The organism is Mycobacterium celatum, assembly GCF_002101595.1.
GTDB classification, from domain to species: Bacteria; Actinomycetota; Actinomycetes; order Mycobacteriales; family Mycobacteriaceae; genus Mycobacterium; species Mycobacterium celatum.
Genome location: NZ_LQOM01000031.1, coordinates 109306 through 223232, shown reverse-complemented (window position 1 = coordinate 223232; position 113927 = coordinate 109306). Strand labels below are relative to the sequence as shown.

The 113927-nt window shown below is 67.0% G+C and carries 109 protein-coding genes, 3 tRNA genes and 4 pseudogenes (2 of these 116 only partly in view); 67 read left to right on the top strand and 49 right to left on the bottom strand.

What is annotated here, in order from left to right; translation table 11 throughout:
* Positions 1 to 158 (top strand): annotated as a pseudogene (locus AWB95_RS14525) (diaminopimelate decarboxylase family protein); it begins 984 nt to the left of the window's first position.
* Position 159: 1 nt separating this feature from the next.
* On the opposite strand, the gene AWB95_RS14520 reads toward AWB95_RS14525, so the two are convergent.
* Positions 160 to 762: a TetR/AcrR family transcriptional regulator gene (locus tag AWB95_RS14520; protein WP_062541346.1), complete on the bottom strand. Its 603-nt coding sequence runs from the start codon at positions 760 to 762 to the stop codon at positions 160 to 162.
* Positions 763 to 912: 150 nt separating this feature from the next.
* Here AWB95_RS14520 and AWB95_RS14515 point away from each other — a divergent pair.
* Positions 913 to 984 (top strand) — tRNA-Gln (locus AWB95_RS14515).
* Here the strand turns inward: AWB95_RS14515 and AWB95_RS14510 are convergent.
* Positions 960 to 1667: a class I SAM-dependent methyltransferase gene (locus AWB95_RS14510; RefSeq protein WP_084707309.1), complete on the bottom strand. Its 708-nt coding sequence runs from the start codon at positions 1665 to 1667 to the stop codon at positions 960 to 962. The genes AWB95_RS14515 and AWB95_RS14510 overlap by 25 nt on opposite strands.
* A 90-nt stretch (positions 1668 to 1757) precedes the next feature.
* On the opposite strand from AWB95_RS14510, the gene glmU reads away from it, so the two are divergent.
* From glmU to pth, 7 genes are all read left to right on the top strand, one after another.
* Positions 1758 to 3215: a bifunctional UDP-N-acetylglucosamine diphosphorylase/glucosamine-1-phosphate N-acetyltransferase GlmU gene (gene glmU / locus AWB95_RS14505; protein ID WP_062541345.1), complete on the top strand. Its 1458-nt coding sequence runs from the start codon at positions 1758 to 1760 to the stop codon at positions 3213 to 3215.
* Between the two features lie 71 nt (positions 3216 to 3286).
* The gene (locus AWB95_RS14500) at positions 3287 to 4267 is read left to right on the top strand and encodes a ribose-phosphate diphosphokinase (protein ID WP_062541344.1); all 981 of its coding nucleotides are present in this window, start codon (positions 3287 to 3289) and stop codon (positions 4265 to 4267) included.
* Entirely contained in the window at positions 4268 to 4612 is a 345-nt protein-coding gene (gene arsC / locus AWB95_RS14495; RefSeq protein WP_062541343.1) for an arsenate reductase (glutaredoxin), read from the top strand.
* Positions 4609 to 5247 (top strand): LpqN/LpqT family lipoprotein, encoded by a 639-nt coding sequence (locus tag AWB95_RS14490; protein WP_062541342.1) that lies wholly within the window; start codon positions 4609 to 4611, stop codon positions 5245 to 5247. The genes arsC and AWB95_RS14490 overlap by 4 nt, the downstream gene beginning before the upstream one ends.
* A gap of 10 nt (positions 5248 to 5257) precedes the next feature.
* Positions 5258 to 6124, top strand: coding sequence for an oxidoreductase (locus tag AWB95_RS14485; protein ID WP_062541341.1), 867 nt, complete (start codon positions 5258 to 5260; stop codon positions 6122 to 6124).
* Between the two features lie 125 nt (positions 6125 to 6249).
* Positions 6250 to 6921, top strand: a complete 672-nt coding sequence (locus tag AWB95_RS14480; protein WP_062541340.1) for a 50S ribosomal protein L25/general stress protein Ctc — start codon at positions 6250 to 6252, stop codon at positions 6919 to 6921.
* Between the two features lie 3 nt (positions 6922 to 6924).
* Entirely contained in the window at positions 6925 to 7500 is a 576-nt protein-coding gene (pth, locus tag AWB95_RS14475) for an aminoacyl-tRNA hydrolase (protein WP_062541339.1), read from the top strand.
* Positions 7501 to 7607: 107 nt separating this feature from the next.
* Here the strand turns inward: pth and AWB95_RS14470 are convergent, their stop codons facing one another.
* On the bottom strand, positions 7608 to 9242 hold the full coding sequence (locus tag AWB95_RS14470) for a fatty acyl-AMP ligase (protein ID WP_062541338.1): 1635 nt from the start codon (positions 9240 to 9242) through the stop codon (positions 7608 to 7610).
* Positions 9243 to 9547: 305 nt separating this feature from the next.
* On the opposite strand from AWB95_RS14470, the pseudogene AWB95_RS24145 reads away from it, so the two are divergent.
* A pseudogene (locus tag AWB95_RS24145) lies at positions 9548 to 9727 on the top strand (gamma-glutamyl-gamma-aminobutyrate hydrolase family protein); the annotation flags it as partial.
* Here the strand turns inward: AWB95_RS24145 and AWB95_RS14465 are convergent.
* Positions 9668 to 10624, bottom strand: coding sequence for a 4-(cytidine 5'-diphospho)-2-C-methyl-D-erythritol kinase (locus AWB95_RS14465; protein WP_180276018.1), 957 nt, complete (start codon positions 10622 to 10624; stop codon positions 9668 to 9670). The pseudogene AWB95_RS24145 and the gene AWB95_RS14465 overlap by 60 nt on opposite strands.
* A gap of 48 nt (positions 10625 to 10672) precedes the next feature.
* Here AWB95_RS14465 and AWB95_RS14460 point away from each other — a divergent pair, with 48 nt between their 5' ends.
* Positions 10673 to 11473: a serine/threonine-protein kinase gene (locus AWB95_RS14460; RefSeq protein ID WP_062541512.1), complete on the top strand. Its 801-nt coding sequence runs from the start codon at positions 10673 to 10675 to the stop codon at positions 11471 to 11473.
* Here the strand turns inward: AWB95_RS14460 and rsmA are convergent.
* The 3 genes from rsmA to AWB95_RS14445 form a co-directional block, all read right to left on the bottom strand.
* Positions 11470 to 12402, bottom strand: a complete 933-nt coding sequence (gene rsmA / locus AWB95_RS14455) for a 16S rRNA (adenine(1518)-N(6)/adenine(1519)-N(6))-dimethyltransferase RsmA (RefSeq protein ID WP_062541511.1) — start codon at positions 12400 to 12402, stop codon at positions 11470 to 11472. The two genes, AWB95_RS14460 and rsmA, sit on opposite strands and share 4 nt — an antisense overlap.
* Positions 12366 to 13493, bottom strand: a complete 1128-nt coding sequence (locus AWB95_RS14450) for a resuscitation-promoting factor (protein WP_198157846.1) — start codon at positions 13491 to 13493, stop codon at positions 12366 to 12368. Before AWB95_RS14450 ends, rsmA begins: the two co-directional genes overlap by 37 nt.
* Positions 13494 to 13638: 145 nt before the next feature.
* Positions 13639 to 14484 carry a TatD family hydrolase gene (locus tag AWB95_RS14445; RefSeq protein ID WP_062541510.1) on the bottom strand — a complete coding sequence of 282 codons (846 nt, stop codon included), beginning with the start codon at positions 14482 to 14484 and terminating at the stop codon, positions 13639 to 13641.
* Positions 14485 to 14503: 19 nt separating this feature from the next.
* On the opposite strand from AWB95_RS14445, the gene metG reads away from it, so the two are divergent.
* The 4 genes from metG to AWB95_RS14425 all read left to right on the top strand — a co-directional run bounded on the left by metG (position 14504) and on the right by AWB95_RS14425 (position 19450).
* The gene (gene metG / locus AWB95_RS14440; RefSeq protein WP_062541509.1) at positions 14504 to 16048 is read left to right on the top strand and encodes a methionine--tRNA ligase; all 1545 of its coding nucleotides are present in this window, start codon (positions 14504 to 14506) and stop codon (positions 16046 to 16048) included.
* Positions 16049 to 16121: 73 nt separating this feature from the next.
* Positions 16122 to 17276, top strand: a complete 1155-nt coding sequence (locus AWB95_RS14435) for an NAD(P)/FAD-dependent oxidoreductase (RefSeq protein ID WP_085168342.1) — start codon at positions 16122 to 16124, stop codon at positions 17274 to 17276.
* On the top strand, positions 17273 to 18175 hold the full coding sequence (locus tag AWB95_RS14430; protein WP_062541838.1) for an RNA polymerase sigma-70 factor: 903 nt from the start codon (positions 17273 to 17275) through the stop codon (positions 18173 to 18175). The genes AWB95_RS14435 and AWB95_RS14430 overlap by 4 nt, the downstream gene beginning before the upstream one ends.
* A 21-nt stretch (positions 18176 to 18196) precedes the next feature.
* Complete coding sequence (locus AWB95_RS14425) at positions 18197 to 19450, top strand: aminodeoxychorismate synthase component I (RefSeq protein ID WP_180276019.1); 1254 nt, start codon at positions 18197 to 18199, stop codon at positions 19448 to 19450.
* Here the strand turns inward: AWB95_RS14425 and rsmI are convergent.
* Complete coding sequence (gene rsmI / locus AWB95_RS14420; RefSeq protein WP_085168340.1) at positions 19406 to 20236, bottom strand: 16S rRNA (cytidine(1402)-2'-O)-methyltransferase; 831 nt, start codon at positions 20234 to 20236, stop codon at positions 19406 to 19408. The genes AWB95_RS14425 and rsmI overlap by 45 nt on opposite strands.
* Positions 20237 to 20261: 25 nt before the next feature.
* On the opposite strand from rsmI, the gene AWB95_RS14415 reads away from it, so the two are divergent.
* Both AWB95_RS14415 and AWB95_RS14410 read left to right on the top strand, forming a co-directional pair.
* Complete coding sequence (locus tag AWB95_RS14415) at positions 20262 to 21806, top strand: dolichyl-phosphate-mannose--protein mannosyltransferase (protein WP_232315692.1); 1545 nt, start codon at positions 20262 to 20264, stop codon at positions 21804 to 21806.
* A gap of 106 nt (positions 21807 to 21912) precedes the next feature.
* A complete protein-coding gene (locus AWB95_RS14410) occupies positions 21913 to 22791 on the top strand; it encodes a type IV toxin-antitoxin system AbiEi family antitoxin (protein WP_062540345.1) in 879 nt (292 codons plus the stop codon).
* Between the two features lie 35 nt (positions 22792 to 22826).
* Here the strand turns inward: AWB95_RS14410 and arcA are convergent, their stop codons facing one another.
* Positions 22827 to 24035 carry an arginine deiminase gene (gene arcA, locus AWB95_RS14405; RefSeq protein ID WP_099539693.1) on the bottom strand — a complete coding sequence of 403 codons (1209 nt, stop codon included), beginning with the start codon at positions 24033 to 24035 and terminating at the stop codon, positions 22827 to 22829.
* Between the two features lie 38 nt (positions 24036 to 24073).
* Here arcA and soxR point away from each other — a divergent pair, with 38 nt between their 5' ends.
* A complete protein-coding gene (gene soxR, locus AWB95_RS14400) occupies positions 24074 to 24508 on the top strand; it encodes a redox-sensitive transcriptional activator SoxR (RefSeq protein ID WP_062540344.1) in 435 nt (144 codons plus the stop codon).
* Between the two features lie 32 nt (positions 24509 to 24540).
* Positions 24541 to 25137, top strand: coding sequence for an alpha-ketoglutarate-dependent dioxygenase AlkB (locus tag AWB95_RS14395; RefSeq protein ID WP_062540347.1), 597 nt, complete (start codon positions 24541 to 24543; stop codon positions 25135 to 25137).
* Here AWB95_RS14395 and AWB95_RS14390 read toward each other — a convergent pair.
* From AWB95_RS14390 to AWB95_RS14380, 3 genes are all read right to left on the bottom strand, one after another.
* Positions 25134 to 25787: a DUF5642 family protein gene (locus AWB95_RS14390; RefSeq protein ID WP_062540343.1), complete on the bottom strand. Its 654-nt coding sequence runs from the start codon at positions 25785 to 25787 to the stop codon at positions 25134 to 25136. The genes AWB95_RS14395 and AWB95_RS14390 overlap by 4 nt on opposite strands.
* A 28-nt stretch (positions 25788 to 25815) precedes the next feature.
* Positions 25816 to 26472 (bottom strand): DUF5642 family protein, encoded by a 657-nt coding sequence (locus AWB95_RS14385; RefSeq protein WP_085168339.1) that lies wholly within the window; start codon positions 26470 to 26472, stop codon positions 25816 to 25818.
* A gap of 66 nt (positions 26473 to 26538) precedes the next feature.
* Positions 26539 to 27534: a GNAT family N-acetyltransferase gene (locus AWB95_RS14380; protein WP_099539694.1), complete on the bottom strand. Its 996-nt coding sequence runs from the start codon at positions 27532 to 27534 to the stop codon at positions 26539 to 26541.
* Positions 27535 to 27620: 86 nt separating this feature from the next.
* Here AWB95_RS14380 and AWB95_RS14375 point away from each other — a divergent pair, with 86 nt between their 5' ends.
* Together AWB95_RS14375 and AWB95_RS14370 are read left to right on the top strand one after the other, a co-directional pair.
* Positions 27621 to 28370, top strand: coding sequence for a class I SAM-dependent methyltransferase (locus AWB95_RS14375; RefSeq protein WP_062541557.1), 750 nt, complete (start codon positions 27621 to 27623; stop codon positions 28368 to 28370).
* A 153-nt stretch (positions 28371 to 28523) separates the two neighbouring features.
* On the top strand, positions 28524 to 29582 hold the full coding sequence (locus AWB95_RS14370; protein WP_062541558.1) for an NAD(P)H-dependent amine dehydrogenase family protein: 1059 nt from the start codon (positions 28524 to 28526) through the stop codon (positions 29580 to 29582).
* A 27-nt stretch (positions 29583 to 29609) separates the two neighbouring features.
* Here AWB95_RS14370 and AWB95_RS14365 read toward each other — a convergent pair.
* The 5 genes from AWB95_RS14365 to AWB95_RS14345 form a co-directional block, all read right to left on the bottom strand.
* Positions 29610 to 29682, bottom strand: a tRNA-Ala gene (locus tag AWB95_RS14365).
* A 46-nt stretch (positions 29683 to 29728) separates the two neighbouring features.
* Positions 29729 to 30676 (bottom strand): divisome protein SepX/GlpR, encoded by a 948-nt coding sequence (gene sepX, locus AWB95_RS14360; RefSeq protein ID WP_062541559.1) that lies wholly within the window; start codon positions 30674 to 30676, stop codon positions 29729 to 29731.
* Positions 30677 to 30805: 129 nt separating this feature from the next.
* Complete coding sequence (locus AWB95_RS14355) at positions 30806 to 31459, bottom strand: GNAT family N-acetyltransferase (RefSeq protein WP_062541560.1); 654 nt, start codon at positions 31457 to 31459, stop codon at positions 30806 to 30808.
* A gap of 9 nt (positions 31460 to 31468) precedes the next feature.
* Positions 31469 to 32725, bottom strand: coding sequence for a molybdotransferase-like divisome protein Glp (glp, locus tag AWB95_RS14350; protein WP_085168351.1), 1257 nt, complete (start codon positions 32723 to 32725; stop codon positions 31469 to 31471).
* Positions 32726 to 32760: 35 nt separating this feature from the next.
* Positions 32761 to 33669 (bottom strand): UTP--glucose-1-phosphate uridylyltransferase, encoded by a 909-nt coding sequence (locus tag AWB95_RS14345; protein WP_062541850.1) that lies wholly within the window; start codon positions 33667 to 33669, stop codon positions 32761 to 32763.
* A 64-nt stretch (positions 33670 to 33733) separates the two neighbouring features.
* Here AWB95_RS14345 and AWB95_RS14340 point away from each other — a divergent pair, with 64 nt between their 5' ends.
* From AWB95_RS14340 to AWB95_RS14330, 3 genes are all read left to right on the top strand, one after another.
* Positions 33734 to 34339, top strand: a complete 606-nt coding sequence (locus AWB95_RS14340) for a 5-formyltetrahydrofolate cyclo-ligase (RefSeq protein ID WP_085168350.1) — start codon at positions 33734 to 33736, stop codon at positions 34337 to 34339.
* Between the two features lie 58 nt (positions 34340 to 34397).
* Positions 34398 to 34706, top strand: coding sequence for an FmdB family zinc ribbon protein (locus AWB95_RS14335; protein WP_085168338.1), 309 nt, complete (start codon positions 34398 to 34400; stop codon positions 34704 to 34706).
* Positions 34707 to 34862: 156 nt separating this feature from the next.
* Entirely contained in the window at positions 34863 to 35510 is a 648-nt protein-coding gene (locus AWB95_RS14330; RefSeq protein WP_085168337.1) for an SAF domain-containing protein, read from the top strand.
* Between the two features lie 5 nt (positions 35511 to 35515).
* Here the strand turns inward: AWB95_RS14330 and AWB95_RS14325 are convergent, their stop codons facing one another.
* The 6 genes and pseudogenes from AWB95_RS14325 to rpmF form a co-directional block, all read right to left on the bottom strand.
* Complete coding sequence (locus tag AWB95_RS14325; RefSeq protein ID WP_062541654.1) at positions 35516 to 35944, bottom strand: large conductance mechanosensitive channel protein MscL; 429 nt, start codon at positions 35942 to 35944, stop codon at positions 35516 to 35518.
* A 227-nt stretch (positions 35945 to 36171) separates the two neighbouring features.
* Complete coding sequence (locus AWB95_RS14320; protein ID WP_062541653.1) at positions 36172 to 36717, bottom strand: MogA/MoaB family molybdenum cofactor biosynthesis protein; 546 nt, start codon at positions 36715 to 36717, stop codon at positions 36172 to 36174.
* Positions 36717 to 38101 (bottom strand): annotated as a pseudogene (locus tag AWB95_RS14315) (S1C family serine protease); the annotation flags it as partial. The pseudogene AWB95_RS14315 and the gene AWB95_RS14320, both read right to left, overlap by 1 nt.
* 40 nt (positions 38102 to 38141) lie before the next feature.
* A complete protein-coding gene (locus tag AWB95_RS14310) occupies positions 38142 to 39644 on the bottom strand; it encodes a HAMP domain-containing sensor histidine kinase (RefSeq protein ID WP_085168336.1) in 1503 nt (500 codons plus the stop codon).
* The gene (locus tag AWB95_RS14305) at positions 39644 to 40330 is read right to left on the bottom strand and encodes a response regulator transcription factor (RefSeq protein WP_062541211.1); all 687 of its coding nucleotides are present in this window, start codon (positions 40328 to 40330) and stop codon (positions 39644 to 39646) included. Before AWB95_RS14305 ends, AWB95_RS14310 begins: the two co-directional genes overlap by 1 nt.
* 61 nt (positions 40331 to 40391) lie before the next feature.
* On the bottom strand, positions 40392 to 40565 hold the full coding sequence (gene rpmF / locus AWB95_RS14300) for a 50S ribosomal protein L32 (protein ID WP_062541210.1): 174 nt from the start codon (positions 40563 to 40565) through the stop codon (positions 40392 to 40394).
* A 199-nt stretch (positions 40566 to 40764) separates the two neighbouring features.
* Here rpmF and AWB95_RS14295 point away from each other — a divergent pair, with 199 nt between their 5' ends.
* The 7 genes from AWB95_RS14295 to AWB95_RS14265 are packed head-to-tail and all read left to right on the top strand — an operon-like array spanning position 40765 to position 49936.
* Positions 40765 to 42459, top strand: a complete 1695-nt coding sequence (locus tag AWB95_RS14295) for an acyclic terpene utilization AtuA family protein (RefSeq protein ID WP_099539695.1) — start codon at positions 40765 to 40767, stop codon at positions 42457 to 42459.
* On the top strand, positions 42456 to 43616 hold the full coding sequence (locus AWB95_RS14290) for an acyl-CoA dehydrogenase family protein (protein ID WP_062540609.1): 1161 nt from the start codon (positions 42456 to 42458) through the stop codon (positions 43614 to 43616). The genes AWB95_RS14295 and AWB95_RS14290 overlap by 4 nt, the downstream gene beginning before the upstream one ends.
* A gap of 49 nt (positions 43617 to 43665) precedes the next feature.
* Complete coding sequence (locus AWB95_RS14285; protein ID WP_062540608.1) at positions 43666 to 45261, top strand: acyl-CoA carboxylase subunit beta; 1596 nt, start codon at positions 43666 to 43668, stop codon at positions 45259 to 45261.
* 6 nt (positions 45262 to 45267) lie between these two features.
* Entirely contained in the window at positions 45268 to 47256 is a 1989-nt protein-coding gene (locus tag AWB95_RS14280; protein ID WP_062540607.1) for an acetyl/propionyl/methylcrotonyl-CoA carboxylase subunit alpha, read from the top strand.
* The gene (locus tag AWB95_RS14275) at positions 47253 to 48419 is read left to right on the top strand and encodes an acyl-CoA dehydrogenase family protein (protein ID WP_085168334.1); all 1167 of its coding nucleotides are present in this window, start codon (positions 47253 to 47255) and stop codon (positions 48417 to 48419) included. The genes AWB95_RS14280 and AWB95_RS14275 overlap by 4 nt, the downstream gene beginning before the upstream one ends.
* Positions 48419 to 49291 (top strand): enoyl-CoA hydratase family protein, encoded by an 873-nt coding sequence (locus AWB95_RS14270; RefSeq protein WP_085168333.1) that lies wholly within the window; start codon positions 48419 to 48421, stop codon positions 49289 to 49291. The genes AWB95_RS14275 and AWB95_RS14270 overlap by 1 nt, the downstream gene beginning before the upstream one ends.
* A gap of 45 nt (positions 49292 to 49336) precedes the next feature.
* The gene (locus AWB95_RS14265) at positions 49337 to 49936 is read left to right on the top strand and encodes a DUF1707 SHOCT-like domain-containing protein (protein WP_085168332.1); all 600 of its coding nucleotides are present in this window, start codon (positions 49337 to 49339) and stop codon (positions 49934 to 49936) included.
* Here the strand turns inward: AWB95_RS14265 and AWB95_RS14260 are convergent.
* The 7 genes from AWB95_RS14260 to AWB95_RS14230 form a co-directional block, all read right to left on the bottom strand.
* On the bottom strand, positions 49933 to 51918 hold the full coding sequence (locus AWB95_RS14260) for a vWA domain-containing protein (RefSeq protein WP_062541113.1): 1986 nt from the start codon (positions 51916 to 51918) through the stop codon (positions 49933 to 49935). The two genes, AWB95_RS14265 and AWB95_RS14260, sit on opposite strands and share 4 nt — an antisense overlap.
* Positions 51911 to 53296 (bottom strand): magnesium chelatase ATPase subunit I, encoded by a 1386-nt coding sequence (locus tag AWB95_RS14255; protein ID WP_062541112.1) that lies wholly within the window; start codon positions 53294 to 53296, stop codon positions 51911 to 51913. Before AWB95_RS14255 ends, AWB95_RS14260 begins: the two co-directional genes overlap by 8 nt.
* 77 nt (positions 53297 to 53373) lie before the next feature.
* Positions 53374 to 53925, bottom strand: coding sequence for an LGFP repeat-containing protein (locus AWB95_RS14250; protein WP_062541111.1), 552 nt, complete (start codon positions 53923 to 53925; stop codon positions 53374 to 53376).
* 205 nt (positions 53926 to 54130) lie between these two features.
* Positions 54131 to 55711, bottom strand: a complete 1581-nt coding sequence (purH, locus tag AWB95_RS14245) for a bifunctional phosphoribosylaminoimidazolecarboxamide formyltransferase/IMP cyclohydrolase (RefSeq protein WP_062541110.1) — start codon at positions 55709 to 55711, stop codon at positions 54131 to 54133.
* Positions 55708 to 56337 carry a phosphoribosylglycinamide formyltransferase gene (gene purN, locus AWB95_RS14240; RefSeq protein ID WP_085168331.1) on the bottom strand — a complete coding sequence of 210 codons (630 nt, stop codon included), beginning with the start codon at positions 56335 to 56337 and terminating at the stop codon, positions 55708 to 55710. The genes purH and purN overlap by 4 nt, the downstream gene beginning before the upstream one ends.
* A 9-nt stretch (positions 56338 to 56346) precedes the next feature.
* Positions 56347 to 57588 carry a cell division protein PerM gene (locus tag AWB95_RS14235; RefSeq protein WP_373280812.1) on the bottom strand — a complete coding sequence of 414 codons (1242 nt, stop codon included), beginning with the start codon at positions 57586 to 57588 and terminating at the stop codon, positions 56347 to 56349.
* A 48-nt stretch (positions 57589 to 57636) separates the two neighbouring features.
* A complete protein-coding gene (locus AWB95_RS14230; protein WP_085168330.1) occupies positions 57637 to 58557 on the bottom strand; it encodes a DUF5336 domain-containing protein in 921 nt (306 codons plus the stop codon).
* Between the two features lie 221 nt (positions 58558 to 58778).
* Between AWB95_RS14230 and AWB95_RS14225 the strand changes: the two genes are divergently transcribed.
* Complete coding sequence (locus AWB95_RS14225; protein ID WP_062540626.1) at positions 58779 to 59627, top strand: LLM class F420-dependent oxidoreductase; 849 nt, start codon at positions 58779 to 58781, stop codon at positions 59625 to 59627.
* Between the two features lie 60 nt (positions 59628 to 59687).
* Here the strand turns inward: AWB95_RS14225 and AWB95_RS14220 are convergent, their stop codons facing one another.
* The 3 genes from AWB95_RS14220 to sucC are packed head-to-tail and all read right to left on the bottom strand — an operon-like array spanning position 59688 to position 63344.
* Positions 59688 to 61226 (bottom strand): acetyl-CoA acetyltransferase, encoded by a 1539-nt coding sequence (locus AWB95_RS14220; RefSeq protein WP_062540629.1) that lies wholly within the window; start codon positions 61224 to 61226, stop codon positions 59688 to 59690.
* A 37-nt stretch (positions 61227 to 61263) separates the two neighbouring features.
* Positions 61264 to 62166, bottom strand: a complete 903-nt coding sequence (gene sucD / locus AWB95_RS14215) for a succinate--CoA ligase subunit alpha (RefSeq protein ID WP_062540627.1) — start codon at positions 62164 to 62166, stop codon at positions 61264 to 61266.
* 2 nt (positions 62167 to 62168) lie between these two features.
* Positions 62169 to 63344: an ADP-forming succinate--CoA ligase subunit beta gene (gene sucC / locus AWB95_RS14210; protein WP_062540628.1), complete on the bottom strand. Its 1176-nt coding sequence runs from the start codon at positions 63342 to 63344 to the stop codon at positions 62169 to 62171.
* Between the two features lie 306 nt (positions 63345 to 63650).
* Here sucC and AWB95_RS14205 point away from each other — a divergent pair, with 306 nt between their 5' ends.
* On the top strand, positions 63651 to 64697 hold the full coding sequence (locus AWB95_RS14205; protein WP_238600902.1) for a M23 family metallopeptidase: 1047 nt from the start codon (positions 63651 to 63653) through the stop codon (positions 64695 to 64697).
* A 119-nt stretch (positions 64698 to 64816) separates the two neighbouring features.
* Positions 64817 to 65341, top strand: coding sequence for a hypothetical protein (locus AWB95_RS14200; protein ID WP_232315590.1), 525 nt, complete (start codon positions 64817 to 64819; stop codon positions 65339 to 65341).
* A gap of 17 nt (positions 65342 to 65358) precedes the next feature.
* Here the strand turns inward: AWB95_RS14200 and pcrA are convergent, their stop codons facing one another.
* Complete coding sequence (pcrA, locus tag AWB95_RS14195) at positions 65359 to 67662, bottom strand: DNA helicase PcrA (RefSeq protein ID WP_062539236.1); 2304 nt, start codon at positions 67660 to 67662, stop codon at positions 65359 to 65361.
* 247 nt (positions 67663 to 67909) lie between these two features.
* On the opposite strand from pcrA, the gene AWB95_RS14185 reads away from it, so the two are divergent.
* Both AWB95_RS14185 and pgi read left to right on the top strand, forming a co-directional pair.
* A complete protein-coding gene (locus tag AWB95_RS14185; protein WP_062539235.1) occupies positions 67910 to 68173 on the top strand; it encodes a chorismate mutase in 264 nt (87 codons plus the stop codon).
* Between the two features lie 260 nt (positions 68174 to 68433).
* Complete coding sequence (gene pgi, locus AWB95_RS14180) at positions 68434 to 70098, top strand: glucose-6-phosphate isomerase (protein WP_062539234.1); 1665 nt, start codon at positions 68434 to 68436, stop codon at positions 70096 to 70098.
* Positions 70099 to 70105: 7 nt separating this feature from the next.
* Here the strand turns inward: pgi and AWB95_RS14175 are convergent, their stop codons facing one another.
* Entirely contained in the window at positions 70106 to 70681 is a 576-nt protein-coding gene (locus AWB95_RS14175) for a TetR/AcrR family transcriptional regulator (RefSeq protein WP_062539233.1), read from the bottom strand.
* A 92-nt stretch (positions 70682 to 70773) separates the two neighbouring features.
* On the opposite strand from AWB95_RS14175, the gene AWB95_RS14170 reads away from it, so the two are divergent.
* Entirely contained in the window at positions 70774 to 72093 is a 1320-nt protein-coding gene (locus tag AWB95_RS14170; RefSeq protein ID WP_062539232.1) for an oxygenase MpaB family protein, read from the top strand.
* Positions 72094 to 72110: 17 nt separating this feature from the next.
* Here the strand turns inward: AWB95_RS14170 and AWB95_RS14165 are convergent, their stop codons facing one another.
* From AWB95_RS14165 to cobF, 5 genes and pseudogenes are all read right to left on the bottom strand, one after another.
* Positions 72111 to 72860, bottom strand: a complete 750-nt coding sequence (locus tag AWB95_RS14165; protein WP_062539231.1) for an SDR family oxidoreductase — start codon at positions 72858 to 72860, stop codon at positions 72111 to 72113.
* Between the two features lie 85 nt (positions 72861 to 72945).
* On the bottom strand, positions 72946 to 73419 hold the full coding sequence (locus tag AWB95_RS23780; RefSeq protein ID WP_232315597.1) for a zinc finger domain-containing protein: 474 nt from the start codon (positions 73417 to 73419) through the stop codon (positions 72946 to 72948).
* Positions 73420 to 73566: 147 nt separating this feature from the next.
* A pseudogene (locus AWB95_RS23775) lies at positions 73567 to 73809 on the bottom strand (DNA-formamidopyrimidine glycosylase family protein); the annotation flags it as partial.
* Between the two features lie 16 nt (positions 73810 to 73825).
* A complete protein-coding gene (locus tag AWB95_RS14155) occupies positions 73826 to 74221 on the bottom strand; it encodes a phage holin family protein (RefSeq protein WP_062539230.1) in 396 nt (131 codons plus the stop codon).
* 9 nt (positions 74222 to 74230) lie between these two features.
* On the bottom strand, positions 74231 to 74977 hold the full coding sequence (gene cobF / locus AWB95_RS14150; protein ID WP_085168328.1) for a precorrin-6A synthase (deacetylating): 747 nt from the start codon (positions 74975 to 74977) through the stop codon (positions 74231 to 74233).
* A 206-nt stretch (positions 74978 to 75183) separates the two neighbouring features.
* Here cobF and AWB95_RS14145 point away from each other — a divergent pair, with 206 nt between their 5' ends.
* The 5 genes from AWB95_RS14145 to AWB95_RS14125 all read left to right on the top strand — a co-directional run bounded on the left by AWB95_RS14145 (position 75184) and on the right by AWB95_RS14125 (position 80956).
* A complete protein-coding gene (locus AWB95_RS14145; protein ID WP_062539229.1) occupies positions 75184 to 76077 on the top strand; it encodes an AurF N-oxygenase family protein in 894 nt (297 codons plus the stop codon).
* A 173-nt stretch (positions 76078 to 76250) separates the two neighbouring features.
* Positions 76251 to 77192 carry a DUF4873 domain-containing protein gene (locus AWB95_RS14140; protein WP_373280759.1) on the top strand — a complete coding sequence of 314 codons (942 nt, stop codon included), beginning with the start codon at positions 76251 to 76253 and terminating at the stop codon, positions 77190 to 77192.
* 105 nt (positions 77193 to 77297) lie between these two features.
* Positions 77298 to 78311 carry a chemotaxis protein CheB gene (locus tag AWB95_RS14135; protein ID WP_062539228.1) on the top strand — a complete coding sequence of 338 codons (1014 nt, stop codon included), beginning with the start codon at positions 77298 to 77300 and terminating at the stop codon, positions 78309 to 78311.
* Complete coding sequence (locus tag AWB95_RS14130) at positions 78295 to 79053, top strand: ATP-binding protein (protein ID WP_232315586.1); 759 nt, start codon at positions 78295 to 78297, stop codon at positions 79051 to 79053. The genes AWB95_RS14135 and AWB95_RS14130 overlap by 17 nt, the downstream gene beginning before the upstream one ends.
* A 49-nt stretch (positions 79054 to 79102) precedes the next feature.
* On the top strand, positions 79103 to 80956 hold the full coding sequence (locus AWB95_RS14125) for a CheR family methyltransferase (RefSeq protein ID WP_062539227.1): 1854 nt from the start codon (positions 79103 to 79105) through the stop codon (positions 80954 to 80956).
* Here AWB95_RS14125 and AWB95_RS23770 read toward each other — a convergent pair.
* Positions 80953 to 81657, bottom strand: a complete 705-nt coding sequence (locus tag AWB95_RS23770; protein WP_169714683.1) for a Crp/Fnr family transcriptional regulator — start codon at positions 81655 to 81657, stop codon at positions 80953 to 80955. The genes AWB95_RS14125 and AWB95_RS23770 overlap by 4 nt on opposite strands.
* Before the next feature lie 45 nt (positions 81658 to 81702).
* Here AWB95_RS23770 and AWB95_RS14115 point away from each other — a divergent pair, with 45 nt between their 5' ends.
* A complete protein-coding gene (locus AWB95_RS14115; RefSeq protein WP_062539225.1) occupies positions 81703 to 82356 on the top strand; it encodes a chemotaxis protein CheB in 654 nt (217 codons plus the stop codon).
* Positions 82357 to 82369: 13 nt separating this feature from the next.
* Here the strand turns inward: AWB95_RS14115 and AWB95_RS14110 are convergent, their stop codons facing one another.
* Positions 82370 to 83068: a GAF and ANTAR domain-containing protein gene (locus AWB95_RS14110; protein ID WP_062539224.1), complete on the bottom strand. Its 699-nt coding sequence runs from the start codon at positions 83066 to 83068 to the stop codon at positions 82370 to 82372.
* Between the two features lie 122 nt (positions 83069 to 83190).
* Here AWB95_RS14110 and AWB95_RS14105 point away from each other — a divergent pair, with 122 nt between their 5' ends.
* Together AWB95_RS14105 and AWB95_RS14100 are read left to right on the top strand one after the other, a co-directional pair.
* Positions 83191 to 84057, top strand: coding sequence for an LLM class flavin-dependent oxidoreductase (locus AWB95_RS14105; protein WP_062539223.1), 867 nt, complete (start codon positions 83191 to 83193; stop codon positions 84055 to 84057).
* Positions 84058 to 84101: 44 nt separating this feature from the next.
* Positions 84102 to 84653 carry a hypothetical protein gene (locus tag AWB95_RS14100; RefSeq protein WP_062539222.1) on the top strand — a complete coding sequence of 184 codons (552 nt, stop codon included), beginning with the start codon at positions 84102 to 84104 and terminating at the stop codon, positions 84651 to 84653.
* Positions 84654 to 84749: 96 nt separating this feature from the next.
* Here the strand turns inward: AWB95_RS14100 and AWB95_RS14095 are convergent, their stop codons facing one another.
* Entirely contained in the window at positions 84750 to 86681 is a 1932-nt protein-coding gene (locus tag AWB95_RS14095) for a fumarylacetoacetate hydrolase family protein (RefSeq protein ID WP_062539239.1), read from the bottom strand.
* A gap of 156 nt (positions 86682 to 86837) precedes the next feature.
* Here AWB95_RS14095 and AWB95_RS14090 point away from each other — a divergent pair, with 156 nt between their 5' ends.
* The 3 genes from AWB95_RS14090 to AWB95_RS14080 all read left to right on the top strand — a co-directional run bounded on the left by AWB95_RS14090 (position 86838) and on the right by AWB95_RS14080 (position 89675).
* On the top strand, positions 86838 to 87128 hold the full coding sequence (locus tag AWB95_RS14090) for a CDGP domain-containing protein (RefSeq protein WP_062539221.1): 291 nt from the start codon (positions 86838 to 86840) through the stop codon (positions 87126 to 87128).
* Between the two features lie 163 nt (positions 87129 to 87291).
* Entirely contained in the window at positions 87292 to 88839 is a 1548-nt protein-coding gene (locus AWB95_RS14085) for a mannitol dehydrogenase family protein (protein WP_062539238.1), read from the top strand.
* A complete protein-coding gene (locus AWB95_RS14080; protein WP_062539220.1) occupies positions 88830 to 89675 on the top strand; it encodes an HAD family hydrolase in 846 nt (281 codons plus the stop codon). Before AWB95_RS14085 ends, AWB95_RS14080 begins: the two co-directional genes overlap by 10 nt.
* 15 nt (positions 89676 to 89690) lie before the next feature.
* On the opposite strand, the gene AWB95_RS14075 is transcribed toward AWB95_RS14080, so the two are convergent.
* Positions 89691 to 90410, bottom strand: a complete 720-nt coding sequence (locus AWB95_RS14075) for a TetR/AcrR family transcriptional regulator (RefSeq protein ID WP_232315580.1) — start codon at positions 90408 to 90410, stop codon at positions 89691 to 89693.
* A 51-nt stretch (positions 90411 to 90461) separates the two neighbouring features.
* Here AWB95_RS14075 and AWB95_RS14070 point away from each other — a divergent pair, with 51 nt between their 5' ends.
* From AWB95_RS14070 to AWB95_RS14060, 3 genes are read left to right on the top strand one after another with little or no spacing between them, the layout of a single operon-like run.
* Positions 90462 to 91712: an oxygenase MpaB family protein gene (locus tag AWB95_RS14070; RefSeq protein ID WP_062539218.1), complete on the top strand. Its 1251-nt coding sequence runs from the start codon at positions 90462 to 90464 to the stop codon at positions 91710 to 91712.
* Complete coding sequence (locus AWB95_RS14065; protein ID WP_062539217.1) at positions 91709 to 92647, top strand: metal-dependent hydrolase; 939 nt, start codon at positions 91709 to 91711, stop codon at positions 92645 to 92647. Before AWB95_RS14070 ends, AWB95_RS14065 begins: the two co-directional genes overlap by 4 nt.
* Entirely contained in the window at positions 92644 to 93843 is a 1200-nt protein-coding gene (locus AWB95_RS14060) for a hypothetical protein (protein ID WP_062539216.1), read from the top strand. Before AWB95_RS14065 ends, AWB95_RS14060 begins: the two co-directional genes overlap by 4 nt.
* Here the strand turns inward: AWB95_RS14060 and AWB95_RS14055 are convergent.
* Positions 93738 to 95999, bottom strand: a complete 2262-nt coding sequence (locus tag AWB95_RS14055; RefSeq protein WP_062539215.1) for an ATP-dependent DNA ligase — start codon at positions 95997 to 95999, stop codon at positions 93738 to 93740. The genes AWB95_RS14060 and AWB95_RS14055 overlap by 106 nt on opposite strands.
* Before the next feature lie 196 nt (positions 96000 to 96195).
* On the opposite strand from AWB95_RS14055, the gene AWB95_RS14050 reads away from it, so the two are divergent.
* The 8 genes from AWB95_RS14050 to AWB95_RS14015 all read left to right on the top strand — a co-directional run bounded on the left by AWB95_RS14050 (position 96196) and on the right by AWB95_RS14015 (position 103661).
* Entirely contained in the window at positions 96196 to 97608 is a 1413-nt protein-coding gene (locus tag AWB95_RS14050) for a mannitol dehydrogenase family protein (protein WP_099539590.1), read from the top strand.
* Positions 97605 to 98519, top strand: coding sequence for a carbohydrate kinase family protein (locus tag AWB95_RS14045; protein WP_085168327.1), 915 nt, complete (start codon positions 97605 to 97607; stop codon positions 98517 to 98519). The genes AWB95_RS14050 and AWB95_RS14045 overlap by 4 nt, the downstream gene beginning before the upstream one ends.
* 49 nt (positions 98520 to 98568) lie before the next feature.
* Positions 98569 to 99819 carry an adenylate/guanylate cyclase domain-containing protein gene (locus AWB95_RS14040; RefSeq protein ID WP_062540448.1) on the top strand — a complete coding sequence of 417 codons (1251 nt, stop codon included), beginning with the start codon at positions 98569 to 98571 and terminating at the stop codon, positions 99817 to 99819.
* 50 nt (positions 99820 to 99869) lie between these two features.
* Positions 99870 to 100763: a non-homologous end joining protein Ku gene (ku, locus tag AWB95_RS14035; RefSeq protein ID WP_062540449.1), complete on the top strand. Its 894-nt coding sequence runs from the start codon at positions 99870 to 99872 to the stop codon at positions 100761 to 100763.
* 72 nt (positions 100764 to 100835) lie between these two features.
* A complete protein-coding gene (locus tag AWB95_RS14030) occupies positions 100836 to 101219 on the top strand; it encodes a DUF2563 family protein (protein ID WP_238600901.1) in 384 nt (127 codons plus the stop codon).
* Positions 101220 to 101236: 17 nt separating this feature from the next.
* A complete protein-coding gene (locus AWB95_RS14025) occupies positions 101237 to 102355 on the top strand; it encodes a putative alpha/beta hydrolase (RefSeq protein ID WP_232315697.1) in 1119 nt (372 codons plus the stop codon).
* An 11-nt stretch (positions 102356 to 102366) separates the two neighbouring features.
* On the top strand, positions 102367 to 102930 hold the full coding sequence (locus tag AWB95_RS14020) for an LpqN/LpqT family lipoprotein (RefSeq protein ID WP_062540451.1): 564 nt from the start codon (positions 102367 to 102369) through the stop codon (positions 102928 to 102930).
* The gene (locus tag AWB95_RS14015; protein ID WP_062540452.1) at positions 102930 to 103661 is read left to right on the top strand and encodes a hypothetical protein; all 732 of its coding nucleotides are present in this window, start codon (positions 102930 to 102932) and stop codon (positions 103659 to 103661) included. The genes AWB95_RS14020 and AWB95_RS14015 overlap by 1 nt, the downstream gene beginning before the upstream one ends.
* A gap of 170 nt (positions 103662 to 103831) precedes the next feature.
* Here the strand turns inward: AWB95_RS14015 and AWB95_RS14010 are convergent, their stop codons facing one another.
* Together AWB95_RS14010 and AWB95_RS14005 are read right to left on the bottom strand one after the other, a co-directional pair.
* Positions 103832 to 104707, bottom strand: coding sequence for a hypothetical protein (locus AWB95_RS14010; protein ID WP_062540453.1), 876 nt, complete (start codon positions 104705 to 104707; stop codon positions 103832 to 103834).
* Between the two features lie 46 nt (positions 104708 to 104753).
* Positions 104754 to 105512 carry a glycoside hydrolase family 25 protein gene (locus AWB95_RS14005; RefSeq protein WP_238600900.1) on the bottom strand — a complete coding sequence of 253 codons (759 nt, stop codon included), beginning with the start codon at positions 105510 to 105512 and terminating at the stop codon, positions 104754 to 104756.
* Between the two features lie 140 nt (positions 105513 to 105652).
* Here AWB95_RS14005 and AWB95_RS14000 point away from each other — a divergent pair, with 140 nt between their 5' ends.
* From AWB95_RS14000 to AWB95_RS13975, 6 genes are all read left to right on the top strand, one after another.
* Positions 105653 to 106444 (top strand): SDR family oxidoreductase, encoded by a 792-nt coding sequence (locus tag AWB95_RS14000; RefSeq protein ID WP_062540454.1) that lies wholly within the window; start codon positions 105653 to 105655, stop codon positions 106442 to 106444.
* A gap of 2 nt (positions 106445 to 106446) precedes the next feature.
* Complete coding sequence (locus AWB95_RS13995) at positions 106447 to 107523, top strand: NAD(P)H-dependent amine dehydrogenase family protein (RefSeq protein WP_085168326.1); 1077 nt, start codon at positions 106447 to 106449, stop codon at positions 107521 to 107523.
* 48 nt (positions 107524 to 107571) lie between these two features.
* Entirely contained in the window at positions 107572 to 108792 is a 1221-nt protein-coding gene (locus AWB95_RS13990; protein WP_062540455.1) for an Nramp family divalent metal transporter, read from the top strand.
* Positions 108792 to 109865 carry a poly-gamma-glutamate hydrolase family protein gene (locus tag AWB95_RS13985; protein WP_084707170.1) on the top strand — a complete coding sequence of 358 codons (1074 nt, stop codon included), beginning with the start codon at positions 108792 to 108794 and terminating at the stop codon, positions 109863 to 109865. The genes AWB95_RS13990 and AWB95_RS13985 overlap by 1 nt, the downstream gene beginning before the upstream one ends.
* Positions 109866 to 109935: 70 nt before the next feature.
* Entirely contained in the window at positions 109936 to 110754 is an 819-nt protein-coding gene (locus tag AWB95_RS13980) for an LLM class F420-dependent oxidoreductase (protein ID WP_062540456.1), read from the top strand.
* 27 nt (positions 110755 to 110781) lie between these two features.
* A tRNA-Arg gene (locus AWB95_RS13975) sits at positions 110782 to 110854 on the top strand.
* 15 nt (positions 110855 to 110869) lie between these two features.
* On the opposite strand, the gene AWB95_RS13970 is transcribed toward AWB95_RS13975, so the two are convergent.
* Complete coding sequence (locus AWB95_RS13970) at positions 110870 to 111553, bottom strand: GAF and ANTAR domain-containing protein (RefSeq protein ID WP_062540457.1); 684 nt, start codon at positions 111551 to 111553, stop codon at positions 110870 to 110872.
* Positions 111554 to 111755: 202 nt separating this feature from the next.
* Here AWB95_RS13970 and AWB95_RS13965 point away from each other — a divergent pair, with 202 nt between their 5' ends.
* The gene (locus AWB95_RS13965; RefSeq protein WP_062540458.1) at positions 111756 to 113285 is read left to right on the top strand and encodes a carotenoid oxygenase family protein; all 1530 of its coding nucleotides are present in this window, start codon (positions 111756 to 111758) and stop codon (positions 113283 to 113285) included.
* Here AWB95_RS13965 and AWB95_RS13960 read toward each other — a convergent pair.
* Entirely contained in the window at positions 113271 to 113687 is a 417-nt protein-coding gene (locus tag AWB95_RS13960) for a hypothetical protein (RefSeq protein WP_062540459.1), read from the bottom strand. The genes AWB95_RS13965 and AWB95_RS13960 overlap by 15 nt on opposite strands.
* A gap of 34 nt (positions 113688 to 113721) precedes the next feature.
* Here AWB95_RS13960 and AWB95_RS13955 point away from each other — a divergent pair, with 34 nt between their 5' ends.
* On the top strand, positions 113722 to 113927 hold the 5' end (the start) of the coding sequence (locus tag AWB95_RS13955) for a cupin domain-containing protein (protein WP_062540460.1). It continues 238 nt past the right edge of the window; the window shows 206 of its 444 coding nt (coding positions 1-206); the start codon lies at positions 113722 to 113724; its stop codon lies off the right edge, out of view.

The window sequence follows — 113927 nt, the reverse complement described above, 5'->3', positions numbered from 1 at the left end:
TGCTGGCCGTGGCCTGCACCGGCGCGTACCACTACAGCATGGCGTCGAACTACAACATGGTCGGCCGGCCGCCGCTGGTGGCGGTCAAAGACAGCCGAGCCACTGAATTGGTCCGCCGCGAAACGATCGCCGATCTGTTGGCCCGCGACCGGGGTTGACCTACTCGTCGAGCAGGTCCGGGTCGGACTCCAGGTGGGTCAGGCCGTTCCAGCACAGGTTGACCAGGTGCGCGGCAACCACTTCCTTCTTGGGCTCCCGGGCGTCCAGCCACCACTGGGCGGTCATCGACACCGAGCCGACCAACGCCTGGGCGTAGAGCGGCGCCGTCTCCGGGTCGAGACCGCGCTTGGCGAAGTCACCGGCCAGAATCGAGCTGACCTGGTTGACCGCGTCGTTGAGCAGGGTCGAATACGTGCCGGAGCTGATCGACGCCGGCGAGTCGCGGATCAGGATCCGGAAGCCGTCGGTGCGCTCCTCGACGTAGGTGAGCAATGCCAGCGCCACGCGTTCGATACGCAGCCGGGACCGGTTGTTGGTCGACTTGGTCAGCGACGACGTGATGCCGTCCAGCAGCGCCGACATCTCCCGGTCGACGACGACGGCGTACAGCCCCTCCTTGCCGCCGAAATGCTCGTACACGACTGGCTTGGAGACATTGGCGCGCAGCGCGATCTCCTCGATCGAGGTGCCCTCGTAGCCGCGCTCGGCAAACAGTGACCGGGCGATGTCGATGAGCTGGTGACGGCGCTCGCTGCCGGTCATCCTGACGCGCGGCTCGGGGACTCCTTTATCCAGCGCGGCCATGGCTACCAGCGTATCCGCTTGCACGGGTTTTGATTGCCCGGCTCCTCCCTCTTCGGTCCGCTCTGCGGACCGCATCGTCACCGGGCTAAAGTCGTCGCTGGTATGCAGTCCGTCGTGGTGTAATCGGCAGCACATCAGATTTTGGTTCTGAGAGTTCAGGTTCGAGTCCTGGCGACGGAGCTGGGCCGCGCTTCCAGCCACAAAAACAGCGGCATCCGGGTCCAGCGCTCCAGGCGCTCGTCGACGGGATCGGGTACCGGTTCGCGCAGCGCGGTGATTGCCAGCCCGGTATCCGTCAGCGCCGCGGAGTAAGCCTCCAGCGGCTGCGACCAGCCGGCGAAACGCATCCGCAGGCCGTCGCGCTCCTCCACGCCTTCGAATCGGCGCCGATCGAAGTAGCTGTCCGTATCGGCGACCGCATCGGTGAACGGGTGCACGACAGAGGCGATCAGCCGCGCCGCGGGCCACATGACGCGCCGCATCTCCCGCACCGCGCCGGGCAGATCGTCGACGTCCATGAGCATGTTGTAGGCGACGACGAGATCGAAGCTGGCGTCGGCGAACGGCAACCGGCTGGCTTCGGCCACCACGTAGCCATGCGCGGAATCCGCATCAGCGGCCGCGTCGACCATGGCCTGCACCGGATCGGTTGCGGTCACCCGATAGCCGAGCGCCACCAGCTCGCGCGACACCCGACCCTCGCCGCACCCGACGTCCAGAGCAAGGCCGCCGCCGCGACCGACGAAGACGGCCAGCGACTGCCGGTAAGCCCAGAACGCGTCGTGATCCGGGGTGCGGGCCCACGCCACCCAGTCCTGCGCGACGCGCGACCAGTGTCGGCGGTCGTCCCCCGTGTTGGTCATGGATGCACCTTTTTGCGGCGAGCGTGCGGATAATGACACGCTGAACGGCGTGTCGGCGGACAAACACGCACACTCGCGGCAGGAGTCCTCATGAGACCTCACGGTGACACCGCCGTCTTGGTGCTGGCGGCGGGTGCCGGCACCCGGATGCGCTCGGATACCCCCAAGGTGCTGCACCCTATCGCCGGGCGCAGCATGTTGGCGCACTCGCTGCACGCGATCGCCAAGCTGGCGCCGCAGCACCTGGTCGTGGTGCTCGGCCAGAACCACGACCGCATCGCACCCGTGGTTGCCGAGCTGGCCGACAAATTGGGCCGGCCCATCGACGTCGCCATGCAGGACCAGCAGCTCGGCACCGGACACGCGGTGCTGTGTGGCCTCGCGGCGCTGCCTGACGACTTCGCCGGCGTCGTCGTCGTGACCTCCGGCGACATCCCCCTGCTCGACGCGGACACGCTGGCCGACCTGATCGCCACGCACAACTCGGGATCGGCGGCGGTGACCATGCTGACCACCACGCTCGACGACCCCGCAGGCTACGGGCGCATCCTGCGCACCCAGGACCGCGAGGTGATCGCGATCGTCGAGCAAGCCGACGCCACGCCGTCGCAGCAGCAGATCCGCGAGGTCAACGCCGGGGTGTACGCCTTCGACGTCGCGCCGCTGCGCTCGGCGCTGAGCCGGCTGTCCGCCGACAACGCCCAGCACGAGCTCTACCTCACCGACGTGGTGTCCATCGTCCGCCAGGACGGGCGGGTCGTACATGCCCGTCACGTCGACGATGCCGCGCTGGTGGCCGGTGTCAACGACCGGGTTCAGCTGGCCGAGCTGGCCGCGGAACTCAACCGCCGGATCGTGGCCGCTCATCAGCGCGCCGGTGTCACCGTCGTCGACCCCGCCACCACCTGGATCGACGTCGACGTGGCCATCGGCCGCGACACCGTCATCGCGCCCGGCACCCAGCTGCTGGGCACCACCCGGATCGGCGGGCGCGCCACGATCGGCCCGGACACCACGTTGACCGACGTCGCCGTCGGCGACAACGCATCAGTGATCCGCACGCACGCCACGTCGGCGATCATCGGTGACGGCGCCGCCGTCGGGCCGTTCACCTATCTGCGGCCGGGCAGCGTGCTGGGCGCCGACGGCAAGCTGGGCGCGTTCGTCGAGGTCAAGAACTCCACGATCGGCACCGGCACCAAGGTGCCGCACCTGACCTACGTCGGCGACGCCGACATCGGCGAGTACAGCAACATCGGCGCGTCCAGTGTGTTCGTCAACTACGACGGCGAGTCCAAGGCGCGCACCACGATCGGCTCGCACGTGCGCACCGGGTCGGACACCATGTTCGTCGCCCCGGTCACCGTCGGGGACGGCGCGTACACCGGGGCCGGCACGGTGGTGCGCGACGACGTCCCGCCGGGAGCCCTCGCGGTGTCCGCCGGGCCGCAGCGCAACATCGAAAACTGGGTGCAGCGCAAGCGGCCGGGCAGCGCCGCCGCCAAGGCCGCCGAGAAGGCACAACAGCAGCCCGATCAGGAACCATGACGTACTTGTCCTTATTATTTTGGTCGAGCCAGTAGGCTCGACCTTCTCGATCCGAACGGCGGGGACATCACGTGAGCCACGACTGGACCGACAACCGCAAAAACCTGATGCTGTTCTCCGGTCGGGCGCACCCCGAGCTGGCTGAGCAGGTCGCCAAGGAACTCGACGTCCACGTCACGGCCCAGACCGCCCGCGACTTCGCCAACGGCGAGATCTTCGTCCGCTTCCACGAATCGGTGCGCGGCTGCGACGCGTTCGTCCTGCAGTCCTACCCCGCCCCGGTCAACCAGTGGCTGGTCGAGCAGCTGATCATGATCGACGCGCTCAAGCGCGGCAGCGCCAAGCGGATCACGGCCGTCATGCCGTTCTATCCCTACGCCCGCCAGGACAAGAAGCACCGCGGCCGGGAGCCGATCTCGGCCCGGCTGGTCGCCGACCTGCTCAAGACAGCCGGCGCCGACCGGATCGTGACCGTCGACCTGCACACCGACCAGATCCAGGGCTTCTTCGACGGGCCCGTCGACCACATGCGCGCGCAGAACCTGCTCACCGGCTACATCAAGGACAACTATCCGGACGGCAACATGGTGGTGGTCTCCCCCGACTCCGGCCGGGTGCGCATCGCCGAGAAATGGGCCGATTCGCTGGGCGGGGTGCCGCTGGCCTTCATCCACAAGACCCGCGACCCGCGGGTGCCCAACCAGGTGGTGTCCAACCGGGTGGTCGGCGAGGTGGAGGGGCGCACCTGCGTGCTGATCGACGACATGATCGACACCGGCGGCACGATCGCCGGCGCGGTCAAGCTGCTGCGCGACGAGGGCGCCAGCGACGTCATCATCGCGGCCAGCCACGGCGTGCTCTCCGAGCCTGCGTCCGAGCGGCTGGCCGAATGCGGCGCCCGCGAGGTGATCGTCACCAACACACTGCCCATCGACGAAGGCAAGCGGTTCCCGCAACTCACCGTGCTCTCGATCGCCCCACTGCTGGCCAGCACCATCCGGGCGGTCTTCGACAACGGTTCGGTCACAGGTCTTTTCGACGGAGACGCCTAGATGCCGGACACCGTCATCTACCACAACCCGCGTTGCTCGACCTCTCGTAAGACACTGGAACTGTTGCGCGACAACGGAATCGAACCCACAGTGGTCGAATACCTCACAACACCGCCCAGTCGCACGGAGCTGGCCAAGATGATCCGCGATGCGGGCATCGGCGTGCGTGACGCGGTGCGCAAAAACGAAGACACATACCGTCAACTGGGCCTGGACAACGCGAGCGACGACGAGTTGCTGGACGCCATGGTCGCCAACCCGATCCTGATCCAGCGTCCGTTCGTCGTCACCGCCAAGGGGACCCGACTGGGGCGTCCGATCGACGCGGTCCGCGAAATTCTGTGAGACGCCTGCTGGTAGCGGTCGCCGTGGTACTGCTGTCCGCTGGTTGCGGACCGAAAACCCCTGACTACCAGTCGATCTGGACAACCAGCGCCACGTCCACCACACCGACGAGCGCCGTCGAGCCGATTCCGTTCCCGAAGTACCTGGAACAAATCGGCGTCGGCCAGCAGGCCGTGGCCCCCGACACGCTGACCGACCTGACGGTGTCGATACCGACGCCGCCGGGCTGGTCGAAATTCAGCAGTCCGGCCATCCCGCCGACCAGCTACGTGATCACCAAGGACGGACCGTATCCGAACGCGATGCTGATCGTTGTCAGGCTGTTCGGGGACTTCGATCCCCGCGATGCGATCAAGCACGGCAATGCCGACGCAGCGCGTGCGCAGAACTACCGGCAACTCGATGCGTCCAACGCCGACTTCCACGGCTTTCCGTCGTCGATGATTCAGGGCAGCTACGACCTCGACGGCAAGCGGTTGCACACCCTCAACCGGGTCGTCATCGCCACCGGCTCACCGCCCGACAGTCAGCGCTACCTCGTCCAACTGGCCGTCACCAGCCTGGCCGACCAGGCCGTCGCCGACGCCGCGGACATCGAGCAGATCATCGACGGGTTCACGGTGGCTGCGAAGTAGGGTGACTCCCATGACTGCCTGGACCGCCGCAGATCTACCTTCGTTCGCCGGGCGCAGCGTGATCGTCACCGGCGCCAACAGCGGCCTCGGTGCGGTAACGGCTCGCGAGTTGGCCCGCGCCGGCGCGCAGGTCGTCTTGGCCGTGCGCAACACGGGCAAGGGTGAGGCCGCCGCGCAGCAGATGACCGGTGACGTCGAGGTGCGTCGCCTGGATCTGCAGGATCTGGCCTCGGTGCGCCAGTTCGCCGACGGCGTGGACAAGGTCGACGTGCTGATCAACAACGCCGGCATCATGGCCACCCCGCAGGCGGTGACCGCCGACGGCTTCGAAAGTCAGATCGGCACCAATCACCTCGGCCATTTCGCCCTGACCAACCTGCTGCTGCCCAAGTTGACCGACCGGGTGGTCACGGTGTCGTCGATCATGCACTGGATCGGCCACATCAGCCTCAAGGACCTCAACTGGACGTCGCGGCCGTACTCGCCCTGGTTGGCCTACGGGCAGTCCAAGCTGGCGAATTTGCTGTTCACGAGCGAGTTGCAGCGCCGCCTGACGGCGGTCGGCTCACCGTTGCGGGCGCTGGCCTGCCACCCCGGGTACTCGAACACGAACCTGCAGGGCCACTCCGGCCGCCGGGTCAGCGACGCGCTGATGGCCATCGGCGCCCGGCTGGCCACCGACGCCGACTTCGGTGCACGGCAAACGCTTTACGCCGCCTCGCAGGACCTGCCCGGCAACTCGTTCATCGGCCCACGCTTCGGCGTGGTGGGCCGCACCCAGCCGGTCGGGCGCAGCCCGCTGGCGAAACGTCAGGAGACGGCCGAGGCGCTCTGGGAGCTCTCCGAGCGGCTCACGGACACCAAATTTCCGCTCTGAGGTGCTGATGCGCTAACCTGGCCGGGCGTCACGGCGAGGGTGGCTTTTGCGGCCACCGTTATCGACGGGGACCTTCTGGTTGTCGCGATCTTGGCCGTGCCCCGACCAACCACAGGAGCGACACCATGGCCAAATCGGCGACCTCGTCCGCTAACAAGCTTCCCGTCTCGGTGCGCACCGAGACCGGCAAAGGCGCGTCCCGCCGCGCCCGCCGCGCGGGCAAGATTCCCGCCGTCCTCTACGGTCACGGCACCGACCCGCAGCACTTGGAGCTGCCCGGACACGACTTCGCCGCGGTGCTGCGTCACTCCGGCACCAACGCGGTGCTCACCCTCGACATCGACGGCAAGGAGCAGCTGGCGCTGACCAAGGCACTCGACATTCACCCGATCCGCCGCACGATCCAGCACGCAGACCTGCTGGTGGTCCGCCGCGGCGAGAAGGTGGTCGTCGAGGTCACCGTCGAGGTCGTCGGCGACGCGGCGCCCGGCACCCTGGTCACCCAGGAGACCAGCACCATAGAGATCGAGGCCGAGGCGCTGTCGATTCCCGAGCAGTTGACGGTCTCAGTCGAGGGTGTCGAACCGGGCACGCAGTTCGCCGCCGGCCAGATCGAGCTGCCGCGTGGCGTCACCCTGGTGTCGGACCCCGAGATGCTCGTCGTCAACGTGGTGAACGCGCCGACTGCCGAGGAGCTCGAGGCCGAGGGCGCCGGCGAGGTGCCCGAGGCGGCTCCGGCCGAGGAGCCTGCCGAGGAGGCCGCCGAGGCCGAGGCCGCGCCGCCCGAGTCCGAATAGCGCATGGCCGAGCCACTACTGGTGGTCGGCCTCGGCAACCCGGGTCCCAGCTACGCCGCAACACGGCACAACCTGGGGTTCATGGTCGCCGACCTGCTCGCCGCGCGGCTGGGTTCAAAGTTCAAGGCGCACAAGAAGTCTGGTGCAGAGGTGGCCACCGGCCGGCTCGGCGGGCGCTCGGTGGTGCTGGCCAAGCCGCGCAGCTACATGAACGAGTCCGGCCGGCAGGTCGGACCGCTGGCCAAGTTCTACTCGGTGCCCGCCGCCGACGTCATCGTCATCCACGACGACCTCGATCTCGACTTCGGCCGGATCAGGCTCAAGATCGGCGGCGGCGAGGGCGGCCACAACGGGCTGCGCTCGGTGGCGGCGTCGTTGGGCACCAAGGACTTTCAGCGGGTGCGGATCGGCATCGGACGCCCGCCGGGCCGCAAGGATCCCGCGGCGTTCGTGCTGGAGAGCTTCGCCGCGGCCGAGCGTCCGGAGGTTCCCGCGATCTGCGAACAGGCCGCCGACGCCACCGAGCTACTGATCGAGCTGGGTCTGGAGCCTGCCCAAAACCTCGTGCACACCTGGTAACCCCTCTTCGCGAGGGTGCGTGTCCCCGACCGACACGCCGGGTACATCACCGGGTTTGCGCACGCTCGCGGCAATGGTGAGCTCGCGGCAATGGTGCGCGCGCTGTCCTAGGTGACCAGCGTGACGGAGTTGGCCCGGCGCAGCTTGCCCGACGGCGTCTTGGGAATGGTCCCGGGGCCGAGCACGACGACGTTGCGCGGCCGCACGTCGACCTCGGTGACGACCTCGTGGGCGACCTCGTGTTCGATGCGACGCACTTCGGCGGGATCCTCAAAAGCATTGGATTCGACTGCGACGGCGAATGTTTCGCGCGAATGCCCCGCGTCGAGACGCACGGCGACCGCGCAGCCCGGCCGCACACCCTCGACGCGGGAGGCGGCCCGCTCGATGTCGGTCGGATAGATGTTGCGCCCGGCCATGATGATGACGTCCTTGACGCGACCGCACACCACGATATGGCCGTTCTCCATCATGTAGCCGAGGTCGCCGGTGTCATACCAGCCGTGCTCGTCCTGCGCCGGGATGAACCCGCCCATCGTGATGTAGCCGGGGGTCAGCGACTCTCCGCGCAGCTCGATCACCCCGACGCCGCGCGGCGGCAGCATGTTGCCGTCCTCGTCGACGATGCGGGCCTCCAGCCCGTCGAGCAGCGGGCCCAGCGACGCCAGCCGGCGGGTGTTGCCCTTGGTGGCGGGCACCGCGCGGCGCAGCGCACTGAGCAGGTCGGCGTCCACCTCGTCGACGATCAGCCCCTGTTCGACCGGCGAGAACGACACCGCCAGCGTGGTCTCGGCCATGCCGTACGCGGGCAAGATGGCCTCAGGCCGCAGGCCGAACGGCCGCCCCGCGTCGATCAGGTCCTCGACGTCGGCCGGCTCGACCGGTTCGGCGCCCGACATCGCAATCCGCAGGGTGGACAGGTCGAACTGGCCGGGCTTGGCCTGCTTGCGCAACCGCTTGGCGAACAGCGAGTAGGCGAAGTTGGGGCCGCAGATGAACGTGCCCTTGTACTTGTCGATCAGCTTGGCCCACAGCAGCGTGTCGCGCAGGAAGTCCATCGGGGTGACCTTGACCAGCTCGGCCCCGAAGTACATCGGCACCGTCAGAAAGCCGACCATGCCCATGTCGTGGAAACAGGGCAGCCAGCTGATCATCACGTCTTTCTCGAGGTCGTACTTCACTCCGACGAACATCGCCTCGACGTTGGAGTAGATGTTGCGGTGGGTGATCTGCACAGCCTTAGGAGAGCCAGTTGATCCCGACGTCAACTGCATCAGCGCCAGGTCGTCCTCGTCGGTGTCGACGGGGTCGGTGGGGTCGAAGGCCAGCAGCTGCTCCACGGTCAGCACCGTGACGCCGCGCTGTTCCAGCACCGGGGCGGCCGCCATGAACGGGTCGGAGATGACGACCGCCTTGGCCTCGATCATGTCGATGACGGTCGTGGTGTCCTCGGCCCATACCGCCAGGTCGGTGCGCGGCGTGGGCTGATGCAGCATCGTCAGGCTGGCGCCGCGCATCCACAGGCCCTGTGCCGTCGGGGCGATCTCCACCGGCGCGCCGGCAAGTACACCCACCGCGTCACCGTGGCCGACGCCGGCCGCGGCCAGACCACCGGCCACTCGGCGGGCGCGCTCGTGAACTTCGCGCCAGGTGTGCCGGACCGGCTCGTGCGGTTCCCCGGTAACCATGCCGCGGGGGCTGGTGTGCGCGTTGCGGAACATGTTGTCGGTAAACCTGCTCACGAAAACCTCCTCACCGGCACCCCGGCTTTCAATAGACCCCTGGATCCCAGGTTGCCCCTGTTGAGGGGCACTTTGCAGTAGGCACGCGCACACAATTGGGGAGCGGTTAAGTCTCGAAACGGTGATGAACCAGTAACCTCACGCAACGTTGCAGACTCGGCGAGGACACGGCGGTTACGACGGATCAAAGACCGCCCGCCGGCATGCTCGGCGGGCGGGACAATCGGGCGCACTTTTTGACCGCTACTCGTCACCGCCGATCATCTTAAACTCCTCTTAAGTAACCACCAAACTTCTACGTCAAATTGGGGGCTCGGTCACAAGGCGGCGACCCGCTGCGCCCGGCTTCGCCGCGCTTGCGATCGCCGCTGTCACAAGGCGGCGACCCGCTGCGCCCGGCTTCGCCGCGCTTGCGATCGCCGCTGTCACACTCCGCTGACCGGCGCGGGCACCACCCGGGCGCCGTGGACCGGCCCGCTGGCCACCCGCACGGTGCGGCACACTCCGGCGCCGGACAGCTGGGTTCCGACGTCGACCGCCTCCGGCGCCGAGCGGCACAGGAACGCGCACGTCGGGCCGGAGCCCGACACGATGCCTGCCAGCGCCCCGGCCTCCACGCCGGCGCGCAGGACGCGCCGCAACGCCGGATTCTTGCTCACCGCGGCGGCCTGTAACTCGTTGCCCAACAGCGGCGCCAGCTGCTCGGGATCGCCGGCGGCCAGCGCCGCCAGCACCGGGCCGGGTTCCCCGAGCCGTCGCGGTGACCCGGTCTCCCGTAGCCGGTCGAGTTCGCTGAACACCGCGGGGGTCGACAGCCCCCCGTCGGCGAATGCGAGCACCCAGTGGAAGATGTTGCGGGCCAGCACAGTGGCCAGCTCCTCGCCGCGGCCGGTGCCCAGCGCGGTTCCGCCGTGCAGCGCGAACGGCACGTCGCTGCCAAGCTGCGCGGCCAGCGTGTTCAGGTCGCGGCGTGGCACACCCAGCTCCCACAGCGCGTTGATCGCCACCAGCACAGCGGCGGCGTCGGCGCTGCCGCCGCCCATGCCACCGGCCACCGGGATGGATTTGTCGATCATGATTGACACGTCGGGTGCCCGCCCCACGTGTTCCGCCATCAATTCGGCCGCCTGCCAGGCCAGATTGCGCTCGTCGCCGGGCAGCTGGTCGGCGCCCTCGCCGGACATCTCCAGCGACAGCACGTCGGCGTTGCGAACGGTCACCTCGTCGACCAGCGAGACGGCGTGGAACACGGTGGTCAGCTCGTGATAGCCGTCCTCGCGGCGGTCACCCACGGCCAGGTACAGGTTGATCTTGCCGGGCACCCGGACGGTGACCGAACCAGTGGGCACCCATTGAGCAGCAATGCTTCCGTCCAACGGCACCGCACGAGACTATCCCCGCAACCTACGCTGTGGGCATGGTTGACGGGCATGGTTGACGCCGACGAAGGTTTCGGCGGCTACGTCCTCGACCGGGAAGTCGGCCGCGGCGGGCACGCCACGGTGTACCGGGCGCACGCCGGGCCGGACCCCGAGCGGCCGGTGGCGCTCAAGGTGCTCGCCGAGGACCACCGGGGCCCGGCGGAACAGGCCCGGCTCAACCGCGAATTCGACTTCGCACACCGGCTGCGCCACCCGCACATCGTGACGATGTATGAGCGCGGGCCGTTCTGGCTGGCGATGCAATTCGTCGACGGCGGCAAGTCCACCGAATTACGGCGGCTTGAGGACCGGCTGACCGCCCTTGCGCAGATCGCCGACGCACTGGACTACATGCACCGGCAAGGCATCGTGCACAGTGACGTCAAACCGGCCAACATCCTTGTCGCCAAAGACTTTTCGCGCTCCGGGGCGTGTCTGATCGATTTCAGTGTGGCGCACGCCGTGGTCGACGACGTGTTCCGACGCCCGAAGGAGCTACAGGCGTCGCTGCCGTACGTGGCGCCGGAGATGCTGCGCGGGCACGCCCCGACGGCCGCCACCGACGAGTACGCGCTCGCGTGCTGCGCAGTCGAATTACTCACCGGCGCACCGCCGTTCGTGACCGACACGTCCGACGAACTGGTGAAGGCGCATCTGCGTGGCATCCCGCCGCGGACATCGTGCCGGGTCACCTGGGGGTCGCGGGCGTTCGACACGGTGGTGGCCAGAGCGATGGCGCGAGACCCCGAGGTGCGCTACCAATCCTGCGCGGAGTTCGTCGAGCACATCACCCGCGCGGTCGCGGCCTAGCTTGCCGAGGCCTGCGGCTGCGTCGTGCCCCGGCCGAGTTCGGCGGAACGCTGATACAGCCGCACGAAGTCCTCGATCCTGAGCGTCTCTCCGCGGCGGGCCGGGTCGATGCTGGCCGCCAGCAGCCGGGTCGCCGACTCGTTGCCCGAGCCCGCCCACTCCGCAAACGCATTGCGGGATGTCTTGCGCCGCTGGGCAAATGCGATGTCGATCAGGTCGAAGACACTACGACGGAAGGCTTCGTCGGTCGGCCACGGCGAGGTTTCGTAGCGGTCGATGCGGACCAGCCCGGAGTACACGCGCGGGATCGGCCAGAAGACGGTGGGCGACACCATGCCGTGGCGGCGGACCTGCCCGAAGAACCGGACCTTCACGCTGGGCACGCCGTACTCCTTGCCGCCGGGTTCGGCGGCGAGCCGCTCGGCGACCTCGGCCTGCACCATGACCATCAGCGTGCGGATCGAGGGGAACTCGGCAAGCAGATGCAGCAGCGCCGGCACGGCGACGTTGTACGGCAGGTTGGCCACCACCGCCGACGGCTCGCCCGCCAGATCGCACGGACCGATCGACAGCACGTCGCGGTTGAGCACCCGCAACCGGTTGATTTCGCTGTGTGAGTGTTCGGCGACAGTTTGCGGCAGCCGGCCGGCCAGCACCGGGTCGATCTCGACAGCGCTGACGGTGGCGCCGCGGTCGAGCAGCGCGAGGGTCAGCGAGCCCAGACCCGGCCCGACCTCGAGGACATGGTCGTTGCGATGCACGCCCGACGACGACACCACCCTGCGCACGGTGTTGGCGTCATGGACGAAGTTCTGTCCCAGCGATTTCCGTGGCCGAAACTCGAGTTCTTTGGCCAGCCGCCTGATCTCGGTCCGCCCGAGCAGCCGAATGGTCAGCGCGCACCCGCTCGTCCGCTGCACACCGGCCACGCCCCCCAGCCCTGGCGTGCCCGCGTCACCTCGGCGACCGCGATCTGCTCTTCCCGGGTGGCGAGGTCGGCGCGCGGCGCAAAACGCAAGCCGCCGTTGCGCTCCCAGGTGCTCTGGTCGAATTGCACACCACCGTAATACCCGTTTCCGGTGTTGATCGCCCAGTTCCCGCCGGCCTCGCAGCGCGCGATGGCGTCCCAGATGTCTCCGTTGGCCACTTCCGGAATGTCGGTACCCGGCTTGGTGCCGACCCGCACCACCGCCTCGCGGGCCGGCGTCACGACGGTGTTGGCGATCGGCAGCCGGCCGGTCTCGACGCCGTTAACCTTGGCCACCGCGAACGTGACGTCCTGGACGCCCGGGGTGCCGGGGTCTTCGACGACCTCGCGGCTGATGTTCATCTCGGGGTCCTCGATGCGACGCTTGGGCGGGTCCAGCCGCACTCGCTCGGTGACCTTTTCGATGCGGTTGCGGGTCACCTGGATGTGCATCCCGTCGACCACCGGTGCCGCAGCACCGGGATTCACCTGGTCGCTCGGCTCCAGCGGTGCACCGGCGGCCTTCAACAAGTCGCCGACGTTGGCCGCGGCCAGGTGCACGTTGTGTACGTTGCCGCCGTCGTCGACCTCGACCGTCTTGGCGCTGACGACCGGCAGGGCCATCCCGGCCAGCGGAACCCGGCTGCCGCGCGAGGCCGCGGCCGGAGCCGTGTCGGTCATCGCGAGCTGGGCCAGTGCCTCGTCGACCGTGGACGCGGTGGTCCACACCTGCTTGGTGTCCTGGCCGTCCAGCGAAATCTGCAGCGGGCGGCTGCGGCGCAGCACGATGCTGTCGGCGTCGTGCACTCGCTCGTTGCCGGCCGGGTAGAGGTCGTCGCGCTCGGCGACGTCGAAGCCGTTCTCCTTGATGATGTCGATGACCCGCGACTTCATCGTGGTCACCTTCATCGCCGTTCCGTCGACGCTGAGCGTCACGGTCTTGTATGCGGCGATCGCCATGCCTCCGGCGACGGCCAGCACCAACAGCAGCGCGGCGACAAGGATCCGCAGAATCGGCGATGGGGTCTGGTGCAGCCTGGTTAGTACGTTCAACGCGTCTTTCCCCGACCTCAGCAACAACTCCGGCAACAACCCACTGACACAGCAAAGGGGCCTTTCGGCCCCACCCGTACGATCACAAGACGGTAACGAACCGGCCTACATACGGCAACTCCAGCGACACGCTCTTACTGGACTCTTAACAAGTGGTGGCCAGTCCGTAGGCGCGACGGGCGTTGGCCGTGGTGACTCGCGCGAGTTCCTCAGCGGGACGATCCAGCAATTCGGCCAACGATCGGACAGTGTAGGGCAGGCAATACGGTTCGTTGGGAGCGCCACGGTAGGGATGTGGGGCCAGAAACGGCGCATCGGTTTCCACCAGCAGCTGCCCGGACGGAACCAGCGGAACGGCATCCCGCAGCGCACGGGCGTTGCGGAAGCTGACCGTGCCGGACAGGCTGACCAGCCAGCCGCCGTCGGCGCAGGCCCGTGCCATGGCGTCATCCGACGAGAAGCAGTGAAAGATCACCGTGTCCGGCGCGCCCTCGGCGCGCAAGACGTCGAGCACCTCGGCGTCGGCGTCACGGTTGTGGATCATCAGCGGCTTGCCGGTCCGCTTGGCCAGGTCGATGTGCCACGCGAACGCCTCGCGCTGGACGCCCGGCTCCGCGCAGCCGTCCAGCCGCCCCGGCCAGTACATATCCATCCCCGTCTCGCCGATCGCCACCACCCGCGGGTGCGCGGCCAGCCGCTCGATCTCCTCGCGCGCGGTGTCGGTGAGCGCGTCGGCCCGAGTCGGATGCAACGCCACCGCGGCGTATACCCGGGGATCCCAGTCGGCGGCCCGTGTCACCCAGCGCGCCGAGGCCAGGTCGTCGGCGATGGTGACCACCGCTTCGACGCCGACGGCCGAGGCGCGGTCGACGATCGCGCGGACCCCGTCGGCGTCGACGGCGCCACACGCATCGAGGTGGGTGTGGGCGTCGACCAAGGGCGTTAGCGGCTCCGGAGGCGGCGGCGCCGGACGGTTGGAACTCACCCGCACACCATAGGGTGGACTTTCGATGAAGTCCTATTACGTCACGACCGCGATCACCTACCCGAACGGCGAGCCACACGTCGGGCACGCCTACGAGTACATCGCCACCGATGCGATCGCACGGTTCAAGCGGCTCGACGGTTTCGACGTGCGGTTTTTGACGGGCACTGACGAGCACGGCCTCAAGATGGTCGAGACGGCCGCCGCCGAGGGCATCCCGACCGCCGAGCTGGCCCGGCGCAACTCCGATGTCTTTCAGGCGTTGCAGGAGAAGCTCAACATCTCCTTCGACCGGTTCATCCGCACCACCGACCCCGACCACCTGGAAGCATCCAAGGCGATCTGGCAGCGGATGGCCGATGCCGGCGACATCTACCTGGACTCCTATTCGGGGTGGTACTCGGTGCGCGACGAGCGGTTCGTCACCGAGTCGGAAACCACCGTCGTCGACGACGGGATCCGGGTCGCCACCGAGAGCGGCGCTCCGGTGACCTGGACCGAGGAGCAGACGTATTTCTTTCGGCTGTCGGCGTACGCCGAGCGGCTGCTGGCCCACTACGAGGCCAATCCCGACTTCATCGCCCCCGAGGTGCGGCGCAACGAGGTGGTCAGCTTCGTCTCCGGGGGGCTGCGGGATCTGTCGATATCGCGTACGTCGTTCGACTGGGGCGTGCCGGTGCCCGAGCATCCCGACCACGTCATGTACGTCTGGGTCGACGCGCTGACCAACTACCTGACCGGCGTCGGTTACCCGGACACCGGCTCCGAGCTCTTCCGCCGCTACTGGCCGGCCGATTTGCACATGATCGGCAAGGACATCATCCGGTTCCACACCGTGTACTGGCCGGCGTTTCTGATGTCGGCCGGAATCGAGCTTCCCCGAAGGGTTTTCGCTCACGGCTTCCTGCTCAACCGCGGCGAGAAGATGAGCAAGTCGGTGGGCAACGTCGTGGATCCTCTTGCACTGATCGACACATTCGGGGTCGACCAGGTGCGCTATTTTCTGCTGCGCGAAGTGCCGTTCGGCCAGGACGGCAGCTACAGCGACGAGGCGATGATCACCCGGATCAACACCGACCTGGCCAACGAGCTGGGTAACCTGGCGCAGCGCTCACTGTCGATGGTGGCCCGCAACCTCGACGGCGTGGTGCCGGAGCCCGGCGAGTTCAGCGCCGACGATCGGGAGCTGTTGTCGGCGGCCGACGCGCTGCTGGATCGGGTGCGCGCCGAATTCGACGCACAGGCAATGCATTTGGCCCTCGAAGCGATCTGGTTGATGCTGGGCGCGGCCAACAAGTACTTCTCCGCGCAGCAGCCGTGGGTGCTGCGCAAAAGCGAAGCGCCGGCGGATCAGGCACGATTTCGGACCGTGCTGTATGTGACCTGCGAGGCGGTGCGCATCGCCGCGCTGCTGATTCAACCGGTGCTGCCCGAGTCGGCGGGCAAGCTGCTCGACCTGCTCGGCCAACCGCGCGAGCAACGCACGTTCGCCGCGATCGGCACCCGGCTGGCGCCCGGCACCCGGCTGCCGGCGCCGACCGCGGTGTTCCCGCGCCACCTCGGCCAGTGATCTGGGTCACGTTCTGTCACACCCGGAGCCTCGGCGGTGTCTTGAGAGCACACCCCGAGAAGAGGAGACAGCAATGACCAACCCGCGCACTCACGTCGTCGTCCTTGGCGGCGGATACGCCGGAACACTGGCCGCCAACCACCTGCGGCTGCGCGCCGACGTGGACATCACGCTGGTAAATCCGCGCCCGATGTTCGTCGAGCGCATCCGGCTTCATCAGCTCGTCGCCGGCACACACACCGCGACGGTCGACTACGGCACCCTGCTCGGCGAGGGTATCCAGCTGGCCGTCGGCGCGGCCGAGCACATCAACACCGCTGAGCGCACCGTCGAGCTGAGCTCCGGCGTGATACTGGACTACGACTACCTGATCTACGCCGTCGGCAGCAACACCTCTGCCCCCGAATTCGCTTACCCTGTCGGCGAATTCGAGTATGCGCAACGGCTGCGTGACGCGCTCGACGAGCTGCATCCGAACGCCCCGGTCACCGTCGTCGGCGGCGGGTTGACCGGCATCGAAACCGCCTCCGAGTTCGCCGAGCAGGGCCGCCGCGTGACGCTGGTCTGCGGCGGGGTGCTGGGACCGTCGCTGAGCCGGGCCGGCCGGCGTTCGGTGGCGAAGTGGCTGTCGCGACTCGGTGTCGACGTACTCGATACGGCCGTCGTCTCAGAGGTGAAGCCCGACGCGGTCGTGCTCGGCGACGGGTCGGTGCTGCCCAGCGCGGTCACCGTGTGGACCGCGGGCTTCGGCGTTCCGGATCTGGCCGCCCGCAGCGGTTTACGCACCGACGAGCTGGGCCGGCTGCTCACCGACGAAACGCTGACCAGTGTCGACGACGCCCGCATCGTGGCGGCCGGCGACGCCGCCGCGCCGTCGGGCGAGCCGCTGCGGATGAGCTGCCAGGCCGCGATCCCGCTTGGCGCCCAGGCCGCCAACACGGTGCTGAGCCGCATCGCGGGCACCGCGCCCGCGGCGATCAACCAGGCGTTCACCGGTCAGTGCATCAGCCTGGGCCGCTCGTACGGCACCGTGCAGCTGGCCCGTCGCGACGACACCCCGATCAATGTGGCCCTCGGCGGCCGGGTCGCCGCATCGATCAAGGAATTGGTCTGCAAGGGCACCGTGTGGGGTATCCGTCGCGAGGCCGCCAAGCCCGGCTGGTACCGCTGGCTCAAGGGCGGCAAGCGGCCGTCGCAGCCGGTGCACGAGGCGGTCACAGTGCCGTGAGGCCCTCCGACGAACATGCCGAGCGGTTCACCCTGCTGCGGCCGTTGCTGTTCACGATCGCCTACGAAATCCTCGGCAGCGCAACAGAAGCCGACGACGTGCTGCAGGACAGCTATCTGCGGTGGGCCGAGGTCGACCTGTCGACCGTGGACGACACCAAGTCCTATCTGGCCCGGCTGGTCACCCGCCAGGCGCTCAACGCGCTGAGGGCGGGTGCCCGCCGGCGCGAGGACTACGTCGGGCCGTGGTTACCCGAGCCGCTGCTGCTCGACGAGGCCGACCCGTCGGCCGATGTGGTGCTGGCCGAATCGGTGTCGATGGCGATGCTGGTGCTGCTGGAGACGCTTGGGCCCGACGAACGGGCGGTGTTCGTGCTGCGCGAGGTGTTCGGCTTCGACTACGGCGAAATCGCCGACGCTGTCGGCAAACCCGCGTCGACGGTGCGACAGATCGCGCACCGGGCGCGCGAACACGTCCAGGCCCGACGCCGCCGCTTCGCCCCCGCCGACCCGGAGCAGACGGCGCGGATCACCACCGAGTTCATGGCCGCGGCGTCCAGCGGTGACGTGCAGACGGTGATGTCGATGCTGGCCCCCGACGTGGCGTGGACGGCCGACAGCGGCGGCAAGGCCAGCGCCGCGCGACGGCCGGTGGTCGGCGCCCAGAAGGTCGCCCGGGCGGTGGTCGGGCTGGTCAGCAGGGGCATGCAGGTACCCGACGTCAGGGTGGAGATGGTGGTCTGCAACGCCGCGCCGGCGGTGCTGCTCTACCGCGCCGACCACCTCGAAGGCGTGTTCACCATCGAGATCGTCGACGGCAAGATCACCAACTTCTACGCGATGCGCAACCCCGACAAGCTGGCGGCCCTGGCGACCGCACGCGAGATCCGCCGCAGCTGACTGTTCTGTCAAGCTAGAGCGGTGCGAATCGATCGGCTCGGCGACCTGGGCGACGCGGCGCAGGTGCTGCGCGCCGTCGGCGACGCCACTGTTCGGCTCGCTCTGCCGTCACCGGCGGCGTTGACCGGCGACTGGTTCGGCGCGTCGGCGGTGATCGCGCCCAGCGTCTCACTGCGGCCGGTCCACCCCGCCGACGCGTTCGCGGTGCGCCCCGGCTCGGACACCGCCGCGGTGGGCGGCGGCTGGATCGGCTACGTGTCCTACCCGGATCCCGGCGCCGACGGGCGTGCGCCCCGGATCCCCGAGGCCGCCGGCGGATGGACCGACTGCGTGTTGCGCTGCGACCGCGACCGCCAGTGGTGGTACGAGAGCCTGTCGGGCGCGCCGATGCCGGGGTGGCTCGTCGACGCGCTGGCGACGCCGGCGTCCGAGCGGGCCGCCCGCATCGAGTGGGACGACGCCGACCGCGCGGCCCACCGCGCCGGGGTGCTGGCCTGCCTGGAGGCGATCGCCGCCGGCGAGGTGTATCAGGCTTGTGTCTGTACGCAATTCACCGGCACTGTCGCCGGGGGGCCGCTGGATTTCTTCGCCGACAGCATCGCCGGCACCGCGCCGGCCCGGGCGGCCTATCTGGCCGGCTCCTGGGGGGCGGTGGCGTCGCTGTCGCCCGAGCTGTTCTTGCGCCGCCGTGGCGATGTCGTGACGTCCAGCCCGATCAAGGGAACCCTGCCGCTGGATGCCTGCCCGTCGGCGCTACGGGCGTCGGTCAAAGATGTCGCCGAGAACATCATGATCGTCGACATGGTTCGCAACGACCTGAGCCGGGTGGCGGTCACCGGGACGGTCAGCGTGCCCGAGTTGTTGGTGGTACGACCGGCGCCCGGCGTGTGGCACCTGGTGTCGACGGTCTCGGCGGTGGTGCCCGCCGAGCTGCCGACGGCCGCGCTGCTGGACGCCGCTTTCCCACCGGCCTCCGTCACCGGAACGCCGAAACTGCGCGCCCGTCAGCTTATTTCGCAGTGGGAAGCGGTTCGACGCGGAGTGTATTGCGGCACAGCGGGTTTGGCTTCGCCGGTGGCCGGGTGCGAGCTCAACGTGGCCATCCGCACGGTCGAATTCGACACCGCGGGCAACGCGATACTGGGCGCCGGCGGCGGGATCACCGCCGACTCCGACGTCGACGCGGAATGGGACGAGTGCCTGCACAAGGCCGCACCGATCCTGCAGACTTCAGTCGCGCGACCGCAACACCGCGTCGTAGAGCTCACGCCGTGACACGGGCGTGCCCGCGCTCACTTGCGCGCAGGCGTTTTTGACCCGAACACCTTGCTGCGCAAGCTCTTCCACCTCGGCGACCAGCGACGGCAAGTCGGCGCTCGGCGTGGCGCCCGCCAGCACGACCGTGATCTCGCCCAGCACGCCGCCGGCGGCCCAACTCGCCAACTCCTCCAGCGTGCCACGGACCACTTCCTCGTGCACCTTGGTCAGTTCCCGGCACACCGCCGCCCGCCGGGCACCGCCGAGCTGCTCGACGGCGTCACGCAGGCACGCCGGCAGGCGGCGCGGGGATTCGAAGAACACGCAAGTGCGCTGCTCGTTCGCGAGGGCCGCCAGCCAGGTCCGCCGCGCCGACTGCTTACGCGGCGCGAACCCCTCGAAGCAGAACTTGTCCGACGGCAACCCCGACACCGCGAGCGCGGCGGTCACCGCCGACGGGCCGGGCAGGCAGTGCACCGGAAGGCCGGCGTCCAGGCACGCCACCACGAGCCGATGCCCCGGATCGCTGATCAGCGGCATCCCGGCGTCGGTGACGACCAGCACCGTCGCTCCGCGCGCGATCTCGTCGAGCAGGACAGGCACCCGCGCCGCCTCGTTCGCGTCGAACATGCTGATCACCTTGCCGGCGATGCGGACGTCGAGCGCTGTGGCCAGCGTCCGCACCCGGCGGGTGTCCTCGGCGGCGACCACGTCGGCGGTGGCCAGGGCGGCGACCAGCCGCGACGACGCGTCCGACGGCTGGCCCAGCGGCGTGGCGCCCAGCAGCAGTCGACCAGCGGTCATGGGCCACAGCCTACGATCGACGGTGATGACCGCTGCTCCTGTCGACGTCGCCGAAAGGGCGGTACCGGTCATCAGCCCTGGGCCGCTGATGCCGGTCGCGGATTTCGGGCCCGTCGACCGCCGGGGCGGCTGGGCGGTCACTGGGGTGGTCGCCGCGCTGGCGGCTGTGACGCGGTTCGTGAACCTGGGCTCACCGACCGACGCCGGCACGCCGATCTTCGATGAGAAGCATTACGCGCCGCAGGCCTGGCAGATGCTGCACAACCACGGCGTGGAGGACAACCCGGGCTTCGGGTTGGTCGTTCATCCCCCGGTCGGCAAGCAGCTGATCGCGCTGGGCGAGGCCATCTTCGGCTACAACGGGGTGGGCTGGCGGTTCAGCGGCGCACTGCTCGGCGTGGTCATGGTGGCGTTGGTGGTGCGGATCGTGCGGCGGATCAGCCGCTCGACACTGGTCGGAGGCATCGCCGGGCTGCTGTTGATCGCCGACGGCGTCAGCTTCGTCGCGTCGCGCACTGCGCTGCTGGACGGCTTTCTGGCGTTCTTCGTGGTCGCGGCGTTCGGGGCGCTGATCGTCGACCGCGATCAGGTTCGGGAGCGGATGCACATCGCGCTGGCCGAGGGCCGCATCGCGGAGACCCCATGGGGGCCACGGCTGGGGGTGCGGTGGTGGCGGTTCGGCGCCGGAGTGCTGCTCGGATTGGCTTGCGCCACAAAGTGGTCGGGGCTGTACTTCGTGCTGTTCTTCGGGTTGATGTCGCTGGCGTTCGACGTGGCTGCCCGCCGGGCCTATCGGGTGCCCCGGCCGTGGCTGGGTGTGGTGCGACGCGACGTGGGCCCGACTGTGTATGCGCTGCTGGTCATTCCGTTCGCGGTGTATCTGGCGTCGTATGCGCCGTGGTTCGCCTCCGAGACGGCGATCAACCGTCACGAGGTCGGCCAGTCGATCGGCGAACAGGCGAGCTTCCCGATGCCCGACGCCATCCGCTCGCTGTGGCATTACACCTACAAGGCCTACCAATTCCATTCCGGGCTAACGAATTCCGCGGGCAACTACCATCCGTGGGAGTCCAAGCCGTGGGCCTGGCCGATGTCGCTGCGGCCGGTGCTCTACGCCATCGACCAGCAGAACGTGCCGGGCTGCGGCGCGCAGTCGTGCGTCAAGGCGGTGATGCTGGTCGGCACTCCGGCGCTGTGGTGGTTGTCGGTGCCGGTATTGGTGTACGCCGCATGGCGGGCGTTGGTGCGACGGGATTGGCGTTACGCCGCGGTGCTGGTCGGCTACTGCGCGGGGTGGCTGCCGTGGTTCGCCGACATCGACCGGCAGATGTACTTCTTCTATGCGGCGACGATGGCGCCGTTCCTGGTGATGGCGATCGCGCTGATTGCCGGGGATATCCTCTACCAACCCCGGCAAGGCCCGGAACGGCGCACGCTCGGGCTGATCGTCGTCTCCTGCTACGTCGCTTTGGTGCTGACCAACTTCGCGTGGCTCTTCCCGATCCTCACCGGTCAACCGATATCCCAGTCCACCTGGAACACGGAGATCTGGCTACCCAGTTGGCGTTGATCCTTTTGGCGCGAAACAGAAGCTAGGGCTGTGGTTTAACGTCTATCCACAGCCCTAGCTTCTGTTTGACGGCGAGTTGTCGGCGCAGGCACCGAGGATCACGAGCATGAATGCGCCCATCATCGGCAGCGAGTCGATGGCCAGCGGCTTGCTCACCCGGGGCCAACTGCGTTGGAACTACCAGCCAATCTTTCCTGATATCTACATCCCGAACTCAACGTGTCGATCGTTGGAGCTCATGACCGTCGGCGCGTGGTTATGGTCGGGTCGGCGCGCGGTCATCACGGGACGCGCAGCGGCCGCCCTACACGGGGCGAAATGGGTCAACGAGGACGCCCCCATCGAGTTGCTTTGGCAGAACAGTCACTACCCTCCCGGGACCATCGTCCGCGACGAGCGGTTCGAAGCTGACGAGGTCGCCGCCATTCGTGGTTTGAAGGTCGCCACCCCCGCTAGGACGGGATTCGACCTTGCTCGGCATCTCCGCCGTGCTGGGGCCGTCGCTCATCTCGACGCGCTGGCTCGCGCGACAGGCCTCATTGAGCAGGACGTTCTGAAACTGGTGGATCGCTATTCCGGTGCGCGGGGCAACAAGCGTGCACGAACGGCCTTGTCGCTGATGGACGCCGGCGCTGAATCGCCCAAAGAATCCTGGTTGCGGCTCGTCCTCATCGGTGCGGGGTTTCCTCGGCCTGCCACTCAGATCCGCGTCACCGATGGCAACCTCGTCGCATACCTGGATATGGGTTGGAAAGAGCCGAAGGTAGCGCTCGAATACGACGGCGAACAACATCGCACCGACCGAGAGCAATACGTGAAAGACATCCGACGAGCGGAGATGATCGACAGTCTTGGTTGGCGTGTCATCAAGGTGATCAAAGAGGATCGGCCTAACTACGTCATAGAGCGGGCACGCAGCGCGCTCGCCCGACGAGGCTGGGCACCGCCATCGCGAAACAGAAGCCTGGGTCGTGAAGCGGCGTAAGTCACAGCCCTGGCTTCTGTTTCGCGACGCAGACGCTAGAGCGGGTCGCGGGCGGCGGGACACGACATGCAGCGCGGGCCGCCGCGGCCGGTGCCCAGCTCGGAGGCCGCGATGGTGAGCACCTCAATCCCCGCCTCCTCAAGGCGGTAATTGGTCCGCACATTGCGCTCGTAGGCGACGACGACGCCGGGCGCCAGCGCCAGCGTGTTGTTGCCGTCGTCCCACTGTTCGCGTTCGGCGACAACAGGATCCAGGCCCGTGTCGATGACGCGTAACTTGTCGACGCCGATGGCCGCGGCGGCGGCCTCGACGAACGGAACCGCATCGGAGATCTTCACGCCGTCGGGGGTGCGGGCAATGGTGAACGCGGACAGCGTGTCGACGACGTTGGCGTACATCACCACTGCGTCCGTGTCGACCATCGTGCACACGGTGTCTAAGTGCATCTGGGCGCGCTTCTGCTCGATCGGTACCGCGAGCACGGTTTCGGCCAGGTCGTCGTCGAACAGGCTGCGCGCCAACGCTTCCGCGCCGGCCGGCGTGGTCCGCTCCCCCACCCCGACGGCGACGACGCCGGGCGCCAGCAGCAGCACATCGCCGCCCTCGACGGGCGCGGTGTGCGACTCGTAGGCTCGCCGCACACCGGTGAACCGCGGATGGTGGGCGTAGATCAGGTCGGTCAACGACGCTTCCCTTGCCCGCGCCGGCAACGCCAGCGTCGGGATGATCACCCGCGGCCCGATCCAGATCGACGAGTCGCGGGTGAACACCAGGTTCGGCAATGGCTCGATGACGTAGTCGGCGGCGTGATGCATCAGGCGCACCAGTGACACATCGGTCCGCGTGTCCAGCGGCAGCTCGGCGAACGTCATACCGGCCATCAGGACATGGGCCAACACCGCCGGGGCCAAGCCACGCAGGTAGGCCGAAACCTCTTGGGCCAGCGGCAATCCCAGCCGACGGTCATCCACCGCGGCGGCAATGCCCTGCATCCGGGCCGCACCGCTTTCCAGAGCTTCGGTCAGCAGGTCCGACAGCAGCAATACCTCCACGCCGCGGGAGCGCAACAGCTCGGCGAACGCGTCGTGCTCGTCCTGCGCGCGCGCCACCCAGGGCAGCCCGTCGAACAGCAGCTTGTCGGTGTTGCCGGGGGTGAGCCGGCCCAGTTCGGCGCCCGGCCGGTGCAGGATGGCCACCCGCAGCGTGCCCACCTCGGAATTGGTGCCAAGACTCACATTTAGCACCGTAACTCCAATCGCCACCTCAAGTATGGTTTAGGTATATGGACACCCACGAGCTCCTTCCCGGCGAGCTGGCGGCACGGGCCGGCGTGGCGGTTTCGGCGCTGCACTTCTACGAACGGCAGGGTCTGATCACCAGCCGACGGACGTCGGGCAACCAGCGCCGCTACAGCCGCGACACGCTGCGCCGGGTCGCCTTCATCCGGATGTCGCAGCGGCTAGGCATCCCGCTGGCGCGGGTGCGTGAGGCGCTGGCCACGCTGCCCACCGACCGGGTGCCGACCAGCAAGGACTGGGCGCGGCTGTCGGCGGGCTGGCGCGCCGACCTCGACGACCGGATCGTCCACCTGCAGCGGCTGCGCGACAACCTCGCCGACTGCATCGGCTGCGGCTGCCTGAGCCTGCGCAGCTGCCAGCTGGCCAACCCCGGCGACATGCTCGCCGAACGAGGGCCCGGCCCGGTCCGCCTCAACTAACTCTCGAACGCACGTGCGATAAAATGGCGGGCATGGCGATACCGGTACAGGAGTCGCTGTTCGACTGCAACGAGCGCCGAACCCTCGGTGACGGCGCCTGGATCGACATCCGCTCCGGCTGGCTGACCGGCGCCGACGATCTGTTCGACGAGCTGATGACGACAGTGCCGTGGCGGGCCGAGCGCCGCCCGATGTATGACCGGGTGGTCGACGTCCCGCGGCTGGTGAGCTTTCACGACCTGGCTGTCGAAGATCCGCCGCATCCACGGCTGGCGCGGATACGACGCCGGCTCAACGACATCTATGCCGGCGAGCTGGGCGAGCCGTTCACCACCGTCGGACTTTGCCTGTATCGCAGCGGGTCTGACAGTGTCGCCTGGCACGGCGACACCATCGGTCGCAGCAGCACCGAGGACACCATGGTGGCGATCGTCAGCCTGGGCGCCACCCGCACCTTCGCGATGCGGCCACGCGGCGGCGGGCATTCGCTGCGACTGCCGCAAGCTCGCGGCGATCTGCTGGTGATGGGCGGCTCATGCCAACGGACCTGGGAGCACTCGGTTCCCAAGACATCCGGGTGCGCCGGCCCGCGGATCAGTATCCAATTCCGGCCCCGCGACGTCCGCTAACTGCGGATCGCCGCGACCCCCTTGACGAGTAAGTCGCGGGCACGATTGGTGTCGACGGGAGTGACCGGCTTGTCCGGCACCACCAGCGGATTGGCAGTGACGATCACCGCATAGTCGCCGAATTGAGCCGAGTAGTTGTAGAGCTCGCCGGTCCGTGGTTGGCCGTCGACCGTCGTTTGCACCACACGATGCACGCCCAGCGTTCGCGTCCCGTCGATCTGCGGAGCGTCGACGGCCTCGATCATGCCGCGCACCGGGCCACCGGAGAACCCGACCTGCTTGCAGTTTGGTCCCGGGTCGTTGAACGGCAGCGCCTGGGAGGTCTGCAAGGCGATCACGATGAAACGGTTGCCGTTGCCCTCGGCTGCCTCCGCGGCCATGTTGCCCTCCAGCCCCGGCGGCATCTGCTGGCCCGCCACGAATTTCGCACAGTCGGCGGGTTCGAACTTCAGCCCGTCGGGCAGCTTGTGCGAGGAGAGCACCTTGGGGTCGACACCGGTTTTCGGGATGTCCTTGGTCGTGAATTCGGGACCGAAGCTCGACTTCACCTGCACGACCTTGGTGATGTCAGCCGACGGGGCGGCTGAGTCGGCGGATCCACATGCCGCAAGCAGGCACACCGATGCGATCGCAAACGCAGCCCTGATCATCGTGGCCAATGTACCCAACGCCCCTGCGTCAGCGACGCAACTCGGCCACGGTGTTCACCAGCAAGTCGGCCGCGAATTGCGGCGGAAGCGGTGGCTGCGCCGAGCCGGGGTCGGTGATCAACGTGGTGAACGCGTAATAGCCGCCCAGGTATGCGGTGAAAGTGGTTGCCTGAGAAGTGATTCCGTTACCACCTTCCACCGGTGTCACGGTTTCGCTGACCATGCCGAGGGTTTCGACGCCGTCGATCTGAGGCGGCGCAATCAGATGCACCCGGGTGGTGGCGGCACCGTTGGTCATCGTCCACTGGGGGCAATCGACCACCAGCGCGGGGTCCAGGCGCGCCGGCGCGGCCGCGACCACCGTGTAGATGATGCCGCCGTCGCCCGACGCCGAGACGCCTTGCGGCGACTGGCCGCGCCCCCCGGCCGGGTCTGCCAGAGCCGCGCAGTGCGACGGCTCCGCCGTCCAGTCCGGGCCCAGGCCCCAGATCGCCGGCGGTGCGGCCGTACCCGAAACGGCCGTTACTTCGTAGCCGGGCGGCATATCGCGGCTCATCCGCTTGATGTTGGCGGGGTTGACCTGATCAGCCGGAGCGCTTTCGGTGGCCGCCGGCGTGGAGGCCGGCGAATGAGCGCAGGCGCCGACCAGCACGACCACCATCGCAACGAGCCAGACGCGCCGCATGCGACGTTGATATCAGAGCAAGCACCCGCTTGGCCGCCATTTTCAGGCGATGTCCACCGATGTTTTCTAGCCGACGGCGCGAATCACTTGGCGGGCAACGCGTTCGATCTCTTTGAGCATGTCGGGTTCGAGATGCAGGTCGCGCGGGTCGGGGACGTCGATGACGGTGGTGACGACGCCGACGTCGTCGCGCTCCCACACCGCTCCGTATTGGTCCATGATGGTGCGCATCGGCAGGTTATCGGAAAGCACACGCGCGGAAAACTTTTCGACACCGTCGACCCGGGCGGCCACGGACAGCGCCGCGATCAGAAACGTCCCGATCCCCCGGCCCTGATAGGCGTCGGCGACGGTGAACGCGACCTCGGCGACGTTCCGGTGGTGGTTGTCGCGAACAAAGCGGGCATCGGCGACGGGGTAGCCCTCCTGGTCGGTGACCACCCACACGAAGTGGTCGACATAGTCGACCTCGGCCAGATAGTCCATCAGCGCCGGGCTGGGGACTCGCGGCGACATGAATCGCCGGTACAGCGTCTCGCTGGAGAACCGGACGTGGCCCTCCAGGGTCCGCTCCCGGTCGCCGGGCAGCACGGGACGAAGCATCAGCGGGGTACCGTCGCGGGCCGTGATCGGGATCGGCGTGATGAACGCGGCCAGCCGCTGGCGAACCGTGCGCACCAGCCGCGCCATGATGCCGGGGATGTGCACCAACCGGGAGAACGCGTCGTTGTCGCCGATCCAGCCGGTCAGCGGTTCGGTGGTGGTGACGGTCGCTGTGCGCGCGATGTCACGCAGCAGCGCGATTTCCCCGACGATGGTGCCGGCACAGACATGCTCGACGATGACGACGCCGTCGTCGCCGACGTGCTTGACCTCGGCGGTGCCCGACGAGATGAGCAGGAAGGAAACCGCCTGTTCGCCCTGCCTCATGAGTACCTGGCCCGCAGCTGCTTGCAGGGGTTGCAAGCTGGCCGCCAGCGGCATCAAGTCCTCGGCGGGACAACCCTTGAAGATGTCCATGGCGGCGAGTTCCTCGGCGCGCAAACCGGTCAGTTCGGTCACCGTGCCTGCCGCCCCCTATCCGCTCGCGGGTGGTGCCCAGGTTATGGCGCTTTCTTCGGCCGTAGCAAGGACGTCACACTACTGGGATGGAGATGAGCGACGACCCGATCGAGACGACCCGCGCCCTGCTCAACCGGCCCGCCTCGGTGCGGCACGGGTTTCTCGACGTACTGGGCGAATCGACTGTGTCGCCGGCCCCGACGCTCGCCCAGCGGGCGATGAACAGCCCGTTCGTCGCCACCGTGTACGAACGGCTGTGGCGGCCGGTGTCGTTCTACCTCGCCAGCGGCATCACCACCCGCGCCGAGCAACGTCGCGCGGCCGAGGCGCTGCATCTATCGCAGGCACATAGGCTGCTCGACGTTGCTTGCGGGCCAGGCAATTTCACGGGCGAGCTGGCGCGCCGACTCCCCGCCGGCGGCCTCGCCGTCGGGTTCGACATCTCCGAGCCGATGCTGACCCGGGCTGTGCTCGACAACAGCGGACCGGGCACCTGTTACGTCCGCGGCGATGCCTGCACGTTGCCGTTCGACGACGAAACGTTCGACGCGGTCTGCTGTTTCGGCGCGCTGTATTTGATGCCCGACCCGTTCCGCGTCGCTCACGAGATGGTGCGGGTGTTGCGTCCCGGCGGGCGGCTGGCCATCCTCACCAGCCATGCCCCGGAGACGCCCGGGATCCGGTACGCGCTGGCAGCAGGCGCCAGCATCATCGGGCTGCGGATGTTCGAGCGGGACACCTTTGTCGACCTTTTCACGACGGCGGGCCTGATCGACGTGGAACAGCACACGCAGCGGGCGCTGCAATTCGTGACGGCCGCTAAGCCGTCGGGTTAGAGGCGCTCTCCGATTTAGCGCGATGACGTCCTTGAAACCTCGCTATGGATGCCTTACTCTCCTCAATGAGAATGCAATTCTCGCAATGAGCTAACTCGTTCTCATGGAGTCGTCGACGGAGCAGCGAGGGCGCCCGTCCCATCAAAGGAACCGATGAACAAGCTGCGCGTCATTCAGTGGACCACCGGCAAGGTTGGCAAGCTCAGTTTGCGCGGGATTCTCGACGATCCCCGCCTGGAACTGGTTGGGGTGTATGCCTATTCGGCCGACAAGGCAGGTACCGACGCCGGGCCGTTGTGCGGCAGACCCGAGACGGGTGTACTCGCCACCACCGACATCGATGCGCTCATCGCGTTGGACGCCGACACCGTGATCTACACGCCGTTCATGGCCGATCTCGACCACGCCGTCCGCTTGCTCGAAAGCGGCCTCGACGTCATCAGCACCAACCTGTTCCTCAACGTTGGCGGAATCCAGGGCGAGACGAAGGAGAAGCTGGCCGCCGCGTGCGAACGCGGCGACAGTTCGCTCTACATCACCGGGATCAATCCGGGCTGGATCAACACAATGGTGACGGCGATGACCGCCGTCTGCCGAGACGTCCAAAAGGTGTCGATCGTCGAGTCGGCAGATGTCTCCGTGTACGAGTCGGCCGAAACGTGGCAGGCCCTGGGCATCGGCCTGCCCGAGGCAACGCCCGAAGTCGCTGAATTGGCGAAGTTCGGCTTCCTCACCTTCGCCGACTCCGTTGAACGCATGGCGGTTGCGCTGGGCTTCGAACTCGATGACATGGAGTTCGTCATCGACCACCAGACCGCCTCGGAGACAGTCGATCTCGGTTGGCTCTGCATCGAGAAGGACACCATCGCCGCGATACGCGGAGGCTGGAACGCCAAGGTGAAGGGCAAGACGGTCTTCGAGTCGCGCGTCGCCTGGTATCTCACCAAGAAACTCAACGGAGACTGGGTATTCGACGACGACCACTATCACGTCGTGATCACGGGCGAGCCCGAGGTGCAGACCCGCATCCGCTTCATCCCGCCCGAGCACTGGGGCAACCACGAATGGGACACCATGACCGCCATGCCGGCGGTCAATGCGGCCTTCGACGTCGCCGCAGCCCCCGCCGGCATCCTGACCCTCAAGGACGTGGGGCTGCCCTGCGCACCGGCAGGAATCTGGTTGGGATCCCGGAGCGACTCACCCGTTTAGACGGCTCGCTGACCTGCTCAAACTTTGTGGAGCTAAGGGGATTCGAACCCCTGACCTACTCGATGCGAACGAGTCGCGCTACCAACTGCGCCATAGCCCCTGATCCGCTAGCAGGTTACCAGCCGCCGGCGAGCCGGCCGAAACGGTTACTGCCCGACGGCCCTCGGCAGGTCCCGCTGCCAGCCGTAATCCCGCTCGTAGGATGCATAGTCGAGATGCTCGAAGATCGGGTCCTCGTCGTCGATCTCCAGGACCACCGCGCCCGGGCGCCGCAGCCGCGACGGGACCACGTCGAACTCGCGGTCGTGGGTGTTCTCCACGCCCAGCCGCGACCGCGCCATGCGCTGCATGCGCCGGCGGCGCAGCCGCGCCTCGATCCGGGTCTGCCGGCGCAGGTAGGCCAGATACAGCACGGTCACCCCGCCGGTGGTGCCGCACACCCACCAGGCCGTGGGCGTCAGCAGGAACGCCGCCGCGGCCGACGCGGCCAGAATCATCGCCATCGTCAGCAGCACGCGCCGGCGGAACGCGTACTTGCGGGCACTGACCGCTGCTGCGGTCCTGGTGTCGTATCCGTGCCGCCGCGCGACCGCAGTGCGCACATCCTGCTCCTCCGCGACCGGGATGCCCGAGGTGTCGTCGACGTATTCGAACTCGTCGTCCACCGAATCGTCGGGCTGCTCGGGTTCGGCCGGCGCTGAGTCCTCCACGGTCTCGTCCTCGGAAACCACTGTGTCCGAAGCATTCTCGTCGATGGGAGCCGCCTCGACGACTTCAGCGTCCGCTGCGGCCTCGGTAACCACCTCCGCCACCACCTCGGTCGTCTGTATCCGTTCGGTGTCGGTGTCGTCGTCGAGGTCGTCGTATTCGTCTTCCTCGGGCTGCCAATCGGGATCGCTGCGGTGCCCGGCCGCCGGCCCGCCCCGCCGCCTCAGCAGCCGCGCGGCGGCGCCGCTGTTGAGCACCCTGGTCGCCAACGCCACATCGCTGGTGCGTCGCACAGCGTCGCGCTTGCTGATCAGCATCGGCACGAGCACGAACAGCCACAAGATCACGAGCGAGATCCACAACAGCGATTGCGGGATGCTTGGCATGGCACCCGGTCCTTTCCCCGCGAGACAGGCGACGCAACAGTGCGCCGAAGACAATTACACACCTGTAATTTGCCTGTGACAAGCACCAATAGCCACAAATGCCACTTCTGTAACAAAAAGTGGCAAACGCTAGACCCAGGTGGCATGCCCGTCGCGCACGAGCGTCGACGTCACCGACCCGTAAACCTCTTCGACCGTGAGCGCGACGAGGACGTGGTCTCGCCACGCGCCGTCGACCTGGAGATAGCGCCGCAGCAGCCCCTCCTCGCGGAACCCGACCTTTGCCAGCACGGCCCGGCTCGCGACGTTCTCCGGCCGCACGGTGGCCTCCACGCGATGCAACATGACCGGACCGAAGCAGTGGTCGAGACCCAGCGCCAACGCACCGGTGGCCACCCCGCCTCCGGTGACCGAGCTCGATACCCAATACCCGATCCACGCCGACCGCAGCGCCCCGTGCGTCACATTGCCGACCGTCAGCTGCCCACAGAACTGCCCATCCAGCTCGATCGCATACGGCAGCATCCGGCCCTTGCGGGCTTCCGCACGCAAACTCGAGCACACCGCGGGCCACGATGAAACGCTATGGCGCACAGTCCAATCCGATTCAGTGCTGGGCTCCCACGGTTCTAAATGGCTGCGATCGGTCAACCGGATGCGGCTCCACTGCCCGGCGTCGCGCATTCGCACCGGCCGCAGCCGGATCACACCGGCCGGGACGCGCAACGGGCCAACCACCATCGGCCAGCCGGGATGCTGGGAACTCGAGCGCCACAGGTTCACGAGGGCCGCTCAGCCACGCTGAGCCAGGAACGCGACGTCGACGATCTCGCCGGTGCGGATCTGCTCGGCCTCCGTGGGAACCACGACCAGACAGTTTGCCTCGGCCAGCGTCGCCAACAGGTGCGACGAGGCGCCCGGGGCGCCGCCGAGCGCCTGCACCAGGTATTCGCCGGTGTCCTGATCGCGCATCAGCTGCCCGCGCAGATACCCCTTGCGGCCCGGCACCGAGCTGATCGGCGACAACGTGCGGGCCTGCACGATCCGGCGCATCGGCTGCCGCTTGCCCAGCGACAGCCGGATCAGCGGCCGGACCATGACCTCGAACACCACCAGCGCGCTGACCGGGTTGGCGGGCAGCAGAAACGTCGGCACGCCCTCGCGGCCCAGCTGCCCGAAACCCTGCACCGAGCCGGGATGCATCGCGACCCGGGTGACCTCCATCTCGCCGAGCTCGGAAAGCACCTCGCGTACCCCTTCGGCCGCCGCGCCACCGACCGCGCCGGCAATCACCACGATCTCGGCGCGATTGAGCTGGCCCTCGACGACGTCGCGCAATTCCTTGGCGTCGACGATCCCGACCCGGTTCACCTCCGCGCCCGCGTCCCGTGCGGCCGCCGCCAGGGCGTAGGAGTTGACGTCGTACACCTGACCGTTGCCCGGTGTGCGCGAAATGTCCACCAGCTCACCGCCGACCGCCATCACCGACAACCGGGGTCGGGGGTGGACCAGCACCCGCTCCCGGCCCACCGCCGCCAGCAGACCGACCTGGGCGGCGCCGATGATCGTGCCCGCCCGCACCGCGACGTCGCCGGGTTGCACGTCGTCGCCGGTGCACCGCACATAAGCCCCCGAGCGCACACCGCGCAGAACCCGCACCCGCGACTGGCCGCCGTCGGTCCAGCGCAGCGGCAGCACAGCATCGGCCAGTGTCGGCAGCGGCGCCCCGGTCTGCACCCGGGCGGCCTGCCGCGGCTGCAGCCTGCTGGGCGTGCGCGTCCCGGCCTCGATGGTGGCCATCACCGGCAAGATCACGGCTCCGTCGTCCGCCCCGGCGTCCGAGCCGTCGCCATCTCCGACGCCGAGCACGTCCACGCTGCGGACGGCGTAGCCGTCGATTGCGGCCTGGTCGAAACCCGGCAGCGGTCGCTCGGTGACCACTTCTTCGGCACACATCAGTCCCTGCGCCTCGGCGATCGCGACCCGCACCGGCCTCGGCGCCACCGCGGCGGCCGACACCCGAGCCTGCTGCTCCTCAACCGAACGCACCACGCGCCTTTCTGCCAAGTCGGCCCGACGCGTCGCTAGTTTTCGGTCAGGCCCAATCGCGCCACCAACCATCGCCGCAAATCCGGGCCATAGTCGTCGCGGTCCAATGCAAAGTCAACCGCAGCCTTGAGGTAGCCGCCGGGATTTCCCAGGTCGTGTCGAGAGCCGCGATGCACCACCACGTGAACCGGGTGACCTTCCTTGATCAGCAAGGCAATTGCATCGGTGAGCTGCATTTCGCCACCGGTCCCCCGCTCGATGCGGCCCAGCGCGTCGAAGATCGCGCGGTCGAGGACATAGCGTCCCGCCGCCGCATACGGCGACGGAGCGTCCTCCGGTTTCGGCTTTTCCACCATGCCGTTGACCTTGAGCACGTCGCTGTCAGCACCGCTCACCGGCTCGACGTCGAAAACCCCGTAGGCGCTGATCTCGTCGGGACCGACCTCGATTGCGCACAACACACTGCCGCCGTAGCGGGCCCGCACCTTGGACATGGTCTCCAGCACACCGGTCGGCAGCACCAGGTCGTCGGGCAGCAGCACGGCGATGGCGTCCTCGTCGTCCGACAGCGTCGACTCGACGCAGCCGATGGCGTGTCCCAGCCCGAGCGGCTCGTCCTGCACGACGGACTCGACCTTGATCAGCCGCGGGGCCCGTCGCACCTTGGCCAGCATGTCCTTCTTGCCGCGCGCCTCCAACGTGCCTTCGAGCACCAGGTCTTCGACGAAATGCGCGACGACGCTGTCCTTGCCCTGGGAGGTGACGATCACCAGCCGTTCGGCGCCGGCGTCGGCGGCCTCGGCGGCGACCAGCTCGATGCCGGGGGTGTCGACGACGGGCAACAGCTCCTTGGGCACCGTTTTGGTGGTGGGCAAAAAGCGGGTGCCCAGACCGGCGGCGGGTACCACCGCGGTCCGGGGAACCGGAAGCTGTGCGCGTGACATCGTTCACACCATAACCGCGCGTCGCAGTGGCGGCGTAAAAGCCCGTCCTGCGATGGTTGATCGCATGGCAACCGCCGACAAAGCCGCATTGCGGGAACAGCTGCTGGCGGCACGCCGTTCGGTTGCCGACGACGTGCGCGCCGAGGAGGCACGCGCGCTGGCCGAGCACATCCGCGACGTGGTGAGCAGCGGCGGCACGGTGTGCGCCTACGTGCCGGTGGGCGCCGAACCGGGGTCGATCGACATGCTCGACGCGTTGCTGCGCCGCACCGGACGGGTGCTGCTGCCGGTCGCCCGTACCGGCCGCGACGACACACCGCTGGCTTTGCGGTGGGGCGAGTACCGGCCGGGGCAGTTGGTGACCGGCCGGTACGGGCTGCTCGAACCCGCCGAGCCGTGGCTGCCGCCGTCGGCCCTGGCCGAGGCGGTCCTGGTGCTGGTCCCCGCGCTGGCCGTCGACCGCACCGGCATGCGACTGGGCCGCGGCCGCGGCTTCTACGACCGCTCGCTGGAACACCGCGACCCGCAGGCCCGGCTGGTCGCGGTGGTGCGCGACGAGGAACTGGTCGACGAGCTGCCGTGCGAGCCGCACGATGTGCGGATGACCCACGCGCTGACGCCTCGGGCCGGGCTGGTTGCCCTCGACACGGGAATGAGGCAAGCCACATAGCGGTTTAGCACTGCAGACGGTAGAGTGCTAACGAAGCTGGACACACCCGGAGGTTTCAGTGCCGACTTACAGCTACGCGTGCACCGATTGCGGCCACCGCTTCGACATCGTGCAGGCCTTCACCGACGATGCGCTGACCACCTGCCAAAAGTGCTCTGGTCGGCTGCGCAAACTGTTCAATTCCGTCGGCGTGGTGTTCAAGGGCAGCGGTTTCTACCGCACCGACAGCCGCGAATCCGCCAAGAGCGGCACCAACGGCCACGCCAAGAACGGCTCGTCCTCGAGCGAATCGTCGGGTTCGTCCTCGAAGGCGAGCACCTCCGCCGACACGTCTGCCCCCGCGCCGGCGGCGGCCGCGGCCAGCTAGCTACTTCGACCGCTTCTGAGAGGGTCATCGCATCCTTCCGGAAGGCCGTCATCAAATGATGACGGCCGCGGACAGGCCCTCTCTAGCCAAGCTGGTTATCCACAGGCGGATTCCCCGCCGACCGCACTCCATCCCCGTCGCGCCTAGCGTGACGGCATGCGGGAATCGCTGAATCCGTCACTGTCGGCCCGCATCTCGCAGTGGCTGCGCCCGGACTGGACTCGCACCGTGCTGGCCCGGCGCATCGCGGCCGGCGGGCTGGTCGTGTTGGCCGCAATCGCGGCGGTGCGATCCGATCCCGACGGCGATCGCGCTCAAGTGGTGGTGGCGGCCCGCGACCTCGGGCCCGGCGCTCAGTTGACCCCCGACGATGTTCGACTCGAAAACCGTTTGGCGCCAATGCTTCCCGACGGGTCACAATCCGACCTCGGCGTGGTGGTCGGCTCGACGTTGGCCGGGCCGGCGCGTCGCGGCGAGGTGCTCACCGATGTGCGACTGCTGGGCAGCCGGCTGGCCGAGTCGGCCGCCGGCCCGGATGCCCGGATCGTGCCGGTGCACCCGGCCGACGCCGCGCTGGCCGACCTGGTGCGAGCCGGCGATGTCGTCGACGTCGTCGCCGCGCCCGAAGCCGACGCGCACGCCAGCCCCCGGGTGGTGGCCACCAACGCCGTCGTGGTGCTGATCTCGGCGAAGCAGAAGGCGCAGGCCGACGACCGCGTGGTGCTGGTCGCGCTACCGGCCGGCGCCGCGAACGCGCTGGCCGGTGCCGCGCTGGTGCAGAGCGTGACGCTCACCCTGCACTGAGCGTTTCAGGCCGCGGCGGGCAGTTCGCTGGCACAGTGCTTGCACCTCCGCGCGTCCGCGGGCAGGTCGGCGGACAGGCACTCAGGGCACGCCTTGGTCGCCGGCTCGTCCCCGAAGACCGTGACCCCGCGGCGGGCCTGGATGTGCTTGTACGGCAGCACGATTACGAAGTACACGACCGTCATGAAGACGATGAAGTAGACGATCGCCGAGATGAACGATCCCATGTCGACGAAGGTCTCCTTGTTGCCGGCTTCGCCGAGTTGCCAGCCGAGGCCGATTTTGCTGCCCGGTTGTGCCGCCGCGACTAGCGGATTGATCACGGAATCGGTGAAGGCCTTGACCAGTGTCGAGAAGGCCAGGGCCACAACTAGTCCGATGGCCACGGTGATCACGTCGCCGTGCATCAGAAACTTCCTGAACCCCTTGAACATGCGAGCCGTCCCTTCCATCGGCATGAAATACCCGGGCGACGCGACGCCGCCCGAAAAGACGGTATGTCGATACGCGCTCTATTGGGGGCTTTGCAGGGAATTAGTGATCGGCGGTTGATCCCGCCGTGACGGAATGCCGGTTCAAATGTGATGCGGCGGCTGGTTCTCGGTGAGCCACTGCTCGTACTCGTCGACGTCACGGTCAAGCTCGTCGTCGAACGGCTGGCTCATATCTCCAGGCTCGAGAGTTGACCGATGATCTGGGCCGCCAGCGGATTCAGCGTCGCCATGCCGTCCCGCACCGCATAGCGGGAACCGGCGAGGTTGACCACCAGAGTGCTGCCGGAGATGCCGGCCAACCCGCGCGACAACCCGGCCTCGGTGATACCCGCCGACAATCCGGACGCGCGTAATGCCTCGGCAATACCGAGGATTTCGCGGTCGAGAATCTCGCGGGTGGCTTCCGGTGTGACGTCACGCGGCGTCACGCCGGTGCCGCCGACCGAAACCACCAGATCCACCCCGCCGATCACGGCGGTGTTCAGCGCGTTGCGGATTTCGACCTCGTCGGCGGCGACGGCCACCACCCCGTCGACCAAAAATCCGGCCTCGGTGAGCAGTTCGGTGACCAGCGGACCGCTGTGGTCCTCCTCGTCCCCGTGCGCCGTGCGATCGTCGACAACGACGACGAGTGCCCTGCCGACCAAGTCCGCACGTTGTTCCATGGTTGCCACCGTATATCTGTGATCCGACCGGGTCGCGCCCGCTCTCATCACTGGTCCGCCTTACCCAAGGTGACCTGGACGGTCCGCGTATCGCCGGACGGATCCAGGTACGTGAGCGTGATCTTGTCGCCGGGCGCCTTGGATCGCACCGCGGCAACCAGGCCGTCGGCGCTGTTGATCGTGCGGTCGTTGACCTTGGTGACCACGACCCCGCTGGGCAGGCCCGCGGCCGCGGCCGCGCCGCCCGGCACCACCTGGACCACCTTGGCGCCATGCGCGCTCTTGTCGCTGGTGACCTGGACGCCCAGCGAGGCGTGCGAGGCCGTGCCGGTGCTGATCAGCTCGTCGGCGATGCGCTTGGCCTGGTCGATCGGGATCGCGAAGCCCAGGCCGATCGAACCGCTCTGGCTGTCGGTGGAGTCGCCGCCGAGCGTGGCGATCGCCGAGTTGACGCCGATCAGCTCACCGTTCATGTTGGTCAGCGCGCCGCCGGAATTACCCGGGTTGATCGCGGCGTCGGTCTGGATGGCGTCGAGCACCGTGTTCTGGTTGCCGGTGTCCCCGGTGGTCGATACCGGCCGGTTGAGCGCGCTGACGATCCCGGTGGTCACGGTCCCTTCCAGCCCGAGCGGTGACCCGACGGCGATCACCGGCTGGCCGACGACCAGATTGGCCGACGAGCCGAGCGTGATCGGCGACAGCCCCGAAACGCCCTGCACCCGGACCACCGCGATGTCGGTGGTGGGATCGGCGCCGACCACGCTGAACGGCGCGGTTCGCCCGTCGGAGAACGTCACGGTGGTTTTCGGTCCGGCATCGGGGGGCGCGTTGTCGCGCCCGGCCTTGGCGGCGGCCGCGACGACGTGGTTGTTGGTCAGGATCAGCCCCTCGGGCGACAAGATGATGCCCGATCCCTCTTCGGACTGGCGACCGAGATCGGTCTCCAGCATGACCACGCTGGGCACCACCTTGGCGGCCACCTGCTCGACGCTGCCGCCCGGCACGTTGGCGGCCGGCATGCTCGGCGCCGGCCCGCCCGGGATCCTGGAGCCGATGATGGAACCGGCCGGATGCGCGCTGTGCGCGACTACCGACGCAGCCGCCCCGCCGATACCGGCCGACACCACCGCAATGGCCAACGCCCCAACCGTCAATAACCCTGCGCGAGAACGCTTTTCGGGAGAGGTAGGTGGAGGTGGGGCAGCGCCGGGCGTGGGCTGGCTAGTGCCGAATGGTGCGAACGGCTGCCGATATGCCTGCTGCTGTTGCTGCTGCTGTGCATAGCGCCAGTCGTACTGGGAATACGTTTGCTGCTGGCCCTGACCGGAATAGGCCGGCATCGCAGGCTGATCGGACGCTGGACGGTATCCAGGCTGCGGCGGTGGCGAATACCTCGGGTGATTCGTCATGCGCTAGGTCGCTCTTCCTCTACGTGTCTCGGTCGGACTCAACAGTAACTGCAACTACCTTGCCTACGTGGACTGAGAATCGACTGAGATAACGTTCGCCGATCCTGGAGAGTTTCCCCCCACTTCGCCCGGCCCGACGGCGGGCTCCGGCTGCGGAGCCACCGGCAGCGGCCGCCCGGGTAACAATACGTACACCGACGTCCCCGGTGGCTGCCCTCCCGGCACGGTGTCCTCAATGCGCAGCGCACCACCGTGTTTGAGCACCACCTGTTTGACGATCGCCAGCCCCAGGCCCGAGCCGGGCATCGCCCGCGCCGACGCCGACCGGAAGAAGCGTTCGAACACCAGGTGGCGCTCGTGCGGCGGGATGCCCGGCCCGTGGTCGGAGACCACCAGCTCGGCGTGCGACGGGTCGAGCTGGGTCATCCGCACGCCGATCCGCCCGCCCGACGGACTCCACTTGGCGGCGTTGTCCAGCAGGTTCAGCACCGCCCGCGACAGGCCCGCGGCGTCGCCGTAGACCTGCCACGGGATCACGTGCACGTCGAAGTCGACGTCGTTGCGGCGCCGTCGGACCCTCTCCAGGCAGCGGTCGACGACCTCGCCCATGTCGACCGGCTCGTGTACCACCTCGCCCACGTCGCCGCGGGTAAGATCCACCAAATCGCCGACGAGCGTGGACAATTCCTCGATCTGGGCGATCACGTCGGCACGCAGATCGACCATCTCCTGTTCCGGCAGCCGCGGTGCACCGGGCGCCATCGACGCCATCAACAGTTCGATGTTGGTGCGCAGCGACGTCAGCGGGGTCCGCAGCTCGTGACCGGCGTCGGTGACCAGCCGGGCCTGGCGCTCCCGCGACTCGGCCAACGCCCGCAACATCAGGTTGAACGCCTCGGTGAGCCGCGCCAGTTCGTCGCTGCCGAACACCGGGATGGGGCGCAGGTCGTCGGTGCGCGCCACGCGCTCGGCGGCCTCGGTGAGCTGGGCGACGGGCCGCAGCCCGGCGCGGGTGACCATCCCCCCGGCAACGGCGGCCACCGCGACACCGACGCCGCCGACGATCAGCAGCACCCAGCGCAGTTTCATCATCACCGCGTCGGTGGGGGCCAGGCTCTTGGAGATCAGCAGGGAGCTGCCGTTGGGCAGGTGAATGGCCAGCACCCGCTGGTCGGCGGCCGTGCGCCGGGACATGAGCAGGTCGCCGCGGATGACCGCTTTCTCCGGCGGGCCGACCGGCAGCGCCTGGCCCGTCTGGTTGGCGGTGAACACATAGCGGCCGGGGTTGACCAGCATCGCGTTGACGTCCGAGTAGGCGGTGCCTTCAATGGCTTTGCCCGGGTCCGCCGACAGTGATCCGCTGGCGATCAGCAGCTGCGCCCGGCTTTGCAGCTGGTTGTCGATGTCCTTGTACAGCGCCGCGGAGATCACCGCGTACACGGCGACCGCCATCAGCACGACGACCATCGCCACCATCGACATCGCCAACAGCATCACCCGCCACCGCAACGACAACGAGGTGGTGGTTCGCAGTGGAGCGCGCCGCCGCCGGGGGAATCGAAGCATCAGGGAGGTGTTTCGCGGAGCACGTAACCCACTCCGCGGACAGTGTGGATCAGCCGCGGCTCGCCGTCGGCTTCGGTCTTGCGGCGCAGATAGCCGATGTACACCTCCAGCGCATTGCCCGAGGTCGGGAAGTCGAATCCCCACACCTCCTCGAGAATGCGGCTGCGGGTAAGGACGCGCCGCGGATTGGAGATCAGCATTTCCAGCAGGGCGAATTCGGTACGGGTCAGGCTGATTTGGCGTTGCCCGCGGGTGACTTCACGGGTTACCGGGTCGAGGGTGAGATCGGAGAACGTCAGGGGTGCCGAGTCGGCGGAGTCGTCGGGCTGGGTGCGGCGCAACAGCGCGCGCAACCGGGCCAGCAGCTCTTCGAGGGCGAATGGCTTGGGCAGGTAGTCGTCGGCGCCGGCGTCCAGGCCGGCCACCCGCTCCGAGATCGCGTCGCGGGCGGTCAGCACCAGGATCGGGAGGTCGTCGCCGGTGCTGCGCAGTTGGCGGCACACTTCGAGGCCGTCCAGCCGCGGCATCATGACGTCCAGCACCAGGGCGTCGGGACGGTCGTTGGTGATGACGTCGAGCGCCTTGACGCCGTCCTCGGCCAACGCCACCGAGTAGCCGTTGAACGACAGTGACCGGCGCAGCGACTCGCGGACCGCGCGATCGTCGTCGACGACAAGGATTCGCACGGCCACCAGTGTCGTCCAATCGGCTGAGAGCGACCTAAGAGGCGCGCCGCCGCTCGACTACCTAACGCCGGTCGAGGTCGATGAGACCAAGGCGGGCCGCTTTGAGCAGCCGACGGGGCACCTTGTGCCGCTGGCCGGCCACCGTGACGCCGACGAGTTCGGGCTTGTCGGCCTTCCACTGCGCGCGCCGGCTACGGGTGTTCGCGCGCGACATCCTGCGCTTGGGCACAGCCATGATCGAGCTTCTCCTTGACGAGGGTATTGCCGCACGTGTGCTAGCGGCGACAGGGTTGCTCTGAGGGTACCCGGTGGCCAGCAGCGGTTACAAAATGGCCGCCGCGCTGACAGCATTGACTCCGTGCAGGCTGGCACATCTTGACGCGCTACCGACGGTACCCGCTAACCTACCGGTTGGTTGACGGATGGGGTTTGGGATGACATCAGCGGTTCGGATCGGGAATTGCTCGGGGTTCTACGGTGACCGGCTCTCGGCCATGCGCGAAATGCTCACCGGCGGCGAGCTGGACTACCTCACCGGTGATTACCTGGCCGAACTGACCATGCTCATCCTGGGCCGCGACAAGATGAAGCACCCGGAGCGCGGCTACGCGAAGACGTTTCTGACCCAGCTCGAGGAGTGTTTGGGCCTTGCCCACGACGGCGGTGTGCGGATCGTGGCCAACGCCGGCGGCCTGAACCCGGCGGGCCTGGCCGACGCGGTGCGGGCGCTGGCCGAGCGGCTGGGCATCCCGACGCGGGTGGCGCATGTCGAGGGCGACGACCTTTTGGCGCGCGCCGAGGAGCTCGGGCTGGGCACGCCGCTGACCGCCAACGCCTATTTGGGCGCCTGGGGCATCGTCGACTGCCTCAACGCCGGCGCCGACGTCGTCGTCACCGGCCGGGTGACCGACGCGTCGGTGATCGTCGGGCCGGCGGCCGCACACTTCGGTTGGGGGCGCACCGATTACGACCGGCTGGCGGGGGCGGTGGTCGCCGGCCACGTCATCGAATGCGGCGTCCAGGCCACCGGCGGCAACTACGCGTTCTTCACCGAGATCCCCGACCTGACCTACGCCGGGTTCCCGCTGGCCGAGATCCACGCCGACGGCTCGTCGGTGATCACCAAACACCCTGGCACCGGGGGTCTGGTCAGCGTCGACACGGTCACCGCGCAACTGCTCTACGAAATCACCGGCGCCCGCTACGCCAACCCCGACGTCACCGCCCGGATGGACAGCATCGCGCTGTCCGACGACGGCGTGGACCGGGTGCGGATCAGCGGTGTGATCGGTGAACCGCCGCCGCCGAGGTTGAAGGTGTCGCTGAACAGCATCGGCGGTTTCCGCAACGCGATGACGTTCGTGCTGACCGGCCTGGACATCGAGGCCAAGGCCGATCTGGTGCGACGCCAGCTCGAATCCACCCTGACCGCCAAGCCCGCCGAGCTGGAATGGACGCTGGCCCGCACCGACCATCCCGACGCCGACACCGAGGAAGCGGCCAGCGCCCTGCTGCGCTGCGTGGTCCGCGACCCCGACCCGGCCAACGTCGGACGCCAATTTTCTTCGGCGGCAGTCGAATTGGCCCTGGCGAGCTATCCCGGTTTCACCGTCACGGCGCCGCCCGGCGACGGCCAGGTGTACGGCGTGTTCACTCCCGGCTACGTGGACGCGGCTTCAGTGCCGCACGTCGCCGTGCACGACGACGGCACCCGCGTCGAGATCCCTTGCGCTACCGAGACTTTGGAGTTAGCACCTGCCGAGACGGCGTCGCCGCCTGAGCCGTTGCCGGCCGGAGCGACCCGGCGGTTGCCGCTGGGTGTGGTGGCCGGCGCTCGCAGCGGCGACAAGGGCGGGTCGGCCAACGTCGGGGTGTGGGTACGCACCGACGAGCAATGGCGCTGGCTGGTCCACACGCTGACCGTGGACAAGTTGCGCGAGCTGCTGCCCGAGACCGCCGACCTGCCCGTCACCCGGCACGTGCTGCCCAACCTGCGCGCAGTGAACTTCGTCGTCGACGACATCCTCGGCCAAGGCGTGGCCTACCAGGCGCGGTTCGATCCCCAGGCCAAGGGGTTGGGCGAATGGCTGCGCAGCCGTCACGTCGACATACCGGAGAGGTTGCTGTGAGTATCTGGACCACACCGGAGCGTGACCAGCTCCGAAAAACCGTGCGGTCGTTCGCCGAACGGGAGATCCTCCCGCACGTCGACGAGTGGGAGAGGCTCGGCGAGCTGCCGCGCGAGCTGCACCGCCGAGCCGGCGAGGCCGGGCTGTTGGGCGCGGGCTTTCCCGAAGCGGTCGGCGGCGGTGGCGGCGACGGCGCCGACGCGGTGATCATCTGCGAGGAGCTGCACGAAGCCGGTGTGCCCGGCGGCGTGTTCGCGTCGCTGTTCACCTGCGGGATAGCGGTGCCGCACATGATCGCGTCGGGCGACCAGCGGCTGATCGAGGAGTTCGTCCGGCCGACGTTGCGCGGCGAGAAGATCGGCGCGCTGGCGATCACCGAGCCGGGTGGCGGCTCCGACGTCGGGCACCTGCGCACCACCGCCGTGCGAGACGGCGACCACTACGTCGTCAACGGCGCCAAGACCTACATCACCTCGGGGGTGCGCGCCGACTACGTCGTGACCGCGGTACGCACGGGCGGACCTGGGGCAGCGGGTGTTTCGCTGCTGGTGGTCGAGAAAGATGGACCCGGCTGCTCACCTGGCTTACAAGTCACCCGCAAGCTCGACAAGATGGGCTGGCGGTCCTCCGACACGGCCGAGTTGTCGTATACCGACGCGCGGGTGCCGGCGGCCAATCTGGTCGGCGCCGAGAACAGCGGTTTCGCCCAGATTGCCGCGGCTTTCGTTGCTGAACGTATCGGCCTTGCCGCACAAGCGTATTCGAGTGCTCAGCGCTGCCTGGACCTGACGGTTCAATGGTGCGGTGACCGGGAGACGTTCGGCCGGCCGCTGATTTCCCGGCAGGCCGTGCAGAACACCTTGGCCGAGATGGCCCGGCGCATCGACGTCGCACGGGTCTATGCGCACAACGTGGTGGAGCGCCAGCTGGCCGGTGAGACCAACCTGATCGCGCAGGTGTGCTTCGCGAAGAACACCGCGGTGGAAGCCGGCGAATGGGTGGCCCACCAGGCCGTTCAATTGTTCGGCGGTATGGGGTATATGGCCGAATCCGAGGTCGAACGCCAGTACCGCGACATGCGCATCCTGGGTATCGGTGGCGGAACCACCGAAATCCTCACCTCGCTGGCCGCCAAAACCCTGGGATACCAATCATGATTACTCCGCCTCCTCCTCATCGCTTCACTCTGCATCGTCGGCGGTGGCTATGACCGCGCTGCAGTCGCTGCTCGATCCCGCTGCCCCCGCCTACACGGAGGCGGCCGAGTCGCTATCCGCCAAGCTCGACGAGATCAACGGCGAACTGGCCAAGGCGCTGGCCGGCGGCGGCCCGAAATACGTCGAACGCCATCACGCCCGCGGCAAACTGACCGCGCGGGAACGCATCGAGTTGCTCATCGACCCGGACTCCCCTTTCCTCGAGTTGAGCCCGCTGGCCGCGTACGGCACCGCGTTCACGGTCGGTGCCAGCCTGGTCGCCGGCATCGGCGCGGTGTCGGGTGTGGAGTGCATGATCGTCGCCAACGACCCGACGGTCAAAGGCGGCACCAGCAACCCGTGGACGCTGCGAAAGATCTTGCGGGCCAACCAGATCGCATTCGAAAACCGGCTTCCGGTGATCTCGCTGGTGGAATCCGGCGGTGCTGACCTGCCCACCCAGAAGGAGATCTTCATTCCCGGCGGGCGAATGTTCCGCGACCTGACCCGGCTGTCGGCGGCCGGAATCCCCACGATTGCGTTGGTGTTCGGCAACTCCACCGCGGGAGGGGCCTACATCCCGGGCATGTCCGATCACGTGGTGATGATCAAGGAGCGCTCGAAAGTGTTCCTGGCAGGTCCGCCACTGGTGAAGATGGCTACCGGCGAAGAGTCCGACGACGAATCGTTGGGCGGCGCCGAAATGCACGCCCGCATCTCGGGTTTGGCCGACTACTTCGCCGCCGACGAGCGTGACGCGATCCGGATCGGGCGTCGCATCGTAGCGAGGCTGAACTGGAAGAAGTTGGGGCCGGCGCCCGGGCCGGTCAGCGAGCCGCTGTTCGACGCCGAAGAGCTGATCGGCATCGTGCCCCCGGATCTGCGCATCCCGTTCGACCCCCGCGAGGTGATCGCCCGCATCGTCGACGGCTCCGAATTCGACGAATTCAAGCCGCTGTACGGCTCGTCGCTGGTGACCGGCTGGGCCCGCCTGCACGGCTATCCGCTGGGCATTTTGGCCAACGCCCGAGGGGTGCTGTTCTCCGAGGAGTCGCAGAAGGCCACCCAGTTCATCCAGCTGGCCAACCGTTCGGACACACCATTGTTGTTCTTGCACAACACGACTGGGTACATGGTCGGCAAGGACTACGAAGAGGGCGGGATGATCAAGCACGGCTCGATGATGATCAACGCCGTGTCGAACTCGACGGTGCCGCACATCTCGCTGCTGATCGGCGCGTCCTACGGCGCAGGCCATTACGGGATGTGCGGACGCGCATACGATCCGCGGTTCTTGTTCGCGTGGCCGTCCGCCAAGTCCGCGGTGATGGGTGGTGCCCAGCTAGCAGGCGTGCTGTCGATCGTAAGCCGCGCCGCCGCGCAAGCCCGTGGGCAACAAGTCGACGAAGAGGCCGACGCCGCGATGCGGGCGGCCGTCGAGGGTCAGATCGAAGCCGAGTCGCTGCCGCTGGTCCTGTCCGGGATGCTCTACGACGACGGCGTCATCGACCCCCGAGACACCCGCACCGTGTTAGGAATGTGCTTGTCCGCCATCGCCAATGCCCCGATCGAGGGGACGTCGAACTTCGGCGTCTTCCGGATGTGATGTGAGATGATTACTCGAGTCTTGGTGGCCAACCGCGGCGAGATCGCCCGGCGGGTGTTCGCCACCTGCCGGCGGCTGGGCCTATCCACCGTCGCCGTCTACACCGAGCCCGACGCCGCGGCGCCACACGTCGCCGAGGCCGACGCGCGGGTGCGCCTGCCCAAGACAACCGACTACCTCAACGTCGAGGCGCTCATCGACGCGGCCCGTGCCTCCGGCGCCGACGCCGTGCACCCCGGCTACGGATTTCTCTCGGAGAACGCCGATTTCGCTGCCGCGGTGGCCGCTGCGGACCTGACCTGGGTCGGGCCGCCGGTGGCCGCTGTTCGGGCGATGGGCTCCAAGATCGAGGCCAAGAAGATGATGGCCGCCGCAGGTGTTCCGGTGCTCGAGGAACTCGACCCGGAAGCCGTCACGCCGCAACAGTTGCCGGTCCTTGTCAAGGCGTCGGCCGGCGGCGGCGGTCGCGGCATGCGAGTAGTTACCGAGTTGTCTGCTCTCCCAGGGGAAGTCGCAGCCGCGCGGCGGGAAGCACAGTCAGCATTCGGCGACCCGACGGTGTTCTGCGAGCGCTACCTGCCGACCGGGCACCACGTCGAGGTGCAGGTGCTGGCCGACACCCACGGCACCGTGTGGGCGGTCGGCGAGCGTGAATGCTCGATCCAGCGCCGGCATCAGAAGATCATCGAGGAAGCGCCGTCGCCTCTGGTGGAGCGCACTCCCGGGATGCGGGCCAAGCTGTTCGACGCCGCGCGGTTGGCCGCCGCCGCGATCGGCTACGCCGGCGCCGGAACCGTGGAGTTCCTCGCAGACGACGACGGCGAGTTCTACTTCCTGGAGATGAACACCCGCCTGCAGGTCGAGCACCCGGTCACAGAGGAGACCACGGGTCTGGACCTGGTCGAACTGCAGTTGGCTGTGGCCGACGGCGCCCGCCTCGACGCCGAACCGCCTGCGGGGCACGGGTATTCGATCGAGGCCCGCCTCTACGCCGAGGATCCCGCGCGCGACTGGCAGCCGCAGGCCGGCACCGTGCAACGCTTCGGCGTGCCGACGGTGCGCGCCGAATTCGACTCGCTCGGCGCGCGTACCGGGATCCGCTTGGATTCCGGGATTGTCGACGGCTCGGTGGTGTCCATCCACTACGACCCGATGCTGGCCAAGGTCATTTCGTATGCACCGACGCGCCGGGCAGCCGCGGCGGTGCTCGCCGATGCGCTGAGCCGCGCCCGCATACACGGCGTGCGCACCAACCGCGACCTGTTGGTGAACGTGCTGCGGCATCCGGCGTTTTTGGACGGCGCCACCGACACCGCGTTCTTCGACACCCACGGTTTGGCCGAGCTTTCGGCGCCGTTGGCCGACGCTGCCGCGCTCCGGCTGTCCGCGATCGCCGCCGCACTCGCCGACGCCGCGCACAACCGAGCAACCGCAGCCGTCTGGGCTTCCATTCCCGGCGGCTGGCGCAACGTGGCCTCGGGCTATCAGGTCAAGACCTATCTCGACGACGGCGGCGACGAGCACCGCATCGAATACCGGTTCACCAGGACGGGATTGGTGCTCGCCGACGACGAGTCGGTGCAGCTGATCTCCGCCACGCCGCATCAGGTGGTGCTGGCCGGCGGTGACGGGGTGGCGTATGCCTTCGAGGTCGCGCGGTACGACGCCAATTTTCAGGACGTCTACGTCGACTCCCCGCACGGCCCGGTTCATCTGGTGGCGCTGCCGCGCTTCCCCGAGCCGGGTTCGGCCGTCGAGCAGGGCTCCCTGGTGGCGCCGATGCCCGGCAACGTCATCCGCATCGGCGCCCAGGTCGGCGACAGCGTCGCCGCCGGCCAGCCGCTGGTGTGGCTGGAGGCCATGAAAATGGAACACACCATCACCGCGCCCACCGACGGTGTGTTGGCCCAACTCAACGTCAGGACCGGACAGCAGGTCGAGGTAGGCGCCATCCTGGCCCGCGTCGAAAGCCCGCAATCGGAAGGAAACCAATGACCGACACCAGCTTCATCGAGAGCGAGGAGCGCCGGGCGCTGCGCCAAGCGGTGGCCGCGATGGCGGCCAACTACGGCCAGGACTACTACCTGGAGAAGGCCCGCGCACACCAGCACACCGACGAATTGTGGAACGAGGCAGGCAAACTCGGCTTCCTCGGGGTGAATCTGCCCGAGCAGTACGGCGGTGGGGGCGCCGGCATGTACGAGCTGTCACTGGTGATGGAAGAGATGGCAACGCACGGCTGTGCATTGTTGATGATGGTCGTCTCCCCGGCGATCAACGGCACCATCATTGCCAAGTTCGGCACCGACGAGCAAAAGCAGCGCTGGCTGCCCGGCATCGCCGACGGGTCGATCACCATGGCGTTCGCGATCACCGAGCCCGACGCCGGGTCCAACTCCCACAAGATCACCACCACCGCCCGCCGCGACGGCAGCGACTGGATCCTTTCCGGCCAAAAGGTTTTCATCTCCGGCGTCGACCAGGCACAGCTGGTGCTGGTGGTCGGCCGCACGGAGGAGACCAAAACCGGCAAGCTGCGGCCGGCGCTGTTCGTGGTGCCCACCGATGCGCCCGGGTTCAGCTACACCCCGATCGAGATGGAGTTGGTCAGCCCGGAACGCCAATTCCAGGTCTTCATCGACGACGTGCGGTTGCCGGCCGATGCACTGGTGGGCTCCGAGGACGCGGCGATCGCGCAACTGTTCGCCGGGCTGAACCCGGAGCGCATCATGGGCGCCGCCAGCGCCGTCGGCATGGGCCGGTTCGCGATCAGCAAGGCCACCGACTACGTCAAGACCCGCAAGGTGTGGGGCACCCCGATCGGCACACACCAGGGCTTGTCACATCCCTTGGCCCAGAACCACATTGAGATCGAATTGGCTAAGCTGATGATGCAGAAGGCCGCGACGCTCTACGACAGCGGCGACGACATGGGCGCCGCCGAAGCCGCCAACATGGCCAAATACGCTGCGGGAGAAGCGTCCGCGCGTGCCGTCGACCAGGCCGTGCAGTCGCTCGGCGGCAACGGGTTGACCAAGGAATACGGCATTGCCGCGGCGTTGACCGCGTCCCGGTTGTCGCGGATCGCGCCGGTGAGCCGGGAGATGGTGCTCAACTTCGTCGCGCAGACGTCGCTGGGCCTGCCGCGGTCGTACTGATGGGCGCCCTCGTCGAGTACGCAGGGCCGAGGGGCCCTGGAAAAGCCTATGCGCGGTTGACCCTGAACTCGCCGCAGAACCGCAACGCGCTGTCGACGGCCCTCGTCGAACAGCTGCACGAAGGGTTGCGGGAAGCGGCCGCCGATCCGGCGGTCCGGGCGGTGGTGCTCGGCCACACCGGTGGCACGTTCTGCGCCGGCGCGGACCTCGCACAAGCATCCGGCGGCGACCCGCGTGGCGATGCCGGGCGAAGCGGGTCGCCACCATCGGCGCGTGGCGATCGCGAGGGCGGCGAAGCCGGGCGAAGCGGGTCGCCACCATCGGTATTCGACATGGCCGCCGACCGGGCCCGCGAACTCACCGCGCTGCTGCGCGCGATCATCGAGTGCCCGCTGCCGGTGATCGCGGCAATCGACGGCCATGTCCGGGCGGGCGGTTTCGGCCTGGTGGGCGCGTGCGACATCGCGGTCGCCGGTCCACGCAGCACGTTCGCGCTCACCGAGGCCCGGATCGGGGTCGCGCCGGCGATCATCTCGCTGACGTTGCTGCCGAAGATGTCCGCGCGAGCCGCCGCGCGCTACTTTCTCACCGGCGAAAAATTCGACGCCAGCGAAGCCGCCGCGATCGGGTTGATCACGATGGCGGCCGACGACGTCGAGGCCGCGGTGGCATCGCTGGTGGGAGAGCTGCGGCACGGGTCCCCGCAGGGCCTGGCCGCGTCGAAGGCGCTGACAACGGCCCAGGTGCTCGCCGGTTTCGACCGCGACGCCGAACGGCTCAGCGTGGACTCGGCCCGGTTGTTCGTCTCGGAGGAGGCCCGCGAGGGCATGCTCGCCTTCCTGCAGAAACGCCCGCCCAGGTGGGCAGTTTAGCGAACTTGCCTTGCAGCAAAATCTGTTCGTCGTAGGCTCGTGGTAATGAGCAATTCAGCGCAGGGGGGCGCGCAAGACACACCGGCCTCGGAGTCGCGCGCCGCCGACACCGATCGCATACAGGTGGCGCAGTTGCTCACCGACGCCGCCGCGCAAGGCCGGCTACCGATGAACGAGTACGAGGAGCGGCTGACCAAGGCCTACGCCGCAAAAACCTACGACGAGCTCGATCGGCTGCGCTCCGACCTGCCGGACTATCCGGTGGCTCCGCGCCGGGGTGCCTGCAAACCCGCGCCGTCCACCTTGCTGCTGGCCATCATGAGCGCGTTCGAACGCCGCGGCCGGTGGAACGTGCCCAAGAAGTTGACGACGTTCGCGCTGTGGGGCGGCGGCGTCATCGATCTCCGCTACGCCGACTTCACCTCTCCGGAAGTGGAGATCCACGCCTGCTCGATCATGGGCGGCCAGACGATCCTGCTGCCACCCGAAGTCAACGTCGAAATCGAGGGCCACGGCGTGATGGGGGGCTTCGATCACGACGTCAAGGGTGAGGGGACGCCGGGCGCACCGAAGGTGAAGATCAAGGGCTTTTCGCTGTGGGGCGGCGTGGGCATCAAGCGGAAGACCCGCAAGCCGCAGCGCTAACGGCGCCGCCGTCGCGACCGCAGATAGTCGCCGACCACCGCCGCCCCCAAGCCGTCGAGATCGGGGACAACCACCCGGCCCTCGACCCGTCGGGCAACCTGGTCGATGAACCGTGCCAACCCGGGATCGCTGCCGAGTCGGAAGATGGTGACCTGCGCGCCCAAGCGAGCCATGTCGTCGAACCCGCGCACGGTGTGCGCGATGGTCCGCGGATGCGGCGGGTAGTCAAAGAACACCGCCGTGCCGTCGCCGCCGAGGTCTTCCAGGTGCGCCGTCGGCTCGCCGTCGGTGACCACCAGCACCACCGGCTGGGCGTTGGGATGCCGTCGCAAATGCCGGCCGGCCAGCGCCAGCGCGTGATGCAGGTTGGTGCCCTGCTCGTAAACGCCTTCCAGTCCCATCAGCTCGGCAGGGGTCATCGTCCGCGCGTAACGGCCAAAGGCGATGATCTGCAACGCATCCGAGCGGAATCGGGTGCTGATCAAATGGTTGAGCGCCAGCGCCGTGCGCTTCATCGGCAGCCAGCGGTTCTCCATCACCATGGAAAACGAGGTATCCACCAGCAGGGCCACCGCAGCTTGTGTGCGCGTCTCGGTCTCGGACACCTCGACGTCGTCGACGGCGATCCGGATGGGGCCGTCGATCGTTCCGGTGCCCGCCTGCCGCAACACCGCATTGGTGAGCGTGCGGGTGACGTTCCACGGCTCGGTGTCCCCGAACTGCCACGGCCGCGTCGCCCCGGTCAGCTCGCCGGCCGCTCCGGCCCGGCGGTGGTCGCGCTCGCCGCGACGACCCGCAAGTTGTTGTGCCACATCGCGTAGCGCGGTCTCGCCGAGCCGTCGCATCGCTTTTGGCGACAGTCGCCATTGGCCGTCGGAACTGCGGTCCAGAAATCCCTGGTTGAGCAGTGCGCGTTCCAGCTCCGCCAAAGTTCGGGCGTCGATCGCCGCCTGGTCGCCGAGCTGGCGGGCCAGCGCGTCGAGGTCGACGTCATCCATCGTCGCGCCCGGATAGCTCTGCGAAAGCTGCTCGGCCAGCTGCTCGAGTTCGGCGATATCGGCCAGTGCCTGGGCGCCCTCCCCCATGCCCAGGGGGTTGTCTCCGGAGAACTCCGACGACCCCGTCCAGTCCTCGCCCGGACGAAGCATTTGCAGGTTGGCATCCAGCCGGGACAGCGCCTGCTGCAGCGCGGGAGATCCAAATGCCTGCTGCGCCAACGCTTCCAGCTCAGCCCGCTGGTCGGGGCTCAGACTGTTGAGGAACCGCTGGGCCGCTGCGGCCCGCCGGGCCAGCGAGTCGATGAGCTCTTCGACGTTGCTCGGGTTCTCCGGGAAGAACTCGCCGTGCTTGTCCATGAAGTCTTGAAAATCCTGCTGCGTGTCCTCGCCACGGGCGTGCTTGTCCAACAGGTCATTGAGGTCGTTGAGCATTTCACCGACGCGCTGGCGGTCCTCGTCGGTGGCGCCCTCCAACGCCTGCTTCATCCCGGCGAACCGCTGGTCGAGCATCTCGCGGCCGAGCAAATCCCTGATCTGCTCGTATTTTTCGCGAGCCTCACTGCTGCGCCAGTTGTACTCGGACAGCTCCTGGATGGCCTTGGCCGGCGATGGCGACAGCGCGTCGAGCTGCAGCTCCCCGAAGCGTGCGTCGTCGTCCAAGGCGCGGGCCAGTTCCTTGCGTTCGGCGAGCACGGCCTCGTCGAGCAGCTTCTTGATCTCCTGCAGCGTGCCGTCTAAGTTGTTGCGGCGCAACAACTCCCGCCGTCTCCGATTGGCCTCGGCGGCCAACCGGTCCGCCCCGGGCATGTTGCGAGTGCCCCGTCGCAGCAACTCCGAGAGCGCGCGGCGCGGCGAGGTGCCCGCCATGACGTCTTGACCGATCTGCTCGAGCGCCTCGCGCAGATCCACCGGCGGAGCCAGTGGGTCGGGCCCGCCGGTATACGCCGAGTACCGCGAGGAGTGCCCTCTAACCGGTTTAGCCATAGACCGTTTCGCCCTCCCCGGACACCTTGTCGATGCGCTTGGCCAAATACAAGGCCTCCAGCGCCAATTCGAGCGCTGCGGCGCGTTCACCCTCGGATTCAGCGCCGAGCCGTCTAGCGATCTGCTCGACGACCGGCAGATCCGGCAGTGCGGCCAGCACGTCCTTGGCCGACACCCGCTCGCCCGTCGTCACCGCGGAACCACCCTCGACCGCGGCCACCAACGAGCCGACATCAAGGCCGCCAAGCACTTTCGATGCGGTGTCGGCAGTGGCCCGGCGCAGCAGGTGCTCGAGCACCGCCTGCTCGCGACCCTCCTCGCCGGACTCGAACTCCAGCTTGCCGCGCAGCACGTCGATCACGGTGCCCAGATCGACCACCCGGGCCACCGGATCCGTCTCACCGAGCACCGCGCCGCGATGCCGGGCGGAGGCCGCCACGGTTTCGGCCGCCGCGATCGCGAATCGTGCCGAGACGCCGGAGCGCTGGTCCACCGACTGGGACTCGCGCAGGTAGCGGGCGAACCGGGCGATGACTTGGATAAGGTGGTCCGGCACCTGCGCGCTCAGATGCGCCTCCTGCAGGATGACGCCGACCTCGGCGTCGAGTTCCAGCGGGTAGTGGGTGCGGATCTCGGCGCCGAACCGGTCCTTGAGCGGGGTGATGATCCGGCCGCGGTTCGTGTAGTCCTCGGGGTTGGCGCTGGCGACCACCAGCACGTCCAGCGGTAACCGCAGCGTGTAGCCGCGGACCTGAATGTCGCGTTCCTCCATCACGTTGAGCATCGAGACCTGGATGCGCTCGGCCAGGTCGGGCAGCTCGTTGACCGCGACAATGCCGCGGTGCGCCCGCGGGATCAGCCCGTACGCGATGGTCTCCGGGTCGCCCAGGCTGCGGCCCTCGGCGACTTTGATCGGGTCGATGTCGCCGACCAGGTCGGCCACGCTGGTGTCCGGGGTGGCCAGCTTCTCGGTGTAGCGCTCGCTTCGGTGTTTCCACTCCACCGGCAGCTCGTCGCCCAGAGTGGCGGCGCGGCGGATCGACTCCGGGGTGATCGGCGAGTAGGGATGCTCGGGGAGCTCGGCGCCGGCGATCACCGGCGTCCACTCGTCGAGCAGACCGACCAGCGCCCGTAGCAGCCGGGTCTTGCCCTGGCCGCGTTCGCCGAGCAGGACGAAGTCATGACCTGCGATCAGGGCCCGCTCCAGCTGCGGGATCACGGTGTCGTCGAAGCCCAGGATCCCCGGCCAGACGTCGTCACCCTCGGCCAGCGCGGTGAGCAGGTTTTCCCGGATTTCTTGTTTGACTCCCCGCTCGCGGTGCCCGGCGGCGCGCAATTCGCCGACGGTGCGGGGCAGATGATTCGGTGCGGTCACCACTCCACGCTACGACTGCTCCGCGCGTGCACAAGCGAAGGGCGGGCAATCCGATCGATTGCCCGCCCCTTGGCCCTCGTCTACTGCTCGACGACAGTGGCCTGCTCGTCGCCCGGCTTCCAGGTGATCGTGCCGTGCTCGAACGTCGACTTCTTGCCGCCGTCGGGGGTGTCTACCTCGTCGCTGGTCGGGTAGCCGAGCTTGCCCTGCGAACCGCCCAGCTCGTTCCACTTGTCGCGGATCTTGCCCCACACCACGTAGGACTGCGTCTTGTGAACAATGACGCCGCCGTCGAACTGCTGGTAGACGCCGCCGTCCGGGTTCTTCTGCTCGTTACCTGTCGGCGCTCCCAGGTCTTTGCGGTCCTTCTCAGAAAGGGACTCGTACTTCGCGAGAATCGGGCCCTCGACGGTGTATTCCGTACCGTTGGCGCCGGCGATCTGCGTAGAACTCGGGGCGGCGCTCTCGGCCGTGGTAGATGGAGCCGCGGCAGCCGACGACGACACCGACGACGTCGCCGAACTCGTAGTTTCGCCCGCCTTTTCCTTCTTCTCGGCACATCCGACGCCCATCAACGCGATTACTGCAATCGCCGCGGAAATCGCCGCCGTTCGTTTCGTTATCGCGCGCATCTCGTCCTCTCGATTGAAAGGGCCCGCCATCTACGTGCCCAAGCGGGGATGGTATCGGGATCGGCGACGGCCCGGCGGAGAATCGGGCAGACGGCCAGCCAACCGCCCGCGTTTGCTCACGCGATGACCGATCCCTCGTCGAGTGTGGACTCAATGCACGCCGAGCTTGATGTCGCGTAGCACAGCCCCACACTCGGGCGCGCTACTAGTGCGCGAAATGCCGTGCACCGGTCAGATACAGCGTCACCCCGGCCTTGTCGGCCGCTGCGGTCACCTCGTCGTCGCGCACCGATCCGCCGGGATGCACGATCGCCGTCACACCCGCGGCGGCCAGCGTCTCCAAACCGTCCGGGAACGGGAAGAACGCGTCGGAGGCCGCGACCGCGCCGCGCACCCGCTCTGCGCCGCGTTCGACCGCCAGCCGTGCGGCGTCGACCCGGTTGACCTGGCCCATCCCGACCCCGATTGTCGCGCCGTCGGCGGCGATCACGATCGCGTTGGATTTGACCGCCCGGCACGCGCGCCACGCAAACACCAAGTCCGCCAACGTTTCCGGCGAGGCGGGCGATCCGGCCGCCAGTGTCCAGTTGGCCGGGTTGTCCCCCGGCGCGTCGAGCCGGTCACGCTGCTGCATCAACAGCCCGCCGCTGACCTGGCGTAGCTCGGTTACGCCGCTTAGCGGCGCTGGAGGATCAGCGGCCACCAGCACCCGGATGTTCTTCTTGCGCGCCAACACGTCGACGGCACCGGGCTCGTACGCCGGCGCCACGATCACCTCGGTGAAGATCGTGCTGACGTATTCGGCCATCTCGACGCTGACCTCGGTGTTGGCGGCGATCACACCCCCGAACGCGCTCAGCGGATCGCATTCGTGGGCTTTGCGATGCGCGTCGGCCACCGAGACGTTCGACACCGCGATCCCACACGGGTTGGCGTGCTTGATGATCGCCACGCACGTCTGCTCGTGGTCGAACGCCGCGCGCCATGCCGCGTCGGCGTCGGTGAAGTTGTTGTAGGACATGTCTTTTCCGTGCAGCTGCTCCGCCTGAGCAAGGCCAGGCCAGGCGGCGGGATCGTGAAAGAGCGCCGCTTGCTGGTGCGGGTTCTCGCCGTAGCGCAGCAGCGCCGAGCGCCGCCACGAGCCGGCGAACCACTCCGGAAACGCCGTCGCCGGCTGCTCGGGCGCCAGCGTGGAACCCATCCAGCCCGCGACCGCAATGTCGTACTCGGCGGTATGCCGAAACGCCAACGACGCCAACCGCTTCCGTTCCGCGAGGGTGAATCCGCCGTTGCGCACCGCGGCCAGTACGCCGTCATAGCCGTGCGGGTCGACGACCACCGCCACGCTGGGATGATTCTTGGCCGCCGCCCGGACCATCGACGGCCCGCCGATGTCGATCTGCTCGACGCACTCGTCGATACCCGCGCCGGAGTCCACCGTTTCGCTGAACGGATACAAGTTGACCACCACCAGCTCGAACGCGGCGATACCGAGCCGCTCGAGGGCCGCGGCGTGCTCGGGCTTACGCAGGTCGGCCAGCAGCCCGGCATGCACATGCGGATGCAGGGTCTTGACCCGGCCGTCGAGCACCTCGGGAAACCCGGTGACCTTCTCCACCGGTGTGACCGGGATGCCTTTGTCAGCAATGGTTTTCGCGGTCGACCCGGTCGAGACGATGTCGACGCCGGCCGCGTGCAGGCCGTCGGCGAGTTCCACCAGTCCGGACTTGTCGTAGACGCTGATCAGCGCTCGGCGGATCGGCCGTCTCCCGTCGTTGTTGCTCACCCGATGACCGCCTTTCGTCCCGTCCACGTCACGCCGCCGGTTACCACCGCGGCCACCACGTCCACCAACAGCCGCCGTTCCACGACCTTGATCCGCTCATGCAGCGTTGCTTCGTCGTCATCATCGAGCACCGGAACCGGTTGCTGCGCCAGGATCGGCCCGGTGTCGGTGCCGGCGTCGACCAGGTGCACCGTAGCGCCGGTGACCTTGACGCCGTATGCCAGCGCATCGGCCACCCCGCGCGCGCCGGGGAACGCCGGCAGCAGCGTCGGATGAGAGTTGACGATGCGCCCGGAGAAGCGAGAGAGGAATTGCGGCCCAAGGATTTTCATGAAGCCGGCCGAGACGATCAGATCGGGCGAATGTGCTGCGGTGGCTTCGGTGAGCGCAGCGTCCCAGGCGTCGCGGCCCGGGTAGTCGGCCAGCCGGGCAGTGAACGTCGGCAACGACGCGCCCGCGGCGATCTCGGCAGCGCGGCAGTCGCGGTCCACACCGACGGCAACCACGCGAGCCGGGTAGTCGCCGACGGCCGCGTCCAGCAGCGCCGCGAGCAGCGAACCCGTCCCCGACGCCAGGACCACCAGCCGTGCCGGCGCGCTTGGGGGCACATGGAGCGGTTGCTGCACAGGGCGAGCCTAATCGTCCTGCGGGGGCGGCTCGTCCGCGTCGTCCGCCGGCTCGACGACGGGCAGCTCCGGCTCGACGTCGGACTCAACCGCAGGTTCGGCGGCCGGCACCGGCTTGGGCCTGCGGCTGATCCCGCCGGCCATCGCCATCGTGACTGCGCCGATGACCGCGAACCACAGGAAAACCGCGATCCCGAAGGTGTCCTGGTCGACGCCGACCCCGCCGAAATTGCCCAGCTGTCCGCCGCCGGCGTAGCCCAGCAACGCCATTGTCAGCGCCGCCAGGACCGCCGCCACCAGCAGCTTGGCGGTCGCCGCAACCAGCGGCAGCGGGCGCCGCGCACATTGCTGCCCGACCGCTACGCCGGAGGATGCACCAACGATCAGCAGCGCTACCCACACGGGGCCCAGCGGCGGGCTGGGCGCCGCGGCCAGCACGGGAAGCGCCGGAATGTCGCCGCCGAACACCGTGAACGAGCTGAACGTCGCGAAGCCCAGATGGGCGCTGGACCCGACGGCGACAGCGGCCGTTCCGACGATGATGTTGGGCACGTACAACACCGACAGCACCGTCAGGCTGAACTGGCCGAAGATCGAGTCGGTGATCGCGTAGAGCTCGTGCATGGTGCCCCAGTGCACGACCAGGGAGCCGGCCGCCACCACACCCGAGAGCCCGAGCAGCGCCAAGACGCCCGCCGTCGCGGCCCGCAGTGAATCGCCGAGCCAGTCGGGCAGCGGTGACGCCGCCAACGCCCGGCGTCCCACCCGCGAGCCCACGCCGATTGCCGCCCCGAGGCCATGGACCACCAGTACAGAAAGAAAAGCCCGCAGCGCGCTGGGGGTCTGCAACTCGGTGATCACCGATGCGGCGTCGTGGATGACCGCCAGCGAGATCGCGGCGATCAACAGCGGCCCGCCCAACGCGGAGGCCACCACCCATCGGATCACGAACCAGGACGCGGTGGCGGTGGTGGCCTGCGCCGTGGTGCGCGCGGTCCCCCACACCATCAGCAGCACCGGCAGCAGCGGCATCACACCCAGTTCACGGCCGCCGATCGAGATCGGCACCTGATGCACGCCGAGCCACATGCTGGCGATGGCGCCCAGCGCGCCGGTCATGTCGCTGTTGGCAATCAGCAACTGCAGCAGCGTCACCGCGGCGATGACGACCACCGCCACCACCGCCGGCCCGAAGGCCACCCGCAGCAGGTCTCGGGCCTGACGCGCGCCCGGCGCCCGGCTGTCCTCCACCCGCGTCACGCTTCGCGCACGTCGACGACTAGGCGCGGGAACGCCCGGTTAGGACTGTGACTGACCCGACGACGGCGACTGCGGCTGTTGACCCTGGCCGTAGGACTGCTGGGCCTGCCCGCCGTGGTTGCCGGAGCTGGCCTGGCCTGCGCCCTGGCCGCCCGAACCGCCCGACTGCGGCTGGCCGAAGCTCGGGAAACCGGTGGGCGGGGTGGGCGGGCCCTGCTGCGAGCCTTGCTGCCCGCTCTGCTGCGGCCCGGTCTGGGAGGCCTGCTGCTGCGGCCCGGTCTGCTGGCCGACCGCGCTGAAGCCGCCGGTGGACGGCGACGACGGGTAGCCGCCGTACTGCGACCCGTAGCCGGAGTGCTGGGGTGACTGCTGCGGGCTGTGCTGCTGGTAGGGACCCTGCTGGCCGTAGTAGCTGCCGGGCTGGCCGCCGTACTGCCCGTAGTGCCCGAACTGGTCGTATTTGGGCCGCGGCGCCGGCGGAGTGATGACGCCCGCGTCCAGCAACAGCGCGGCCACGGCGGCAATGGCCTGCAGCACTGCACAGGCCAGTACGAACCACAGCGCCCAGCCGATCGAGAAGCCGCTTGGCTTCCCGAGGGCCTCCTTGATCACCGTCAGCACCCCGAACACTGCGATCGCGGCGACCACCGCCGAGTAGTTCTTGGCCTTGGGCAGCAGGCCGACCGCCGCCAGCAGCCCGGCGAGCAGGGCGGCGATCACGCCGATGCCGACGTCCCCGCCGGTGATGTCGCCGACCGGGCCCATGTCCGAGCTGACGGTGTACATCGGCCCGAAACTCGCCAGATAACTCGCCAGGCCGAGCGCCACCACGGCGACGGTCAGGTAGAGCCCCAAATTGCTTGCGCCCTCTTCGGATTTCGCGAACGACGGTGTGGAGGCTCCATAGGAACCTTGCGACTGTGCGGGCGGATATCCGGGGCTGCCGGGCGAGTAGGTCATCACTTCTCCTGTGCTTCGGTGTGCCGTTGCTGTACTCCCAGGCGCCGCTCCCGCGACGCTACGTCGGACCGCTCGATGAACGCCATGGCGGCGAGCGCGGGCGTTGCGACGCGATTCGACCATCCACGCTAGCGCACCTCGGATTACCCGCGACGCGGCAGTCGGTGTGTCATCGCGCCCCCGCGCTTGCCCGCCAGATTGGAACACGTTCTAATTCAGGGATGGATTACGGGCTTGTGCTGTTCACCAGCGATCGCGGCATCACCCCGGCGGCGGCGGCCGGCCTCGCCGAAAAGCATGGATTCCGCACGTTCTACGTGCCCGAACACACGCATATCCCGGTCAAGCGCGAGGCCGCGCACCCGACGACGGGCGACTCGTCGTTGCCCGACGACCGCTACATGCGCACGTTGGACCCCTGGGTCAGTCTGGGCGCGGCGTGCGCGGTCACCTCGCGGGTTCGGCTGTCCACGGCGGTGGCTCTGCCGGTCGAACATGATCCGATCACGCTGGCCAAATCGATTGCCACGCTCGATCATCTGTCCGGCGGCCGAGTGAGTCTGGGCGTGGGATTCGGTTGGAACACCGACGAACTCGCCGATCACGGCGTGCCACCCGGCCGGCGCCGCACGATGCTGCGCGAATACCTCGAGGCGATGCGAGCGCTGTGGACGCAGGAGGAAGCCTCCTACGACGGCGAGTTCGTCAAATTCGGGCCGAGCTGGGCCTGGCCCAAGCCCGTGCAGTCGCACATCCCGGTGCTGGTCGGGGCCGCGGGCACCGAGAAGAACTTCAAGTGGATTGCGCGCAGCGCCGACGGCTGGATCACCACGCCGCGCGACTTCGAGATCGACGAGCCGGTGAAGTTGCTGCAGGACACCTGGGCGGCAGCCGGCCGCGACGGGACGCCGCAGATCGTCGCGCTGGACTTCAAACCGGATGCCGAGAAGTTGGCCCGGTGGGCAGAACTGGGCGTGACCGAGGTGTTGTTCGGCCTGCCCGACCGTTCGGACGACGAGGTGGCCGCCTACGTGGAACGGCTGGCGGGCAAGCTGGCCACCTTCGTGTGACGAGCAGACGCAGAATCGCACGAATCCGCCCCGCGGAGTGCGATTCTGCGTCTGCTCGGCCTACAGACTGCAGCGGTTGCCGTAGTCGAACGAGCGCACCGCAACCGACTGCCCAAGCGGATCCCCGTCGGTCAGCAGCGCGATCAGGTCGTCGTCCTCGGTAGTGGCCAAAAACCGGCTGTTGTCGGCGTCGAGCCGGCCGATGATGATCCCGGTCAGCCGGCCGTTGTCCCGCCGCACGGTGTAGGTCTCGACGGTGCCGGGCCCCTCGGCGTGCTCGGTCACCGCAACTGTGGGCCACTCCTCGACGTCCGCCTGCAACTGCGCGCTGCGATCCGGTTTCCATTCCACCGGCGTGGTCGAGTAGATGCCGACCGAGTACTTGCTCATGATCCCGCCGTTGGCGCCGACGAGCCCGAATTCGCCTGGGCGGCTACGCATCGCAGCGACGGTCTCGGCGACGCCGTGCATCGAGTAGTTGTTGCCGGCGCCGCCGAAGAACGGCAGACCGCCGGTCAGCGTCAGCCCGCGCGGGTCGTCCGTCGCGATGCCCATGCCGTCGCAGATGTTGAACACCGGAACCGGGAAGCAACTGTACAGGTCGAACGTGGCGACGTCGTCGACACCAATTCCGGCGACGCGCAACGCTTCACGCACCGCCATCACCGCCGACGGCGCGTGACCCAGATCAGGCCGATCCAGCAGACTCTGCTCGGCCATGTCGGCGTGGCCGTGTAAGTACACCCAATTGTCTTCCGGCACACCAAGTTCGCGTGCTGCCTCGACCGACATCAGTAGCGCCGCCGCAGCCTGGTTCACCTGGTCGCGCGCCACCAGCAGCCGGGGGTACGGGTCGGAGATCATCCGGTTGCTCTCGGTGACCGTGATCAATTCCTCGACGCTGCGCTGCACCGGCGCGGCGGCGAACGGGTTGTCGGCGGCCACCTTGCTGAACGGCGCGAACAACTCCCCCATGCGGCGCAGATACTCGGCCGGCCCCAGACCGGTCCCGGCGCGCCGGGCATTCTCCAGCAGCGCGTACTGCGTCGGGGCGTCGACCAGGCCGTGAATCACGGTATAGCGGCTGATCAGCCCCTCCAGGCCGTGCCCGCGGTCTTCCAGCGAGCCCTCGACCGTCTCGGAGAAGTCCGGCTTGTTGTCCGCGTTGGCGAAGTACCGGGTGGTCGACGTCGCATCCGACCCGAAGATCAGCGCGACCTCCGAGCGGCCGGCCGCGATCTCGCCGGCCAGCTCGGTGATCAGATGCTGCGGGCCCTGGCCCCCGACGATCTCCAGGATCGCCCGGGCCGGGTCGGCATCGATCCGGTTGGCCACCGACCGCGGGTAGTTGTTCGACTTACCCAGCACCGCCTGCGCCGGCCCGGAGATCTCGAACTGCCGCACGCCCGCAACGGTGTCGATCGCGGCGGCCACCTTGGCTGCGTCGGCGCCGCAGTCTTCGAGCGCAGCTCGGGCGCCCGCTGTGGCCAGCTCGACGGCCGACATACCCCGGTAGTACGCGTCGTCGATCCGCTCGGCGGCCTGGCCGACCCCGACGACGACCGGGGTACGGGGGTCGATGGCGCCGCTCCTCCTCATCGCTTCGCTCTGCATCGTCGCCGGCGCGGGTGCACGATCACAGGCTTTGCAGAATCTTTCGCGCCAGTGCCGCGGTCTCCGACGGGGTCTTGCCGACCTTGACGCCGGCCGCCTCGAGGGCTTCCTTCTTGGCGGCCGCGGTGCCCGACGAGCCGGACACGATCGCGCCTGCGTGGCCCATCGTCTTGCCCTCGGGCGCGGTGAATCCGGCGACGTAGCCGACCACCGGCTTGGAGACGTTGGCCTTGATGTAGTCGGCCGCGCGTTCTTCGGCGTCGCCGCCGATCTCGCCGATCATCACGATGACCTTGGTGTCCGGGTCCTTCTCGAACGCCTCGATGGCGTCGATGTGGGTGGTGCCGATCACCGGGTCGCCGCCGATCCCGATCGCGGTGGAGAAGCCGAAGTCACGCAGCTCGAACATCATTTGGTAGGTCAGCGTGCCCGACTTGGACACCAGACCGATCGGGCCGGTGCCGGTGATGTTGGCCGGGGTGATGCCGACCAGCGACTGACCGGGCGTGATGATGCCCGGACAGTTCGGCCCGATGATCCGGGTCTTGTTGGCCTTGCTGACGTTGTAGGCCCACGCATATGCGGTGTCCTGCACCGGGATTCCCTCGGTGATGACCACCAGCAGCGGAATCTCCGCGTCGATGGCCTCGATGATGGCGTCCTTAGCGAATTTCGGCGGAACGAAGATGATCGACACGTCGGCGCCGGTCTCCTTCATGGCCTCGGCGACGCTGCCGAACACCGGCAGCTTGATCATCCGGCCGCCCTTGTCCTCGTGCGTGACCGTCGTGCCCGCTTTGCGGGCGTTGACGCCGCCGACGATCTGGGTGCCGGCCTTGAGCATCCGGGCGGTGTGCACGGTGGCCTCGCTGCCGGTGATGCCCTGGACGATGACCTTGTTGTCTTTGTTCAGAAAGATAGCCATATCTACGCGTCCTTCCCGGCGCTCGCCAGCTCGGCGGCCTTATCGGCGGCCTCGTCCATCGTGTCCACCAGCGTCACCAACGGATGATTGGCCTCGGCCAGGATCCGCCGGCCCTCCTCGACGTTGTTGCCGTCCAGCCGGACAACCAGTGGCTTGTTGGCCTCGTCGCCGAGCATCTTCAGCGCGGACACGATCCCGTTGGCCACCGCGTCGCACGCGGTGATGCCACCGAAGACGTTGACGAACACGCTCTTGACCTGCTCATCACCCAGGATGACGTCGAGCCCGGCCGCCATCACCTCGGCGGAGGCGCCGCCGCCGATGTCCAAGAAGTTGGCCGGCTTCACACCGCCGTGCTTTTCGCCGGCGTACGCGGCGACGTCCAACGTCGACATCACCAGCCCGGCGCCGTTACCGATGATCCCAATCTGGCCGTCCAGCTTGACGTAGTTGAGGTCGTGCTCTTTGGCCTTGAGCTCCAGCGGGTCGGTGGCGTCGCGATCCTCGAACTCCGCGTGGCCGGGCTGCCGGAAGGCGGCATTGCCGTCGAGCGTCACCTTGCCGTCAAGCGCCAGGATCTGGTCGTCCGGCGTGCGCACCAGCGGGTTGACCTCGACCAGGGTGGCGTCCTCGGCGACGAAGAGCTCCCAGAGCTTCTGGATCGTCACCGCCGCGGCGTCGAGCACCTCGGCAGGCAAGTGGCCCTGCTCGGCGATCGAGCGGGCGAACGCCAGGTCGACTCCCTTGACCGCGTCGACGGGAACCTTGGCCAGCCGGTCGGGCTTGGTCGCGGCGACCTCTTCAATTTCCATGCCGCCCTCCACCGAGCACATCGCCAGGTAGGTGCGGTTGGCCCGGTCGAGCAGGAAGGAGATGTAGTACTCCTCGGCGATATCGCTGGCCTCCGACACCAGCAGCTTCTTGACGACGTGGCCTTTGATGTCGAGGCCGAGGATGTTGCCCGCGTGGGTGTAGGCGTCGTCGGGGGTGGCCGCGTACTTCACGCCCCCGGCCTTGCCGCGGCCACCGGTCTTGACCTGTGCCTTGACCATCACCGGGCGGCCGATCTCCTCGGCGATCGCCTTGGCGCCGTCGGCGCTGTCGGTCACCCGTCCGGGCGTGGTGGGCACGTTGTGCTTGGCGAACAACTCCTTCGCCTGATACTCGAAGAGATCCATGGGCTCACTGTCTACTGAGGTCGGCCTGATGAGGTAGCGGCTGGGTTCCGGGCAAGGCCCTGAACCGCGCCCCGGGGGAACTGTATCGACCCGTAGTCATGGCACCGTCGTCGCATCCGCTGTTGTGGCGCAGGTCACCGCGGGTGGATGCCGTACGCTGTGCCGAGCACGGACCCGACACCGCGCGAGTGATGCGGATCACATTATCGAGCTGGATTCCCGTCATGCCTTGCGAGGTCCCTACCTCTGTGGTTAACGTCTCAGGGTCCAGATAACGTTATGGTTACGACGCGAGGGACATCCAGGTTGGCCCAGCACCGTTCTGCCCGGTCTCCTGTTGCTGGAGACTCTCGTGGATCGCTCGACCGCTGGTCAGACCGCGACCGCAACGAGGTCACCGACATCATCCCCTTCAATGAATTCGGCAACCTCGATGACCTGGACTTCAGTGACAACAACGTCTTCGGAAGCGCAGCCTCCGTCCTGCAGGCGCCCGAGCTCGACGACCTGCACTACACGGACGACCTGACCCCGCTGCGCCTGGCCAGCCCCAGCGAGCACCCACCCGAACTCCGCACCGCGCGGACCAGCTCGTACCGCTTTGAACTGCACGGCCGTACCAATAACGCCGACGCGCCTTGGCGCCGCCCGCAACACCGCAGGCAACTCAGTGGCGCGGCGCGCGGGCGGATGCTGATCACCGCTATGGCCGCCGGCGCTGCCGCCGCGGCGGCGCATTCGGCCACGCACCCCTCCGACGACTCCAAGGCCGAAACGGTGCTGGCCGCCGACGCGTCGACAGCCAGCGGGGGCCCGATCACCACGTCGCCGCGCGGCATGCAGATGGTCACCGTGAAACCGGCCGCCAATGTCGCAGTGCACAACGCCGAACTCGCCCACGCCGTCGCGTTTGCCGAAGAGCGCGCCCAGCGCGAGGCGCGGCTGCAGCAGCCGCTGTTCGTGATGCCGACCAAGGGCATATTCACGTCGAATTTCGGGTACCGCTGGGGTGTGCTGCACGCCGGTATCGACATCGCGAACTCGATCGGGACTCCGATCCTCGCGGTGTCAGACGGGGTCGTCATCGACGCCGGCCCGACCGCCGGCTACGGGATGTGGGTCAAGCTGCGCCACGCGGACGGCACGGTCACGCTGTACGGGCACGTCAACACGACGACGGTCAGCGTCGGCCAGCGCGTGATGGCGGGCGACCAGATTGCCACGATGGGCAACCGCGGCAATTCCACCGGTCCGCACCTGCATTTCGAGGTGTTGCTGGGCGGCACAAACCGGATAGACCCGGTGCCGTGGCTGGCCAAGCGGGGCCTGAGTGTCGGAAGCTTCGCCGGTTGACCGGTTACCGGGTCGACCGATTCCGCGCCTGGCGATAATCCGCCCATCAACTACCATCCGGTCCTGTCAGCGGCGGCGGCGCTGCCAGCTCTTTCGAGAACGCGACAGGAAGGCCTGAGGTGTCGACATCACACGACGAAGCGCCGCGGACCCGCATCATCCGCCGAGCACCGACCACGCCGCTCCCCGCAATCGCGGACGACGCCCGCACCACCCACATTCCGCGCCAACCGCCCGCCCGCGGCGGGTACCCCGCTCAGCGCCCCGCGCTGCCCGAAGCGAGCAACACCACCGCCGTGGCCGCGTCCGCCGTCAGCATCGTCAGCGGGTGGGCGACCTCGGTGGTGGCCACCGATTTGATCGCCGGCTGGTGGCAGTCCGACCGGCTGTTCTGCGTCGCGGTCGGGTTTCTCGCGCTGGTGTTTGCGCTGGCCACGGTCTCCGGTGTGATCCTGCTGCTGCTGCGACGGGGACTTGGCCGCTATCTGATCGTCGCCGGCGCCGCGGTCGCGGTGCTTACCTACCTCGGCGTGTTCATCGCGGGCGCACGGGTGGCCTGGATCGTGCACTTCCTGCCCCTGCTCCCCGTTGCCAGCGCGGTCTTGGCGCTGCACCCGCAAACGAAGCGCTGGGTGCCGGAGTAGCCCGAGAAGACGCGAGACTACAGCTTGGTGAGCGGCGCGTGGTTGTGCATCAGCTTGACCCGCCCCGAACTGCCGAAGTCGATCAGCGACATCGCCGATTCCCCGACGCCGGAGACCTCCTCGACTCGGCCCAGCCCGTACTTGTCATGAGAGACCCGGTCGCCGGGCTCAAGCACCAGCAGCGGCCGGTTGCTCTTCGACACCCGGGCCGGTGACGGGCGCGACGGCCCGAACCGGCCGGCGCCGCTTACCGGCGCACTGAACGACGGGGTGGGGTCGGTCCGCCGCCAGTCGATGAGCTCCTGCGGAATCTCCTGCAGGAAGCGCGACTCGGGGTTGAGCATCGGCTGGCCCCACGACGAGCGGACCTTGGCCCGGCTGACGTAAAGGCGCTGCCGGGCCCGGGTGATCCCGACGTAGGCCAGTCGCCGTTCCTCGGAGAGCTCGGTGGGATCGCCCAATGCCCGCATGTGCGGGAACATTCCGTCCTCCCACCCGGTGACGAACACCACCGGAAACTCCAGCCCTTTCGCCGTGTGCAATGTCATCAGCGTCACCACGCCGGCGTTGTGCTCGGGGATTTCGTCGGCGTCGGCGACCAGCGACACCCGCTCCAAGAACTGCGCCAGCACGCTGGTGTCGGGCACGTCTTCGTCGTCGGAGACGTCCTCGAGCGCGGCGGCGTTGGCCATGTCGGTGGCGAATTCGTGTGCGACAGAAACGAGTTCGTTCAGGTTGTCCAGCCGTGCCAAATCCTGTGGATCGCTGGAGGATTCCAGCTCCGCGCGATAGCCGGTGCGGTTCAGTACCGCCTCGACCAGTTCGCCCAGATCGCCGTCGAGCCGGCCGCGCAGTTCGTCGAGCATCTCCACGAAGCCCGAAATAGCCTTCACCGAGCGGGAATTCAGCATCGGCACTTTGCCCGCAGCGGCGCCGTCGAGTGCGTCGGCGAAGCTGGCACCGGTGTTCTCGGCGTACACCGCCACGCAGGCTTCCGCGCGATCACCGATTCCGCGTCGCGGGGTGTTGAGGATGCGCCGCAGACTCACCGCATCGCCCGGGTTGTCCAGCACCCGCAGATAGGCCACGATGTCGCGGATTTCCTTGCGCTCGTAAAACCGAACGCCCCCAACGACTTTGTACGGGATGCCGGCCCGGATGAATACCTCTTCCAGCGAGCGCGACGAGTTGTTGGTGCGGTAGAAGACCGCCACGTCGTTGTAGGTGATCTCACCGCGCTGGGTCAGCGCCTCGATCTCTTCGGCGACGAACCGCGCCTCGTCGTGCTCGTTGTCGGCGACGTAGCCGACGATCAGCTCACCCTCGCCCGCATCGGTCCACAGCCGCTTCTCCCGGCGGCCGGAGTTGCGCGAGATCACCGAGTTGGCCGCCGACAAGATGTTCTGCGTGGAGCGGTAGTTCTGCTCCAGCAGGATCGTGGTGGCGTCGGGGTAGTCGCGTTCGAAATCCTCGATGTTGCGGATGGTCGCGCCGCGGAAGGCGTAGATCGACTGATCGGCGTCGCCGACGACGCACAACTCGGCCGGCGCCACACCGTCCTCGGTGTGATGCCCGACGAGCTCGCGCACCAGCACGTATTGCGCGTGGTTGGTGTCCTGGTATTCGTCGACCAGGATGTGGCGGAATCGCCGTCGGTAATGCTGGGCGATCTGCGGGAAAGCCTGCAGCACCGCGACGGTCTCGCCGATCAGGTCGTCGAAATCCAGCGCGTTGGCCGCCCGCAGCCGGTGCTGGTATTCGGAGTAGACGGCGGCGACGGTGCGGGCGAGATCGTCGGAGTCGTCCGAGAGTGCCGACGTTGCCTGTTGCGGGTCGATCAGCTCGTTTTTCAGGTTGGAGATGGCGTTGGCCAGCAGCCGCGGCGAATACCGCTTGATGTCCAGGCCCATGTCCTTGCCGATCATCTGCAGCAGCCGCCGCGAATCGTCGGCGTCGTAGATCGAGAAGTTGGAGTTGAGGCCGGGAATCAACGCGGCCTGGTTGCGCAGGATCCGCACGCAGGTCGAGTGGAACGTCGACACCCACATCGAGCGTGCTCGGGGACCGACCAGCTGAACCACCCGCTCGCGCATCTCGGCGGCCGCCTTGTTGGTGAACGTGATCGCCAGAATCTGGCCCGCACCCACGTCGCGGGCGGCCATCAGGTACGCAATCCGCCGGGTCAGCACCGCCGTCTTGCCCGAGCCGGCACCCGCGACGATCAGCAGCGGCGAGCCCTCGTGCAGCACCGCTTGACGCTGCTGAGGGTTGAGGCCGTCGAGCAACTGGTCTGCGCCGGCGTCGGTCACGTGCATCGTCATGTCGTTCCAAACTTACCGCCGCTCGACGACATCTTTTGCGCTGGCGCAGGCCCGAGTGGCAGACTCAGACACGTGCTCGACAAGCAGCATCGATTTTTCTACGGGTACCGGTCCGCGGTGCCCGTGGCTTAGCTGCTTTCCTTCAGCCCCGAGGTCCGCATCCGGATTCGGGGCTCGTCTGTTGTGTGAGGCCGGAATACGGATGAGGCCAAAACCCACCAGCGGCAAGAATGCGGAGTCACAATAAATGACGATGGAAACGGAACAGCTTCCCGATATCGACGAGCTGCGCCAGGAAATTGACCGGCTCGACGCTGAGATACTTGCTGCGGTCAAACGCCGCACCGAGGTATCCCAGGCAATCGGCAAGGTCCGGATGGCCAACGGGGGCACCCGGCTGGTACACAGCCGCGAGATGAAGGTCATCGAGCGCTACAGCGAGCTCGGCCCCGACGGCAAGGACCTCGCAATGCTGCTACTGCGCATGGGCAGGGGCCGGCTCGGGCATTAGGGATATGGTGCCGACCCACTGCGCCCGGCTTCGCTGCGCTGGCGATCGCCACTAGCCAGGCGGCGCGCCGCCGCAGAGTATGCGTCCAGGGTTTTCGAGTGTGCGCTGAAAGGTTTCGAGCGTGCGCTGATGGCGGGATCTTGGCGATTTTTCCGCCCTGTATCCACAGTGGATGGCCGACGCCGCCCTGACTGCGCACTCGAAGCACAGAGGGGGCGACCGAGCGGCCCGACGTGTCGGGTGTGGCTAGGGTCGGAAGTATGACTGCCGTTCGTCAGATCTCCGACATCACAGCCGCCCCGGCATGGAACGCCCTGTCCAAGCATCACGACCAAATCAAAAACACCCATCTGCGTCAGTTCTTCGCCGATGACCCTGACCGCGGCCGCGAGTTGACCCTCACCGTCGGTGACCTCTACATCGACTACAGCAAGCACCGCATCACCCGCGAGACGCTCAAGCTGCTGGTCGACCTGGCCCGCGCGGCGCACCTCGAGGAGCGGCGCGACGAGATGTTCGCCGGCAAGCACATCAACACCTCGGAGGACCGCGCAGTGCTGCACACCGCGCTGCGCCTGCCGCGCGACGCCAAGCTGGTCGTCGACGGGCAGAACGTCGTCGAGGACGTCCACAAGGTGCTGGACGCGATGGGCGATTTCACCGACCGGCTGCGCAGCGGCGAGTGGACCGGCGCGACCGGCAAGCGCATCAGCACCGTCGTCAACATCGGCATCGGCGGGTCGGACCTCGGACCGGTGATGGTGTACCAGGCGCTGCGGCACTATGCCGACGCCGGCATTTCGGCGCGGTTCGTGTCCAATGTCGACCCGGCGGACCTAGTGGCGACGCTGGCCGATTTAGACCCGGCCACAACGCTTTTCATTGTCGCTTCCAAGACGTTCTCCACACTGGAAACGCTGACCAATGCCACCGCGGCGCGGCGCTGGCTGACCGAGGCGCTCGGTGACGACGCGGTGGCCAAGCATTTCGTCGCGGTCTCCACCAACAAAGAGCGGGTCGCGGATTTCGGCATCGACACCGCCAACATGTTCGGCTTCTGGGACTGGGTCGGCGGGCGCTATTCAGTCGACTCGGCGATCGGGCTGTCGGTGATGGCCGCCATCGGACGCGAGCGATTTGCCGAGTTCCTGTCCGGATTCCATATCGTCGACGAGCATTTCAAGACCGCGCCGCTGGAGTCCAACGCACCGGCGCTGCTCGGGCTGATCGAGCTGTGGTACTCCAACTTCTTCGACGCCCAATCGCGGGCCGTTTTGCCGTATTCCAACGACCTGGCCCGGTTCGCGGCCTATCTGCAGCAGCTCACCATGGAATCCAACGGCAAGTCGACCCGCGCCGACGGCACACCGGTCGTCACCGACACCGGCGAAATCTATTGGGGCGAACCGGGAACCAACGGCCAGCACGCCTTCTACCAGTTGCTGCATCAGGGCACCCGGTTGGTGCCGGCCGACTTCATCGGGTTTTCCCAACCGCTCGACGACTTGCCCGACGCCGACGGCACCGGCAGCATGCACGACCTGTTGATGAGCAACTTCTTCGCCCAGACCCAGGTGCTGGCGTTCGGCAAAACGGCCGAGGAGATCGCCGCCGAGGGCACGTCGAAAGACGTGGTGCCGCACAAGGTTATGCCCGGCAACCGGCCGACGACGTCGATTCTGGCGACCCGGCTCACCCCGTCGGTGCTGGGTCAGCTGATCGCGCTCTACGAACACCAGGTTTTCACCGAAGGCGTGGTGTGGGGCATCGACTCGTTCGACCAGTGGGGTGTGGAGCTGGGCAAGACCCAGGCCAAGGCGCTGCTGCCGGTGATTTCCGGGGACCAGTCGCCTGACAAACAGTCGGACAGCTCCACCGACGCGCTGGTGCGCCGCTACCGCACCGAAAGAGGCCGCACGGCCTGACATTTCGTCACGGTGTCGGCACCACGAGCTCGGAGCCGAATCGCCGCACAAAAGTGCGCAAGCGTTCGACTGTCGCCGTTTGCGGATCGCTGAGGTGCAGCTGCAGCAGTTCGCGGCCGGCGGCATGCAGGACCCGAGCCGTGTATTCGGGATCGTGCAGATGGGGATTGACGCGCAACAGTTCCCGTACAAAGAACTCCAGCACGACGGCCTGAGCTTGGGCCAGCCGGGCATACAGCTCCGGCGGTGCGCCCTGGGGCGGGAACAAAAACAGCCGCCACGTTGCCGGGTGGGCGTCGACGGCGGCCAGCACGCCGTCGAACGCGAGGACCAGCGACTCATCCGCGGCCGCGGCGTCCAATTCCGAGATCGCATCGGCGAACTGCGCGCCGGCCCGCGCCGCCTCCCGGTCGATCAGCGCGACGAACAGGCCCGCCGGGTCGCCGAACAGCTGATAGATCAACGACCGATTGATACCGGCCTGACGGGCGATGCGGTTCGGTGTCGCCGCATGAAACCCTTCGGCATCGACGATCGCGTGTGTGACGTCGAGGATCTGTTCACGGCGCGCTTCGGCGGACATGCGCCGCTTCGGATTCGCTGCAGGCACACTTGACAGCATAACTAACAATTAGTGAGTATTACTCACTAATTGTTAGTTAGCCGGAGGTTGCGATGGTCACGTACTACCCCGAACTCGCGGAACGCGTCCGAAGCCAGCGCGAGTTGCTGCCCGACCTCTACGGGGACTTCGACTTCGACCGGCAGCCCGACCGCCTTGCCGTCGAGCCCGACGTCGACTCGGCCCTGCCGCGCTGGGTCGCCGACCGCGCGCCGATCCTGGAAGACGACCGCGTCCTCGAATTGATCAGCACGGCAACCATGCTCGGCGACGTCGTCGCCGATCCCTATGCGGCCCTGATGAATACGTACAGCGTCGCGCAGCTGATCGACATGCTCAAGCGGGCCTGCCGAGAGGGTATCGACGCGGTGGCCGACGCGCCCGCCGAGCTCGTCTCGTTCATCGCCGCGATGGAGGCCACCCCGGAGTGGATCGACTTCGACCTGGTCCGCGAAGGCGCCCGCCAAGAGCGGATTCCCGCGGCGCTGCTGGCGCCCTTTATCACGCGCGGAGCCTTCATCGCCACCTTCACCAACACCTACGCCGCGCTGCCGATGGCCCTGACCGGCGCGTTGTCGGGCAAGCGGGCAGCGCGGCGGGTCAACGAGACGGCAAGCTTCTTCGCCGTCACCACCCTGCCTGGTGCGCTGGACCGTTACGGGCCCGGCTTCGAAGCCGCCGCCATGGTCCGGTTGATGCACTCGATGGTCCGCTACAACGCACTCAAGAAGTCCGGCAAGTGGGATAAAGCCGTCTACGGCATGCCGATCCCGCAGGTCGACCAGATGCCCGCCGGAATGATCGGCCAGTATCTGTTGGCCCGCCGGACGCGTCAGCAGGGCCGGGCGAAGTTCACCAAAGAAGAGCGCGCCGTGGTCGAATTCGCCAGGTATCGCTGCTTTTTGCTCGGCCTGCCGCCGGAACTGCTGCCCTCCGAGCCCGCCGACATCATGCACGTCATGCACGCGCGCTCGGCGCTGCTGCGTGACGGATTCGACGACATCTGCCGCGAACTCGTGCGCGGCACGATGGCGGCCTATCTGCGACCCGGCACCAGCCTGTTCGACCGTTGCGCCGAGGCGGTCGAGAAGAGCTTTTCCAAACTCACCTTCGTCCGCACGTTCTGCGGTGGCGATCGCGAAGTCGCCGAGGCGATGGGCGTTTCACTGGGGCCGACGGACCTCGTGCGCGTCGCCCTCACCACGCCCTTCATCATCGGACGTTTCACCGCCGTTCAGCAGGCCAGCCGCATGCCCGTGCTGCGGGACATCACCGACGCCTACGTCATCGGGCTCCTCAAGCTCCGGCTGGCGACGTACGGCAAGCCCGAATTCACCACCGACGCAGCGCATTACACGCCGGTCGCACACTGACCCGCTCGCGCAAGGTCCTACGCGAAGTACTTGGTCAGCCCGATCGGCAACACCCGCAGCACCTGGACCAGCGGCGCCCACGGCCAGGCCGGCACAACCGCGCGGCCGGTTTCGCGTTCGATCGCCGCAACCATCGCCCGCACCCCGGTCTCGTTGTCCACCATGAGCATGGTGCTCGCCGATTTAGCGGTCATCTCCGACTCGATGTAGCCCGGCTCCAGCACGGTGACCCTGATCGGGCCCTTCGCGTATTCGGCGCGCAGCGACTCCCCCAGCGACGACACGCCGGCCTTGCTGGCGGCATAGGCGGCCTTGACGCCCGGCACACCCTTGTTGCCGAGCACCGACGAGATCAGCACCAGATGCCCCGAACCGGCCTGCTTGAACATCTCCAGTGCGGTCTCGATCTGCACCAGCGCGGCCACCAGGTTGGTCTCGATGGTCGCCTTGTTGGCCCACAACTTGCCCGAACCCAGCGGCGCGCCCTTGCCGATGCCGGCGTTGACGATGATCCGATCGATCCCGCCGAGCGCGTCGGAAAGCTCGCCGAACACCTTGGGCACCTGCTCGTGGTCGTTGACGTCCAGCGCAGCAACCGCCACCGTGATGTTCGGATAACGTTGGGACAGTTCGGCTTTGAGTTCGTCGAGGCGCTCGGTGCGACGGGCGCACAAGGCAAGGTCGCGGCCCTTGGCGGCGAACGCACGGGCCATTCCGGCGCCCAGGCCCGAGCTCGCGCCGGTGATGAGGATTTTCTGACGAGTCACGGCGGCAGCCTAACGTGTGTCCGGTGAACGTCGACTTGTCGGGCCAGATCGCTGGACAGCGACCCAACAACTCGACGCTCGACAGCTATTTCAGCAGGCGCGACATCCGCCGGTCGGCCAGGACCTTGCCGCCGGTCTGGCAGGTCGGGCAGTACTGGAACGACTTGTCGGCGAACGACACTTCCCGCACGGTGTCGCCGCACACCGGACACGGCAACCCGGTTCGGGCGTGAACCCTTAAGCCCGAACGCTTCTCGCCCTTCAACGTCGCCGCCTGCTGTCCGACCGAACGGTTCACGGCGTCGGTGAGCACCGTGATCATCGCATCGTGCAGTGCGGCCAGCTGTGCGTCGGAGAGTTTGCCGGCGGTGGCGAACGGCGAGATCTTCGCGACGTGCAGGATCTCGTCGCTGTAGGCGTTGCCGATCCCGGCGATCACCTTCTGGTCGGTGATGACGGTCTTGATCCGGCCGCTCTGCCCGGCCAGCAGCCCGGCCAACTCGTCACGAGTGACCTGCAGCGCGTCTGGTCCGAGCGCGGCGATGCCGGGGACCTTCACAGGGTCGTCGACCAGCCACACCGCCAGCCGCTTCTGGGTACCGGCCTCGGTGAGGTCGAAGCCCGGCGCCTGCCCGGGAGTGCCTAGGTGAACGCGCAGCGCGATCGGCCCCTTTCCCGGCCGGAGCGGCGCGGCGGCCAGGGTGTCGGACCAGCGCAACCAGCCGGCCCGGGACAGGTGAGCGATCAAGAACAGCTCGCCGGCCCGCAGCCCCAGGTATTTGCCCCACCGCTCGGCCCCGGTGACAGCCGAGCCGTGCAGCGCGGTGATCGGCGGGTCGAAGGTCTTGAGCACCGAGAACGCGACCACGTCGACCCGCCCAATCGTCAGGCCGGCGGCGTGGCGGCGCAGATGGTCGGCGAGCGCTTGGACTTCCGGCAGTTCGGGCATGGCTCCAGTCTGCCGGTCAGCGATGCCGCCGCACGTCACGAGCGACCAACGACAGCACCCAGCTGACGATCGACAACACGATGGCGGCCCAGATCGCCGTCCACCAGAAGTGGTCGATGTGCAGGCCCCAGTGGGTGGTGTGCCGGGTGATCCAGGCGGTGATCCACAACATCAACGCGTTGACGACGATGTGGAACAGGCCGAGCGTGAGGATATAAAGCGGAATCGACAGAAGCTGCACGATCGGTTTGATGAACGCGTTCACCAGGCCGAAGATCACGGCGACGACGAAGATGATGCCGGCCCGCTGCAGCCTGGTGTCGCCGCCGATGAAGCTGATGCCAGGCACGATCAGCGTGACCATCCACAACGCGAACCCGGTCAACGCGGCGCGGACCACAAAAGCGGCCATGGCCAAAACCTACTCCGCCGATCGCAACAAATAGGTGTCCATGATCCAGCCGTGCCGGGCGCGCGCGTGGGCGCGCAGCGACGCGATCCGCTCCCCCACCTCGCCCACGGTGCCGGCCACCAGCAGTTCGTCGCCGGTACCGAGGTAAGCGCCCCACCAGATCCGGGTGTCGGGAGGGCATTCGCGAAACGAGCAGTCGCCGTCGAGCATGACCACCGCCGAGCCGGACAGTCCGTGTGCCCGCAGCTGCCGGCCGGTGGTGATCAGGACGGGTTCGCCGACGTCGTTCAACGGAATCCGGTGCCTCGCCGTCAGCGCCTGCACGGCAGTGATGCCGGGGATGACGTCGTAGCTGATGTCGACCTCGGCGGCGACGGAGTCGAGGATGCGCAGGGTGCTGTCGTAGAGCGACGGGTCACCCCAGGCCAAGAATGCGCCGACGCCGCCCGGACCGAGTTCGGCGGCAATGGCGGACGCCCACAGCCGGGCGCGGGCGGCGTGCCAGTCCGACACCGCCGCCCGGTAGTCGCCGTCCGCCGTGCGCGGCGGGTCGGGCAGCTCGACGAACCGGTAGCCCGGCTCGCGGATGAAGCGTGCACAGATCTGGCGGCGCAGTGCCACCAAATCGCTCTTCTGCGAGCCCTTGTCCATAGCGAAGAACACCTGGGTGTCGTTGAGCGCGTCGATCGCTTGGACGGTCACATAACCCGGATCGCCGGCGCCGATACCGATGACGTGGATGTGCCGACTACTCATTGCCGGCACAGCCTATGCGGGTTATGGCTTACTCGCCCAGGGTCCAGCCGTCGTCGCCTCTAGGCGAGACCTGAGGTACCCGGTACCATGGGTATTGACATCTTGCCCGCATCCTTCCTACCGTCTGCAACAGGCGAGAAGGGACGTCAACGACGACACGCGCCGGCCACGATGGAGAGCCGGAAGCGATGAGGAGGAGTGGCGCCATGACCACTGCGGTAAAGGCCGGTCGCGAGGAATTCTCGGAGCGTCTGTTGAAGGGCTCGGTGAACAAGTCGTATGCGCCCGTCGTCGACATCGACTGGGACGCGCCGCTTGACCCGGACAAGTTTTTCCTCCCACCGAAAACCGTGTCGCTGTACGGCACGCCGATGTGGGACGAGATGACCCGCGCGCAGCAGATCGAGCTGTCCCGGCAGGAGCTGGTGAACACGCTGTCTGCCGGCATCTGGTTCGAGAACATCCTCAACCAGGCGCTGCTGCGCAAACTCATGCACAAGGACCCCACCAGCCGGTCGTCGCACTATGCGCTGACCGAACTGGGCGACGAAACCCGGCACATGGTGATGTTCGGCAAGGCCATCGAGCGGGTCGGCGCCAAACCGGTGCGGCCGCGGCTGTACCAGCGGATGATCATCAACGCTCTTCCGTTCTTCTTCCGAGGTTCGGTGCTGTGGGTGGCCGCGCTGATCGGCGAGGAGATCTTCGACTCGCTGCAACGTCAGATGATGGACGACCCCGAACTGCAGCCGATGATCCAGCGGCTGATGCGAATTCACGTCACCGAAGAGGCCCGGCACATCCAGTTCGCGCGCGACGGCCTGCGCAAGCGGGTGCCCGAGATGCGGCGGCTGGAGCGGTGGTTCGTCGCGAACATCAACGGGTTGGGCGGGTGGTTCTTCCGCTACTTGTTCACCAACCCGATCCCCTATGCGCGGGCCGGCCTGGATCCGCGTCGAGCACGCAGCGTCGCGCGAACCAGCCCGCACCGGCACGACGTCCAGGTGGCTGGTTTCGCCCCGCTGGCGGCGTTTTTGACCGAGGTGGGTCTGATGGGCCCGATCGCGCGCCGCGGCTGGGCACGCACCAAATTCCTGTGATCCACGACGTCGTTGTCGTCGGCGCTCAGATCGCCGGCTTTCCCACGCTGGATGGCGAAGTGGTCAGTTCGGTGTTCGACGACACCACCGACACCTGGACCCTGACCACCAGCGGCGGCGAGACGTGCCGCGCCCGCGTGGTCGTCACAGGAGCCTCGCCGTTCGTTCCTTGGATACCGAACCTCCTGGGCCGCAACGACTTTCGCGGTGCGACGTTCGCCGCAGCGGCACCCGATCCCGATTTCGACCCGACCGGCAAACGCGTCGCGGTGATAGGGGCCGACGCGGCCGCCGGCCGGTTCATCGAGCTATCCGCCGCGGCGTCGGTGGAGGTCTTCCCCCACCCGCCGCGTCGGATCGTCCCTACCATCGGGCGGCGCATTCGATGGCGGCGCCCGCACACATCGGCCGACGTGGTGACGGCACCGATCGACGCGGTGACACCCTCGGGGATCCGCACCCGCGACGGTGTCCACCACGACGCCGATGCCATCGTCTACGGCACGGGTTTCGCGGTTCGCGATCACCTGCCGGACAACGCACTCGTCGGTGCCCGCGGACTCACCATCCGGCAGGCCTGGCACGACGGCACCGAACCCTACCTCGGTGTCGTCATGCACGGTTTCCCCAACTACTTCCTGGTCAACGGACCGAACACCGCGCGTTACATCGCCTGCTGCCTGCCGCTGATGGCCGGCCACTCGCGCATCGAAGTGCGCCGCAGCAGCCAACAGGTATTTAACGAGCGCGTCTACCTGCGAAGCCCGCGGCTTCGCGTGAGAGCCTCCGCATTCGAGCTCTCCTCCGGTTTGCGCGACGACGCCTACGACGGCACGGCGACGTTGACCGTCGCCGGCACGGACCACCCGGTGCGTGTCCGGCTCACCGGCCACGTCGATCCGATCGATGGCCAATACCATTGGCAGGGAACGGTTTTCGGTCAACTCCCGGCGGATGTGCTAAGGCGGTCCCGGGCCGTGACGCTGGCCGTCGGTGAGAGCAGCGTGCCGGCGCGCCTCACCGAAGAAACACCGCAGGGCACGCATTCGATCACAGGTGTCGGCGTGCCGCCGTTTGTTGCCAATGACATTCAACTCACCGTGCCGCAGCCCTGAGTCCGTCGCAAGTCGCCCCTGTTGGGCGCGGGGAAAGCCGGATAGTCTGGAGAAACACCCCGCGAGCAGGGTTGCCTGCGGAGTCAAGGGGGTAGACGACACTGGATGGCTGAACGACAAAGCTCGCTTAATGTCGTTGCCGTCGGCGCCTCGGCCGGCGGGGTCGAGGCCCTGACCCAGTTCGCCGCGGGACTGGCACCCGATTTGCCTTACGCGGTCTTGGTGGTCCTGCACATGCTGGCCGGGGCGCCCAGCGTGCTGGCCCGCATCATCGACCGCAGCGGGCCGCTGCCGGCCATCACCGCAGCGCATGGGGCGCGACTACACCACGGCGCAATCCATGTCGCAGTCCCGGACCATCACTTGTTGGTGCAAGACGGCCGGATCATGCTCTCCGAGGGGCCCACCGAGAACGGCTACCGGCCCGCGGTCAACGCGCTTTTCAGGTCGGTGGCGCTGGCCCATAGTGAACGCGCAGTCGGGGTGCTGCTGTCCGGCGTGCTCGACGACGGCGTGCTCGGATCGGCCGCGCTCCGTGCCCGGGGCGGCACGACGATCGCCCAATCGCCGACCGACGCGCTTTTCGCGGGCATGCCGCAGAACGCGATCGCAGCCGGGGTAATCGACCACACTGTGCCCGCGGCCGAAGTCGGCGGCCTGCTGAAACAGCTGGCGGACCGAACATTCGAGGAACGCAAAATGGAGCCGGACGATCGCATGGAGCTGGAAAACCGGATCGCGATGGCCCGGCGATTTTCGACGGAATTCGACACCGAAGCGCTCGGGCCGCCGTCGGGATACTCGTGCCCGGACTGCAACGGTTCGCTGATCGCCGTCAGCGAAGGCAACTACCGATGCCACGTCGGCCATGCCTGGACCGCCGACGCGTTGCTGCACGCACGCGACCAGGAGGTCGAAGGCGCCCTCTGGCTTGCGGTGCGCAGCCTGCAAGAAAAGGCCAAGTTGTCTCGCCGGCTGGCCGATGAGGTGCCGGCGGGGATGTTGAGTGAGCGTTACCACGGGCTCGCCGACGAGGCCGAGCACGCCATGTCGGTGCTGGGCAAGAAGCTCGCGGAGGCCTACAAGAAGCAGGACGAGCTCAGTGGCCAGCCCGATTAGCCAGTTGACGGTTGCCGCGGACGCGCTGGAAACGGCGTCGCTGCTCACTGTCGGCGGTGTCCTGGACGGCACCACCTACCTCAAGCTGCGGGACATCGTCATCAAGGCGGCGCTCGACGAACCGGACGCGGTCGTCGTCGACGTCACCACGCTCGACGTCCCGGGACCCTCGGCGTGGTCAGTGTTCACAAGTGCCCGGTGGCACGTGAGCACCTGGCCGGACGTTCCAATCATCTTGGTATGCGAGCATTCTCGCGGTCGCGCCGCGATCGCACGCAATGGCGTAACCCGCTACGTGCCGGTCTATCCGACCCTCGCGGCCGCACTGGCGGCCGTCATTGGCGACAGTCGGGCCGGCCGCCGCCGCGCTCGCGCGGAACTGCCCGCTTCCCTTGCCAGCCTGCGCCGCGCCCGCATGCTGGTGGCCGAGTGGCTGACCGCGTGGTCTCAGGAAGAGCTGATATCGGTGGCAACCGTGATCGCCAACATCTTCGTCGAGAACGTGCTGGAACACACGGACAGCTCGCCGGTGCTGGTGCTGGAAGCCGACGGCGGAAACGTCAGCATTTCCGTGCAGGACAACAGTTCGGCGTCGGCGATGCGTCACGAGAATTCGGTTCGCGGTGGTGGCCGGGTGTCCGGGTTGGCGATCGTTGCGGCGGTCAGCCGCGCATGGGGCAGCACCCCGACGCCGTCCGGTAAGACGGTGTGGGCCGTCATCGGGCCGGAAAACGTGCTCTGATCCCGGGTAGTGTTCAGGTTCGCGACATGTTGTCAGCGGACGGATCCAGATGGACGCAGAAGAAGACACGACGACAGACGAAGCATTCGAGGCGCTGCTGCGGTACATGAGGGACTCGCGGGGCTTCGACTTCACCGGGTACAAGCGCACCACACTGATGCGACGAGTGCGCCGTCGCATGGCGCAGGCCGGCCACGACACTTTCGAGGAATACCTCGACGTGCTGCAGGCGAGCTCCGGTGAGTTTTCCGCGCTGTTCAACACCATTCTGATCAACGTCACCGCATTTTTTCGCGATCCCGAAGCGTGGGACTACGTCGCCACCAACGTCATTCCGCGCATGCTCGCCGACCGCGGTCCCGGCGACCCGATCCGGGTGTGGAGCGCCGGCTGCGCATCCGGCGAGGAGGCCTACACGCTGGCTATCCTGCTGTCCGAGGCCCTCGGTCCGGACGACTTCCGGCAACGGGTGAAGATCTACGCCACCGACGTCGACGAGGAAGCCCTCAACGAGGCACGAGCGGGTACCTACGATGCCAAAGCACTCGAACCGGTGGCGCCGGACTTGCGGGATCGCTACTTCCAGCGCCTCGACGAGCACTGCATCATTCACAAGGACTTGCGACGCGCACTGATCTTCGGCCGCAACGACTTGGTCAAGGATGCCCCCATCTCCCGGGTTGATCTGTTGGTGTGCCGCAACACCCTGATGTACATGAACGCCGAGACACAGCGAAATGTGTTGGGACGGCTGCATTTCGCGTTGGCCCCCGAGGGCACGCTTTTCCTCGGCCACGCCGAGATGTTGCTGAGCCACGGTGATCGGTTCGTCCCATTGGATCTCAAGCACCGGGTCTTCCGCAAAACCCCGGGTTCCCACGGCCTCAACCGCTACGACCTGGCGGCGACGATCTATGAGCGCCACAGTGAGCTACCAGTCTTGAACGCGTTGCGCGACGTCGCTTTTCGCGCCAGCCCGGTGGCGCAGATCGTGGTGACCGACGACGACACCGTGGCGATGGTCAACCAACAGGCCGAAACGTTGTTCGGGTTGTCGGCTCGCGACGTCGGCCGGCTGCTGCGCGATCTGGAGGTCTCGTACCGGCCGGTCGAGTTGCGGGGCTACTTGGAGCAAGCCAAAGCGGAGCGTAGGTCTGCCCGGATCCAGGACGTCAAGTGGCAGCGGCCCGGGGCGGAAAACGTCTGGTTCGAGGTCCATGTGAACCCACTCGTGGACGCAGAGAACGAGCTGCTGGGTGTATCGATCGCGTTCTTCGATTTCACCGCGACAAGGGCGCTGCTGGACAAGGTGGTCCATGCCAATCGCCAACTCGAAACGGCTTACGAAGAGCTGCAATCCACCAACGAAGAACTCGAGACCACCAACGAAGAACTGCAATCCACAGTCGAGGAGCTGGAGACCACCAACGAGGAACTGCAGTCGACCAACGAAGAACTCGAAACGATGAACGAGGAGCTGCAGTCCACCAACGACGAACTGCACACCATCAACGACGCCCTACGTGACCGCAGCATCGAACTCGACGAGGCGCAGACCTTCCTCGACTCGCTGGTCAACTCCATTCATTTCGGCTTGGCAGTGGTGGACCGCGAGATGCGGGTGGTGGTGTGGAACCACGGGTGCGAGGAATTGTGGGGGCTGCGCTCCGATGAGTGCACGGGTGAAGTGCTCACCAGCTTCGATATCGGGTTGCCGATGGATGGCATCCGGGGCCTGATCGGCAATGCGTTCGTCGACCCGGACAATCCGCGGGAATCCGTCGTCGATGCGGTCAACCGGCGGGGCAAGCCGACTCGGGTTCGGGTGATCTGCACGGGCTTCAAAGCGCCGTCGAGAGACAGCGTCGACGGCGCCCTGCTGTTGATGGAGGCCCGGCCCTAGCGAGGCTGACGACGCAAGTCGTCGAACTCGGCCTTGACGATGCGGTAACAGTCGCAGGCCGCGCGTTCCAACCCGGCTCGGTCGGCGATGGTGATTCGACCGCGCCGATAGCGGATCAGGCCGCGGTCCTGGATTCGTCGGGCCGTTTGCGACGCCGTCGGCCGGTGCACACCGAGCATCTGCGCGAGAAACGCCTGGGTGAGCGGAAACTCGTCGCGGCCGACGCGGTCGTGTGTGGTCGCCAACCAACGGGCCATCCGTGCTTCCGTCGCGTGGCTGCGGTTGCAGACCACGTTCTGAGCGACCTGCACCATCGTCGCCTGAGTGAATCGGTTCATCAGTGCGTGCAGCACCCCATCAAGGATCAACGCCTGACGGAACTCTGAAACGCCGATGCGGACGGTGTCACCGGGAATCTGGCAAAAGGCCGCCTGCGGGCTACTCGTCGCGCCCAGGTAAGCCGGCAGCCCCACCATGCCTTCGTGGCCAGCGGTGGCGACCTCCACGGCGATCCGCCCATCGGCTACCGCAACCAAGGAAAACACCGACGTCAGAGGGAAAAAGACGTCGGCGATCGGCTTTCCCGGCGCATACGCCGGCCGTTTCAGCCCGGAGTGTTCCAGCCGGGGCCGCAGCGCGGCCAGCTCGGACTCGGGCAATCGCGCCAGAATCGCATTGCGCCGGAACTGCTCATCGGTCACGCGGCCGCTCCCTGATGCGTCCATGCGGTCTACTCTTGACCCATAATGTCCGCGACCAAACATACGGTTGGGACGCCGCGCTTCGGGCGAGTCGTCTTGGTCGCGTCCCTGGGCGGAATGCCGATCATCACCATCGTCTTGGCCGGGATCCCGACCGGCTATGGCGTACCGATCGCCGTCGTGCTGCATCGTCGCCGCACCCGAGACGACGCCGACCTGTTGGCCGCCATCCTGGCCCGGCGGACGCGTCTGCCGGCGCGGGTGGCCGAGGCCGGCGTCCCGGCGGATCAGCCGGGTGTCACGGTGGTACCCGCCGAGACGACGGCAACCATTGACGCATCGGGCAATTGGCTGCTGTCTGAGGGCGCCAGAGGCGTCGGGCCGGGCAATGCGCTGTTGGTCAGCTCTGCCCGCGCGACGCCGACGGTCGCCGTCATCTTGACCGGCTCGTTGGCCGACGGTGCCGACGGATGTCGCGCGGTCAAGCGAGCCGGTGGCCGGGTGCTCGTTCAAGACCCCGCGACCGCGCGCGCGTCGAGTATGCCCGCCAATGCCATTGCGACCGGCTGCGTCGACTTCGTCTTGGAACCCGAGCGGATCGCGACCGCGCTGCTGGCGCTCACGACCGCACCTGGGGCCGCCGAGCTGCTCACGGTCCCGCCACCGCCGTGGGCGCGGCTGGGCCCGGTGGCGCGCTAGCATCCGGTGCCCGTCATCGGCGCGGATGTTCGCCTTCGACGAGCTGGCGGGCCACCGCAACCAACGGCGTGTTCGAGCTCTGGGATAGCCGCTTGAGCAGTTCGAATGCCTGTACCGAGTCAATGTTGAACCGCTCCATGATCATGCCCTTGGCCTGGCCGATGAGGTCGCGGGATGCCAGGGCGCTGCGGAACTGCTCGTCACGGCGCACCAGATTCCAGGCCAGCGCGGCGTGCGTGGCCATGATCAGCCCCAGCTCCACCGCCTCGTCGTCGAACGCATTCGGTTGCTCGGAATAAAAGTTCAGCGCACCCATGGTGTGGTGGTCGGCAAACAGCTGAAACGACATGATCGACCGGATCGGGGTCTCCTCGACGGCGTCGCGGCAATACGACGCCCATCGCTGTTCCTGCGCGAGGTCGTTGATCCGGATCGTGTGCTGTTCCCACGCCGCTGACAGGCATGGCCCTTGGTCGTGGCGTTGCTGGATTTCGTCGAGCAGCGCCGGGTAGTGGCCGCTCGCCGACGCTGTCCGGACCTTCCCGTCGCGGGTTGCGATCGTGATGCCTGCGTGTTGCGCACCGGGGACGAATCGCGCAGCGCCTTCGGTCAGTTCCTGGAGCACCGAATCGACGTCAGTTGACTGCTGCTGAAGGGCTTGCATCAAGTCGGCGACTTCGAGGAGAAGTCCGCTTCGGCGATTCGCTGCCATGTTGTCCCACTCCAATCGGCTGCTTCGACGGAGGTGGCCCCGATTGTCCCCTGCCCGGGCGCGGGCGGCAACCAATTGAACGCGTTCTAGCATCTGTTCTACATGTGTCGACAGGAGGCGGTGTGCGGTTCAGCTACGCGGAGGCGATGACCGATCCGGCGTTCTATATTCCGCTGGCAAAAGCCGCCGAGGCGGCCGGGTACGCCGGCATGACGATTCCGGACAGCATCGCCTATCCCTTCGAGTCGGATTCGAAATATCCGTACACCCCCGACGGCAGTCGCGAGTTTCTGGACGGCAAGCCGTTCATCGAGACGTTCGTGCTGACCGCCGCGCTGGGCGCGGTGACGACGACGCTGCGGTTCAACTTCTTCGTGCTGAAGCTCCCCATCCGGCCGCCGGCCCTGGTCGCCAAGCAGGCGGGCTCGCTGGCGGCGCTGATCGGCAACCGGGTGGGGCTTGGTGTCGGCACCAGCCCGTGGCCGGAGGACTACGAGCTGATGGGTGTTCCTTTCGCCAAGCGCGGCAAGCGGATTGACGAATGCATCGAAATCGTGCGCGGCCTCACCACCGGCGAGTACTTCGAGTTTCACGGCGAGTTCTACGACATCCCCAAGACCAAGATGACACCGGCGCCCACCCAGCCGATTCCGATTCTGGTCGGCGGTCACGCCGATGCCGCGCTGCGGCGTGCGGCACGCGCCGACGGCTGGATGCATGGCGGCGGCGATCCGGAAGAGCTCGACCGACTGCTGGCGCGGCTCAAGCGGTTTCGCGAAGAAGAGGGTAAGACCGGCCCGTTCGAGATCCATGTGATCTCCGCCGACGCGTTCACCCTCGACGGCATCAAACGGCTGGAGGACAAGGGCGTCACCGACGTCATCGTCGGCTTCCGCGTCCCCTACACCAAAGGGCCGGACACCGAGCCGCTGGACGTCAAGATCCGCAACCTGGAGAAGTTCGCCGAGAACGTGATCGCCAAATCCTGACCAGCAGACGCGAGCCGTAGGCGAGCACGCCCTACCGTGGAAGCGTGACTGAGAACATTCTCTCCGACGCCGCGATCGGCGCGCTCTCTGATGCGCAGCGCCGCGACTTGATCAGTCGGCTGCAACGGCCCATCGCCGAGGTTTATCCCCACCCCGGAGTCTTGGAGCGCGTTCGTCGGATTCGGGTGGGGTTGATGGCCACCGGTTCGGTAGTGCTGATCCCGTGGATGGTCTATCTCGCATTCACGTTGCCCGACATCTACATGGCCCACAATTGGACGGCGACGTGGGTGGGATTCGACAGCCTGTTGGTCGTCTTCATGGCCGCGACGGCGGTACTCGGCTTCCTGCGCCGCCAGGTGCTGATCCTCACCGCGTTCACCACCGGCGTGCTGCTGATCTGCGACGCCTGGTTCGACATCATGACCGCCGGCCCCAACGACATGTGGCTGGCGCTGGTGACCGCCCTGTTCGGTGCGCTGCCGCTGGCCACAGTGCTGATCGCCGGCGCGCTGCGCATTATCCGTCTGATGGCCACCCGGTTGTGGTTGCTGGACCCCGGAACGCCGCTGTGGCGGTTGCCGCTGCTGCCATGACGCAGTGTTGACCACCGAGTATGCGATGGTAGCGCCGAAAATGCATCCAGGGCGTGGATTTCGGCGAAATCGCGCTCTGACCGCAGTCTCGGTGGCCTAACCAGCTCGGTGTTTGGCGAACCACTCGGCCTGCATCGCCAGCAATGCCATCGGCTCCAATTGTGGTGTGGCCGAGTCGAGTTCGCGGTAGCGCTGGTAGACGTTGACGACTATGCGTTCGGCGTCCAGCCAGTTCGCGTACTCGCCGAGATCGATGGCGTCGGCCGCCTCGGCGAACGACAAGCCCTGGCGGTAGGCCGCGTCGGCCTGCTCGTTGACATGCGCCAGATATCCGCGGACGGCGCGGATTCCGTCTGGATCGGTGACCGGCCCGTGGCCGGGCACCACGGTCGGCGCGTCCAGCGCGATCATCGCGTCGCAGGCGGCTATCCAGTTGGCGATCGGGCCGGCCCACACGATGGGCGTGCAGCCGATGAACAGCAGGTCCCCGGCGAACAGCACCCCGGCGTCCGGGACATGCACAACCGAGTCGGCCGCGGTGTGCGCCGGGCCCAGGTTCAGCAGGCGCACCTCCCGGCCGCCGACCTCGATGGTGAGCCGGTCGTCGAAAGTATGATCGGCGTTGCGCAGGGTGATCCCGCTGAAATCGAAGGGCCCGAAGCGATCTCGCAGATATCGGGTCACCACCGGCCCCAGGTCCGCGGTCTGGGTCATGGCCAGCATTTCGGGCGCCATACCGTGCGCGAGCTCCTCGGCGGTGCCCTTGGCGGCGATGACGCGCACCGAGCGGTCCAGCAGCTGGTTGCCGTGGGTGTGGTCGCCGTTGGAGTGGGTGATCAGCGCGTCGGTGATGGGTGCGGCATCGGTGATCGGCTGCATCGCGGTCAGCATTTCGCGGGTCAGCGTCAGGTCGAACAGCGTGTCGACGAGTAGCGACGCGCCGTCGCCGGCGATCAGTCCGGCGTTGCTCCAGCCGTATCCGCCATCGGGCAATGTCCACGCCCACACCCGGTCGGCCACTTCGTGCAGCCCGCGCGTGTAGGCCACTTTCGCGGGAGCGGGGTTGACCCGCGGTCTGCCGGGTGTGACATCCGGGTTCGGCCGCGGCGGCAACCGGTGCGGTGCGGGAGTGTGGCGCACGGTTTGCCGGGTCTCGCCGAGTCCCTGTACCCGCAGTGTGACGACGTCGCCGTCGTGCAGCCAGCCGGGGAATTTCGGGTCGGTCAGGTGTTCGACGAGCGTACAGGTCGGCACCGTACCGGACCCGAAAACATCACCGGGAGTGAGCATTACGCCCCGGGAGGCGTAGGAGATGACCTCGCCGAAGCTCCAGTCCATCGTCCCGGTCGATCCCGATCCGATCACCACGTCGTTGACCATCGCGGTCACGTCGAGGCTCAGCCTGCCGTCGCGACGGTAGGGCTGCAGTTCGTCCGGGGTGACCAGGTACGGGCCCAGGGTGACGCCGCTGTCTTTACCCTTGGCCTGCCCGATACCCAGTTGACCCTCCAGTTGCTGCAGGTCACGCGCCGACCAGTCGTTGAAGATGGTGTAGCCGATGATGGCCTGCTCCGCTTCGTCGACAGAGAGGTCCTTGCCCGCGGCCCCGATTACCGCCGCGACCTCCAATTCGAAGTCCTGCCAAGCGCTTCCGGGAGCCGTCGGCGCGTCGTCGTAGGGGCCGAGCACCGTCGCCGGGCAGGCGAAGTAGAACGCCGGAATGCGGTACCAGGTGTCTTTGAGCACGCGGCCGGCGCCCATCGCCGCCTGGCAGTTACGCATATGGTCCAGAAAGCACAACGAGTCGCGAATCGACGGTGGGCGCGGGATCGGAGCCCGCAGCGTCACCCCGTCCAGCGGCACGGTATGCGGCGAACGCAACGCTTTTTCGCCCGCCTCGTGTAATCCGTCAGCCCCCAGCGCAATGAGCTCCAGCAGCGTCACGCCCGCCGGCATCGCATGGATCACATCGTCGGAGAGCACTCCGGTGCGTTCGCCGTCGTCATCTCGATATGTCACCCACCTCATGGGCATCAACATACTTCGAGGCAAACGCCTCATGCGCCGAGACAACCCGAATCCCGAAGGCAGCAAAAACCAATGAAATAAGCGGTAGCGTCATGCGGACCGGTATTGGCCACCCCCAGCACTCGGCAAAGCCCCGCGATGTGACGGGAGACAACAATGAAGCGCTGCATGGTCACAGGCTTGGCCGCCCTGCTGCTGGGCGCCGGGCTCATTGCGTCAGCGCCGCACGCCGGCGCCGGCTGCCAGTACGGAGGTCCCGTCATCAGCAAGTGCGACGGGCCCATCCAGCCCGACGGCACCTGGCAACGCTGCGTGGCAGTCGCCACTTTGATGTATCGGGGCGCCAGTTCCTACCTGGTGCCCGACAAGCGCTGCGATGTGATGGGTCCTGATCACCAGCCCGGGGATGGCGCGTTCGCCGACCCGCCCACGCACATCGACGACTGACGATGGGAACCGCTTGCGGCGCAAGGCGTTGCCATTCGAACACACCGTCGTGTGGCGAAGGTCACCATCTCGGCTCCACGCCTGCTGACGACAGCCTTATCGGGTGTAACAGCGGCCTGTTCCCTTGAAGCCTGCCTACGACGAAGCTAAGTTCGTCGGCGCGATGGGATACCGAAAACACATCAGCAATGTCGTTCCCTTGCGCCGCTCCGTCGGCGTTCCGCTGAGCAACGCCACCCTGCCACTTCATTCGCAACGGATCGACGTGCCAACCTATGACAGGTCAGCTCTTAGGCCCGGTGTGGTTCACATCGGGCCGGGCAACTTTCACCGCGCTCACCAGGCGGTCTATTTCGATGACCTTGCGCGCTCAGGCGTTTCCCGCCAGTGGGGGGTCACCGACGTCAGCCTTCGCAATCGCAAGGTGAAAGATCTGCTGACGGCTCAGGACGGGCTTTACACCGTTGTGCAACGCGGACGTGACCGCCAAACGGCCCGCGTCGTCGGCTCTATCGCCGACTACCACTACGCGCCGCACGACAGCGTGGCTGTGCGTGCCGCTCTGACGGATCCTCAAACCCGCATCGTCAGCCTGACGATTACGGGTAATGGGTATTACCTGGACCCGCGTACCGGCGAGTTCGACCCTTCCCACCCCGACGTGCGCGCCGACCTGGCCGCGTGGGAGTCCGCGACGTGCTTTGCCACCGCGTGGGCGTACCTGACTGAGGCACTCGACTTTCGCCGGCGCGCCGGTATTGCCCCGTTCACGGTGCTCTGCTGTGACAACATGCCCGACAACACGCAGATGGCGCGAACGGCGCTGGTGTCGTTCGCCACGTTGCGCGATCCCGGCCTCGCCCGGTGGATCGAGACCAACGTCGCGTTCCCGTCGACCATGGTCGACCGCATCACTCCACGGACCTCGGACGAGGACTGCGAGTTCGTCGAACGCACATTCGGCATTGCCGACAAGTTGCCGGTGCTGACCGAACCCCACTGCCAATGGATCATCGAGGACAGCTTCCCGCACGGCCGCCCGCCGCTCGAGGAGGTCGGTGCCGAGTTCGTGACCGACGTCAGCGACTACAAGCTGGTTAAGACCCGTCTGCTCAACGCAACTCATTTCGTGCTCGGCTGTTTGGCCACGTTGGCCGGCTACCAGCGCACCGACGAAGCCATGAGCGACCCGGTCATTTACGGATACGTCGAGCAGCTCATGCGCGACGAGATTCAGCCGCTGCTACCGGCGGCGCATCCGATGAACACCCGCGCCTATCGGAACACTTTGCTCACCAGGCTCAGCAATCCCCGCATGCCCGACCAGTTGTCGCGGTTGGCGCGCCGGGGATCGGAAAAAATGTCGTCGTTCGTGCTGCCCTCCCTGCAGGACGCGATCACGCAGGGCAGACCGCACAGTCTGCTGATGCTGGCCCTGGCCGGGTGGGCCCGGTACCTGCGTGGCTATGACCTCGACGGCCGCACGATCCATATCGAGGACCCGCAAGCGGAATTGCTGACCGAGTTGGCGACCCGCGGCGGAAACAAGGCCTACCCGCTGCTGGAACACGAAATCTTCACCGAACTTCGCGGTGTGCCCCACTTTGCGGAGCACCTCGGCGACAGGATCGTCGACATCGATGTGCGTGGCGTGCAGCCCACGCTGCGCCAAGCGTTGGGGGACACCGGTCGGGAGGTGGCATGGGGCTGAACCGTGCGGGGCTGGCCGTGATGCGCGAATTCGACCCAGCCCAGATCACCACTTTGCTCTGTGACGCCGACGACAACCTCTTCCCTTCTGAGGCACCGGCTTTCGACGCCTCGGTCGAGGTGACCAACCGGTTCCTGGCCAGGTTCGGGGTGTCGGCGCCGCTTACCGCCGACGAGTTGCGGAAGAAGGCCGTCGGAAAGAACTTCCGCAGTACCGCTCTCGACTTGGCTGTGCTGTGCGGGGTGCCCATGGATCAGACGCTGGCACAGGGCCGCCCCCGTGCAGTTGTCGCTTCGGCCACCGACGTGGCGGCCGATCGTGCGCTGTGCGCCGACGAACTCGAGAAATGGGTGCGTCAGGAACGCGAGCACGTCACCGCTCACCTGTCCGTCACCCTGAGACCAGACCCGCGGGTGCTGTCCCCGCTGCGCGACCTCGCCTCGCGGTATACGTTGACCGCGGTCAGCTCCAGTGCTCTCATGCGCCTGGATGCCTGCTTCAGCGCCACCGAACTCGACGCGCTAATTCCGGCGACGGTGCGTTTCAGCGCAGAAGATTCCCTTCCCGTGCCGACGAGCAAGCCTGATCCGGCGGTGTACCGCCATGCCGGCGAAGTCTTGGGCATCGGCACTCATCAAGGCTTGGCGATCGAAGACTCCGTGGCCGGGGTGACCTCCGCAGTGGCGGCCGGCTACCTCACCGTCGGCAACCTGATGTTCGTGCCCGACGACGAACGTTCTTGCCGCAGTGCGGAACTCACCAGTGCCGGTGCACACGCGATCACCGACTCGTGGTCTGCCCTCACCGATGCCCTCTTGGCACCGGCCACGACGTAACGATCGCCCACCCGCTCACTCTGACGCGTCGGTCACTTCCTTGAGTTCGCGCTCGAGGGCGGTGGTGATGTCGGAGGAGGTCAGGATCATCGCGATCATGAACTCGATGAGTTGGTCTCGGTCGGCGTCGATCTCACCTTGAAACCACATGGTTCCCAGTTCGAGCAGGCCGCTGAGTACCGTGACGGCGGCCAGGCGGACGTTTGGGTCGTCGGTGACTTGTTCGCCGAGCAGCTCACGGGCCTGCCCCACCGCGACTTGGGCGAGGGTGTGAATGAGTTGGCGGCGATGGGTTTTGAGGGCTTCGGCGGTTTGCAACTCGATGAGCAACTTGGGCCGGCGCGGTTCGCTTTCGATGAAGGTGAACGCCGCTTCGATGACGGCGCGAGTTCGCGGCCGTGGCTGGGCAGGCGACTGCATCACGGCGCCTAGCAATGTCGCGAGGCCCTGGGCGAACTCGTTCTCGAACGCCGCGACTAGCAGCGCATCGCAGTCCGCGAAGCTCTCGTAGAAGTAGCGGTCGTTCAGGCCCGCACGCACGCAGACCGCCCTGACTTTCAGGCTGCCGACGCCTTGTTCGGCGATGAGGTCGATCGCCGCGTCGATGAGTTGTTGGCGACGGCGGGTGCGCCTCTCGTCGAGGGTTTGCCCCCAATAGCGCCCGGTAGGAACGTCGCACCTCCCCGCTTTCGATTCAGGTCTTGCGTTTGACCGCCGTTTGGTGAAGGCTATCACCACACACAGTTTGGTGAAGCATGTCACCAGACACTCGGGAAAGAGGACCGCATGTCGCCTGATTCATCGAAGCTGGCCGACCCCGCTTTGTTCTCGGAGTTTCCGTTCAACATCGGCTATCGGCTGTTGGCGCCGGGCGATATCCGCCCGACCGCTGCCCAACGCGAGGCCTATCGACGCTTCACCCAGATGGGTGATCCGCTGGCCGATGCGGTCGTGGAGATGTTTCGCCGGCTGCCGGCCGGCGAGGGGCGAAAGATGTTCGAGCTGGCCGTCGAGCACGGTATCGAGGCCGTCGCCGATCCGCCGGCCGAGCTGCGGGCCTTCTTCGCTCAGGTCGACGCGGTTCCGTACTGGGTGGACCATGACAAGCTCGATCTGGCGGCCCGGGTGACCGCGCGCACCGGTTTGTGGGGTGGCTTTTTCGCGCTGCCCGGGCTGGCGTTGATGGGCGGCTATCTGGCCTCCCGCGCAGACAAGCCCCTAGTGGCATCGGGCCAGCTGACCGAGATGGCGCCGAGACGACTGGCCGAAACAGGCGCCTGGTATGTGGATGTCACCTCGCCCGGCGGGCTGGACCGATTTGCCCCCGGCTTCAAAGGCATCCTGCGCGTGCGGTTGATGCACGCAATGGTGCGCGCCGGCATGAGCCGCCGCCCGGACTGGAACTACGAGGCATGGGATCACCCGGTCAACCAGTCGCAGACCGCCGGGACACTGATGCTGTTCTCACTGGCCAACATCGTGGGGTGCCAAGCTCTCGGACTCCGCTTCTCCCCCAGGGAAAAAGCGGCCGTCTACCACTTCTGGCGCTACGTCGGCGTGCTGCTGGGCTTGGATCCCGACATCGTTCCCACAGATGAGGTCGACACCTGGCGGCTGCTGTGGTTACAGGCCGACTATGAATTCCTGCCCGACGACGACTCCCGCCGTCTTGCCCAGGCCCTGCTGCGTGCCGCCAGCACCGCCCTGGCGCTGCCCGGTGACGGCCCCGCATCACAAGTAGCACGACGCGCGTTCACCCAGTACGCGGCCGCCTACAGCCGACTCATCCTCGGACGCAGCAACTCTGACCTTCTCGGCCTGCCCGACCGTAAGCCCTTCCAAGCCGCGGTGCTGCTCACCGCAGCACTCAACCGCGCCATTGAGATCCCACGCCGGCTCGTCCCGGGCGCCACCCGGCTTTCCGAAGCGGTCGGCCAGCGATCACGCCAATACATGCAGCGCCGAGCCGCCGCCAGCACACACGCCGACACCTCGTACAAGCGACATGACCGGCTCGCAGAGAGAAAGGGCGCATGAAGCACCCCGAATTCCGCAAGCTGCGGTTCGATCTCGATGACACGGTGCCGTTCCAATGGAACCCGTCGAACCCGATTTCGGGGCTGTGGGGCAACGCCATTTCGTTTCTGGCCGTCGGGTGGGAGAAGTACATCCTGACCGCCACCCGCGACGCCATGGACCTCATCGATGACACGGAGGTGGCCGAAGAGGCCCGCATCTTTGTTGCGCAGGAGGCGCAGCACGCCGCTGCGCACCGCGGACACATCCGGGGTTTGATCGCCCAATATCCCGGGCTACAAAAGGTTTTGGACGCTACCCACAAACACTTCGACGACCTGTATGCCGCCAAACCCTTGAAGTTCCACCTGGCCTACATGGCGGCGATGGAATCCACCTTCACGCCGGTGTTCCGGGCCGCGATCGACAACCGCGAAACCCTGTTCGCCGACGGTGATGCCAGGGTGGCGTCGATGCTGCTGTGGCATTACGTCGAAGAGATCGAACACCGCAGCTCGGCGGTGGCCATCTACGACGCGGTCATCGGGGATCCGTGGTACCGGCTGCGCGTGGCACCGCAGGCGTTCCTCCATTTCGCGGCGCTGTTCCGGTTGCTGTCAGCCGGTTTCGCCGAGCATGTACCGGCCGACGACTTGGGCGCACCGCATCAGACGGTCCGCTTTGCAGGCTTGTTCGCCAAAGACCTCCGGTCGAGGATTCCGGGCCTCAAGGGCATCGGCCGCTCCCCGGGTGTCCCGTCGATGCTTCACGGATTGCGGCTGCGCGACGTGATCGGCATGGCAGGTGGCGTGCTGGGCTCGCAGACACCGCGCCACGACCCCGGTGCCGAACGGCTGCCCGACTGGTATGACACCTGGGTATCGGCGTATGTGGCGGGCGAGGACATGGCGCACTTCTACGGTGCCCCACCGGAAAAGGTCGGGCGCACCGCATGACGGTATGCAACGAGCGGTTCGTCGAGTTGGCGCGGCTACTGGACTTCACCGACTGCCGCGACCTCAATCCGATGGTCTACCTGAATGATCCGCTGCACCTGAAACATCCGACGATGCTGGTGATCGAGCTGCTGTTCATCGGCGGCGCCGTGCTGTTCCTGGTCGACGCCGTCCGGCGGCTGCGCCGCCACGGTGACCCGACCTACTTGGGGGTGTGGTGCGCGGCGATCGTTTACCTGATCGCGATGGAGCTCCCGATCTACTTCCCCGAACCATTTCACCTGGATTCGATCTACCGAGTCATCTTCATCCACAACGAATTCACGATCGGCTTCCTGTATCACCGGATGCCGCTCTACATCGTCGCGCTCTACATCACCATGCTGTATCTGGCGTACGCGATCATCGACCGCGCCGGCATCTTCGACCGCCGCCACTGCGCGGTGATCGGGGCCGTCGCCGTCGGATTCACCCACCACGTGTTCTACGAGATCTTCGACCACTTCGGGCCGCAGTACCGCTGGTGGCTGTGGGACTACGACCTGAGCCTTTCACATCTGACGCTCAAGTCGGTGCCGCTGTATTCCATGATGTGGTGCCTGCTGGGCCCGTTCGCCTTCACCCTGGTCGTGCGGCTGCTGCTGGTGCGCAAGCTGACTCGGGGCTGGTCGCCAGCCTCGCTGGCCGGCTGGGTGGCGCTCAGCGGTGTGCTGACCACCGTGGTGCTCGCGGTGCTCAACACGCCGGTGCTGGTGGCGATAGCGGCCTCGCGCGGCGCCGCCGCTACCGCGGTTCTCGTCGGGCTGTTCGCGATCATCGTCGCCTTCGGCGCCGTCACGGTGTGGGCGTTGCTCACCACACTCGCAATTACGCCCCGCCATCGCGGTGCCGAATTCTGGTACGCCTGCGTCTATCTGGTCACCTTCGCCGCCCTGTGGGCGTATGCGCTACCGGAGTACCTCGCCGCCGAGCACGGTGTCACTGCCCGGGGTACCCCGATCGGATCGTTGCCCTATGCGCTCGGGTGCTATGCGGTCGCGGCGGTGCTATTGGCGTTGGTCTACCGCAGGACCACACCGGCGAACGTCGTTCAACCGCCGCCGCCTTCCCATTTCACCTCGTCGGGCGTCTTGTCGGGTCGCAGTCCGCGCCAGCTGGGTTGGCGCAGCCGCCCGTCCGATGTCCATTCGCTGTAGCGGACCTCGCCGACAAGTTTCGGCTCGACGAACGTCACACCCTTGACATCCTGAGTGGAAAGCCTTGCGTTGAACGGCGATTCGTCGGTGCGCAGCGGCTCCAGCGTCTTCTTGAGGTTGGCCAGGTCGCGTTCGGTGAAGCCGGTGCCGACCTTGCCGGCGTAGCTCAGCCCGCCCTCATCGGGGATGCCCATCAACAGTGAGCCGATGCCGCTGGTACGTCCGCCTTCACCGGCGCGCCAGCCGCCGATGACGACTTCTTGGGTGTTCCAGTGCTTGTCCTTGATCCACGACGCCGACCGGCGCCCCGGCTGGTAGGTGGCGTCGCGTTTCTTCGCGACCACGCCTTCCCAGCGGTGCTCGCGCGAGTACTCCAGCGCCTCGGCACCGTCCCCCGGCAACAGTTCGGGGACGATGAGACCGGTGCCGTCGGCCAACGTTTCGAGCAGCTTGCGCCGATCTCGATATTTGGCCCGCAGCAGCGAGCGCCCGTCCAGGTAGAGCAGATCGAACGCCCAGTACTCGACGCGCGTGGCACGGACCCGATTCTGCATCTCGGAAAACCGGGGTACCCCGGATTCGTCCAGCGCGACGACTTCGCCGTCGAGTACGACGTGATGGTCCGCGAGACCTATTGCGAGAGGCGGTAATTGCGGGTACTTGCCGGTGACGTCGCGGCCGCGCCGCGATCGCAGCCGGACGTTGCCGTGGTCGGCGTCGACCAGCAGCCGGTAGCCGTCCCATTTGCCCTCGAACGCCCACTGCGACGCCTTGAGGTGCGCCACCGAGCCTTCGGTGGCGAGCATCGGGGTCAGCTCGTCGAAGGCGAAGACCTTCTGGTCTTTCATCCGGTGCGCCAGCCACTGATCGCCGTTGGTTTGAATCAGCGCATAACGCCCCGAGATCCGGTTGCCATGCAGGGTGACGATGACCTCGTCGTCGCGGAACTTCTCGGCTTCGTAGGTGCCCGAATCCCAGATGATCACCTTGCCCGCGCCGTACTCCCCCTTGGGTATGGTGCCCTCGAATGTGGCGTATTCCAGCGGGTGGTCCTCGGTGTGCACCGCCAGGTGATTCACCGATGGAGTGTCCGGGAGGTTCTTGGGCACCGCCCAGGACACCAGCACGCCGTCGCGCTCCAGCCGGAAGTCGTAGTGCAGCCGGCGAGCGTGATGCTCCTGGATGACGAACGTATTACCTTGGCCGACAGCAGGCTTCCCGTCTGGAACCGGCTCCGGCGTCTTCGACGCGTCGCGCATGCTGCGGTACTTCGTCAGTCGGTCGGGGACTATGTCGGCATCCAGGGGGGCCAGCAGGTCGCCGTCGCGCCCGATACGCTGCAGCACCTCGTCGTACCTCAGTTGGCGAAGCTTCCTGTCGTCGAGTTCCTCCCAGGTGCGTGGCGCGGCCACCGTCGGGTACTGGCGCCCACGCAGTGAATACGGCGCGATCGTGGTCTTCGACCCGTTGTTCTGACTCCAGTCCAAAAACACCTTGCCGGCCCGCAGGCTCTTGGTCATCGTCGAGGTGACCAGCTTCGGCATCGCCTTTTCCAGTTGCTGTGCAACACGTTTGGCCAGCACCACCGCGCCCCGGCTGCTGACCGGCTTGTCCAGCGGGGCGTACAGATGCAGCCCCTTGCTGCCGCTGGTGAGCGGGAAGGTGGTCAGACCGATGTCGGCCATCAGATCTCGCACGGCGCGGGCCACCGTGGCGAGCTGGGCCATCGTCACGCCTTCGCCGGGGTCGAGGTCGAACACCAACCGTGTTGCCGGGCCGGGCTTTAACTCTTCCCCGTTGCGCGTCCACTCGGCGACGAAACGCCACTGCGGAACGTGCACCTCGAGGGCGGCCTGCTGGGCGATCCAGGCCAGTCCGTCGCGGCTGTCGATGATCGGATACGTCGTCGTCCCCGACTTGTGCACCACGCTGGCCCGGGGAAGCCAGTCCGGCGCCGAGGACGCCAGCTGCTTTTCGAAGAACGACGGCTCGTCGACGCCGTTGGGCCAGCGCTTGCGGGTGGCGGCGCGCCCCGCGATGTGCGGCACCATCACCTCGGCGATGCTGGTGTAGTAGTCGAACACGTCGGCTTTCGTGGTGCCGGTCGCGGGATAAAGCACCTTGTCGGCGTTGGTCAGTTTCACCAGCGGCGCCATACGGCTAACCTACGCGCCACGGCGTCGAAAACGGCTCCTGAACACCAATTATCGTCCTCGCCGTAAATTAATCGTGAGATGAACCACGAATGCGTTAGATATCCGATCGCACCGGGCACGCGATTCAGAAATGCGCAAAATTGACTTGTGCCGCACGCTCGCTGATTCAGACCATGGCCCCGGGAGGAGTTGTGCAATCGTGCCTGACGCAATCAAGCTGAACAACGCAGCGCTGACAAAGCTGCCGATCGCGACGCCCAGCTATGACCGCGGCAAGATCTGCGTCGGCATCGCGCACATCGGTGCCGGTCACTTCCACCGGGCGCATCAGGCGATGTACATCGACCGGCTGCTGCAGCGAGGCTTGGCACACGAGTGGGGCATCTGCGGTGTCGGCGTGTTGCCCGGCGACTGGCCGATGCGCGACGTCCTGCGCGACCAGGACGGTCTCTACACGCTGATTGTGGAGAAGCCCGACGGTAGCCGCGACGCACAAGTCATCGGTTCGATCATCGACTACCGCTACGCCCCCGACGACCCAGAGGCAGCGCTGGAGGTGCTGGCCGCGCCGTCCACCCGGATCATTTCGCTGACCATCACCGAGGGTGGCTACCGCGACCCCGACGGGCCCGCGTTCGCGTTGATCACCGAGGCGCTGGCCAGACGCCGCGACCGCGGGATCGCCGCGCCGACGATCGTGTCGTGCGACAACATCGAGGGCAACGGCGACGTCGTGGGCCGGGCCGTCCTCGCGAATGCCGAAAGCCGGGATCCGGCCCTCGCCGAATGGATCGCCGAACATGCCCGGTTTCCGAGTTCGATGGTCGACCGGATCACGCCGTCCACGACACTGGATATGGCTGCGACGGTGCGGCGCGAGTTCGGGGTCGACGACCGCTGGCCCGTGGTGGCCGAACCATTCACCGCTTGGGTGCTCGAAGACGACTTCGCCGACGGCAGGCCACCGTTGGAAGAAGCGGGTGTGCTGCTGGTCGACGACGTCCGCCCATACGAGCTGATGAAGCTGCGACTGCTCAATGCAGGGCATCAGTGCTTGGCCTATTTCGCTCACCTCTGCGGCTTCGAGTTCGTTCACGACGCGGCACGCGATCCGCTGCTCGCCGAATTCTTGCTCGCCTATTTCCAGTTCGAGGCCATCCCGACGCTGCCGCCGGTGCCCGGAATCGACCTCCATGACTACAGCTGCACGCTGCTCGAGCGATTCGCCAACCCCGGCGTGCGCGACACCGTTTCGCGGCTGTGCGCCTACTCGTCGGACCGCATCCCGAAATGGCTGCTCCCCGTGATCCAAGACAACTTAGCCAGCGACGGGTCGGTTCGGCTGGCGGCGGCCACGGTGGCAAGCTGGGCTCGCTATGCCGAGGGTGTCGACGAATGGGGTAACCCGTTCGAGGTGGTGGACCAGCTGGCGGATTCGCTGGTGCCGATCGCCCGGTCGCAGCACGAAAATCCCACCGCATTCATCGAGATCACCGCGGTGTTCGGGGATCTGGCGCAGCAGCCCCGCTTCGTTCAGGCATACAGCTGGGCGCTGGATTCATTGCAGCGCAAGGGAGCCCGGGCGACCCTGGAGGAGCTGCTGCAATGAGCCGCGGGCTGGTGATCGGCGAATCGTTGATCGATATCGTCGGGTCCCTCGAGCACGTCGGCGGCAGCCCGTTCAATGTCGCCGTCGGCCTGGCCCGGTTGGGCCACGAGGTGGACCTCCTGACCCACATCGGCGCCGACTCATACGGTCGACGTATCGCCGAGCACGCCAATAAGGCTGGGGTGCAACTTGTTCCGGGCAGCGTGTCTGCCACCCGGACACCGACCGCGCGGGTAACCGTGGACGAGAACGGTTCGGCCCACTACGTGTTCGATCTGGAGTGGCGGCTGTCCGGCACCCCGGAAGTGGCGCCGCCGCTCGTCGTGCACACCGGATCGATTGCCGCCGTGCATGAGCCAGGGTGCCTGGCCGTCGCGGCACTGATCGACGCCTATCGCGTTTCGGCGACGGTGACCTTCGATCCCAATGTGCGACCGGCGTTGATCGTCGACCGCGACCTCGCCCGCGCGCGCATCGACCATCTCCTCGAGCGCAGCGACGTGGTCAAGGTCAGCGAAGAAGACCTGCGCTGGATCGATCCCGACCGTCCGCCCGAGATGGTTGCCCGAAGCTGGCTGGCCTCGGGACCCTCGATCGTCGCAGTGACGATGGCCGAGCGGGGCGCATTCGCGCTGTGCGCGGGCGGGGAGGTGCGGGTGCCGGCCAGGCCAGTGCGCGTGGTGGACACCGTCGGTGCCGGCGACGCGTTCATGGCCGGCCTGATCGACGCGCTGTGGACGATGGGCCTGCTGGGCGCTGATCGACGCGGCGAGTTGCGGCGGATCGGGGCGGAGGCGCTGACCGACGCGCTGCGCGCGGCGACGCTGTCGTCGGCGTTGACCGTCGCCCGCGCCGGCGCCGAACTGCCCGACCGCGCAGCTGTTGACGCCGCTGTGTTCCAAGCCGACTGAACGGCGCCGGCAAACAGCTACCGTATCGGTTACCCGAGAAGGCGAGGGCATGCCGATGCGCGTTGTTGTGCCGTCCTGGCGTCCCCGCAGTGCGACCGCATGGGCGGGACGTGTCGGTGCGCTCGCCACCGACACGAACGAAACGGCCCTGCAGAAGCGGCTCACCGTCGTGTTGTGCGCGGGAACGCTTCCGCTCACGGCGTTGTGGAGCGTGATCTACCTGCAGATGCACGCCCCGTTGGCCGCGGCGTTTCCGGCGTTCTATACGTTGATCACCCCGCTCAACACCGCGCTGTTCGCCTGGACCCGCCATCTGGAGTTCTACCGCTTCACCCAACTGCTACTGATCCTGATCTTGCCGTGGCTGGTGACGATTGCGCTGGGCGGATTCCATCAGTCCAGTGTCGTCGTCATCTGGGCAGCGCTGTGTCCACTGGGATCCCTTCTGCTCGAAGAGCTTCGGCGCACATTGGTCTGGATCGTCGGCTTCGTCGCGCTGCTGGTCGTGACCGCTGCGGTGCAGCCCCACTTGACGCCGGCAGACCTGCCCGACACCTTCGTCACCTGGTTCTTCGTGCTCAACGTCGGATCGGTGATCGCGATCGTTTTCGGGCTTCTGCACTACTTCGTGGCGCGTCGCAACTTTTTCCAGGAAACCTCGGAGATGCTGCTGCTGAACATCTTGCCGAAGGAGATATCCGAGGCGCTGAAGACCGAACCGCGCGCGATCGCCGCCCACTATGACGGCGCCAGCATCCTGTTCGCCGACATCGTCGGATTCACCCCGATGGCGGCCGCCATGTCGCCGCTGAGCCTGGTTGATCTTCTCAATGAGGTGTTTCAGTGCTTTGATGCGCTCGTCGACAAATACGACCTGGAGAAGATCAAGACGATCGGCGACTGCTACATGGTTGCGGCGGGCGTTCCGCGTCCGCGCGCCGATCACGCCCCGGCGCTGGTCGACCTGGCCCTCGATATGCGGGCTGAAATTGGTCGCCGCACGTTCGGTGGCCGCCGGCTCGACTTTCGCATCGGCATCAATTCGGGTCCGGTTGTCGCCGGTGTGATCGGACGCAAGAAATTCAGCTATGACCTGTGGGGTGAGACCGTCAACATGGCCAGCCGCATGGAGTCACACGGTCAAAGCGGCGTCATCCACATCACCCAAAACACCTTCGAGCTCGTCCGGGCTGAATTCGATTGCGAAGCCCGCGGGCCAATCGAGGTCAAGGGCGCCGGCCGCGTGCAGACGTGGTGCGTGATCGGAAGAAAACCAGCCGGCGAGCGAACGGCAGGTTAGCGCGTCCGGATCGACGCTTACCAGGCTGATCATGCGGGCATACTGACACCATGCGTTCCATCTGGAAGGGTTCCATCGCCTTCGGGCTGGTCAACGTCCCGGTCAAGGTCTACAGCGCCACCGAGGACCACGACATCAAGTTCCACCAGGTGCACGCCAAGGACAACGGCCGCATCCGGTACAAGCGGGTCTGCGAAGTGTGCGGCGAGGTCGTCGAGTACCGCGATCTCGCCAGGGCCTACGAATCCGATGACGGCCAGATGGTGGTGATCACCGACGATGACATCGCAACACTGCCCGAGGAGCGCAGCCGCGAGATCGAGGTGCTGGAGTTCGTGCCGGCAAGTGAACTCGACCCGATGATGTATGACCGCAGCTACTTCCTGGAACCGGACGGCAAATCAACCAAATCGTATGTGCTGCTGGCCAAGACGCTGGCTGAGACCGAGCGGGTCGCGATCGTGCATTTCGCCTTGCGCAACAAGACGCGGCTTGCGGCGTTGCGCGTCAAGGACTTCAGCAAGCGCGAGGTGATGGTGATCCACACGCTGTTGTGGCCCGACGAGATTCGCGACCCCGACTTCCCGATTCTGGACAAGAAGGTCGACATCAAACCGGCCGAACTCAAGATGGCCGGGCAGGTCGTGGAGTCGATGGCCGACGACTTCAACCCGGACCGCTACCACGACGACTACCAGGAGCAGCTGCACGAATTGGTCCAGGCCAAACTCGAAGGCGGCGAAGCGTTTACCACCGAGGAGCAGCCGAAGGAATTGGACGAGACCGAGGACGTCTCGGATCTGCTGGCCAAGCTGGAGGCCAGCGTCAAGGCCCGCTCCGGCGACGGCAAGGCCCCCGCGAAGAAAAAGGCGCCCGCCAAAAAGACCACGGCCAAGAAAGCGCCCGCCAAGAAGGCACGGGCCAAGGCCGGCTCGAAGTCGTAGTTCCGCCGTGCAGGGCCACGCTGGCCATCAGTTGCCACCGCACCCGCCGGTTTTCCCAGCAAGTTCACAGGTATGGAACGGGTAGTCTTTTCATCCAGGTTTGCCGGGGAGGATGAACGGGCCATGGCGGAGCAGAGCATGGAAGTCGATACGGCGCATCTGCATGCTGGTGCAGACCGGTGTAGCGACGCAGCCCAGACAGCATTGACTGCGGCGGGCAAGCTCGCCGGGAAGGAGCCGGCGGCGGGGATGTTCGGCGATTTCGCCGAAGCCCACGAATTTCATCAGGCGGTCTCGGCGGCACACCGGGCCCACGTCGAGCAGTTGCACGGCCATCACCGCGCACTGACCGGGATCGGTGACAAAAGCCGCTCCGCCGCATACGAATTCACCGCACGGGACGCTTCTAGTGCCGACTCTCTGAGGGCCGCCGAAGCCGGTTTCGACACGCTCTAATGCCGCCACCCATAGGTTTGGTCAACTTCTCCGCAGGAGAGCTGATCGCTGCAGCCGGCGGGGACCCGTGGAAGCTCGACGACGAACTGCAGGCAGGCGACCCGGGCGCTATCAATGACCATGCAGATGCATTCCACGCCGCGGCGGGTTCTGCTACCGAGGTCGAAGGCGACTTCCAGTCGGCCAAACAGCGTTTCGAGAAGGGCTGGAAGCACAACGGGGCCGAGCATCCGATCAACGAGTCGGCCGAGGTCGCCCGCGCCACCACGGCACTGCAACTGCAGAAACCCCAACTCGCCAAGATTGCATTGGATTTGGAGACAGTGGCTGCAGGCCTGGCCACGGCCCAACGCACCAGTGACGCTGACATCGCCGCTCTGGACGCCAAGTTGCACGAAATCGACGATGCGATAACCGCCGCCAAAGCCGCTGACCAAGACAGTCAAGCTCTTCACAACTCGGCCGTCGAGGCGGTGAGGGCCACCCTGGGCCAGATCCAAGGTGTTCGTGATGGCTATGTGACCACCATGAAGTCGGCCCAGCCGTCGTTGGCGATCGCAAAGGCCTATGAAGATGGGGCCAAGGAGGCCGCCGAGACGCCCGGGCTGACCCCGACGAAGAGCGACTTGCTGCTCGCAGCTGCCGGCGCCGTGTCAGGTGGTACCGCGGACGGCGTGCGTTCAGCGGCGCTCAAGTTGATCGCGGAGTCCCCCGGCACTGGGCCTGGGAGGGTTGACCCGGGCTTGTTGAAATGGCTGGAAGATCCCAAGATCGGCGGCTTCGAGCTGAAAGGGTTGTCCCGTATGGGTGGGGTGGTTGCGGTAGCCAGCGCGGTACCCTCCGTCCTGTCCGACATTCACGATGGAAACTCCGTCGCCGAGGCCGTAACCCGCGAGGGCGCGGGCACCGGTGCGGGGCTCGTGTTCGGCGCTATTGCAGGGGACATGGCAGCTGGCGCGTTGGCGGGTTCGGTCGTTCCCGGGGCAGGGACGGCGGTTGGTCTGGTGGTCGGCGCGGTCGTGGGAGCGGGCGCCGCCTTCGGGGCATCCAAAGGGGTCGAAATGCTCTGGCATCCGGTCTCCGACGCGGTGGGCGGCGCGGTGCACAGCGTGGCCAAGGTATTTGGATTCGGGTAGGGCGTTGGACGATGCGATTCGATGAGTTCGCGGAGAAGCACAGCGTCGCGGTATTCCCGGTCGACAAGTTTGCGGGATATGTGGTGGAGGTGGGGATACCGCCGGGCTGGGAACCGTTCGATTCCGCAGCTGGAGTCCGTGTATGGGTTTGTCGGACCGATCCGCATATCACCGAGTTTTGCGCTAATGCGGTGTTGACGATGCACCGCGTTGAGACTGCGCTGGACCCCGGAAACGTATTCGCGATGCTGTCCGAGCAGCAGCTGCAGTCGGTGCCGGGGTGTCATGAACTGCGCCGTGAACTGGCTGCAGCCACCGAGGGCGCTGGCGTCGCGGGGGTGCTCGCAATGCAGATCACCCATGAACTCGGCACTATCGACAGTGTGTCACGATCCCGGATCATCACGGCTGAACAGGAGACGCTGATCGCGCAATTGACGGTGACCGCGCTGCACGATTCACCGGTGGACCGTGGACATATCTGGCTGAGGGTCCAGATGGGTGCGGCGGCAGGCCCAGCATCCGCGGGCCACCACGGCGAGGCCCCAGTAACGGGAATGCGAGACCATCACTGATGAGAGGCAGTGGGGCGAAAAGCCATTGGCGGCGGGTATTGCGCTATGGCTTAGGTGCAGTGTTGTGCCTCTTGACGGTGGTGGCAGCGCGGGCGGGACTGCAATGGTACTGGTCTGTGGTGATGCTCTGCGGAGCGTTCCTCATCATCCTCGGCAGGCGTCGGATTTTTCGGGCGGGTGTCTCCCGGACGGACGGCGAGATTGTGTGCCGTTACATTCCCTGGTACGAGGGAAACGCGTACTACTTAAACCTTCTACTCCCGCTGACGGGAGTAGCCATGTTTGCCGCGGGAAACGATCCTGGCAATCCGGCGTGGCTTCGCTCCGGCGGCATCATCCTGCTGGTTCTGACGCCGCTGTTCACTTATTCCGCCATCCGTATGTGGCGGCGATGCCTTCTGTGCATTAGCCCCTCGGCATTGACCGTGCGTTTAGGCACGATTGGGGCTGAATTGATTGAAATCCGGCGTGAGGTTATCGAGTCGGTCGAGCCAAAGTTGGTCCCGAATGGAGTGGGCGGTCAGTGGTTGCAGGTCGAGATTTCCTATCGTGCTTTGGATTTGAGCGATGGCACCACCAAGACTGTGCAGCTCGGTTTGGGGTTGACCGTTGAGCCAGTCAAACTGGTGAAGGCCCTTGTGGTCTGGAACCAGGCCACCAACGAGAACCCAACTGCGCTGTTGGACCGGATCGAACGCATCCTTCGCGGCCGGGAAATGGCTGGCGTGTGAACCCTTCACACCCTCGCCGACTCCAATCTCAGTCGCGCAGCGCGTCCTGCATCCACAGATCACCTCCCCGCGTACCGATTACCGGAAATCGGGACGCGAAGCGGGCGCCCGCCAAGAAGGCTCGGGCCAAGGCCGGCTCGAAGTCCTGATCGGCGGGCGCAGTTACAGGGTCACGCAGCGGTGCTCGCCGACGCCGCCGACGCGATCGTGTTCAAATGGTTCACCGCTACGGCGACCGAACTTTGGCCGGGTAGCGCATCGACCGTGTCGTAATCGAGGTGCGCGAGCCCCGGAGGCGTGGTGTCGTAGAACCGCACCGCCAGCGTGATGGCCTCGGCCAGCGCCGGTCCGCCGACGAGCGGGTTGGTCACCAGACCGATGGCCTGCTGCAACAACCCGCCCTGCTCGGTGAGCCCGGCGATCAGGTTGAGGATCAGGTTGCGCTCGATGCTCAGTTCGACAGCCTCGTCGTACACCGCGGTGAGATCTGCACCAGCCTGGTCGTTGGGTGTCGTGGTGTACAGGTCTCCCGGGTTGGCGAAATCCCACCAGGTGTCAACGCCGTTGCTGTTCTTCGGGATTTGCGCCGCGGTGAGGTTGAACGACGAGATTCCCCGCCCGCCGGGGTCGGTGCCGCCGGGGAACGTGTGCCCCAGCAGACGCGACGGGTTGCCGAAGGTGTAGCCGCCGATGAGGTTCGGCCGGGCGAACTGCAACTCGCCGCCCATGATCGCCGCCAGCACCCGTGATGCCGCCTCCGCGCCTTGGCTGTACCCACCTAGCGCGAACGTTTGGTTCGGGTTCGCTTTGATCCAATTGGTCGCATAGGTGACAGCGATTTGTACGGACTCCGCATAGCTCGGGGCCGTCAGCGCGTCCGGGGGTATGGGACCGAACGAGTACGGCGCGATGACCGGGACCTCGTAGACGAGGTTGGGATTGGCTTGTTTGACCACGTCCGAGGGAAATCCGGTACCGGGCTTTTCAAATGTGCCGGCGAACGTCAACACTGCGTGGCGTTGCTGAGCTGATGGTGTGGTGGCCATGATTCCTCCAAATTTTGCTAGTGCAAGTGACAACTGGCCCGGGCTTTCATGCGGCTCCCGGAACGTCGTGTTGCTGCGCCGTCGCGAGATCTGTTGTCGGTGTCAGCCCCAACAGCGCACGAAGCTGGTCTGGCGTTCCCCGAAACGCATTAGCATCCAAGCGCTGACCGGCGATCAATGCCTGGTTTGTGAATTGCAAAAGGTCGGGTTGGCGGCCGCCGTACGGCGCCCAAAACGCCGAATGGTCGCCCGGATACAGCGCTGACGCGAAACCCGTCCCGCTGACGAAGCTCGACGCGATCAGACCGGGAACTCCTGAGATGTCCGGAGAGCCGATTTGCTGCCAATACCAGCGGGGAATATAGGAGAGGGCGACGTGCACGCCACGCGCCTCGATCGCGCCCAGTACGGCCCAAAAGTTTGCGATGCCACCGGAATTGGCCTCGAAGTCGAGCATGGCCGGAATCGAGCTATCACCGAGTTGCGAAACGAAGTTGTCCGCCTGCAGCGCTGGGTTGCTGGTTCGCACGTAGTGATAGCCCGCGAGGATCAGCCCGATTTCACGCGCCCAGTCGCGGGTATGCGGCCAAAAAGCATCGCGGAACGTAGCGCCCTCCGACACCTTGGCGAACACAAAATAGAAGCCTTCGGCCTTGACTTCGTCCAAGTCGACGATGCCGTTGTTGTTACTGATATCGGGTCCGAAAATCGTCATGATTTCCGCCTTGGTGCTACCTAAAGGTAGAACGATTTCGGCGGGAAACCAGTTCCCGCAATAGGCGTTTTGTCCGGCGCATCCGCCCACATGCGCGCCGAAAAACAACCGCCGGCGCGCGGCGTGCGCCCGTCGCACACATGTTCGCCAGGCGCGGCCGACAAGGCTAACTAGAACGTGTTTCAGAAATAGGGTTCCCCGGCCGCCCCCCGCTTGTTACGGTGTCGCCCGTGATACTCGACAAATTCCGGCTCGACGACAAAGTTGCCGTGATTACCGGGGCCGGCCGCGGCCTTGGCGCGGCTATCGCGCTGGCCTTCGCCGACGTCGGCGCCGACGTCGTCATCGCCTCGCGGACCCAATCCCAACTAGAGGCCGTCGCAGAAAAAGTCCGGGCGGGCGGCCGCCGGGCCCATGTGGTCGCCGCGGACCTTGCCCATCCGGAGGCGACCGCGGAACTGGCCGGCCAAGCGGTCGAGGCCTTCGGGCGGCTGGACATCGTCGTCAACAACGTCGGCGGCACGATGCCCAACGCGTTGCTGAACACCTCGACCAAAGACCTCAAAGACGCGTTCACCTTCAACGTGGGCACCGCGCACGCGCTGACCACCGCGGCCGTGCCGCTGATGCTCGAGCACGCCGGCGGCGGGAGCATCGTCAACATCACCTCGACGATGGGGCGGCTCGCCGGACGCGGCTTCGCCGCCTACGGCACCGCCAAGGCCGCGCTCGCCCACTACACCCGGCTGGCCGCCCTGGACCTGTGCCCGAAGATCCGCGTCAACGCCATCGCACCCGGCTCGATCGCCACCTCGGCCCTGGACATCGTCGCCTCCAACGACGAGCTGCGCGCGCCGATGGAGAAGGCGACACCGATGCGCCGACTCGGACAACCAGACGAGATCGCCGCCGCCGCAGTCTATTTGGCCTCACCTGCAGGCGCCTATCTGACCGGCAAGGTACTCGAAGTCGACGGCGGCATCACCTTCCCCAACCTCGACCTCCCGATCCCGGACCTGTGACCATGCCCATTCGCGTCGCTCAGATCGGCACCGGCAACGTCGGCGTCCACGCGCTGCGAGCGCTCATCGCCAATCCCGAATTCGAGCTCACCGGCGTGTGGGTGTCCTCGGATGCCAAGGCCGGCAAAGATGCCGGACAGCTTGCCGGACTTGACGTTTCGACCGGCATCGCCGCCACCACCGACCTGGACGCGGTGCTGGCCACGCGACCGCAGTGCGCGGTGTACACCGCGATGGCCGACAACCGGCTCCCCGAGGCGCTCGACGACTACCGCCGCATCCTGGCCGCCGGAATCAACGTCGTCGGCAGCAGCGCGGTGTTCCTGCAGTGCCCGTGGCAGGTGATTCCACAGGAGATGCTCACGCCGCTGGAAGATGCTGCGCGGGAAGGCAATTCGAGCCTCTTTGTCAACGGCATCGATCCCGGGTTCGCCAACGACCTACTGCCGCTGGCCCTGGCCGGCACCTGCCAGAACATCCAGCAGATCCGCTGCATGGAAATCGTCGACTACGCCACCTACGACAGCGCGACCGTCATGTTCGACGTGATGGGATTCGGCAAGCCGATCGACGAGATCCCGATGCTGCTGCAGCCCGGTGTGCTGAGCCTGGCGTGGGGATCTGTGGTGCGGCAACTGGCCGCCGGCCTGGGCGTCGAGCTCGACGAGGTGACCGAGCGCTACGTGCGAGAACCTGCGCCGGAGGATTTCGACATCGCGTCCGGGCACATCCGGCAGGGCAGCGCGGCCGCGTTGCGGTTCGAGGTGCTCGGGATGGTCGACGGCCAACCGGCGGCCGTCCTCGAGCATGTCACCCGGTTGCGGGAGGATCTGCGGCCTGACTGGCCGCAGCCGGCCCAGGCCGGCGGTTCCTACCGCATCGAGATCACCGGTGAACCGTCCTATGCCGTCGACGTCTGCCTGAGCAGCCCCAACGGCGACCACAACCACGCCGGGCTGGTCGCCACCGCGATGCGGGTCGTCAACGCGATCCCCGCGGTCGTCGCCGCCCCGCCCGGAATCCGGACCACGCTGGATCTACCTCTGGTGACCGGCCGGGGGCTCTACACCGCCGGCTAATCTTTCGGCTACCCTAACTTTCTTATTCGTAGACCGAAAGTGAGTTAGGTGGCGCAGAGCACCGAGGCCAAGGCCGGCTGGTATCTGCTCGGGCCGGCGTTCGTCGCCGCGATCGCCTATGTCGACCCGGGCAATGTCGCCGCCAACGTCAGCGCCGGCGCACAGTTCGGGTTCCTGCTGCTGTGGGTGATCGTCGCCGCGAACGTGATGGCCGGGCTGGTGCAGTACCTGTCGGCCAAGCTCGGGCTGGTCAGCGGGCGGACACTGCCCGAGGCCGTCGGCTCCCGGATGACGCGTCCGGCCCGGCTGACCTACTGGGCCCAGGCCGAGATCGTCGCGATGGCCACCGACGTCGCCGAAGTGATCGGCGGAGCCGTCGCGCTGCGCATTCTGTTCCATCTCCCGCTGCTGCTGGGCGGGGCGATCACCGGCATGGTGTCGTTGGTGTTGCTGGGCATCCAGGATCGGCGCGGCCAGCAGTTGTTCGAGCGCGTCATCACCGGCTTGCTCCTGGTCATCGCGATCGGATTCACGGCCAGCTTCTTTGTCGCGACACCGCCGCCCGACGAAGTGATCGGCGGTCTGCTGCCGCGGTTCCGCGGCACCGAAAGCGTGCTGCTGGCCGCTGCGATGCTGGGCGCGACGGTGATGCCGCACGCGGTGTATCTGCATTCCGGCCTGGCCCGGGACAGGCACGGGCATCCGGCGGCCGGGCCGTGGCGGCGTCGGCTGCTGCGGGTCACCCGCCTCGATGTCGGGCTGGCGATGGTCGTCGCGGGAGCGGTCAACGGGGCGATGCTGCTGGTTGCCGCGCTCAACATGCAGAGCCGCGGCGGGACCGGAACCATCGACGGCGCTTACGTGGCGGTGCGTGACACGGTGAACCCGACGATCGCGGTGCTGTTCGCGATCGGGTTGCTGGCGTCCGGCCTGGCGTCGTCGTCCGTGGGGGCATACGCCGGCGCGATGATCATGCAGGGATTGCTGTACCGGTCAGTGCCGATGCTGCTGCGCCGGCTGGTCACGCTGGCCCCCGCCCTGCTGATCCTCGCCGCCGGCTTCGACCCGACCCGCACACTGGTGTTGTCGCAGGTGGTGCTGTCGTTCGGGATCCCGCTCGCGGTGCTGCCGCTGGTCGCGTTGACCAGCGATCGCAACCTGATGGGGTCCGACGTCAATCACCGCCTCACCACTGCTGTTGGCTGGCTGGTCGGGGTTTTGATTAGTCTGCTTAACGTGGTGTTGATCTACCTCACCGTGAAGGGCTAGTGCCCGCCCCTCGTCATACCTATTTCGCGTACGGGTCCAACCTGTGCGTGCAGCAGATGGCGCGGCGCTGCCCCGACGCGCTGGATCCGCGTCCGGCCGTGCTCGGTAATCACGACTGGCTGATCAACCAGCGCGGGGTAGCCACCGTCGAGCCGTTTGCCGGTACCGAGGTGCACGGGGTCATCTGGCGGCTCTCCGATCACGACCTGGTCACCCTCGACAGCGCGGAAGGTGTGCCGCGCCGTTACCGCCGCGACCGGCTGACCGTGCACACAGACGACGGACCGTCGGATGCCTGGGTCTACGTCGACCACCGGGTCCATCCCGGTGTGCCGCGGCCCGGCTACCTCGAGCGCATCATCGGCGGCGCAATCCATCACCGGCTGCCGCGTCGCTGGATCGAGTTCCTGCGCCGGTGGGACCCGGCCCATTGGCGTCGGCCCGCGTCCACGCCCACATCGCCTGCGCCGCAATCACTTTCAGAGCTACTGTCGGCCGGCGGCGTAACCGAGATCAGCCGGCTGCGATCCCGGTTCGGGTTTCTCGCCATTCACGGCGGAGGCTTGGAACAAATGACCGACGTGATCGCCGAACGGGCCGCCGACGCCGCCGACGCGTCGGTGTATCTGGTGCGCCATCCCGACCACTACGCGCACCATCTCTCGTCCGCGCGCTTCGACCCCGCCGAATCGGCCCGGCTGGCGGAATTCCTCGACCACGTCGACGTCACGATCTCGCTGCACGGTTATGGACGGATCGGGCGTGGCACGCAGCTTTTGGCCGGGGGCCGCAACCGCGCGCTGGCGGCCCACGTCGCCAAGCACGTCGAGCTGCCGGGCTATCAGGTGATCACCGACCTGGAAGAGATCCCGCTCGAGTTGCGTGGCCTGCATCCGCACAACCCGGTCAACCGGAGCCGCGACGGCGGGACGCAGCTGGAACTGCCGCCGCGGGTCCGCGGAATCAGCCCGCGCAGTCCCCTGCCCGGCGACGACGGACTCTCACCGGTAACGTCCGCTCTGGTGCAAGGATTGGTCGCCGCGGCCCGATCCTGGCTTGCGCCGAAACTGTAGTTAGCGCGGTCTCTTCTCGCACTTTCCCTCGCTGACTACAGGGTCGAGTGACTTACGTCGGAGGTGACTGATTAGCAAGGGTTTTCGCTTTTCCATCGGCATCCATGCGGTCAAGTCTCGGGCCGCGCTGCTCGACAAGGCACGGCGGCTGGAGGATTACGGGTTCGACGTCCTTCATCTGCCCGACCACCTCGGTTCGCCGGCGCCGTTTCCGGTGCTCGCCGCGATCGCCCAGGCCACCACGACGGTCCGGCTGGGCACCTATGTGCTCAACGCGTGCTTCTACAAGCCGGCGCTGTTGGCGCGGGATGCCGCCGAGGTCGATCTGCTCAGCGACGGGCGTCTGGAAGTGGGCCTTGGCGCGGGCTACGTGCGCGAAGAATTCGAGGCCGCCGAGTTGGCCTACCCGAGCGCCGGGCGTCGCGTCGACTATCTCGAGCACGTGACGGCCTACCTCAAGAAGCACCTGCCCAGCATCCCGATCCTGATTGCGGGCAACGGCGACCGGCTGTTGACGGTGGCCGCCCGGCACGCCGACATCATCGGCCTGACGGGTGCGAGCCCGAAGGCGGTCGGCGACCCGCTGGCCGATCGGGTCGACTTCGTCCGGTCGGCTGCCGGTGACCGATTCGACGATCTCGAGTTGAACCTGGCGATCACGGCGGTGCCCGCCGACAACTCCGGAATGCCCGACCTGCGGCTCACCCGCAGATATGCGCCCACGCTGTCCGATGCGCAGTTGTTGGAGTTGCCTGCGGTATTGAGTGGGTCGCCCCGCGACATGGCCGACAGGTTGCGCGGATACCGTGAGACCTACGGGCTGACGTCGTTCACTGTGCAGGAAAGCCACGCCGAGGGCTTTGCGAAGGTGATCGCGGAGCTGCGCTGAGATTCAGCGTAAGCTGCCAGCCGGTCCGCCCTCGTAGCTCAGGGGATAGAGCACCGCTCTCCTAAAGCGGGTGTCGCAGGTTCGAATCCTGCCGGGGGCACTGATTTTTACCGGGTCAAGTCCCGCGGGTGTTGACGACCCGCTGCGCCAGCTCGGCCAGTTTCACGTTGGTGTCCTGCGACAGCTTCCGCAGCATCTCGAACGCGCGCAGGGCATCGACGTTGTAGCGCTCCATGATGATGCCCTTGGCTTGGCCGATGACATCTCTGCTGTTGATGGCGGATCGAAGCTGCTCGCTGTGACGACTGGCAAGGATCGCGGCCGCGGCATGGGCAGCGAGCACCGAGCCGAGCGCTTCTGACTCTGCGGTGAACGCGTGGGGTTTCAGTCCGAATACGTTCAACGCGCCCGCGGTGTGGTCACCGGCATAGAGCTTGAACGACAGACAACTGTGCACGCCGATCTCGGCGAGCGCACGCGAGAAGTTCGGCCACCGGGTCTCGATGGCGAAATCATCTGCGCGGAGCATCAAGTCGTCGTGCGCCGCATCCACACATGGCCCCTCGTTGTACTTGGCCTGCAGCTGATCCAGCTTGTAGACCAGGTCCGAGGTACCGAACAGAGACTCGAATTTACCGCCTTTGGCGATGAGCACGCCGGCAGTATCGGCGCCGGGAAGCATTTCGACAGCAGCAGCCGTAACAAGTGCAAGCACATCTTCGACGCTGGATGGCGCCGCCAGTGAACGGGCCAACTCGCCCATCCGTTGCGCTACCTCGTGACCCGATAGGTCCGGCATATTTAAGGATTCCCCCGCCTCAGAAGAGCTACACACCTCCGGCCCTCATGTTTGTCAAACGCCGCCAATGGCAATGCGCCTGCAACAGGCGGGTACGTTGGTCGACCGGCGTCGCCCGCTTAGGTCTCGTCGGTTCAGCCGAGAGCCGACGGGGCCGCTCCTGGTTGTACTAACGTGCGGCTATGCGCGAGGGCTCAGCTCGGTGAACGTCGAGATCGTCGCCAAGTTCCTGTCCACCCTGCCGGAGGATGACGACCACCCGTACCGGACCGGGCCGTGGCGTCCACAGACCACCGAATGGGATGCCGAAGACCTGACGGCGATCGACGGTGAGATACCGCACGATCTGGACGGCATATACCTGCGCAACACCGAGAACCCGTTACATCCGGCGTTGAAGACGTATCACCCGTTCGACGGCGACGGCATGCTGCACGTGGTCGGGTTCCGCGACGGCAAGGCCTTCTACCGCAACCGGTTCATCCGTACCGACGGCTTCCTGGCCGAGAATGCGGCGGGCGGAGCGTTGTGGCCGGGGTTGGCCGAGCCCGTGTCGCTTTGCAAGCGTACCGACGGCTGGGGCGCCCGGGGCTTGTTGAAGGATGCGTCGAGCACCGACGTCGTCGTGCACCGCGGCACCGCGCTGACCAGTTTCTATCAATGCGGCGACCTGTATCGGCTGGACCCGTACACCGCGGAAACCCTTGGGAAAGAACACTGGAACGGTCGCTTTCCGTTCGACTGGGGGGTGTCGGCGCATCCGAAGGTCGACGCCACGACCGGCGAATTGCTGTTCTTCAACTACAGCAAGCAGGCGCCGTACATGCACTACGGCGTCGTCGACGCCAACAACGAGCTGGTGCATTATGTCGACGTTCCGCTGCCCGGGCCGCGGCTGCCGCACGACATGGCGTTCACCGAAAACTATGTCGTCCTCAACGATTTCCCGCTGTTCTGGGAGCCAGAGCTGTTGGCCCGTGACCTGCACGTGGCGCGGTTCCATCCGGACATGCCGTCGCGGTTCGCGGTGCTGCCGCGGCGCGGACAGACCGCCGACATCCGCTGGTTCGAAGCCGAGCCCACGTTCGTGCTGCACTTCGTCAACGCACACGAGGACGGCGACGACATTGTGCTCGACGGCTTCTTCCAGGCCGACCCCGAGCCCGCCGACACCGGCACCGGCAGCAAATGGCAACGGGCGTTTCGCTTTTTGGCACTCGACCGCATGCAGGCCCGGCTGCACCGGTGGCGGCTGAACCTGCTGACCGGCGCCGTGGCCGAAGAACAACTCTCGGAGTCCATCACCGAATTCGGGGTGATCAACAACGACTTCGCGGCCACCAAGTATCGCTACAGCTATGCCGCCACCGGAAAGCCTGGCTGGTTCCTGTTCGACGGGCTGGTCAGACACGACGTTCTCACCGGCCACGAGCAACGCTATTCGTTCGGCGACGGCGTCTACGGCAGTGAGACGGCGATGGCGTCCCGCGGAACCGGCGGCGCCGAAGACGACGGCTACCTGGTCACGCTGACCACCGACATGAACGCCGACGCCTCCTACTGTCTGATCTTCGACGCGGCCCGGCTCAGCGACGGACCTCTGTGCAAACTCCAACTGCCGGAACGTATTTCCAGCGGCACCCACGCGACATGGGCACCGGGCGCGCAGTTGCGGCGCTGGCATTCCGCCGACTCGGCGGCCGACGCTATCGGCTTGTCACCGACGCAGTGACGACGCCAGCGCCCACCCGGAACAGATCACCGCGCCGGCCGCGCCCGCCGCGCCGATGTAGAACCCGTAGCCGGCCGCGACCGGCGGGGTGACGTTGACATCGTAGTACCACCATGTCAGCGCGCCGATGAGCAGTGAAAGGGCAAGCGCGGCAATCGATGCCAGCCTGGCCGACAATCCGCGGCCGACCGTCGCGCCCGCCACCAGCAGCGTCGAGGACAGCAACACGATCAGCTGACCCGTCCCAAAACCGCGCGGAAGATGCAGGCTGCCCATGCTGCCCCCGACCGCATTGGCCCAGCCGCCGCCGTTGACCGTTGTGGTCAACCACGGCAGCCAGGTGCTGACTGCCAGTACCGCGGCGAATAGCGCGACCAGCCACCCAGGATGCAGACGGGTCATACTGCGACACTAGCGCGCACTTTAGGGTGGGGCGATGACCGAGCTACCGGACTGGGCCCGCGAGTTGGACCTGGCGCCCAACCCCGAAGGCGGCTGGTTTCGGCAGACCTGGCGCAGCGATGTGACGGTGGGCCAGTCGGCGCTGCCACCGGATTACACCGGGCCGCGCAGCGCCGGAACGGCGATCCTGCTGTTGCTGATGCCCGGCCAGCAGTCAGCCTGGCACACCGTGCGCAGCGC

Bases quoted from the DNA above. Each gene is read 5' to 3' on its own strand.
- AWB95_RS14520 (WP_062541346.1), bottom strand. From the start codon at position 762: ATGACCGGCAGCGAGCGCCGTCACCAGCTCATCGACATCGCCCGGTCA.
- AWB95_RS14510 (WP_084707309.1), bottom strand. From the start codon at position 1,667: ATGACCAACACGGGGGACGACCGCCGACACTGGTCGCGCGTCGCGCAG.
- glmU (WP_062541345.1), top strand. From the start codon at position 1,758: ATGAGACCTCACGGTGACACCGCCGTCTTGGTGCTGGCGGCGGGTGCC.
- arsC (WP_062541343.1), top strand. From the start codon at position 4,268: ATGCCGGACACCGTCATCTACCACAACCCGCGTTGCTCGACCTCTCGT.
- AWB95_RS14485 (WP_062541341.1), top strand. From the start codon at position 5,258: ATGACTGCCTGGACCGCCGCAGATCTACCTTCGTTCGCCGGGCGCAGC.
- AWB95_RS14480 (WP_062541340.1), top strand. From the start codon at position 6,250: ATGGCCAAATCGGCGACCTCGTCCGCTAACAAGCTTCCCGTCTCGGTG.
- pth (WP_062541339.1), top strand. From the start codon at position 6,925: ATGGCCGAGCCACTACTGGTGGTCGGCCTCGGCAACCCGGGTCCCAGC.
- AWB95_RS14460 (WP_062541512.1), top strand. From the start codon at position 10,673: ATGGTTGACGCCGACGAAGGTTTCGGCGGCTACGTCCTCGACCGGGAA.
- metG (WP_062541509.1), top strand. From the start codon at position 14,504: ATGAAGTCCTATTACGTCACGACCGCGATCACCTACCCGAACGGCGAG.
- AWB95_RS14435 (WP_085168342.1), top strand. From the start codon at position 16,122: ATGACCAACCCGCGCACTCACGTCGTCGTCCTTGGCGGCGGATACGCC.
- rsmI (WP_085168340.1), bottom strand. From the start codon at position 20,236: ATGACCGCTGGTCGACTGCTGCTGGGCGCCACGCCGCTGGGCCAGCCG.
- AWB95_RS14415 (WP_232315692.1), top strand. From the start codon at position 20,262: ATGACCGCTGCTCCTGTCGACGTCGCCGAAAGGGCGGTACCGGTCATC.
- AWB95_RS14410 (WP_062540345.1), top strand. From the start codon at position 21,913: ATGAATGCGCCCATCATCGGCAGCGAGTCGATGGCCAGCGGCTTGCTC.
- soxR (WP_062540344.1), top strand. From the start codon at position 24,074: ATGGACACCCACGAGCTCCTTCCCGGCGAGCTGGCGGCACGGGCCGGC.
- AWB95_RS14395 (WP_062540347.1), top strand. From the start codon at position 24,541: ATGGCGATACCGGTACAGGAGTCGCTGTTCGACTGCAACGAGCGCCGA.
- AWB95_RS14390 (WP_062540343.1), bottom strand. From the start codon at position 25,787: ATGATCAGGGCTGCGTTTGCGATCGCATCGGTGTGCCTGCTTGCGGCA.
- AWB95_RS14385 (WP_085168339.1), bottom strand. From the start codon at position 26,472: ATGCGGCGCGTCTGGCTCGTTGCGATGGTGGTCGTGCTGGTCGGCGCC.
- AWB95_RS14375 (WP_062541557.1), top strand. From the start codon at position 27,621: ATGGAGATGAGCGACGACCCGATCGAGACGACCCGCGCCCTGCTCAAC.
- AWB95_RS14370 (WP_062541558.1), top strand. From the start codon at position 28,524: ATGAACAAGCTGCGCGTCATTCAGTGGACCACCGGCAAGGTTGGCAAG.
- sepX (WP_062541559.1), bottom strand. From the start codon at position 30,676: ATGCCAAGCATCCCGCAATCGCTGTTGTGGATCTCGCTCGTGATCTTG.
- AWB95_RS14345 (WP_062541850.1), bottom strand. From the start codon at position 33,669: ATGTCACGCGCACAGCTTCCGGTTCCCCGGACCGCGGTGGTACCCGCC.
- AWB95_RS14340 (WP_085168350.1), top strand. From the start codon at position 33,734: ATGGCAACCGCCGACAAAGCCGCATTGCGGGAACAGCTGCTGGCGGCA.
- AWB95_RS14330 (WP_085168337.1), top strand. From the start codon at position 34,863: ATGCGGGAATCGCTGAATCCGTCACTGTCGGCCCGCATCTCGCAGTGG.
- AWB95_RS14325 (WP_062541654.1), bottom strand. From the start codon at position 35,944: ATGTTCAAGGGGTTCAGGAAGTTTCTGATGCACGGCGACGTGATCACC.
- AWB95_RS14320 (WP_062541653.1), bottom strand. From the start codon at position 36,717: ATGAGAGCGGGCGCGACCCGGTCGGATCACAGATATACGGTGGCAACC.
- AWB95_RS14310 (WP_085168336.1), bottom strand. From the start codon at position 39,644: ATGCTTCGATTCCCCCGGCGGCGGCGCGCTCCACTGCGAACCACCACC.
- rpmF (WP_062541210.1), bottom strand. From the start codon at position 40,565: ATGGCTGTGCCCAAGCGCAGGATGTCGCGCGCGAACACCCGTAGCCGG.
- AWB95_RS14295 (WP_099539695.1), top strand. From the start codon at position 40,765: ATGACATCAGCGGTTCGGATCGGGAATTGCTCGGGGTTCTACGGTGAC.
- AWB95_RS14285 (WP_062540608.1), top strand. From the start codon at position 43,666: ATGACCGCGCTGCAGTCGCTGCTCGATCCCGCTGCCCCCGCCTACACG.
- AWB95_RS14280 (WP_062540607.1), top strand. From the start codon at position 45,268: ATGATTACTCGAGTCTTGGTGGCCAACCGCGGCGAGATCGCCCGGCGG.
- AWB95_RS14275 (WP_085168334.1), top strand. From the start codon at position 47,253: ATGACCGACACCAGCTTCATCGAGAGCGAGGAGCGCCGGGCGCTGCGC.
- AWB95_RS14270 (WP_085168333.1), top strand. From the start codon at position 48,419: ATGGGCGCCCTCGTCGAGTACGCAGGGCCGAGGGGCCCTGGAAAAGCC.
- AWB95_RS14265 (WP_085168332.1), top strand. From the start codon at position 49,337: ATGAGCAATTCAGCGCAGGGGGGCGCGCAAGACACACCGGCCTCGGAG.
- AWB95_RS14260 (WP_062541113.1), bottom strand. From the start codon at position 51,918: ATGGCTAAACCGGTTAGAGGGCACTCCTCGCGGTACTCGGCGTATACC.
- AWB95_RS14250 (WP_062541111.1), bottom strand. From the start codon at position 53,925: ATGCGCGCGATAACGAAACGAACGGCGGCGATTTCCGCGGCGATTGCA.
- AWB95_RS14230 (WP_085168330.1), bottom strand. From the start codon at position 58,557: ATGACCTACTCGCCCGGCAGCCCCGGATATCCGCCCGCACAGTCGCAA.
- AWB95_RS14225 (WP_062540626.1), top strand. From the start codon at position 58,779: ATGGATTACGGGCTTGTGCTGTTCACCAGCGATCGCGGCATCACCCCG.
- AWB95_RS14220 (WP_062540629.1), bottom strand. From the start codon at position 61,226: ATGAGGAGGAGCGGCGCCATCGACCCCCGTACCCCGGTCGTCGTCGGG.
- sucD (WP_062540627.1), bottom strand. From the start codon at position 62,166: ATGGCTATCTTTCTGAACAAAGACAACAAGGTCATCGTCCAGGGCATC.
- sucC (WP_062540628.1), bottom strand. From the start codon at position 63,344: ATGGATCTCTTCGAGTATCAGGCGAAGGAGTTGTTCGCCAAGCACAAC.
- pcrA (WP_062539236.1), bottom strand. From the start codon at position 67,662: ATGACGATGCACGTGACCGACGCCGGCGCAGACCAGTTGCTCGACGGC.
- AWB95_RS14185 (WP_062539235.1), top strand. From the start codon at position 67,910: ATGACGATGGAAACGGAACAGCTTCCCGATATCGACGAGCTGCGCCAG.
- pgi (WP_062539234.1), top strand. From the start codon at position 68,434: ATGACTGCCGTTCGTCAGATCTCCGACATCACAGCCGCCCCGGCATGG.
- AWB95_RS14175 (WP_062539233.1), bottom strand. From the start codon at position 70,681: ATGTCCGCCGAAGCGCGCCGTGAACAGATCCTCGACGTCACACACGCG.
- AWB95_RS14170 (WP_062539232.1), top strand. From the start codon at position 70,774: ATGGTCACGTACTACCCCGAACTCGCGGAACGCGTCCGAAGCCAGCGC.
- AWB95_RS14155 (WP_062539230.1), bottom strand. From the start codon at position 74,221: ATGGCCGCTTTTGTGGTCCGCGCCGCGTTGACCGGGTTCGCGTTGTGG.
- cobF (WP_085168328.1), bottom strand. From the start codon at position 74,977: ATGAGTAGTCGGCACATCCACGTCATCGGTATCGGCGCCGGCGATCCG.
- AWB95_RS14145 (WP_062539229.1), top strand. From the start codon at position 75,184: ATGACCACTGCGGTAAAGGCCGGTCGCGAGGAATTCTCGGAGCGTCTG.
- AWB95_RS14135 (WP_062539228.1), top strand. From the start codon at position 77,298: ATGGCTGAACGACAAAGCTCGCTTAATGTCGTTGCCGTCGGCGCCTCG.
- AWB95_RS14125 (WP_062539227.1), top strand. From the start codon at position 79,103: ATGGACGCAGAAGAAGACACGACGACAGACGAAGCATTCGAGGCGCTG.
- AWB95_RS14115 (WP_062539225.1), top strand. From the start codon at position 81,703: ATGTCCGCGACCAAACATACGGTTGGGACGCCGCGCTTCGGGCGAGTC.
- AWB95_RS14110 (WP_062539224.1), bottom strand. From the start codon at position 83,068: ATGGCAGCGAATCGCCGAAGCGGACTTCTCCTCGAAGTCGCCGACTTG.
- AWB95_RS14095 (WP_062539239.1), bottom strand. From the start codon at position 86,681: ATGAGGTGGGTGACATATCGAGATGACGACGGCGAACGCACCGGAGTG.
- AWB95_RS14090 (WP_062539221.1), top strand. From the start codon at position 86,838: ATGAAGCGCTGCATGGTCACAGGCTTGGCCGCCCTGCTGCTGGGCGCC.
- AWB95_RS14085 (WP_062539238.1), top strand. From the start codon at position 87,292: ATGGGATACCGAAAACACATCAGCAATGTCGTTCCCTTGCGCCGCTCC.
- AWB95_RS14080 (WP_062539220.1), top strand. From the start codon at position 88,830: ATGGGGCTGAACCGTGCGGGGCTGGCCGTGATGCGCGAATTCGACCCA.
- AWB95_RS14070 (WP_062539218.1), top strand. From the start codon at position 90,462: ATGTCGCCTGATTCATCGAAGCTGGCCGACCCCGCTTTGTTCTCGGAG.
- AWB95_RS14065 (WP_062539217.1), top strand. From the start codon at position 91,709: ATGAAGCACCCCGAATTCCGCAAGCTGCGGTTCGATCTCGATGACACG.
- AWB95_RS14060 (WP_062539216.1), top strand. From the start codon at position 92,644: ATGACGGTATGCAACGAGCGGTTCGTCGAGTTGGCGCGGCTACTGGAC.
- AWB95_RS14055 (WP_062539215.1), bottom strand. From the start codon at position 95,999: ATGGCGCCGCTGGTGAAACTGACCAACGCCGACAAGGTGCTTTATCCC.
- AWB95_RS14045 (WP_085168327.1), top strand. From the start codon at position 97,605: ATGAGCCGCGGGCTGGTGATCGGCGAATCGTTGATCGATATCGTCGGG.
- AWB95_RS14040 (WP_062540448.1), top strand. From the start codon at position 98,569: ATGCCGATGCGCGTTGTTGTGCCGTCCTGGCGTCCCCGCAGTGCGACC.
- ku (WP_062540449.1), top strand. From the start codon at position 99,870: ATGCGTTCCATCTGGAAGGGTTCCATCGCCTTCGGGCTGGTCAACGTC.
- AWB95_RS14030 (WP_238600901.1), top strand. From the start codon at position 100,836: ATGGAACGGGTAGTCTTTTCATCCAGGTTTGCCGGGGAGGATGAACGG.
- AWB95_RS14020 (WP_062540451.1), top strand. From the start codon at position 102,367: ATGCGATTCGATGAGTTCGCGGAGAAGCACAGCGTCGCGGTATTCCCG.
- AWB95_RS14015 (WP_062540452.1), top strand. From the start codon at position 102,930: ATGAGAGGCAGTGGGGCGAAAAGCCATTGGCGGCGGGTATTGCGCTAT.
- AWB95_RS14010 (WP_062540453.1), bottom strand. From the start codon at position 104,707: ATGGCCACCACACCATCAGCTCAGCAACGCCACGCAGTGTTGACGTTC.
- AWB95_RS13995 (WP_085168326.1), top strand. From the start codon at position 106,447: ATGCCCATTCGCGTCGCTCAGATCGGCACCGGCAACGTCGGCGTCCAC.
- AWB95_RS13970 (WP_062540457.1), bottom strand. From the start codon at position 111,553: ATGCCGGACCTATCGGGTCACGAGGTAGCGCAACGGATGGGCGAGTTG.
- AWB95_RS13960 (WP_062540459.1), bottom strand. From the start codon at position 113,687: ATGACCCGTCTGCATCCTGGGTGGCTGGTCGCGCTATTCGCCGCGGTA.